At 63.9% G+C, this 115,343-nt stretch carries 106 protein-coding genes and 1 tRNA gene (1 of these 107 running past the window's edge); 40 read left to right on the top strand and 67 right to left on the bottom strand.

Annotated features, from left to right (window positions below; translation table 11 throughout):
• From E4T66_RS00535 to E4T66_RS00410, 26 genes are all read right to left on the bottom strand, one after another.
• Window positions 1-394, bottom strand: partial view of an ABC transporter ATP-binding protein gene (locus E4T66_RS00535; RefSeq protein ID WP_248679386.1) — the 5' portion only. It extends 629 nt beyond the left edge of the window; 394 of the gene's 1,023 nt are visible here — the first part of the coding sequence; its start codon is at window positions 392-394; the stop codon falls past the left edge of the window.
• Window positions 395-408: 14 nt separating this feature from the next.
• Complete coding sequence (locus E4T66_RS00530; RefSeq protein WP_136846966.1) at window positions 409-906, bottom strand: Dps family protein; 498 nt, start codon at window positions 904-906, stop codon at window positions 409-411.
• A gap of 125 nt (window positions 907-1,031) precedes the next feature.
• Window positions 1,032-1,979, bottom strand: coding sequence for an SDR family oxidoreductase (locus tag E4T66_RS00525; protein ID WP_136846965.1), 948 nt, complete (start codon window positions 1,977-1,979; stop codon window positions 1,032-1,034).
• Between the two features lie 11 nt (window positions 1,980-1,990).
• Complete coding sequence (locus E4T66_RS00520) at window positions 1,991-2,806, bottom strand: lysophospholipid acyltransferase family protein (RefSeq protein WP_441347692.1); 816 nt, start codon at window positions 2,804-2,806, stop codon at window positions 1,991-1,993.
• Between the two features lie 223 nt (window positions 2,807-3,029).
• Complete coding sequence (locus E4T66_RS00515) at window positions 3,030-4,850, bottom strand: ABCB family ABC transporter ATP-binding protein/permease (RefSeq protein WP_248679328.1); 1,821 nt, start codon at window positions 4,848-4,850, stop codon at window positions 3,030-3,032.
• A 54-nt stretch (window positions 4,851-4,904) separates the two neighbouring features.
• The gene (locus tag E4T66_RS00510; RefSeq protein WP_136846963.1) at window positions 4,905-5,315 is read right to left on the bottom strand and encodes a CBS domain-containing protein; all 411 of its coding nucleotides are present in this window, start codon (window positions 5,313-5,315) and stop codon (window positions 4,905-4,907) included.
• A 35-nt stretch (window positions 5,316-5,350) separates the two neighbouring features.
• Window positions 5,351-5,533 carry a hypothetical protein gene (locus tag E4T66_RS00505; protein WP_136846962.1) on the bottom strand — a complete coding sequence of 61 codons (183 nt, stop codon included), beginning with the start codon at window positions 5,531-5,533 and terminating at the stop codon, window positions 5,351-5,353.
• A 259-nt stretch (window positions 5,534-5,792) separates the two neighbouring features.
• Window positions 5,793-7,016 (bottom strand): NADH:ubiquinone reductase (Na(+)-transporting) subunit F, encoded by a 1,224-nt coding sequence (nqrF, locus tag E4T66_RS00500; protein WP_136846961.1) that lies wholly within the window; start codon window positions 7,014-7,016, stop codon window positions 5,793-5,795.
• Between the two features lie 12 nt (window positions 7,017-7,028).
• Entirely contained in the window at window positions 7,029-7,637 is a 609-nt protein-coding gene (gene nqrE, locus E4T66_RS00495; protein WP_136846960.1) for an NADH:ubiquinone reductase (Na(+)-transporting) subunit E, read from the bottom strand.
• A gap of 15 nt (window positions 7,638-7,652) precedes the next feature.
• The gene (locus E4T66_RS00490) at window positions 7,653-8,327 is read right to left on the bottom strand and encodes an NADH:ubiquinone reductase (Na(+)-transporting) subunit D (RefSeq protein WP_136846959.1); all 675 of its coding nucleotides are present in this window, start codon (window positions 8,325-8,327) and stop codon (window positions 7,653-7,655) included.
• 8 nt (window positions 8,328-8,335) lie between these two features.
• A complete protein-coding gene (locus E4T66_RS00485; RefSeq protein WP_441347686.1) occupies window positions 8,336-9,145 on the bottom strand; it encodes a Na(+)-translocating NADH-quinone reductase subunit C in 810 nt (269 codons plus the stop codon).
• A gap of 18 nt (window positions 9,146-9,163) precedes the next feature.
• On the bottom strand, window positions 9,164-10,381 hold the full coding sequence (locus E4T66_RS00480; protein ID WP_136846957.1) for an NADH:ubiquinone reductase (Na(+)-transporting) subunit B: 1,218 nt from the start codon (window positions 10,379-10,381) through the stop codon (window positions 9,164-9,166).
• Window positions 10,382-10,575: 194 nt separating this feature from the next.
• Window positions 10,576-11,934: a Na(+)-translocating NADH-quinone reductase subunit A gene (locus E4T66_RS00475; protein WP_248679326.1), complete on the bottom strand. Its 1,359-nt coding sequence runs from the start codon at window positions 11,932-11,934 to the stop codon at window positions 10,576-10,578.
• A 156-nt stretch (window positions 11,935-12,090) separates the two neighbouring features.
• Window positions 12,091-13,545: an NADH-quinone oxidoreductase subunit N gene (locus tag E4T66_RS00470; RefSeq protein WP_136846956.1), complete on the bottom strand. Its 1,455-nt coding sequence runs from the start codon at window positions 13,543-13,545 to the stop codon at window positions 12,091-12,093.
• On the bottom strand, window positions 13,542-15,071 hold the full coding sequence (gene nuoM, locus E4T66_RS00465; protein ID WP_136847484.1) for an NADH-quinone oxidoreductase subunit M: 1,530 nt from the start codon (window positions 15,069-15,071) through the stop codon (window positions 13,542-13,544). Before nuoM ends, E4T66_RS00470 begins: the two co-directional genes overlap by 4 nt.
• Before the next feature lie 5 nt (window positions 15,072-15,076).
• Entirely contained in the window at window positions 15,077-16,897 is a 1,821-nt protein-coding gene (nuoL, locus tag E4T66_RS00460) for an NADH-quinone oxidoreductase subunit L (RefSeq protein WP_248679322.1), read from the bottom strand.
• Window positions 16,894-17,196: an NADH-quinone oxidoreductase subunit NuoK gene (gene nuoK, locus E4T66_RS00455; RefSeq protein WP_136846955.1), complete on the bottom strand. Its 303-nt coding sequence runs from the start codon at window positions 17,194-17,196 to the stop codon at window positions 16,894-16,896. The genes nuoL and nuoK overlap by 4 nt, the downstream gene beginning before the upstream one ends.
• Window positions 17,193-17,684 carry an NADH-quinone oxidoreductase subunit J gene (gene nuoJ, locus E4T66_RS00450; RefSeq protein WP_136846954.1) on the bottom strand — a complete coding sequence of 164 codons (492 nt, stop codon included), beginning with the start codon at window positions 17,682-17,684 and terminating at the stop codon, window positions 17,193-17,195. The genes nuoK and nuoJ overlap by 4 nt, the downstream gene beginning before the upstream one ends.
• Window positions 17,681-18,226, bottom strand: coding sequence for an NADH-quinone oxidoreductase subunit NuoI (gene nuoI, locus E4T66_RS00445; protein WP_441347691.1), 546 nt, complete (start codon window positions 18,224-18,226; stop codon window positions 17,681-17,683). The genes nuoJ and nuoI overlap by 4 nt, the downstream gene beginning before the upstream one ends.
• Window positions 18,226-19,194 (bottom strand): NADH-quinone oxidoreductase subunit NuoH, encoded by a 969-nt coding sequence (gene nuoH / locus E4T66_RS00440; RefSeq protein WP_136846952.1) that lies wholly within the window; start codon window positions 19,192-19,194, stop codon window positions 18,226-18,228. Before nuoH ends, nuoI begins: the two co-directional genes overlap by 1 nt.
• A complete protein-coding gene (nuoG, locus tag E4T66_RS00435) occupies window positions 19,191-21,896 on the bottom strand; it encodes an NADH-quinone oxidoreductase subunit NuoG (RefSeq protein ID WP_136846951.1) in 2,706 nt (901 codons plus the stop codon). Before nuoG ends, nuoH begins: the two co-directional genes overlap by 4 nt.
• 2 nt (window positions 21,897-21,898) lie before the next feature.
• Window positions 21,899-23,197, bottom strand: coding sequence for an NADH-quinone oxidoreductase subunit NuoF (nuoF, locus tag E4T66_RS00430; protein ID WP_136846950.1), 1,299 nt, complete (start codon window positions 23,195-23,197; stop codon window positions 21,899-21,901).
• Window positions 23,194-23,667, bottom strand: a complete 474-nt coding sequence (gene nuoE, locus E4T66_RS00425; protein WP_136846949.1) for an NADH-quinone oxidoreductase subunit NuoE — start codon at window positions 23,665-23,667, stop codon at window positions 23,194-23,196. Before nuoE ends, nuoF begins: the two co-directional genes overlap by 4 nt.
• A gap of 2 nt (window positions 23,668-23,669) precedes the next feature.
• Window positions 23,670-25,436: an NADH-quinone oxidoreductase subunit C/D gene (gene nuoC, locus E4T66_RS00420; protein ID WP_136846948.1), complete on the bottom strand. Its 1,767-nt coding sequence runs from the start codon at window positions 25,434-25,436 to the stop codon at window positions 23,670-23,672.
• A gap of 3 nt (window positions 25,437-25,439) precedes the next feature.
• Window positions 25,440-26,075, bottom strand: a complete 636-nt coding sequence (locus tag E4T66_RS00415; protein ID WP_136846947.1) for an NADH-quinone oxidoreductase subunit B — start codon at window positions 26,073-26,075, stop codon at window positions 25,440-25,442.
• Between the two features lie 2 nt (window positions 26,076-26,077).
• Complete coding sequence (locus tag E4T66_RS00410) at window positions 26,078-26,431, bottom strand: NADH-quinone oxidoreductase subunit A (RefSeq protein ID WP_136847482.1); 354 nt, start codon at window positions 26,429-26,431, stop codon at window positions 26,078-26,080.
• A gap of 243 nt (window positions 26,432-26,674) precedes the next feature.
• Here E4T66_RS00410 and nhaB point away from each other — a divergent pair, with 243 nt between their 5' ends.
• Together nhaB and E4T66_RS00400 are read left to right on the top strand one after the other, a co-directional pair.
• Window positions 26,675-28,183, top strand: coding sequence for a sodium/proton antiporter NhaB (gene nhaB, locus E4T66_RS00405; RefSeq protein WP_136846946.1), 1,509 nt, complete (start codon window positions 26,675-26,677; stop codon window positions 28,181-28,183).
• Window positions 28,184-28,214: 31 nt separating this feature from the next.
• On the top strand, window positions 28,215-29,069 hold the full coding sequence (locus E4T66_RS00400; RefSeq protein ID WP_136846945.1) for a universal stress protein: 855 nt from the start codon (window positions 28,215-28,217) through the stop codon (window positions 29,067-29,069).
• Window positions 29,070-29,087: 18 nt separating this feature from the next.
• On the opposite strand, the gene rimK is transcribed toward E4T66_RS00400, so the two are convergent.
• On the bottom strand, window positions 29,088-29,993 hold the full coding sequence (rimK, locus tag E4T66_RS00395) for a 30S ribosomal protein S6--L-glutamate ligase (protein WP_136846944.1): 906 nt from the start codon (window positions 29,991-29,993) through the stop codon (window positions 29,088-29,090).
• Window positions 29,990-30,451, bottom strand: a complete 462-nt coding sequence (locus E4T66_RS00390) for an ATP-dependent zinc protease family protein (RefSeq protein ID WP_248679318.1) — start codon at window positions 30,449-30,451, stop codon at window positions 29,990-29,992. Before E4T66_RS00390 ends, rimK begins: the two co-directional genes overlap by 4 nt.
• Before the next feature lie 119 nt (window positions 30,452-30,570).
• On the opposite strand from E4T66_RS00390, the gene E4T66_RS00385 reads away from it, so the two are divergent.
• From E4T66_RS00385 to E4T66_RS00365, 5 genes are all read left to right on the top strand, one after another.
• Window positions 30,571-30,882, top strand: a complete 312-nt coding sequence (locus tag E4T66_RS00385) for an Mpo1-like protein (protein WP_136846943.1) — start codon at window positions 30,571-30,573, stop codon at window positions 30,880-30,882.
• Window positions 30,849-31,310 carry a hypothetical protein gene (locus E4T66_RS00380; RefSeq protein WP_136846942.1) on the top strand — a complete coding sequence of 154 codons (462 nt, stop codon included), beginning with the start codon at window positions 30,849-30,851 and terminating at the stop codon, window positions 31,308-31,310. Before E4T66_RS00385 ends, E4T66_RS00380 begins: the two co-directional genes overlap by 34 nt.
• A 63-nt stretch (window positions 31,311-31,373) precedes the next feature.
• The gene (mnmG, locus tag E4T66_RS00375; protein WP_136846941.1) at window positions 31,374-33,266 is read left to right on the top strand and encodes a tRNA uridine-5-carboxymethylaminomethyl(34) synthesis enzyme MnmG; all 1,893 of its coding nucleotides are present in this window, start codon (window positions 31,374-31,376) and stop codon (window positions 33,264-33,266) included.
• A gap of 100 nt (window positions 33,267-33,366) precedes the next feature.
• Window positions 33,367-33,864: a DUF3617 domain-containing protein gene (locus E4T66_RS00370; RefSeq protein ID WP_169577410.1), complete on the top strand. Its 498-nt coding sequence runs from the start codon at window positions 33,367-33,369 to the stop codon at window positions 33,862-33,864.
• Between the two features lie 116 nt (window positions 33,865-33,980).
• Window positions 33,981-34,514, top strand: a complete 534-nt coding sequence (locus tag E4T66_RS00365; protein ID WP_136846939.1) for a hypothetical protein — start codon at window positions 33,981-33,983, stop codon at window positions 34,512-34,514.
• Window positions 34,515-34,601: 87 nt separating this feature from the next.
• Here the strand turns inward: E4T66_RS00365 and E4T66_RS00360 are convergent, their stop codons facing one another.
• Together E4T66_RS00360 and E4T66_RS00355 are read right to left on the bottom strand one after the other, a co-directional pair.
• Window positions 34,602-35,363: a M48 family metallopeptidase gene (locus tag E4T66_RS00360; RefSeq protein ID WP_136846938.1), complete on the bottom strand. Its 762-nt coding sequence runs from the start codon at window positions 35,361-35,363 to the stop codon at window positions 34,602-34,604.
• A 173-nt stretch (window positions 35,364-35,536) separates the two neighbouring features.
• Window positions 35,537-36,352 carry a ParB/RepB/Spo0J family partition protein gene (locus E4T66_RS00355; RefSeq protein ID WP_136846937.1) on the bottom strand — a complete coding sequence of 272 codons (816 nt, stop codon included), beginning with the start codon at window positions 36,350-36,352 and terminating at the stop codon, window positions 35,537-35,539.
• Window positions 36,353-36,420: 68 nt separating this feature from the next.
• Here E4T66_RS00355 and folE point away from each other — a divergent pair, with 68 nt between their 5' ends.
• On the top strand, window positions 36,421-36,972 hold the full coding sequence (gene folE, locus E4T66_RS00350; RefSeq protein ID WP_136846936.1) for a GTP cyclohydrolase I FolE: 552 nt from the start codon (window positions 36,421-36,423) through the stop codon (window positions 36,970-36,972).
• Window positions 36,973-37,062: 90 nt separating this feature from the next.
• The gene (locus E4T66_RS00345; RefSeq protein WP_136846935.1) at window positions 37,063-38,055 is read left to right on the top strand and encodes an acyl-ACP desaturase; all 993 of its coding nucleotides are present in this window, start codon (window positions 37,063-37,065) and stop codon (window positions 38,053-38,055) included.
• 66 nt (window positions 38,056-38,121) lie between these two features.
• On the opposite strand, the gene E4T66_RS00340 is transcribed toward E4T66_RS00345, so the two are convergent.
• Entirely contained in the window at window positions 38,122-38,400 is a 279-nt protein-coding gene (locus E4T66_RS00340; protein ID WP_136846934.1) for an acylphosphatase, read from the bottom strand.
• A 30-nt stretch (window positions 38,401-38,430) separates the two neighbouring features.
• Between E4T66_RS00340 and E4T66_RS00335 the strand changes: the two genes are divergently transcribed.
• Window positions 38,431-39,108, top strand: coding sequence for a hypothetical protein (locus E4T66_RS00335; protein ID WP_136846933.1), 678 nt, complete (start codon window positions 38,431-38,433; stop codon window positions 39,106-39,108).
• 8 nt (window positions 39,109-39,116) lie between these two features.
• Entirely contained in the window at window positions 39,117-40,436 is a 1,320-nt protein-coding gene (locus tag E4T66_RS00330) for an MATE family efflux transporter (protein WP_136846932.1), read from the top strand.
• Window positions 40,437-40,440: 4 nt separating this feature from the next.
• Here the strand turns inward: E4T66_RS00330 and E4T66_RS00325 are convergent, their stop codons facing one another.
• The 3 genes from E4T66_RS00325 to E4T66_RS00315 all read right to left on the bottom strand — a co-directional run bounded on the left by E4T66_RS00325 (window position 40,441) and on the right by E4T66_RS00315 (window position 44,737).
• Complete coding sequence (locus tag E4T66_RS00325) at window positions 40,441-41,706, bottom strand: MFS transporter (protein WP_136846931.1); 1,266 nt, start codon at window positions 41,704-41,706, stop codon at window positions 40,441-40,443.
• A gap of 1 nt (window position 41,707) precedes the next feature.
• Window positions 41,708-42,877 carry an acyl-CoA desaturase gene (locus tag E4T66_RS00320; RefSeq protein WP_248679315.1) on the bottom strand — a complete coding sequence of 390 codons (1,170 nt, stop codon included), beginning with the start codon at window positions 42,875-42,877 and terminating at the stop codon, window positions 41,708-41,710.
• A gap of 267 nt (window positions 42,878-43,144) precedes the next feature.
• Window positions 43,145-44,737, bottom strand: a complete 1,593-nt coding sequence (locus E4T66_RS00315; RefSeq protein WP_136846930.1) for a peptide chain release factor 3 — start codon at window positions 44,735-44,737, stop codon at window positions 43,145-43,147.
• A gap of 102 nt (window positions 44,738-44,839) precedes the next feature.
• Here E4T66_RS00315 and E4T66_RS00310 point away from each other — a divergent pair, with 102 nt between their 5' ends.
• Window positions 44,840-45,790, top strand: coding sequence for an extracellular catalytic domain type 1 short-chain-length polyhydroxyalkanoate depolymerase (locus E4T66_RS00310; RefSeq protein ID WP_169577409.1), 951 nt, complete (start codon window positions 44,840-44,842; stop codon window positions 45,788-45,790).
• Window positions 45,791-45,793: 3 nt separating this feature from the next.
• On the opposite strand, the gene E4T66_RS00305 is transcribed toward E4T66_RS00310, so the two are convergent.
• The 3 genes from E4T66_RS00305 to E4T66_RS00295 form a co-directional block, all read right to left on the bottom strand.
• A complete protein-coding gene (locus tag E4T66_RS00305; RefSeq protein ID WP_136846928.1) occupies window positions 45,794-46,591 on the bottom strand; it encodes an HvfC family RiPP maturation protein in 798 nt (265 codons plus the stop codon).
• Window positions 46,584-47,453, bottom strand: a complete 870-nt coding sequence (locus tag E4T66_RS00300) for an HvfB family MNIO-type RiPP peptide maturase (RefSeq protein ID WP_136846927.1) — start codon at window positions 47,451-47,453, stop codon at window positions 46,584-46,586. Before E4T66_RS00300 ends, E4T66_RS00305 begins: the two co-directional genes overlap by 8 nt.
• A gap of 69 nt (window positions 47,454-47,522) precedes the next feature.
• On the bottom strand, window positions 47,523-47,822 hold the full coding sequence (locus E4T66_RS00295; protein WP_136846926.1) for an HvfA family oxazolone/thioamide-modified RiPP metallophore: 300 nt from the start codon (window positions 47,820-47,822) through the stop codon (window positions 47,523-47,525).
• 353 nt (window positions 47,823-48,175) lie between these two features.
• On the opposite strand from E4T66_RS00295, the gene E4T66_RS00290 reads away from it, so the two are divergent.
• Entirely contained in the window at window positions 48,176-49,057 is an 882-nt protein-coding gene (locus E4T66_RS00290) for an AraC family transcriptional regulator (RefSeq protein WP_136846925.1), read from the top strand.
• A gap of 8 nt (window positions 49,058-49,065) precedes the next feature.
• On the opposite strand, the gene E4T66_RS00285 is transcribed toward E4T66_RS00290, so the two are convergent.
• Both E4T66_RS00285 and E4T66_RS00280 read right to left on the bottom strand, forming a co-directional pair.
• Window positions 49,066-51,126, bottom strand: coding sequence for a putative bifunctional diguanylate cyclase/phosphodiesterase (locus tag E4T66_RS00285; RefSeq protein ID WP_136846924.1), 2,061 nt, complete (start codon window positions 51,124-51,126; stop codon window positions 49,066-49,068).
• A 142-nt stretch (window positions 51,127-51,268) separates the two neighbouring features.
• Window positions 51,269-53,668, bottom strand: coding sequence for a hypothetical protein (locus E4T66_RS00280; RefSeq protein ID WP_136846923.1), 2,400 nt, complete (start codon window positions 53,666-53,668; stop codon window positions 51,269-51,271).
• Window positions 53,669-53,879: 211 nt separating this feature from the next.
• On the opposite strand from E4T66_RS00280, the gene E4T66_RS00275 reads away from it, so the two are divergent.
• The 3 genes from E4T66_RS00275 to E4T66_RS00265 all read left to right on the top strand — a co-directional run bounded on the left by E4T66_RS00275 (window position 53,880) and on the right by E4T66_RS00265 (window position 57,261).
• Window positions 53,880-53,956, top strand: a tRNA-Ile gene (locus E4T66_RS00275).
• Window positions 53,957-54,199: 243 nt separating this feature from the next.
• Window positions 54,200-55,681 carry an aldehyde dehydrogenase family protein gene (locus E4T66_RS00270; RefSeq protein ID WP_136846922.1) on the top strand — a complete coding sequence of 494 codons (1,482 nt, stop codon included), beginning with the start codon at window positions 54,200-54,202 and terminating at the stop codon, window positions 55,679-55,681.
• A 23-nt stretch (window positions 55,682-55,704) separates the two neighbouring features.
• A complete protein-coding gene (locus E4T66_RS00265) occupies window positions 55,705-57,261 on the top strand; it encodes a long-chain-fatty-acid--CoA ligase (protein WP_136846921.1) in 1,557 nt (518 codons plus the stop codon).
• A gap of 61 nt (window positions 57,262-57,322) precedes the next feature.
• Here E4T66_RS00265 and E4T66_RS00260 read toward each other — a convergent pair whose 3' ends face one another.
• From E4T66_RS00260 to E4T66_RS00250, 3 genes are all read right to left on the bottom strand, one after another.
• Window positions 57,323-60,037, bottom strand: coding sequence for a LuxR C-terminal-related transcriptional regulator (locus E4T66_RS00260; RefSeq protein WP_136846920.1), 2,715 nt, complete (start codon window positions 60,035-60,037; stop codon window positions 57,323-57,325).
• 180 nt (window positions 60,038-60,217) lie between these two features.
• Window positions 60,218-60,376 carry a rubredoxin gene (locus tag E4T66_RS00255; protein WP_136846919.1) on the bottom strand — a complete coding sequence of 53 codons (159 nt, stop codon included), beginning with the start codon at window positions 60,374-60,376 and terminating at the stop codon, window positions 60,218-60,220.
• Between the two features lie 25 nt (window positions 60,377-60,401).
• Window positions 60,402-61,283, bottom strand: a complete 882-nt coding sequence (locus E4T66_RS00250; RefSeq protein ID WP_211242691.1) for a fatty acid desaturase — start codon at window positions 61,281-61,283, stop codon at window positions 60,402-60,404.
• A 400-nt stretch (window positions 61,284-61,683) separates the two neighbouring features.
• Between E4T66_RS00250 and E4T66_RS00245 the strand changes: the two genes are divergently transcribed.
• Genes E4T66_RS00245 through E4T66_RS00220 form a run of 6 tightly spaced genes read left to right on the top strand, consistent with a single transcriptional unit; the run spans window position 61,684 to window position 68,519 of the window.
• Complete coding sequence (locus E4T66_RS00245; RefSeq protein ID WP_248679384.1) at window positions 61,684-63,675, top strand: TOL_0244 family TonB-dependent receptor; 1,992 nt, start codon at window positions 61,684-61,686, stop codon at window positions 63,673-63,675.
• Window positions 63,672-64,208, top strand: coding sequence for a YfiR family protein (locus E4T66_RS00240; protein WP_169577408.1), 537 nt, complete (start codon window positions 63,672-63,674; stop codon window positions 64,206-64,208). Before E4T66_RS00245 ends, E4T66_RS00240 begins: the two co-directional genes overlap by 4 nt.
• Window positions 64,208-65,800 (top strand): ATP-binding protein, encoded by a 1,593-nt coding sequence (locus E4T66_RS00235; protein WP_136846916.1) that lies wholly within the window; start codon window positions 64,208-64,210, stop codon window positions 65,798-65,800. The genes E4T66_RS00240 and E4T66_RS00235 overlap by 1 nt, the downstream gene beginning before the upstream one ends.
• Window positions 65,797-66,750, top strand: coding sequence for a DUF3369 domain-containing protein (locus E4T66_RS00230; RefSeq protein ID WP_136846915.1), 954 nt, complete (start codon window positions 65,797-65,799; stop codon window positions 66,748-66,750). The genes E4T66_RS00235 and E4T66_RS00230 overlap by 4 nt, the downstream gene beginning before the upstream one ends.
• A gap of 10 nt (window positions 66,751-66,760) precedes the next feature.
• Window positions 66,761-67,933, top strand: a complete 1,173-nt coding sequence (locus E4T66_RS00225) for a sensor histidine kinase (RefSeq protein WP_136846914.1) — start codon at window positions 66,761-66,763, stop codon at window positions 67,931-67,933.
• A 55-nt stretch (window positions 67,934-67,988) separates the two neighbouring features.
• Window positions 67,989-68,519: an acyl-CoA thioesterase gene (locus E4T66_RS00220; RefSeq protein WP_136846913.1), complete on the top strand. Its 531-nt coding sequence runs from the start codon at window positions 67,989-67,991 to the stop codon at window positions 68,517-68,519.
• On the opposite strand, the gene maiA is transcribed toward E4T66_RS00220, so the two are convergent.
• From maiA to phhA, 5 genes are read right to left on the bottom strand one after another with little or no spacing between them, the layout of a single operon-like run.
• Window positions 68,516-69,166, bottom strand: a complete 651-nt coding sequence (gene maiA / locus E4T66_RS00215; protein ID WP_136846912.1) for a maleylacetoacetate isomerase — start codon at window positions 69,164-69,166, stop codon at window positions 68,516-68,518. The genes E4T66_RS00220 and maiA overlap by 4 nt on opposite strands.
• 2 nt (window positions 69,167-69,168) lie before the next feature.
• Window positions 69,169-70,200, bottom strand: a complete 1,032-nt coding sequence (locus E4T66_RS00210; protein WP_136846911.1) for a fumarylacetoacetate hydrolase family protein — start codon at window positions 70,198-70,200, stop codon at window positions 69,169-69,171.
• Window positions 70,201-70,212: 12 nt separating this feature from the next.
• Window positions 70,213-71,349: a homogentisate 1,2-dioxygenase gene (locus E4T66_RS00205; RefSeq protein WP_136846910.1), complete on the bottom strand. Its 1,137-nt coding sequence runs from the start codon at window positions 71,347-71,349 to the stop codon at window positions 70,213-70,215.
• Between the two features lie 31 nt (window positions 71,350-71,380).
• The gene (hppD, locus tag E4T66_RS00200; protein ID WP_136846909.1) at window positions 71,381-72,469 is read right to left on the bottom strand and encodes a 4-hydroxyphenylpyruvate dioxygenase; all 1,089 of its coding nucleotides are present in this window, start codon (window positions 72,467-72,469) and stop codon (window positions 71,381-71,383) included.
• Window positions 72,466-73,368 (bottom strand): phenylalanine 4-monooxygenase, encoded by a 903-nt coding sequence (gene phhA / locus E4T66_RS00195; protein WP_136846908.1) that lies wholly within the window; start codon window positions 73,366-73,368, stop codon window positions 72,466-72,468. The genes hppD and phhA overlap by 4 nt, the downstream gene beginning before the upstream one ends.
• Window positions 73,369-73,502: 134 nt before the next feature.
• Here phhA and E4T66_RS00190 point away from each other — a divergent pair, with 134 nt between their 5' ends.
• The 5 genes from E4T66_RS00190 (at window position 73,503) to E4T66_RS00170 (ending at window position 78,764) form a co-directional block, all read left to right on the top strand.
• Window positions 73,503-73,973 carry an Lrp/AsnC family transcriptional regulator gene (locus E4T66_RS00190; RefSeq protein ID WP_136846907.1) on the top strand — a complete coding sequence of 157 codons (471 nt, stop codon included), beginning with the start codon at window positions 73,503-73,505 and terminating at the stop codon, window positions 73,971-73,973.
• A gap of 58 nt (window positions 73,974-74,031) precedes the next feature.
• Window positions 74,032-74,490 carry a MarR family winged helix-turn-helix transcriptional regulator gene (locus E4T66_RS00185; RefSeq protein WP_136846906.1) on the top strand — a complete coding sequence of 153 codons (459 nt, stop codon included), beginning with the start codon at window positions 74,032-74,034 and terminating at the stop codon, window positions 74,488-74,490.
• 37 nt (window positions 74,491-74,527) lie between these two features.
• Entirely contained in the window at window positions 74,528-75,622 is a 1,095-nt protein-coding gene (locus tag E4T66_RS00180) for an HlyD family secretion protein (protein WP_136846905.1), read from the top strand.
• A gap of 38 nt (window positions 75,623-75,660) precedes the next feature.
• The gene (locus tag E4T66_RS00175; RefSeq protein ID WP_282706982.1) at window positions 75,661-77,145 is read left to right on the top strand and encodes a DHA2 family efflux MFS transporter permease subunit; all 1,485 of its coding nucleotides are present in this window, start codon (window positions 75,661-75,663) and stop codon (window positions 77,143-77,145) included.
• 71 nt (window positions 77,146-77,216) lie between these two features.
• Window positions 77,217-78,764, top strand: a complete 1,548-nt coding sequence (locus tag E4T66_RS00170; RefSeq protein ID WP_136846904.1) for an AbgT family transporter — start codon at window positions 77,217-77,219, stop codon at window positions 78,762-78,764.
• Here E4T66_RS00170 and pip read toward each other — a convergent pair.
• From pip to E4T66_RS00155, 3 genes are all read right to left on the bottom strand, one after another.
• Entirely contained in the window at window positions 78,749-79,735 is a 987-nt protein-coding gene (pip, locus tag E4T66_RS00165) for a prolyl aminopeptidase (RefSeq protein ID WP_136846903.1), read from the bottom strand. The two genes, E4T66_RS00170 and pip, sit on opposite strands and share 16 nt — an antisense overlap.
• A gap of 79 nt (window positions 79,736-79,814) precedes the next feature.
• Complete coding sequence (locus tag E4T66_RS00160; RefSeq protein WP_136846902.1) at window positions 79,815-80,138, bottom strand: 2Fe-2S iron-sulfur cluster-binding protein; 324 nt, start codon at window positions 80,136-80,138, stop codon at window positions 79,815-79,817.
• Between the two features lie 108 nt (window positions 80,139-80,246).
• Window positions 80,247-81,245, bottom strand: a complete 999-nt coding sequence (locus E4T66_RS00155) for a Rieske 2Fe-2S domain-containing protein (protein ID WP_136846901.1) — start codon at window positions 81,243-81,245, stop codon at window positions 80,247-80,249.
• 297 nt (window positions 81,246-81,542) lie between these two features.
• Between E4T66_RS00155 and E4T66_RS00150 the strand changes: the two genes are divergently transcribed.
• Window positions 81,543-83,378: a lytic transglycosylase domain-containing protein gene (locus E4T66_RS00150; RefSeq protein WP_136846900.1), complete on the top strand. Its 1,836-nt coding sequence runs from the start codon at window positions 81,543-81,545 to the stop codon at window positions 83,376-83,378.
• A gap of 36 nt (window positions 83,379-83,414) precedes the next feature.
• On the opposite strand, the gene E4T66_RS00145 is transcribed toward E4T66_RS00150, so the two are convergent.
• Complete coding sequence (locus E4T66_RS00145) at window positions 83,415-83,906, bottom strand: DUF456 domain-containing protein (protein ID WP_136846899.1); 492 nt, start codon at window positions 83,904-83,906, stop codon at window positions 83,415-83,417.
• A gap of 139 nt (window positions 83,907-84,045) precedes the next feature.
• Here E4T66_RS00145 and E4T66_RS00140 point away from each other — a divergent pair, with 139 nt between their 5' ends.
• Window positions 84,046-85,521, top strand: coding sequence for a DUF3336 domain-containing protein (locus E4T66_RS00140; RefSeq protein ID WP_248679313.1), 1,476 nt, complete (start codon window positions 84,046-84,048; stop codon window positions 85,519-85,521).
• A 16-nt stretch (window positions 85,522-85,537) separates the two neighbouring features.
• Here the strand turns inward: E4T66_RS00140 and mscL are convergent, their stop codons facing one another.
• The gene (mscL, locus tag E4T66_RS00135; RefSeq protein ID WP_136846897.1) at window positions 85,538-85,942 is read right to left on the bottom strand and encodes a large-conductance mechanosensitive channel protein MscL; all 405 of its coding nucleotides are present in this window, start codon (window positions 85,940-85,942) and stop codon (window positions 85,538-85,540) included.
• 54 nt (window positions 85,943-85,996) lie between these two features.
• Window positions 85,997-86,905, bottom strand: coding sequence for an NAD-dependent epimerase/dehydratase family protein (locus tag E4T66_RS00130; protein ID WP_136846896.1), 909 nt, complete (start codon window positions 86,903-86,905; stop codon window positions 85,997-85,999).
• On the opposite strand from E4T66_RS00130, the gene E4T66_RS00125 reads away from it, so the two are divergent.
• On the top strand, window positions 86,904-87,917 hold the full coding sequence (locus E4T66_RS00125; protein WP_136846895.1) for a 2Fe-2S iron-sulfur cluster-binding protein: 1,014 nt from the start codon (window positions 86,904-86,906) through the stop codon (window positions 87,915-87,917). The genes E4T66_RS00130 and E4T66_RS00125 overlap by 2 nt on opposite strands.
• On the opposite strand, the gene E4T66_RS00120 is transcribed toward E4T66_RS00125, so the two are convergent.
• The 6 genes from E4T66_RS00120 to E4T66_RS00095 form a co-directional block, all read right to left on the bottom strand.
• Window positions 87,884-89,128, bottom strand: a complete 1,245-nt coding sequence (locus tag E4T66_RS00120) for a heme biosynthesis HemY N-terminal domain-containing protein (protein WP_136846894.1) — start codon at window positions 89,126-89,128, stop codon at window positions 87,884-87,886. The two genes, E4T66_RS00125 and E4T66_RS00120, sit on opposite strands and share 34 nt — an antisense overlap.
• A complete protein-coding gene (locus E4T66_RS00115) occupies window positions 89,125-90,390 on the bottom strand; it encodes a uroporphyrinogen-III C-methyltransferase (RefSeq protein WP_136846893.1) in 1,266 nt (421 codons plus the stop codon). Before E4T66_RS00115 ends, E4T66_RS00120 begins: the two co-directional genes overlap by 4 nt.
• The gene (locus E4T66_RS00110) at window positions 90,387-91,160 is read right to left on the bottom strand and encodes a uroporphyrinogen-III synthase (protein ID WP_136846892.1); all 774 of its coding nucleotides are present in this window, start codon (window positions 91,158-91,160) and stop codon (window positions 90,387-90,389) included. Before E4T66_RS00110 ends, E4T66_RS00115 begins: the two co-directional genes overlap by 4 nt.
• 3 nt (window positions 91,161-91,163) lie before the next feature.
• Window positions 91,164-92,087, bottom strand: a complete 924-nt coding sequence (gene hemC / locus E4T66_RS00105; RefSeq protein WP_169577454.1) for a hydroxymethylbilane synthase — start codon at window positions 92,085-92,087, stop codon at window positions 91,164-91,166.
• Between the two features lie 82 nt (window positions 92,088-92,169).
• Window positions 92,170-92,913 (bottom strand): LytR/AlgR family response regulator transcription factor, encoded by a 744-nt coding sequence (locus tag E4T66_RS00100; protein WP_136846891.1) that lies wholly within the window; start codon window positions 92,911-92,913, stop codon window positions 92,170-92,172.
• A gap of 47 nt (window positions 92,914-92,960) precedes the next feature.
• Window positions 92,961-94,052 (bottom strand): sensor histidine kinase, encoded by a 1,092-nt coding sequence (locus E4T66_RS00095; RefSeq protein ID WP_136846890.1) that lies wholly within the window; start codon window positions 94,050-94,052, stop codon window positions 92,961-92,963.
• 129 nt (window positions 94,053-94,181) lie between these two features.
• Here E4T66_RS00095 and argH point away from each other — a divergent pair, with 129 nt between their 5' ends.
• Complete coding sequence (gene argH, locus E4T66_RS00090) at window positions 94,182-95,591, top strand: argininosuccinate lyase (RefSeq protein ID WP_136846889.1); 1,410 nt, start codon at window positions 94,182-94,184, stop codon at window positions 95,589-95,591.
• A gap of 71 nt (window positions 95,592-95,662) precedes the next feature.
• Here the strand turns inward: argH and E4T66_RS00085 are convergent, their stop codons facing one another.
• A complete protein-coding gene (locus E4T66_RS00085) occupies window positions 95,663-96,151 on the bottom strand; it encodes an Mpo1 family 2-hydroxy fatty acid dioxygenase (protein WP_136846888.1) in 489 nt (162 codons plus the stop codon).
• A 133-nt stretch (window positions 96,152-96,284) separates the two neighbouring features.
• Complete coding sequence (locus E4T66_RS00080) at window positions 96,285-96,989, bottom strand: Crp/Fnr family transcriptional regulator (protein ID WP_136846887.1); 705 nt, start codon at window positions 96,987-96,989, stop codon at window positions 96,285-96,287.
• Window positions 96,990-97,397: 408 nt separating this feature from the next.
• Between E4T66_RS00080 and E4T66_RS00075 the strand changes: the two genes are divergently transcribed.
• From E4T66_RS00075 to E4T66_RS00065, 3 genes are all read left to right on the top strand, one after another.
• On the top strand, window positions 97,398-98,783 hold the full coding sequence (locus E4T66_RS00075; protein ID WP_136846886.1) for a WS/DGAT/MGAT family O-acyltransferase: 1,386 nt from the start codon (window positions 97,398-97,400) through the stop codon (window positions 98,781-98,783).
• Window positions 98,784-99,031: 248 nt separating this feature from the next.
• On the top strand, window positions 99,032-99,778 hold the full coding sequence (locus E4T66_RS00070; RefSeq protein WP_136846885.1) for a FadR/GntR family transcriptional regulator: 747 nt from the start codon (window positions 99,032-99,034) through the stop codon (window positions 99,776-99,778).
• Window positions 99,775-100,503, top strand: a complete 729-nt coding sequence (locus tag E4T66_RS00065; RefSeq protein ID WP_136846884.1) for a sterol desaturase family protein — start codon at window positions 99,775-99,777, stop codon at window positions 100,501-100,503. Before E4T66_RS00070 ends, E4T66_RS00065 begins: the two co-directional genes overlap by 4 nt.
• Window positions 100,504-100,516: 13 nt before the next feature.
• Here the strand turns inward: E4T66_RS00065 and E4T66_RS00060 are convergent, their stop codons facing one another.
• On the bottom strand, window positions 100,517-100,705 hold the full coding sequence (locus E4T66_RS00060; RefSeq protein ID WP_136846883.1) for an oxidoreductase-like domain-containing protein: 189 nt from the start codon (window positions 100,703-100,705) through the stop codon (window positions 100,517-100,519).
• A gap of 352 nt (window positions 100,706-101,057) precedes the next feature.
• On the opposite strand from E4T66_RS00060, the gene ydfG reads away from it, so the two are divergent.
• From ydfG to E4T66_RS00045, 3 genes are all read left to right on the top strand, one after another.
• Window positions 101,058-101,810 (top strand): bifunctional NADP-dependent 3-hydroxy acid dehydrogenase/3-hydroxypropionate dehydrogenase YdfG, encoded by a 753-nt coding sequence (gene ydfG, locus E4T66_RS00055; protein ID WP_136846882.1) that lies wholly within the window; start codon window positions 101,058-101,060, stop codon window positions 101,808-101,810.
• Between the two features lie 201 nt (window positions 101,811-102,011).
• Window positions 102,012-102,713 carry a fused DSP-PTPase phosphatase/NAD kinase-like protein gene (locus E4T66_RS00050; protein ID WP_136846881.1) on the top strand — a complete coding sequence of 234 codons (702 nt, stop codon included), beginning with the start codon at window positions 102,012-102,014 and terminating at the stop codon, window positions 102,711-102,713.
• A 4-nt stretch (window positions 102,714-102,717) separates the two neighbouring features.
• Entirely contained in the window at window positions 102,718-104,484 is a 1,767-nt protein-coding gene (locus E4T66_RS00045) for an ABC transporter ATP-binding protein (RefSeq protein WP_211242689.1), read from the top strand.
• A gap of 23 nt (window positions 104,485-104,507) precedes the next feature.
• Here the strand turns inward: E4T66_RS00045 and E4T66_RS00040 are convergent, their stop codons facing one another.
• Entirely contained in the window at window positions 104,508-105,530 is a 1,023-nt protein-coding gene (locus E4T66_RS00040; protein WP_136846880.1) for an AraC family transcriptional regulator, read from the bottom strand.
• A gap of 214 nt (window positions 105,531-105,744) precedes the next feature.
• Here E4T66_RS00040 and icmF point away from each other — a divergent pair, with 214 nt between their 5' ends.
• The 3 genes from icmF (at window position 105,745) to E4T66_RS00025 (ending at window position 111,216) form a co-directional block, all read left to right on the top strand.
• Window positions 105,745-109,011: a fused isobutyryl-CoA mutase/GTPase IcmF gene (gene icmF / locus E4T66_RS00035; protein WP_136846879.1), complete on the top strand. Its 3,267-nt coding sequence runs from the start codon at window positions 105,745-105,747 to the stop codon at window positions 109,009-109,011.
• 92 nt (window positions 109,012-109,103) lie between these two features.
• Entirely contained in the window at window positions 109,104-110,288 is a 1,185-nt protein-coding gene (locus E4T66_RS00030) for an acetyl-CoA C-acyltransferase family protein (protein WP_136846878.1), read from the top strand.
• A gap of 64 nt (window positions 110,289-110,352) precedes the next feature.
• Window positions 110,353-111,216: a 3-hydroxybutyryl-CoA dehydrogenase gene (locus E4T66_RS00025; RefSeq protein WP_248679311.1), complete on the top strand. Its 864-nt coding sequence runs from the start codon at window positions 110,353-110,355 to the stop codon at window positions 111,214-111,216.
• A 153-nt stretch (window positions 111,217-111,369) separates the two neighbouring features.
• Here the strand turns inward: E4T66_RS00025 and E4T66_RS00020 are convergent, their stop codons facing one another.
• The 4 genes from E4T66_RS00020 to E4T66_RS00005 form a co-directional block, all read right to left on the bottom strand.
• Entirely contained in the window at window positions 111,370-112,599 is a 1,230-nt protein-coding gene (locus tag E4T66_RS00020; RefSeq protein ID WP_136846876.1) for a DUF445 domain-containing protein, read from the bottom strand.
• A gap of 311 nt (window positions 112,600-112,910) precedes the next feature.
• Window positions 112,911-114,380 carry a tetratricopeptide repeat protein gene (locus E4T66_RS00015; protein ID WP_136846875.1) on the bottom strand — a complete coding sequence of 490 codons (1,470 nt, stop codon included), beginning with the start codon at window positions 114,378-114,380 and terminating at the stop codon, window positions 112,911-112,913.
• A 4-nt stretch (window positions 114,381-114,384) separates the two neighbouring features.
• Window positions 114,385-115,041 carry an energy transducer TonB gene (locus E4T66_RS00010; RefSeq protein WP_211242688.1) on the bottom strand — a complete coding sequence of 219 codons (657 nt, stop codon included), beginning with the start codon at window positions 115,039-115,041 and terminating at the stop codon, window positions 114,385-114,387.
• Between the two features lie 2 nt (window positions 115,042-115,043).
• On the bottom strand, window positions 115,044-115,343 hold a 300-nt coding region (locus E4T66_RS00005), incomplete at its 5' end, for an ExbD/TolR family protein (protein ID WP_136846874.1).

Below are 115,343 nucleotides of genomic sequence, written 5' to 3'. Positions count from 1 at the left end.
CATCGCGGCCCAACTCAGGCGCCAGATAGTCCAGTGGCTCGGCAACGATCTCGACAATTCGCATGCGCGGATCGAGACTGGTCTGCGGATCCTGAAACACCATCTGGATGTCCCGACGCAGCGTGCGCCAGGCATTCGCATCCAGGCCCGCCAACTCCCGTCCTTGAAAGCGCGCCGATCCAGCGGCGATCGGGTTCAAACCCACCAGCGCACGTGCCAGCGTCGACTTGCCCGAACCCGATTCGCCCACCAGGCCCAGCGTTTCTCCGGGCATCAGGTTGAAATTGATCTCATCGACCGCGCGCAGCACCACCGCCGGCGCCCACGGGCGCATGGGTCGCAGACGATGCTGGACCTTGAGCTGCCGGACCGCCAGCAATGGCTCTGGACGCACACTCAACGCTGCATCTACTCCAGCAAACTGCGCAGCATCCACGCAGTCTTTTCATGAACCTGCATGCGCTGCGTCAACAGATCCGCAGTCGGTTCATCGCTCGCGTCGTCCACCAGGGGGAACATCCGGCGCGCGGTCTTCACGCACGCTTCATGCCCCTTGATCAGCTGCGTCACCATGGTCTTCCAATCCGGCACACCGTCGACCTCTTCGATCGACGATAGTGCAGCGAACGCCCGATATGTTCCTGGAGCCGGGAACCCGAGAGCACGGATACGCTCGGCGATCAGATCCACTGCGGTCGCTGCCTCGGTGTAATGCGTCTCGAACATCAGATGCAGCGTGTTGAACATCGGTCCGGTGACGTTCCAATGGAAATTGTGCGTTTTCAGGTACAGCGTGTACTCGTCTGCGAGCAGCGCACTCAGTCCCTCTGCGATGCCCTTGCGCACATCCTTGGTGATGCCGATATCGATTTTCGGCGCCTTGCTGATGCTTTTTGGCTTCGCCATTTCCAACTCCTTGCCGATTCGGGCGCTCACTACGCTCGTGATCGAGTATAGGGACGCCCGTCAGGGAGCGGAAATGAGAATTTCCTGTCGTGTCGATACAAATCGACAATGACCGTGGAGCGTCCTTACGCCGCGAGCAGCTTGGCCTTGCGGTAGTAGCTGAAAATGTCGTTCATGTTCCGGCGCGGTTTCCAGTCAAAGGTTTCGCGGAACAGACGCCCATCAATGATCACCGGATATTTGAAATAGTTGATCAGATATGGCGGAAAGAACGCATTCCAGTTGAGCGCGTTGCTGATCAGCTTCGGCAGCACCGGCGGCACGCTCATGACCGGCAGCTTGCGGCAGCCGCACTGTTCGACCGCCACCTGATACGCGACCCAGTCATCGGGCGCGACGTTGTAGATGCCGGGCTTGTTCTGTTCAAAAGCCAGCACGAGCGCATCGGCCATGTCGTCGACATGCAGGAACTGCATCAGCGGCGAGAATCCGAGCAGCACGGGCGCCACTGACCGTGACAGCAACAACGACATCGAGTTACGTACGCCCGGGCCCAGCACGTTGCACGGACGCAGGATGGTGATGTTCAGCTCGGGGTACTTCCACAGATAGATCTGCGCCAGTGATTCCACCTCGACCGAATCCACCAGATCCTGGGTCACTTCGCTGGCCTTGAGTGGCGCGTCCTCGTCGAGCAACGCCGGGTTGTAGGCCGACGCGCCATAGACAAAGTAGGTCGAGTGGATCACCACTTCGCTGACGCTGTACTTGCGGCACAGCTCCAGCAGGCGCTTGGTCCCCAGCACGTTGGCGTTGTACCGACGCTGGCGATCGGACTCATGCGCAAAGATGCGGCCGATATGGATCACCGCATCGATCTTGTGGTTGCGGAAGATGTCCTCGAACCCGCGCTTCTGCATGTCGACCTTGTACGAAGGCACCCCGGCATCGGTCTCGACCTTGCGGCGGAAATCCACTGCGATGACGTTGTGCTTGCCGTGCAGACGCGCGATCACGCGTTTGGCGAGCGAGCCGGCCGCGCCGGTAACAAGAACGGTTTTCTTATGGGGCATGGTCTGCGCTTCTAGAAAATGCTGGTGCGTTGCTTCAGGCCGGCGTCGATCAGATCGCGGATGCGATCCTTGACCAGTTCGACCCGCTCGGTCACCCGCTCCTCACTTTCGCTGTCACCTTCGAAGTACATCGGTTCGCCAAACGTGATGTGCACCCGCGCCGGCAACGGCAGCAAGGGCCCGACCGGCACATAGGGAATTCCTAGCATGCGCGCCAGCGGTGAAATGTTTGCCAGCGAGGGCATCGTCTCTTCGCAGCCGACCACCCCGACCGGAATAATCGGCGTTTTGTGCTGCAAGGCCAGATGCATGAAACCGTTGCCGAACCGCTGCAGCTGGTAGCGATCCTTGTACAGCTTGCCGGAGCCGCGCACGCCCTCCGGAAACACGATGATGACTTCTTCCTGCTCGAGCATCTTCGAGCAGTTCAGCGGATCACCGATCACCGCGCCGATCGCGTTGAGCACATTGCCCAGCCACGGCACCGTCGGAAAGAAGCGCTCGATCATCGCCCGCGCCGCACGCGGCCCATGCGGATTGGTCGCCAGCGCGTAACCGATCAGCACGCCATCCATCGGCAGCTGCCCGGAATGATTCGGCACAACCAGCAGCCGGCCGTGGTCCGGAATGTTTTCCAGTCCTGAAGTCGTGACCCGGAAATAGTGCTCGTAGAGCCACTTGACCAGACCCAGCGCGAATTTCGCGGTGTTCTCGTTGTAGCCCCAGGGGTCATAGCCAAAGCTGCCAACCGGTTTCGGGATGCGGGCAAACAGCTCGTCGAGTTCCGGCGTGACGATATGCCGCAGCATCTCCTCACGCGGACTCATGCTGACCAATGCTTTCAGTGTGTCGATGCCTATCATGCGTTGGCCGGATACGTGCCGGCGCCTCCCCCTGCGTTGTTCGCGCTAACGGTATGCGAAATTGGTGCCGCCGGGAAGGGCGATCACACAATGGCATGCCTCCGGTCGCCACTGAACCGTCGCAAACCAGAGTCCGTGCGGGGCCGATCCCGGCACTCCGGATCGCAGGCTGTCGGTTGCTGCGGAACTAGGCCGGCACGGCCGCGGCCGGCGGCGCAGGCTGCTCGCGCTGCTGCATCTGCCATAGACGTGCATAGGCTCCGCCGGCGGCCAGCAACCCGGCATGCGTACCGCGCTCGACGACCCGCCCCTGGTCCAGCAACACGATCTCGTCGGCGTCGACGATGGTGGACAGGCGGTGGGCAATCACCAGCGTGGTGCGGTGCTGCGCCACTTCGCGTAACGCATCGAGAATGGCACGTTCCGAGGCCGAATCCAGTGATGACGTCGCTTCATCGAAGATCATCACCGGTGGATCCTTCAGCAACGCCCGTGCGATGGCGACGCGCTGCTTTTCGCCGCCGGAGAGTTTCAGGCCACGCTCGCCGACGCGGGTCTCATAGCCGTCAGGCAACTGCGCGACGAAATGATCCAGATGCGCCAGACGCACCACCCGCTCGATCTCCGCCTGGCTCGCGCCTGGGCGTCCATAGGCCAGGTTGTAGGCCAGGGTGTCGTTGAACAGCACGGTATCTTGCGGCACTACCCCGATATGCGATCGCAGGCTGTGCTGTGTCAGCCCGCGGATGTCGCGTCCACCGACGCTGATGCTGCCCGCAGTAGGATCGTAGAAGCGGAACAGCAGGCGTCCCAGCGTCGACTTGCCGGCGCCGCTTGCTCCGACCACGGCCAGCTTGTGCCCTGCCGGAATATAGAGACTGACGCCCTGCAGAATTTCGCGCTTTGGTCCATAAGCGAAGTGCACGTCGTCAAAGCGCACGTCGACCGGAGCACCATGCATTTCCAGTTGATCGGCACCATCAACCACCTTCGGCTGGACCTGTTGCAACGCAAACATGCGCTGCATGTCGGTCAGGGCGCGGCGGATTTCGCGATACACGAAACCCAGAAAATTCAGCGGTACAAATAGCTGGATCAGATAGGCGTTGATCGCGACAAAGTCGCCCAGTGTCATCGCGCCCGCAGCAACGCCGCGTGCAGCAAGGATCATCATCCAGGTCAGACTGCCGGCGACGATCAACGCCTGCCCCGAGTTCAGCGCCGACAGGGACAGCCGGTTCTGCTGCTGCGCGTGTTCCCACGCCGTCAGCGAGCGGTCGTACTCCTTGGCTTCGTAGTCTTCATTGCCGAACAGCTTGACCGTCTCGTAGTTGAGCAGGCTGTCGACCGCACGCGTGTTGGCGCTCGAATCGAGTCGGTTGGCCTCGCGCACGAAGCGCGTGCGCCACTCGGTCGTCACTACCGAGAACAGGATGTACAACACCACCGCCACAGCAGTGATCATTGCAAACGCGACGCCGTAGTTGAACAGCAGGATGCCGGCAACCAGCGCAATTTCCAGCAGGGTCGGCAGGATGTTGAACAGCATGAAGCGCAGCAGAAAACTGATGCCGGATATGCCGCGCTCGATGTCCCTGGACAGGCCGCCGGTGCGTCGCGACAGGTGAAAATCGAGATCCAGCGCATGCAGATGCCGGAACACCGATAACGCCGCTCGCCGCATCGCGCGTTCGCTGACACGACCGAATACAACATCGCGCAGTTCGCCAAACAGTACGTTGGCCAGGCGCAAGGCGCCGTACGCCAACAGCAGGCTCAGCGGCACGACGATCAGGTTTCCCTCCGCGGTGTCGAGCGCGTCGACCACGTGCTTGAGCAGCATCGGCAGGGCGGTGCCGGCCAGCTTGGCGGCCACCAGGCAGGCCATCGCAATCGCAATCCGTGCCGGGAATTCGCGCAGATAGGGCCATAGCCCGCGCAGCGCACGCCAGTCAGGCGGCGTGGCGTCAGCGTCGGGAGATTCCGGTCGGTGATGGCCTCGAGACACGGGCGCCGCTTAGCGCCGGCGCGGTGCGCAACCGCGAGTCAGAAGGCTCATGCGCTAGGCATTGGAGCTGTCGTTGATGGCGTCGATCGCGCGCAGCACATCGGAACGCGAGATCTGCCCAATCAATCGGTTGTCCTCAGTCACCGGATAGCGCCGGAACGGTTTGTCGAGGAACATCTTGGCCAGTTCCAGAATGCTCAGCTCGGATTCCACTGTCACCGGGTTTTTGGACATGAAATCAGCGACCTTGCCCCCCAGCACGCCGTGATAGCTCGCATGCAGCCCGACTTTCAGACAGTCGTGCTCGGACAGCACCCCGATGACATTGCCGAGGTTGTCGAGCACCGGCGCACCGGAATAACCCTTCTCCACCAGCTTGTGAATCGCCTCGATCACGTCCATGTCCGGACGGAACGTCAGCAGGCTCTCACTCATATAGTCTTTGACGGTGATCGAATGCAGCATGCTGTCGCCTCCGTTTACATCCGGATCTGTAATCGTTATTGGCCGGGCGCGTCGCCCTCGCAACGCTCGGTCTTGCCACACACTTCGCAAACCCCGCCGGTGAACGCTGCCTGGCTTGCACAGGTTCCCTTCAGTTCCCTGCCCTTCAACAACCAGCCCAGACCGAGCCCAGCCAACGCCAGGCTGAACAGCACGAAGACAGCGATGAATGTGGTCATAAATTCAGTGTCGCGCTAGTTGCCGATGGGCGCAAGCAGCACCCGGGTCCCGTTCCGCCGCAGTCGTCATCGGCCACCCCTGTGTCGTCTGGACGAGCGTATCACGCATACGGCCGCGGGTATGCAGCGGCCCCATGCTTCGCGCCAATCCACCCGACTGCGGAGAGGCAATCCTCAGGATACGCCACCCTCCGCGCCGGCCCGACACAATGCCTCGGGCGTTCACCCGTGAGGAAAAGTGCCAACGGCACTTTCCCGGCTATCCGCCGAAATCGTCCAGCATGATGTCTTTGCGTTCGACGCCGAGGTCCAGCAGCATCTTGATCACCGCAGCATTCATCACCGGCGGGCCGCACATGTAGTACTCGCAGTCTTCCGGCGCCTTGTGATTCTTCAGGTAGTTCTCATACAGAACGTTGTGAATGAAACCGGTGTAGCCGGTCCAGTTGTCGTCCGGCTGCGGCTCGGACAGGGCAACATGCCATTCGAAGTTCGGATTGTCGGCGGCCAGCTTGTCGAAATCCTCGACATAGAACATCTCGCGCTTGGATCGCGCGCCGTACCAGAACGAGATCTTGCGCTGGGTCTTGATCCGGGTCAGTTGATCAAAGATATGCGAACGCATCGGCGCCATACCTGCGCCGCCACCGATGAAGACCATTTCTTTGTCGGTGTCGCGCGCGAAGAACTCGCCGAACGGCCCCGAGATCGTGACCTTGTCACCCGGCTTCAGGTTGAAGATGTAGCTCGACATCTTGCCGGCCGGGACATTCGGCAGCTTCGGCGGCGGGCTGGCGATACGGACGTTGAGCATGATGATGCCCAGTTCTTCCGGATAGTTCGCCATCGAATAAGCGCGCTCGACCGGCTCATCAACCTTGGACGTGTACTGCCACAGGTTGAACTTGTCCCAGTCCTCGCGGAATTTCGGCTCGACGTCGAAATCCTTGTAATTGACCACATGCGGCGGACATTCGATCTGGATATAGCCACCCGCACGGAAATTGACGCGCTCGCCGGCCGGCAGTTCAAGCACCAATTCCTTGATGAAGGTCGCAACGTTGTGGTTGGAGCGCACCGTGCACTCCCACTTCTTGACCCCGAAGACTTCCTCCGGGATCTCGATCTTCATGTTCTGCTTGACCGCGACCTGGCACGACAGGCGGTCGCATTCCTTGGCCTCGCGCTTGGTGATGTGGTTGAGTTCGGTCGGCAGAATGTTGCCACCACCCTCGAACACCTTGACCCGGCACTGCGCGCAGGAGCCGCCGCCGCCACAGGCCGACGGTACATACAGTCCGGCGCCGGCAAGGGTCTGCAGCAGCTTGCCACCGACGGGCGCTTCGAGCTCACGCTCGTTGTTGATCAGGATCTTGACGGTGCCGGCCGGGACCAGAATGTCCTTGGCGAACTGAATGATGACGACCAGCGCCAGGATGATGCCGGTGAAAATGGCAACGCCGAGTGCGATTTCGAGAAGCATGTCGCCCCGCCTTTAGATTTGAATGCCGGAAAAGGCCATGAAGCCGAATGCCAACAGTCCGGCCGAAATGAACGTGATGCCCAGGCCCTGCAGCGCCGGCGGCACGTCGGAATACTTCATCTTCTCGCGCACGCCGGCCAGTAGCGCAATCGCCAGCGCCCACGAGCCGCCTGACGACACACCGTAGACACAGGACTCGGCGAAGGTGTAGTCACGCTCGACCATGAACAGGGTGCCGCCGAGAATCGCGCAATTGACCGTGATCAGCGGCAGGAAGATGCCCAGCGCGTTGTAGAGCGCAGGCACGTACTTATCCAGCGTCATTTCCAGAATCTGCACCGTCGCCGCGATCACGCCGATGTACAGGATCAGCCCCAGGAAGGTCAGATCGGTGTCCGGCAGGCCGGCCCAGGACAACGCCCCCGGCTTCAATACGTACTGGAACAGCAGGTTGTTCAGCGGCATCGTCAGCGACTGCACCGCGATGACCGCGATGCCCAGACCGATGGCCGTCTCGATCTTCTTCGAGATCGCCAGAAACGTGCACATGCCCAGGAAGAAGGCCAGTGCAAGGTTCTCGATGAACAGCGAGCGAATCGCAAGGTTGATGTAATGTTCCATGGATGGTCCCCTGCCTCAGTGCGCTTCGCCGCCGGGGTGCGGCTGTCCGGACTGGATGCTGAACATCGGTTTTTCCTGCTGTTGCGGCTTCCAGGTCCGGACCACCCAGATGATGATGCCGATCAGGAAGAACGCGGACGGCGGCAACAGCAGCAGGCCGTTGGGTGTGTACCAGCCGCCCTCGGTGACCAGCGGCAGAATCTCGACGCCCATCAACTTGCCCGAGCCAAACAGCTCGCGGAACGTCGCCAGGATCACCAGAATCGCGCTATAGCCCAGCCCATTGCCGAGCCCGTCGAGGAACGACGGCCAGGGCGGGTTCGACTGCGCGTAGGCCTCGAGGCGGCCCATGACGATGCAGTTGGTCAGGATCAGACCGACGAACACCGACAGCGGCTTGGACGCTTCATACGCAACGGCTTTGAGCGTCTGATCGACCAGGATCACCAGGGTCGCCGCGATCGTCATCTGCGCAATGATGCGGATCGAACCGGGAATGAAGTTGCGCACCAGGCTGTAGAACAGATTGGAAAACGCGGTGACAACGGTCAGACCGACGCACATGATCAGCGCGGTTTCCAGCTTGCTGGTGACCGCCAGCGCCGAGCAGATGCCGAGCACCTGCAGGATGATCGGGTTGTTGTCCGCGATCGGCTCGGCCAGGATCTTCTTGGTATTGATATCAGACATGGATCACCTCACGTCGTCGGGGTGGCCGAGGCGGCCGCCGCGTGTTGCTGCCCCAGCTGTTCGAGGAAGGACTTGAAGCCCGCATCCGACAGCCAGTAATGGACCAGATTGCTGACACCGTTGGAGGTCAGCGAAGCGCCCGCCAGGGCATCAACCTGATGCGTCGCTTCAGGGCTGTCCGGATTGACGCCGCCCTTGACCAGATGCAGTGCAACCTGCCCCTTGTCGTCATAGATTTTCTTGCCCGGCCACAGCGCCTTCCATTTCTGATTGTCGACTTCGCCGCCGAGTCCTGGGGTCTCTGCATGCTGATAGAAATTGATGCCGACGACCGTATTTCCATCCGCTTCGACCGCAAGGAAGCCGTACAGCGTCGACCATAGCCCGTAGCCGCTGATCGGCAGGATGACTGTCTTCGGCGAACCGTCCTCGTTGTAGATGTAGTAGACGGTGACATAGCGCGGCATGTACTTGATCTTGGCGATGTCATCATCGCCCGGAATCACCTGTCCGCCCTGCGCCGGATCCTTCGCCGCAGCGTACTGGTCGTACTTGGCCGGATCGACCGCGTCACTGAGCTGGCCGGTGCTCAGGTCGACGATCTTTGGCGTGATCTTCTTGAATGCCTCGTCGAGATTGATCCCCGGCTCGTACATGTTGACCACGCGCAGAATGTTCTTGCGCTTGTCGTCGAGCTTGGCCGACTGCTGCACTGGGCGCAGCGCGATTGCCGCGCCGGTGACCAGCACCGAGCACACCAGACAGAGTACGAAAGCGACCCACAGCGCGTAGGCCTTGGTGTCTTTGACTGCCATCACATAGTTCCTCTGGTGCGCTCAGGCGGCCGCGAGCCGGCGCTGGCGCCGTGCGACGTTGGCCTTGATCACGCCGAAATCGATCAGCGGTGCAACGATGTTGCTGAGCAGAATGGCCAGCATCACCGATTCTGGAAACGCCGGATTGACCACGCGGACCAGCACCACCATGGCGCCGCAAAACGCGCCAAATATCCAGCGTCCTGTATCGGTATGCGCCGCCGAAACCGGATCAGTGGCCATGAACATCGTGCCGAAGGCGAAGCCGCCCACGGTCAGATGCCAGTACCACGGAAACGCGAACATCGGATTTTTGTCCGAGCCAATCACGTTGAACAGCAGCGCCGCCGCAATCATGCCGGCCAGCATGCCGATGACGATGCGATAGTTGGCGACACCGGTGTACAGCAGGAACGCTCCGCCGATGAAAATCGCCAGCGCCGACACCTCGCCGATGCTGCCCTGCTCGACACCGACGAAGGTCTGCATCCAGGTCAGCCCGGCATCCTTGACCGCCTCAAGGCCACCCAGCTTGGCGATGCCCAGCGTCGTCGCCGAGGTAAAGCCGTCGACCGCAGTCCAGATCGTGTCGCCGGTCTGCTGCGCGGGATAGGCGAAGTACAGGAACGCACGCCCGACCAGCGCCGGATTGAGGAAGTTCTTGCCGGTGCCGCCGAAGATTTCCTTGCCGATTACGGTGCCGAAGCTGATGCCCAGCGCCACCTGCCACAGCGGCACCGTCGGGGGCAGGATCAGCGAGAACAGGATCGAGGTGACGAAGAAGCCTTCGTTGATCTCATGCCGGCGCACGGTGGCGAACAGCACTTCCCAGAAGCCGCCGACAACGAAAGTCACTGCGTAAACCGGTACCCAATACCAGAAACCGTGCCAGAAGCAGTCCATGATGCTGTTGGGATCGACGCCGATACCGAACAGATGCAGCAACGCGCCGCGCCAGCCGGCAATTTGGGTCTGTCCCAGCTCCGCCATCGCCACGTTGGCCTGAAATCCGACGTTCCAGCACCCGACCGCAATCGCGGGGAACGTCGCCAGCCACACGTAGATCATCACGCGCTTGAGGTCGATGGCGTCGCGTACGTGCGGCGCTGCGCGGGTGACGTCACCCGGCGAATACGCAATGGTGTCTACCGCCTCGAACAGCGGATACAGTTTCTCGAATCGTCCTCCCTTCTTGAACAAGGGCTCGACGCGGTCGAGAAAAGAACGGATTGCGGACATACGAACGCTTCCTTGGTTGGCGTGCCCGGCGCCATTGCCGGTCACGACACTTTCAATATCCGTCGGCTGCAGTCGGATCTGACGGCCGGCCGATGTTGATGCCTATGGGCGGAAAAACGCCGAACTGCACGTCTTTTGCCGCCCCCGACCCCGATTCACCGCTTCGGGGCGCTTTCGCGCACGTGGCGCCGCGCTTATCCCTCAGTTTCGATCTGCTCGAGATTGGCGCGCAAGATCGGACCGTAATCGTGCTTGCCGACGCAGACAAACGAACACAGTGCGAGGTCTTCCTCGTCCAGCTCCAATGCGCCCAGCGACTGCGCAGTGTCGGTATCGCGAACCAGCAATGCGCGCAGCAGCGGTGTCGCCAGCATGTCCAGCGGCAGCACGCGCTCGTAGTTGCCGATCGGGACCATCGCTCGCGGCGAGCCGTTGGTCGAGGTATTCATCGGCATGCGGCGACTGCCGCGCTGGAACGCCGAGAAGAACAGGTTCATTGCCGAGAAACGGTCGCCGGCGGGATTGATCCAGCCGAGGAAACGCCGCTCGCGGCCTTCGGCCAGCACGGAAATCTGCGTGTGATAGCGCCCGAGGTAGTTACCCCAGCCGCGTGCCTCGCGCCCGCCCAGAATCGAGCCGGACAGCGGCCGCGATTCGCCTGAACGGATCTGCGGCGTAATCAGCTCGGAGATGCACGCACCAATGCGTGTACGCAACAGTCGCGGCTTCACGACCTGCGGCCCGCCCAGCGCGACAATGCGCGTGGTGTCGATCTTGCCGGCGGTGAACAGCTTGCCGATCGCAGCCACGTCCTGCGGGCTGACATACCAGTTGGTGCGGTTGGCCCCGACCGGTTTCAGGAAATGCATGTGGGTGCCCACCAGTCCGGCCGGATGCGGGCCGTCGAACTCGGCGACGCGGATCTGCTTGAGCTCCGGCACCGGAATCTGCGCACCAGGCCGGCGGCAGACAAAGACCTCACCTGCAGTCAGCCGCGTCAACACCGCCAGACCGTTCTTGAAGTCCTGCTCCTGACCGCGCAATACGACGACCGGATCGGCCGCCAGCGGACGCGTGTCGATGCACGGGACAAAGATTGCGGCGGGCGTCGAATCGACCCGCGGCACGCGCGAGTACGGCCGCGTACGCAGCGCAGTCCACATGCCTGACAGGCGCAGCTGCTCGCGCACCTCGTCCGCCGGCAACGACGCCAGCTCGGCCGCCGGCCACGACTTGAATGCGATCTGCTCGTTACCCTCGATGCGGATCACCACCGACTGCAGCACGCGCCGCGCGCCGCGATTGATCGCAATGACCTCGCCTGCTGCCGGCGCAGTGTGCAGCACGCCCGGGCGACGCTTGTCTTCAAACAGGGGCTGGCCCAGTTTGACCTTGTCCCCGACTTCGACATACATCGTCGGCTTCAGGTCAATGTAATCGCCTCCGACCACGCCGACGGTCGTCACCGCGGGCGCGTCATCGACGCTCTGCTCGGGGACGCCCTGGATCGGCAGATCGAGGCCCTTCTTCAGCTTGATGTGCGTGACATCCACGAACGGGCCACCTGTGTCTCGTAGAAAAGCGGGCGGATTTTAGTCAATCGGCTCCGCCGTCGCCAGCGGAATCGCCCGCTATCGACCAAATATTAGGGATCGAGTTCGACGCCAATGCCTCGGTCGGGGCGCCGAGACCCCTGCGCTCAGGCGGATTCAGGGCGGCAGACGCAGCACTTCGGTCACGCCTGCAAGCAACGGCTGCGGCTGCACCCCAAGCCCGATCAGGGCAACAAACAGCAGCAACAGCGCAATTCCGGCGGTTACGCTGGTTTCCGACAGCACCCCCTCACGGCGCATGCCGCCCGGTTTGGGCAAAAATTGCACAACGATCAGACGCAGGTAGTAATAGAGGCCGACCGCGCTGCCGGCGACGACCGCCAGTGCCAGCCACCAGGCATGACGTTCCACCGCCGCGGCCAGCACATACAACTTGGCCAGGAACCCGGCGGTCAGCGGCAGCCCGGCCTGCGCCAGCAGCATCGGCGCGAACACCGAGGTCACCAGCGGCCGGCGCCAGAACAGGCCGCGGTAGTCATATAAATGGTCGGCATCCCGCTCTCCGGCCGGACCGGACAGGATCGTCACCGCCCCAAAACAGCCCAGCGTCATGACCGTATAACAGGTCACGTAGACCAGCACCGCCTCGCGCGCGACCACGCCCCCGACCAGGAATGGCACCAGCAGATAGCCCGTATGCGCGATCGATGAGTACGCCAGCACGCGTTTGACGTTGTTCTGCTGCAGCGCACCGAGATTGCCGACGACAATGCTCAGCACCGCAACGCCCCCCAGTGCCAGATGCAGGACCGGCGTCTGCGTCAGCGCCACCGGCGACAGCCAGCGCAGCAGCACCACGGCAACCAGCCCCTTGGACACGGCGGCCAGGAAGCCGGACACCGGCGCCGGCGCCCCCTCGTAGACGTCCGCCGTCCACAAATGGAACGGCACCAGCGACAGCTTGAAGCCGAACCCGGCCCAGATCAGCGCCAGCCCGGCCCAGGCAATCGCGCGTTCGTCAGGTGTCAGCGTCTCCAGCGCGGCACCGATCGCGTCGAACTGCAGCGCCCCGCAGGCGGCATAGAGCAGCGCAAACCCGAACAACAGGGTCGCCGACGCCGCGGCCGACAGCACCAGATACTTGATGCCGGCTTCGAGCGAACGCTTGCGCTTGTGGGTGTAGGCGATCATGCCGAACAGCGCGACACTGAGCGTTTCCAGCCCCAGCAGCAGACTGGCAGCGTGTTGTGCACACGCCAGCACCATCGCCCCCAGCGCGGCGATCAGCAGCAGCAGATACATTTCCTCGCGCACGCCGTCGTAGGCTTCGACATAGCCGTACAACAGCAGCACCGTGATCACGCCAGCCGCTGCGACCAGCGCAATTGCAAAGCGCGCGGTGTCGTCGACGACCAGCAACGGCGTCAGCTCGACACTGCCCTGCGGAATCAGGCAGACGCCAAACGTCAGCAGAAACCCCAGGGTCGTCAGCTGTGCAATCGCGCGGTGATTGCGGGCCGAAGCGATCAGCAGCATCAGCAGCACGATTCCGGCCGCCATCAGCAGCAGCGGCGCGCCGGACTGGATTGCGGCCTGCCACTGCAGGCTCATGGCGGCGGCACTCCGTGCGCATACCACTCGCCGATCTGGGTCAACGGGCCACGCGCCAGATCCAGCACTGGCTGCGGAAACAGACCCAGGACCAGCAGGCTGACAATAATGGCGCCAATCATCAGTCGCTCGCGTGCGGTCAGGTCCTCGACCGGGCGGGCATCTGCCGGCGGCCCATGCAGCACTTTCTGCACGATGTACAACGAATACACGGCTGCCAGAATCAGACCCAGCGCGGCCACCATCGTCATCCACGGCCGCAGCGGGAACGCGCCGACCAGGACCAGAAACTCACCGACGAAGTTGCCCAGACCGGGCAACCCCAGCGACGCCAGCGCAAAGAACATCACCGCAGTCGCGTAGTGCGGCGCGCGCCGCGCCAGTCCGCCCATCTGACCCAGCTCACGCGTGTGCAGACGCTCGTACAGCTCGCCGCAGAGAATGAACAAGCCGCCGGTGGCCAGCCCATGTGCCAGCATCAGGATCAATGCCCCCTCCAGCGCAATGGTGCTGCCGGCATAAATGCCGAGCAGCACGAAGCCCATGTGTGACACGCTGGTATAGGCAACCAGACGCTTGATGTCGGTCTGGACCAGCGCCAGCTTGGCGCCGTACAGGATGCCGAACACGCCGAGGCCGATCGCGATCGGTGCGAAATCACGCGAAGCATGCGGAAACAGCGGCAATACGAACCGCAGCAATCCGTACGCGCCGGTCTTCAGCAGAATGCCGGCCAGATCAACCGAGCCGGCGGTCGGCGCCTGCGAATGCGCATCGGGTAGCCACGGGTGCAGCGGCACCACCGGCAGCTTGACCGCGAACGCGACGAAGAACGCCAGCATCAGCGCGTACTCCTGCGCGTGTGTCAGCGGTGTGTACAGCAGATCGTGATAATTGAAGCTCCACTGCCCGGTAGCCTGCTGGTGCAGCCACACCAGCGCCAGCATCGCCACCAGCATCAGCAGGCCGGCGGACTGGGTGAAGATGAAGAACTTGGTCGCCGCGTAGACGCGCGAATGCCCGCGCTTTGCGCCAGCCGTGCTGGAATGCCCCCATAACGCAATCAGGAAGTACATCGGCACCAGCATCACTTCCCACAGCACGAAGAACAGGAACAGGTCCAGCGCCATGAACACACCCATGACGCCCGCCAGATTCCACAGCAGGTTCAGATGGAAGAAGCCGACGTACTGCTGGATCTCGCGCCAGGAACAGGCGACCGACAGCACACCCAGCACGCCGGTCAGCAGCACCATCAGCAGGCCCAGACCGTCGATGCCGAAATGGAAGCTGACGCCCCAGCGCGGAATCCAGCTCAGCTTGTACTCGAGAATCCAGTGCGGCGCGCGCGCATCCGGCACGATCGCCGGCACCTCGGCATGACCCCAGATCCACAGTGCGATCGCGCAGGTCGCTGCCATCGACAGCAGTCCGATCCAGCGCGGCCAGGTCAGCGACAACCGCTCCGAATACCAGGCCAGCAATCCACCCACGAATGGAATCAACACCAGCGCCGGCAATAGCAGCGGACTCAGGCCCATTGCGACGCTCCCAGCAGCACGACCGCGCCCAGCGCGATGCCGGCGGCGTACCAGCGCAGCTGCCCGGTCTGCAGCTTCAGCACGCTGCGATGCGCTCCCAGCAGGCCAAGCACCAACGCCCCGTACATACGATCGATGATGTCGGTGCGATTGATCCTCGCCAGCGTGTACAGCGGCCGCACCAGCAGTGCGTCATACAGGGCGTCAAAGCCCCAGCCACTGCGCGCCCACCGGCGCAACGGGGTCTCGGCTGGCGCCACCGCGGCGCCCTGGCCGTACCAGAACCACGCCAGTGCGATACCGGCCAGACCCGCCGCAACCGCAATCAGTTCGGGCCCATGGCTGCCCGCCTCGACCATGAACTCCGGCAACACGCCATGCAGGGGCTGCGTGATCAGGGCGCCGCCGAGCGATAGTGCCATCAGCACGCCGAGCGGCACGCGCATGCGATGGATGTCCGCGTCATGCGCATGCGCCTTCTCGCCGCCGAAAAACACGATGAAGATCAGGCGGAACGTGTACAGCCCCGTCAGGAACGCGCAGACGGTGCCCATTAGCCACCACAACCGGTGCCCGCCGCCCCAGGCCGCGGACAGGATCGCCTCCTTGCTCCAGAAACCAGCGGTCACGATCGGCAGCGCCGCCAGCGCGGCGCCGCCGACGACGAAGCTGGCGAAGGCCAGCGGCAGTTTGCGGCGCAGCCCGCCCATCTTGAAGATGTCCTGTTCGTGGTGGCAGGCCAGGATCACACTGCCGGAGGCTAGGAACAGCAGCGCCTTGAAGAAGGCATGCGTCATCAAATGGAAGATCGCCGCACCCCAGGCGCCGCAGCCCAGTGCCAGGAACATGTAGCCGATCTGAGACATTGTCGAATACGCCAGCACGCGCTTGATGTCGTTCTGCGCCAGCGCGGCTCCACCGGCCAGCAGCAGGGTCAGCGCGCCGATCCAGCCGACCACCGCCAGTGCCTCCGGCGCGAGCAGATAGATGCCGTGCAGACGCGCGATCAGATAGACACCGGCAGTCACCATGGTCGCGGCATGGATCAGCGCCGACACCGGGGTCGGGCCGGCCATCGCGTCCGGCAGCCACGCTTGCAGCGGCAGCTGTGCCGACTTTCCGACCGCGCCGCCCAGCAACAGCAGGGCCACGATCGTCGGCATGCGGCTGTCGCCGGCCCAGACCCGCGGCGCCGCATCCAGAATGACCGCAATATCGATCGTGTTCAGCTCGCGATAGATCAGGAACAGACCGATCGCAAACGCCGTGTCGCCAACGCGCGTGGTGATGAATGCCTTACGCGCCGCCGCGTCGTTGGCCGGGTCTTCGTTGTAGAAGCCGATCAGCAGGTACGAGCACAGGCCCACACCTTCCCAGCCCAGATACAGCAGCAGCAGATTGTCAGCCAGTACCAGCACCAGCATCATCGCCACGAACAGATTCATGTAGGCAAAGAACTGGCGATAGCGCGGCTCGTCGCGCATGTAGCCGGACGCGTAGGCGTGAATCAGCGCACCGACGCCGGTGATCACGCCCAGCATCGTCAGCGACAGCCCATCAAGCGTCAGCGCAATCCGCGGCGTGAAGCTCTCCAGCTGCACCCAGTTCCACAGCACCTGCGTCACCGCCAGCGGCGCACTGGCATTCAGCCACTGCGCCCCGAGCACTGCGGTCAGCAGCGCCGCGGCCGTGACCGAGCCGACCCCGAGGAACGTCACCATCGCGCGCGGCACGCCGCGCCACAGCAGCAGGATCGCGGCGCTGAGCAAGGGCAGCAGCACCACACCATGCAGCGCGGTCTGCGGCGTCACGCCTTCATCTCCGACAGTACATCCGTGTCCAGCGATTTGAAGCGCCGGTACACCTGCAACAGCAGCGCCAGTCCCACCGAAACTTCCGCCGCCGCCAGGGTCAACACCAGCAGGAACATCACCTGACCATCCGGCGCGGACCAGCGGCTGCCGGCCACGACGAACGCCAGACCAGCCGCGTTCAGCATGATCTCCAGACACATCAGACTGAACAGCAGACCGCGCCGCGTCAGCAGGCCCGCCACACCCAGGGCAAACAAGGTTGCGCACACCCCCAGTGCATGTCCGAGCGGAATCATCTGCCCGGCCTCCCGAGGTGATAGGCAGCGACCAGACCGGCCAGCAACAGCATCGACGCCAGCTCCACCGCCAGCAGATAGGGTCCATACAGCGCGATGCCGACCGCCTTGGGCCCGACCTCCGCGATCGACATCGACGGCGAATCCGGTCGCAACACGACGCCGAGCAGTTGCACCAGCAGCAAACCGGAGAGCACCCCCGGCCCCAACCAGAACCGCGGCCGCAACCACAGACGTTCCTGCGACGAGGTTCCGGGCCCCAGGTTCAGCAGCATCACGACGAACACGAACAGCACCATGATCGCACCGGCGTAGACCATCACCTCCAGCATCGCCGCCAGCGGCGCTCCGAGGGCCAGCATCGTCGCCGCCACACCCAGCAGCGACACGATCAGATACAGCAGCGCGTGCACCGCATGCGCGCGCGTGATCGCCAGCAGGGTGGCGGCGATCGCCACGGCCGAGGCACCGTAGAACAGCGTGCTCATGGCATCAGACTCCGCGGATCGACCGGCGGATCCTCGTGCTGCGCCTGACCCTTGTCCTTGCCGGCGATCGACAGCCCGGCAACGCGGTAGAAGCTGTAGCCGGGCACCTTGCCGGGCCCGCTGATCAGCAGGTGCTCCTTTTCGTAGACCATGTTGCGACGGTCGTACTCGGCCATCTCGTAGTCCGGCGTCAGCTGGATCGCATAGGTCGGACACGCCTCCTCGCACATGCCGCAGTAGATGCAGCGCGAGAAGTTGATGCGGAACCATTCCGGATACCAGCGTCCGTCTTCCTTCTCGCCCTTCTGCAGCGCGATGCACGCGACCGGGCACGCCACCGCGCACAGATTGCAGGCGACGCAGCGCTCCTCGCCGTCGGGATCGCGCGTCAGCACGATGCGGCCGCGATAGCGCGGCGGCAGGTAGGGCTTCTGTTCCGGATACTGGATCGTCGACTTGCGCGCGAACAGATGGCGGAATACGCGCCACAGCGAAAGACATTGGGTGTAGAAACCGTCCAGCAGATCGCGGATCGACTGCATCATGGCGCACCCCGCAGCAGCACAACGGCACCGGTCACTGCGGTATTGAGCAGCGCCAGCGGCAGCAGGGCGAGCCAGCCGAAGCGCATCAGCTGGTCATAGCGCGGACGCGGAATTGCCGCGCGCAGTAGGATGAAGAACAGGATGAACACGCCGGTCTTCAGACACCACCACACCACCGGCATGAACGTCAGACCGAAGGTCGGTCCGAGCCAGCCACCGCAATACAAGGTCGTCAGCAGCCCCGACATCAGGATCACCGCGACATACTCGCCGACGAAGAACATGCCGAACTTCATGCCCGAGTACTCGGTGTGAAAGCCCGCGGTCAGTTCGTGCTCGGCCTCCGGCAGGTCCAGCGGCAGCCGGTGCGTTTCGGCCAGCCCCGCGATCAGGAACAGCACGAAGCCCAGGGCTTGCGGAAAGATGTACCAACCATGCTGCTGCGCCAGCACGATGTCGTTCAGGCTGAAACTGCCGGCCTGGATCACCACGCCCAGCAGCGCCAGCCCCATGAACACCTCGTAGCTGATGGTCTGCGCGGTTGCGCGCAGCGCGCCCAGCACGGCGTACTTGCTGTTCGAGGCCCAGCCTCCAAGCATCACCGAATACACCGCCAGCGCGGTCATGCTCAGCACGAACAGGATGCCGACGTTCCACTCGGCGGCGACGCTGATGCCCGGCGCGATCGGCACCACCGCGAAGGCCAGCAGGATGGTGGCCATCACGATCGCCGGCGCCAGCACGAACACCGTGCGATCGGCGAACGGCGGCACCCAGTCGTCCTTGGTGAAGATCTTGATCATGTCGGCGACGACCTGACCGATGCCAAGGAACCAGACGCGGTTCGGTCCCCAGCGGTCCTGCCACAGGCCCAGCATGCGCCGCTCGACCCAGATCAGCAGCGCCGCGGTCAGCACCACCGACACCAGAATGCCGCTGATCATCAGCAGATTGGCGGCATTCATGATGCGCTCCGCTGGATCGACACCGCAGCATCAGTCAGTACGACCGGCACACCGGGCAGCCCGCGCGGGATACCCAAGATGCCGTCAGGCAGCGAGGTCTCGATGCGCAGCGCCGCCGGCCACTGCACGTCGCCAACGGTGACCTGCACGGCGTCGCCCTCGCGGGCTGCCATCGTCGCGGCGGTCTGCGCGCTCACGGCGACGTAAGCCGCCGGCGTGCGCTCGGCGATCGCCGGCCCACGAGCGGACAGCTCCTCGCTGCCGAAAAGCTCGTGCAACCACACCGCCTGCAGCCCCTGCGGCGGACGCCAGGGCGGACGTTCGAAATAGCTGCCGCCCGCGCCCGGCACTATCAGACGCTCCCCGGGATCGCCACCACGCAGCGGCCCGCCGATCTCCTGCTGGAACTTGTTGACCGCATGCCCCGAGTTCCAGCGCGGATACCAGAAGATCGGAATCTCGGCGCTGGGCAGATCCACTCGCGCCCCTTCCATCGAGAACGCCAGCGGCGTATCAGCATCCTGCGGCGGGCGTGGCTCATGAATGTCGTGCGCCGCGTTCATCGCGGTGCGCCCGCTGTAGCGCTGCGACTGCCGTGGAATGCGCTGACCCGTGATGCGAAAACCGGCATTCGGCGCGGCGTCGACGATGGCGGCCAGCGCCGGATCGCCGTGCGCGCAGGCGCGGGTGAGGTCGTCCAGGGTCGTCCCGATATCCCCCTGCGCCTGCAGCGCGGCCTGCTGCAGCCAGCGCCAGGATTCGCGCACGTCACCGCCGCTGCCGACATAGGCGCCCGGCTGGAAGACCTGGAAGTAGCGCTGCGCGCGGCCTTCGTAGTTGACCAGGGTGCCGTCGGTCTCGGCAAAGCTGCCGGCCGGTAACAGCAGATCGGCACGCTGCGTCGTCGGCGTCGCCAGCGCATCGATCACCACCAGATGCTGCAGTCGGGCCAGTGCGGCATCCAGGCGTGCCGCCGGCACGCGCCGGTACAGATCGTTCTCGACCACGATCAGGGTGTCGATCTCGCCGGATTCAATTTGCGTCAGCGCCGCATCCAGATCGGCGCCACCGAGCATTGCGGTTCCGAGGCTGTTGCACTCGGCCGGCAGCAACACGATCGATGGCGCGGCACCGGCATGTGCCAGCGCGGTGACGATATTGCCGGCCTCCTGCAGCACCGCGGCGGATGCACAGCCGGCGCCGCTGACGATCAACGGCCGCCGCGCCGACTTCAGCGCCTCGGCGATCGTGTGCGCCAGATGGATCGTATCGTCGTCCAGTCCCGGTGCGCGCGGCTGCGTGTAGTCGAGCAGATGCACGATCTCCTGCCCCAGCCGCGCAATGTCCTGCGGCGCGCCGCGATAAGTCTTGCTGGCAATGCCATCGAGCCGGGTCGCCGCCGGGGTCGCGACGAACAACGGACTGCGCGCGTCCTGCCCCAGCAACTGCACCGAATGCGTCTGCCAGCGCGGCACCTTCGAGGCATCGGCCAGACCCAGCGCGTGCTGCCGCACCGACTGGCGCAGCGCCAGTTCGACGCGGGCGCCGGTGGCCGAAACGTCCTCGCCGAGAATCAGCACCGCGTCGGCCTGCTCGATGTCGGTGATCGACGCGATCTGCGCCGGGCCCTGGCGCAGGATCTGCAGCATCAGATCGTCCAGCGCCGCGTCCTGCACCGCCACCCCGCGATGACACCGCTCGGCACCGATCAGCGCGCGCAGCGCCTGATTGGCCTCCAGCGAGGCACGCGGCGAGCCGATGCCCAGCGTGCGCGTCTGCAGCCAGGTGACCATGGATTCCAGCGCCGCATCGGTCGCAACGCGCTGGGGCTCGGCGCCGGGGCGCTCACGCAGCATCGCCGTGCGCGGACGCGCTTCGGCGTTGGCGTGCTGATAGCCGTAGCGGCCACGGTCGCACAGGAAATAGCCGTTGAGGGCGCCGTGGTAGCGGTTCTCGACGCGCTTGATCCGGCCGTAGCGCTCGCCGGGGAAGATGTTGCAGCCCACCGCGCAGTGGTGGCACACGCTGGGCGCCTGCTGCAGATCCCACTTGCGCGTGTACGACTCACCATAGGGTTTATCGGTGAACACGCCAGTCGGACAGACCTCGACCAGATTGCCGGAGAACGGACTTTCCAGCGTACCGTCGCTCGCCCGGCCGAAGTAGACATGATTGTGCGCACCGAACACGTTCAGATCGGTGCCGTCAGCGTACTCGCGGTAGAAGCGCACACAGCGATAGCAGGCGATGCAGCGGTTCATCTCGTGACTGACGAAGGGTCCGAGATCCTGATTGCGATGGGTGCGCTTGTTGTAGCGGTAGCGGCGGTAGTTGTGACCGGTCATCACCGTCATGTCCTGCAGATGACAGGACCCGCCCTCCTCGCACACCGGACAGTCGTGCGGATGATTGGTCATCAGCAGCTCGACCACCGCCTCGCGCATTTCGACCGCGTCGTCATGCTGGAGCGAGAAGCGGCTACCGTCGGTACATGGCGTCATGCACGCCATCACCACCTTGCCGCGGGTGTCCTGCTCGTCGCGGAACTGCGTCACCGCGCACTGGCGACAGGCGCCGACGCTGCCCAGCGCCGGGTGCCAGCAGAAATACGGCAGGTCCTGGCCAAGTTCGAGCACCACTTCCAGCAGATTGCGGCTGGGGTCGACTTCGAACGCGTGGCCATCGATGTAAATGCGCGCCATGCTCAGTCGCCCTCCGTGCCGCGCAGCGCCGCTTCGAAGTCCTGCGGAAAATGCTTCAGCGCCGACTGCAGCGGTTCCATCGCCCCCGGGGCGTGCGCACAGAAGGTGCGCCCGGGCCCGAGCAGGCGCGTCTGCTGCCGCAGCAGCTCGATGTCGCCGGCACGCGCACGGCCCGCCTCGAAGTCGGCCAGAATCCGTTCGGTCCACGGCAGGCCGTCACGGCACGGCGTACACCAGCCGCAGGACTCGATGGCGAAGAATTTCTCCAGGTTGCGCAGCATGCCGAGCAGCGGCGTCTTGTCGTCGAGCACGATCAGCAGGCCGGTGCCCATGCGCGAGCCGGCCTTGGCGATGCTGTCGTAGTCCATCGGCACATCGAGCTGCGCCGCGGTCAGGAAGTCAGTGCTGGCGCCGCCCGGCAGAAAACCGCGCAGCTGCAGGCCTTCGCGCATGCCGCCGGCGTGCTGTTCGACGATCGCACGCGCCGGCGTGCCCATCGGCAGCTCCCAGCACCCTGGATGCTTGACCTTGCCGGAGACGCCGTACAGCTTGGTGCCGCCGTCGGCGTTGCCGGTGGTCTTTGCCGACAGGTCGCGATACCAGTCAGCGCCGTAGTGGACGATGTGCGGCACGTTGCACAGCGTCTCGATGTTGTTGACCACCGTCGGCTTGCCGAACAGGCCGGCCGTGGCCGGAAACGGCGGCTTCGAACGCGGCACCGCGCGCTTGCCTTCCAGCGAGTTCAGCAGCGCGGTTTCCTCACCGCAGATGTAGCGACCGGCACTGGTGTGCAGATACAGCGTGAAATCGAAACCGGTGCCAAGGATGTTGCGCCCGAGCAGCTGGCGCGCCTCGCACTCGGCCATTGCGGCCAGCAGGCGCTGCGCCGCCAGCGTGTATTCGGCGCGCAGGAACACATAGCCGATCGACGCGCCGATCGCGTAGCCGGCGATGATCATGCCTTCGATGAACTGCAGCGGATCGCCTTCGAGCAGCAGCCGGTCCTTGAAGGTGCCGGGTTCCATCTCATCACCGTTGGCGACGACGTACTTCTGCTTCGGCGCCTCTGGCCCCATCGGCACCAGGCCCCATTTCACGCCGGTCGGAAAACCGGCGCCGCCGCGGCCGCGCAGGCCGGCCGTCTTGACCATGCCGGTCACGTCCTGCGGCCCCATCTTCAGTGCCGCACGCAGGCCCTGGAATCCGCCATGCCGCTCGTACTCGGCCAGCGACAGCGGCGTGTTGTCCGGCCGCAGACGCTCGGTCAGCGGACGCAGCGGCGGCGACTGACGCGCGGTCATGGATAGCGCTCCAGCAGCGCATCGAGCCGCGCGGCATCGACCGATTCCAGATCGCGATGCGTATCGCTGCCGATCAGCATCGCCGGCGCACGGTCGCAAGTGCCCAGACAGCAGATCGGCAGCAAGGTGAAGCGGCCGTCCGGTGTGGTCTGTCCATAGTCGATCCCGAGCCTCGCCTTCAGCAGTTCGGACAGACGCGTCTGCCCCATGATCCAGCACGACACCGAGTCGCAGACATGGATCACGTGGCGTCCGACCGGCTTGCGGTAGATCAGGTTGTAGAAACTGGCCACCGCATCAACCGTCGCCGGTGTCGAGTTCAGGGCGGTCGCGATATCGGCCACTGCCTCGTCGGACACCCAGCCGCGATGCTTCTGCACGATCTTCAGCGCCTCGATCGTCGCCGCCTGCGGCTGCGCGTAATGCGACAACTCGTGTTCGATCTCGCGGAGTTCGTCGGGCGTCAGCATCGTCAGCGGTCCACGTCGGCCATGACGAAATCAATCGACGCGATGATCGCGATCAGATCCGGCACCATCACCCCGCGTGCCATCGCCGGAATCATCTGCAGATGCGCGAAGCTCGGTGTGCGGATGCGTGTGCGATAGCTCATCGTGCCGCCATCGCTGGTCAGGTAGTAGCTGTTCAGGCCCTTGGTCGCCTCCACCGTCATCATGCATTCGCCGGCCGGGACCACCGGCCCCCAGGACACGCTCAGGAAGTGATGGATCAGGGTTTCGATGTCCTGCATCGTGCGATCCTTGATCGGCGGCGTCGCCAGCGAATGGCGCGCCTTGTAGTCACCCGCCGGCATGTTGTTCAGACACTGCTCGATGATGCGCAGGCTCTGGCGGATTTCCTCGACCCGCACCAGGCAGCGGTCGTAGACGTCGCCGCGCTTGCCCGTCGGCACGTCGAACTCGAACTGCTCGTAGCCGGAGTACGGCCGCGCCTTGCGGTAGTCGAAGTCGCAGCCGGTCGCGCGCAGGCCCGGGCCGGTCACACCCCACTCGATCGCGGCGTCGGTGTCGTACTCGCCGACGCCGATCGAGCGACGCTTCAGAATGCTGTTGCGCAGCGCCATCTTGTCGTAGTCGACCAGACGCTTCGGCATCCAGTCGAGAAACTCGCGCACGAGTTTGTCCCAACCGATCGGGAGATCAGCGGCGACGCCGCCGATACGGAACCAGGCCGGATGCATGCGGAAACCGGTGATCGCCTCGATCACGTCGTAGGCTTTCTGGCGATCGACGAACATGTAGAACACCGGCGACATGCTGCCAACGTCCTGGGCATAGGTGCCGTAGTACAGCAGATGCGAGGTGATGCGGAAGAACTCGCAGAGCATTACGCGGATGGTCTGCGCGCGCGGTGGCACCGGGATGCCGGCCATGCGCTCGATCGCCATCAGATACGGCAGGTTGTTCATCACCCCGCCGAGATAGTCGATGCGATCGGTGTACGGGATATAGCTGTGCCAGGACTGGCGCTCGCCCATTTTCTCGGCGCCACGATGGTGATAGCCGATGTCCGGTGCCGCCTGCACGATTTCCTCGCCGTCCAGCTGCAGCATCACACGGAACACACCGTGCACGCTGGGATGATTCGGGCCGAGATTGAGGATCATCGTGTCGTGATCGTCGTCGACCGCTTTCATGCCCCATTCCTCGGGCTTGATGCGCAGCGCTTCCTGTTCACGATCGACCCGCGCGGCATCCATCTGCAGACGCTCGGCTTCGGTTGCGCGCGCGTAGTGATCCTTGCGCAGCGGATGTCCTTCCCAGGTCCGCGGCATCATGATCCGCACCAGATGCGGATGGCCGTCGAAGACGATACCGAACAGATCCCAGACCTCGCGCTCGTACCAGTCGGCGTTGGCCCACAGCGCGGTGATCGACGGTAGATGCGGTGTGTCACCACTCAGCGCCACCTTGATGCGGATATCGGCGTTGCGCTGCAGAGAGGTCAGCAGATAGACCACGGTGAAATCGGCCGCCGGCTGACCGTCGCGATGACGACGCTGCCGCTCGTCGATCGCGGTCAGGTCGTACAGCATGCGGTAGGGCTGCGTCACGTCGCGCTTGAGCGTCTTCAACACCGCCAGCAGCTGCGATGCCGGCACCCACAGCGTCGGCACCGCATCGGCGGTCGCCTGCTCCAGCAATCCCGCCCCCGGATAGCGCGACAATAGATCCCCGACGATGCCGGTGGGTCGCGCCTCCTGCAGGACGGCGTTCATGGCTTAGATGGTGTCCGGAGTCCGTAGCGTGGTCGCCGCGCGGCGCGCCTCGGTCCGCGCGTCACGCATCGACAGCTTCGGCATTTCGGTCACCCCCTGCGGACCCACCATCCACGACACTGAGCCGCGTTCTTTCTGGATCGAGTTCTGTAACAGCATCAACGCCTGCAGGAACGCCTCGGGCCGTGGTGGACACCCGGAGATGTAAACGTCGACCGGCAGAATCGTGTCGACCCCCTGCACGACCGAGTAGATGTCGTACATGCCGCCGGAATTGGAGCAGGAGCCCATCGAAATGACCCACTTGGGCTCCAGCATCTGCTCATACAGCAGCTTGATCACCGGCGCCATTTTCAGGAACGGCGTGCCGGAGATGACGATGACGTCTGCCTGGCGCGGCGTCGCACGGATCACCTCGGCGCCGAAGCGCGCCAGATCGTGCGAGCTGGTGAACGCGGTCGCCATTTCGACGTAACAGCACGAAAGCCCGAAGTTGAACGGCCACAGCGAGTTCTTGCGCCCCCAGTTCACTGCGGCCTGGGCCATGTCCTCGAGTCGGCCGAGGAACACACTCTTGCGCACTTGCTCGTCGATGCTCGGCGGCTGGGTCTGATCCAGTCGCTGCAGGGTGTATTCCATGGTCAGCGCCGCCTGGGGTCGGATCGTTGCGGGGACAGCTGGCCCGGACGCCTCGACTTCGGCCCCCAGTCCAGCGCGCCGGTACGCCACAGATAGATCAGCGCCACCAGCAGGATCACAAGGAACACCATGACTTCGATGTAGCCGGCCCAACCGGCTTCGCGCGCAACCGCGCCCCAGGTCATGACAAAGATCGCTTCCAGATCAAAGATCACGAAGAACATCGCGACCAGATAGAACTTAGCGGAGAAGCGTAGCTGCGTACTGCCGCTGGCGACGATGCCGGATTCGTAGGGCGTATTGGTCGCCGCGGTGCGCCGGGTGCGTGGGCCGAGCAAGGCCGACAACCCCAGCATGACGGCGCAGAGGCCGAGTACCAGGACTGCATAGAACGCGACATCAGCTAACGTCGAGCTCGGCTCCACGATGCGCTCCCCGTCATAGCGGTGACGCTACTTCTGCCACAGCCGCACTGCGACATGCAACTCCGGTGCAGCAGCCACCGCACGACGTGCAGCAAAGTCGGTAGACTCAGTGCGCTGCGGATCAACCGCTTCAAGGCCGCCGTCAACCCGCCCGAAACCACCAGGAGAATTCGAATGGTGCAGGCGCTGCCGATCGCTTTTGCGCGCAATTTTCTGGGCCACGCCCCGCCTTGGTACAAGGCCACGATTCTCGCGTTTCTGCTGGCCAACCCGCTGCTGCTGCTGATCGCCGGTCCATTCGTCACCGGCTGGGTGCTGGTGCTCGAATTCATCTTCACGCTGGCGATGGCACTGAAGTGCTATCCGCTGCAGCCGGGCGGCCTGCTCGCGATTGAAGCGGTGGTACTGGGCATGACCAGCGCACACAGCGTCTATCACGAAGCGGAGCTGAATTTCGCGGTGATCATGCTGCTGATGTTCATGGTGGCCGGCATCTATTTTCTGCGCGAGATGCTGCTGTACATCTTCACCAAGCTGCTGGTGAAGGTCCGCTCCAAGCTGATGTTGTCGCTGATGTTCAGCGCCGCGGCCGCGGTGCTGTCGGCATTCCTCGACGCCTTGACGGTCACCGCGGTCGTCATCGCCGTCGCCACCGGCTTCTACACTGTCTATCACAAGGTTGCTTCGGGCCGCGGCTTCGATGACGACCACGACCACAACGACGACGAGCTCGTGCACGATCCGCGCAAGGGCGATCTCGATCGCTTCCGTGCGTTCCTGCGCAATCTGATGATGCACGCTGCGGTCGGCACCGCGCTGGGCGGCGTAACGACGCTGGTCGGAGAGCCGCAGAATCTTCTGATCGGCGAGATCGCGCACTGGGATTTCATCGAATTCTTCCGTCGCGTCGCGCCGGTATCGATGCCGGTGCTCGGCGTTGGCCTTCTGACCTGCGCGGCGCTGGAAAAGCTCGGCTGGTTCAGCTACGGCGCACAGCTGCCGGAGTCGGTCCGTGAAGTGATGGAGCGCTGGGAAACCGAGCAGTCCCGGCAGCGTGACGCGCACATGACCATGCGCCTGCTGATGCAGGCCGCGACCGCGATTTTCCTGATCGTCGGTCTGGCGCTGCATCTGGCTGAAGTCGGCCTGATCGGCCTGACGGTGATCGTGCTGGCGACTGCGTTCAATGGCGTCATCGAGGAGAAACGCCTGGGCCATGCGTTTGAAGAGGCACTGCCGTTCACCGCGCTGCTGGTGACCTTCTTCGCCGTGGTCGCCGTCATTCATGACCAGCACCTGTTCAAGCCGGTTATCGACTACGTGCTGGCACAGCAAGGCACCCGCCAGCTGACCTTGATGTTCGTCGCCAACGGCGTACTGTCGATGATCAGCGACAACGTCTTCGTCGCCACGGTCTACATCACCGAGGTCAAGCAGGCGCTGGACAGCGGGCTGATTTCAACCGACCAGTTCAATCTACTGGCGGTCGCAATCAACGCCGGAACCAACATCCCCAGTGTCGCCACGCCCAACGGCCAGGCCGCGTTCCTGTTCCTGTTGACCTCGGCGCTGGCGCCGCTGATCCGGCTCGGTTACCTGCAGATGATGTGGATGGCGCTGCCGTATACGCTGACGATGTCCGTCAGTGGCCTTCTGGCAACGGTCTTCCTGCTCGCCCCCTGAGCTTACCCGCGAAGCTCGCTCGGAGACGCCCATGCGCCATATTCTGGTTATCGCCGACGCCGGCAGCGGCAACAGCCCGGCACTGAAGCGCGCTGCCGAACTGCAGCAGTCCGAACCAACGCGGCTGAGCGTGATCGGATTCATCCATGAAGCACTACCGCACGATCCACAGCTCGATATCAGTGCGCTGCGCGAAGCATTGCTGGTGCAGCGCCGCCGGCAGCTGACGCGCGCGCTGCAACGCTATGGCATCGACGTGGCTCCGCAGATCCTGTGGGAAAAGCGCATCGCCGAATGGGTCAGTGCACAGGTCGGGAAATTGCGCGTGGACCTGGTCATCAAGACCGGCAACCGCAGCGAAACCTGGCATCACACTCCGACCGACTGGCAGCTGCTGCGCGCCTGTCCGGCGCCGGTGCTGATCGTGCCTCAACGCGCCTGGCGTAGCCGCGGCGCGGTTCTCGCCGCAGTCGATCTGGGGACGCGCCTGCCGGCCAAGCGCGTGCTGAATCTGGCGATCGTCGAGGCTGCTGCAAAGCTTGCGCGAAACACCGGCACCGAATTGCATCTGGCCTACGCGGTTCCGCAATCACCGGTGCTGCGCGATCTCGGCGTCAGCGACCGCCGCCGGCTGGTTGAAGTTGCGCAGCAACGCGCCGACAAATTCATCACAGATCTCCAGGCACGCGGCATCGACGACATCAGCGCACACGTCAAGGCGGGCACACCGTACAAGGTGCTGGTGAGTCTGGCGGCGCAGATCAATGCCCGCACGCTGGTGATCGGCTGCGTCGGGCGCAAAGCACTGTCCGGACGCATCATCGGCAACACTGCCGAGCGCACATTGGGACTGGCCAAGACCGAGCTGCTGGTGCTCAAGCCCTGAGTAACGGCGGGTACCTGCTCAGCCGCGTCCCTTGGTGCGGGTATGTCCGGGGCGCGCGCTGCGCTCGATGAAGTCGACGATGCGTCCGGCCACATCGATGTCACAGGCGGTTTCGACACCTTCCAGGCCGGGTGACGCGTTGACCTCCAAAACCATTGGCCCTTGCGATGTGCGCAGCAGATCAACGCCGGCAACATTGAGACCGATGATCCTGGCCGCGCGCAATGCCATCTCGCGTTCCTGCGGCGTAATCTTGATGGCTTCGGCGCGCCCGCCGCGGTGCAGATTGGCGCGAAACTCGCCAGGTCGCGCGGTGCGCTGGATCGACGCCACCACCTTGTCGCCAACAACGAAGCAGCGCAGATCGCGACCGCCAGCTTCGGCGACGAAGTTCTGCACCAGAAAATAGGCATCCAGTCCGCGAAACGCGTCGATCACCGATTCGGCGGCCTGGTTGGTCTCCGCCAGCACCACACCCTGCCCCTGCGTGCCCTCGACCAGCTTGATCACCATTGGCGCGCCGCCGACCAGGCCGATCAGGCTTTGCGTATCGTCCGGTGAATGGGCAAAACCGGTGCGCGGCATGCCGATACCCTTGCGCGACAACAACTGCAACGCGCGCAACTTGTCACGTGCGCGCGTGATCGCGACCGACTCATTGAGCGAATACACGCCCATCATCTCGAACTGGCGCAGGACCGCCGTGCCATAGAAAGTCACCGACGCGCCGATGCGCGGGATCACCGCGTCGAAATGCCCGAGTTTGCGCCCGCGATACCAGATCTCCGGCTGGCCCGGCCGGATGTTGATGTAACAGCGCAGCACATCAATCACACGCACGCTGTGCCCACGCAGCCTCGCTGCTTCGATCAGGCGCCGCGTCGAATACAGGTGACGATTGCGCGACAGAATCGCGATCTTCATCGATCGCTCCGCAACAGCGGTGCATTGCGCGACGGTCCGGCCAGAAAGCTCGCCGAAGGATCGATGCGGTGCTGTGGACCGAGCGCGCTGCGCCCGAGCAGCATGCGGTAGCGCATGGCGTCACGCGCAGTCAGGGACAATTCAATCGGCCACGCCTCTCCGTGCAGCTGCACCAGTGTGCGGATGAACGGCCGCAGCTCGCGATGTCCGCCAGCGTCGGTGACCCAGCGCTCGTCAATCTGCTCCGCCTCGCACCAGCATGGCCGCGGCAGATGCCGTTGCGGCACGACGGAAAAACGCAGGCGCTGGCCCGGAAGCCGCGCCAGGCCAGCAACGTGCAGCGCCGAACTGCGCGCACCGGTATCGACCTTGGCCTTGATCCGCGCGATCCCCAACGCCGGCAACGCCAGCCATTCGCGCCAACCCAAGGTTATGGCCGCCTGCAGAGTTTCGCTCACCGGTTCTCCTGGGTCGGTGTACGGGCCGACAGCATAGGACGCCTTGTGTTGAGCGGAAATGACCTTTTGAGGATTTCGCACGCCCCCTATACTCTGGCTCGCCCGTCGGGAGGAGCCCCATGACAACACAGACCCGGTATCAGACTTTCGAAGAGTTCTACCCGTACTATCTCCAGGAGCACTCGAATCGCACCTGCCGGCGCCTGCACTTCATCGGCAGCAGCCTGGGTCTGTTGATTGCCGCCTATGCGGTCGTGACCCAATCCTGGTGGCTGATCGCAGTCGCCTTCATTCAGGGCTATGCCTTTGCCTGGGTCGGACATTTCTTCTTCGAGCACAACAAGCCGGCGACATTCCAGTATCCGTGGATGTCATACATGGGCGACTGGAAGATGTGGTGGCAGACACTGACCGGCAAGATCGCGTTCTGAGCAACGCCGCGGCGATCGCTACGGAGCCTGATGGCGCCGCGCTGCTGGCGGCACTGGCCGACTTCAGCCTGCCGCCGGAGCAATTCGGACATCGCAACCACGTGCACGCGGCCTGGCAATGCCTGCGCGCGGCACCGCTGCCGCAGGCAACCGAGCGCTTCTGCAGCTTGCTGATCCGCTATGTCGACCACCTTGGCGCTCGCGACAAATACCACCACAGCCTGACGGTGGCGTTGCTGCACTTGATCGCCGCGCGCATGCGGGACGATCAGGATTGGGAGACGTTCATTGCGGCCCACCCTGAGCTGCTGCACGATGCGCGCGCACTGCTGAGCCAGCACTATTCGCCCGAATGCCTTGGCAGCGACGCGGCACGCCTCGGCTTTGTTGCGCCCGATCGGGCGCCCCTGCCCCGCGCTGATCATTAATTGATCACAAACGCCGGCGCGCGGCGTAGAATGCGCGCCCCAACAGCGTTTTCGCATCCGCGCATGCACCACGACAGCCACACATTCGACGTCATCGTCATCGGCGGCGGCCATGCCGGCACCGAAGCGGCACTGGCGGCCGCGCGCATGGGCTGCGGCACGCTGCTGGTGACACAGAGCATCGAAACGCTGGGGCAGATGTCGTGCAATCCCGCGATCGGCGGCATCGGCAAGGGCCATCTGGTCAAGGAAATCGATGCGCTGGGCGGCCTGATGGCACATGCGGCCGATCGCGCCGGCATCCAGTTCCGCATGCTCAACGCATCCAAGGGACCCGCCGTGCGCGCGACGCGCGCCCAGGCGGACCGCATGCTGTACAAGTGGGTTGTGCGCGAAGCGATGGAGAACCAGCCGAACCTGAGTCTGTTCCAGCAGGAAGTCGACGACCTGATCGTTGAAGGCGGCACCGTACGCGGCGTTGTCACGCGTCTGGGGCTGAAATTCCATGCACCGTCCGTGGTGCTGACCACCGGCACCTTTCTGGGCGGACGCATTCATGTCGGCCTCAGTCAGACCCCGGGTGGTCGCGCGGGCGATGCGCCGTCACTACCGCTGGCCGCGCGCCTGCGCGAGCTGCATCCGCGTGTCGGTCGCCTGAAGACCGGGACACCACCGCGCCTGGACGGCCGCACGATCGACTGGTCGCAGCTGGCCGAACAACCGGGCGATACACCGACCCCGGTGTTCTCGTTTCTGGGCAATGCTGCAGAGCATCCACGACAGGTGCCGTGTCACATCACGCACACCAATGCCGAAACCCACGACATCATTCGCAGCGGCTTCGATCGCTCGCCGATGTTCAGCGGCATCATCGAAGGGACCGGCCCGCGCTATTGCCCCAGCGTCGAGGACAAGGTCAACCGCTTTGGCGATCGTGACCGGCATCAGATCTTTCTCGAACCGGAAGGCCTGAATACCCGCGAGATCTACCCCAACGGCATCTCGACCTCGCTGCCCTACGACATCCAGGAACGCTTCGTGCGCAGCATCCGCGGACTGGAGCGGACGCAAATCACGCGGCCCGGCTACGCCATCGAGTACGACTATTTCGATCCGCGCGATCTGCAATGCTCGCTGGAAACGAAAGTCATCGCCGGGCTGTTCTTTGCCGGCCAGATCAACGGCACCACCGGCTACGAAGAAGCGGCGGCACAGGGCCTGCTGGCCGGCATCAACGCCGCGCTGCGCGTGCGTGGGCAGGCGCCGTGGACGCCGCAGCGACACGAGGCCTACATCGGCGTGCTGGTCGATGACCTGATCACCCTCGGCACAACCGAGCCCTACCGCATGTTCACCTCGCGCGCCGAGCACCGGCTGCTGCTGCGCGAGGACAACGCCGACCAGCGTCTGACCCCGACCGGACGCCAGCTGGGCTTGGTCGACGAGCGGCGCTGGCGTGCCTACAGCGAGAAAGCCGACGCCATTGCCGCCGAACACCAGCGCCTGGACTCGCTGTGGTTGAAACCGGCGCTGCTGGCGCGCGAGGACATCGCGGCCGCCTTCGGTGCCGCGCCCAACGACAGCGGCCTGTCCGGGCTCGATCTGTTGCGCCGTCCGGAAGGCAGTTACGCCATCTTGCAGCGCCTCGGTCTGGCGCCGGAACAGATCGACGTCTGCGTCGCCGAACAGGTCGAGATCCAGACCAAATACGCCGGGTACATCCAGCGGCAGACGCTCGAGATCGAGCGCGTGCGGCGCAATGAAGACACGTCGCTGCCCGACGACTTCGACTATGCGCAGGTAATCGGACTGTCCAACGAAGTGCGGCAGAAACTCGTGGCCCATCGCCCGCAGACCGTCGGTCAGGCTGGCCGCATCTCCGGCGTGACGCCGGCCGCCGTGTCATTGCTGCTGGTTCATCTGAAGAAACGCGGAGCACTGCGTCGCAGCGCCTGACTTCGACAGGACGCGCAAGATTCACAGGCACATGCCGCACTGATCTATGCTGATGTCTGCCGGCGATGCCGCCGGCAGTATCGAACAGCCGGAGCCGCATATGAACAGAATTCTGGGCCTTGCCCTGCTTGCCGTCGCCACCACCACCGCCGCCGCTGACGGCCCCCGTGTGGGGCAGTGGGAATACACGCAGGAAATGACGATCCCGGGCAGCGCTCTGCCCGAAGGCATGCAGATGCCAAAACTGCCCGAGGGCGTGCAACTGCCGCCCGGCATGAGCATGCCGCAGATGGGTCAGCACGGCATGACACAGACGATGAGCTTCCAGCACTGCGTGACTTCCGAAGATATCGTGCCGATGAATAGCGACGACGCTTCGAAGTGCAAGATGACGAAGATGAAGCGCAGCGGCAACAACTTCGAATGGGCCGCCGAGTGCCAGACTCCGGACGGTGTGGCCACCAGTGAAGGCAGTGGCACCTACACCGACGACCGAATGGACGCGACGATCACGTCGAAGATGAACATGCACGGCAAGCCGATGGAGATGAAGCAGACATTGCACGGGCGTTATCTCGGCCCGTGTCCGAAACAATAGACCGCCGCCGGACGTTCAGACTCGGTTCAGCGCGCGCCCCTAAGCTGCAATCCGTCACGTAGCACCACGGGTCCTACGGACTCGAACACAAATCAACGATTGGGAGACTTAAAACCATGATTCGCAAGCTGCTGAGCATCACTGCCGTATCCGCCCTTGCCATTGTTGCGACCCAGGCCATGGCTGCTGACGCCAAGGTCAAGGCCGACGTCTCGGCCGAAGTCGAAGCGCCTGCCGCGATGCACTCGATGAAGTCCGAAGCTCAGGCCCAGGGTCAGGCCGCAATGGAGACCATGGGTGGCGCTGCCACCGCCGGCTCCGAGCAGGGCGTCAGCGCCAAGCAGGCTGGCATGGATGCCGCCGCATCAGCCAAGGCCAACGCGGAAGTGAAAGCCGACGCGATGAAAGCCAAGAGCCATGAGGAAGCCGCCAAGGCCAAGGCAGAAACCAAGGCCGCGATCGGAGCCACCAAGGACGGCGCGAAGAAGGTCGGCGGCGCTGTTGCCGACGGCAGCAAGAAAGCGGTTGGCAAGACTGTTGATGTCACCGGCAAGGTTGCCGGCGGCCTGCTCGGCGCTGTGACGGCCCCGGCCGCCGACGTCTCGGTTGACGCCGATGTCGACGTCAAAGCCGGTGCCAAGGCCGAGTAATCGTCCCCCGAAGTCCTCCGCATCCCCCGCGGAGGCACCCCGGCCCTCCCGCTTCACAGCGGGGGGGCTTTTTATTGCGCTCAGCGACTAAGCGCCGCGCGCACGCCGCTTCGGCAGATAGTGGTGCAGGTGATGGCCATGGTCACGCAGCCAGCGGCGATGCTGATCGAAATCCGGCAACTGCTGCTCGACCAGGGCCCAGAAGCGTTCCGAATGATCCATATGCACGCGGTGACACAACTCGTGCACCACGACATAGCGGAACACCGCAGGCGGCGCCATGACCAGCCGCCATGACAGGCTGATGGTGCCATCCGGACCGCAGCTGCCCCACTGCGTGTGCGGGTCGGCAATGCCAAGGTCACGCCAGTACACCCCGAGCCGCTGCGCTTCTTCGTTGAGCAGGCGGCGCGCGTCCAGCTGTGCGCGATGCATCAATTCCCGCTTCAGCGCCAGTGCGAGGCGCTGCGGTTGATCCTGGCACTGCGACGGCACGAACAGGGTGATACGTTCGGCTTCGATACGCACCGCCAGATGCCTCAGGCGTGCCGGTTCGACCATCACCGGCACCAGCGTACCGCGCAGCAGGATTTCGTCGGTGCCGTCCCAGCGCGGCAGTGGCGGCAGCGGGTCGGCCACGGCGCGCTCGGCGAAGGCATCCAGCTTCGCACGCACCCACTCGGTGCGCGACTGCAGGAACGCCAGCGCATCAGCGCGCGGCACCCAGCGCGGGTATACCAGCACGACCTCGCGCTCCGGGTGCACCTCGATACGGATGTTGCGCGCCTTGGTACTGACCCTTTCGCGCAAACGGTATTCGGCGTTGAACAGTTCGAGCTGTTGTGTCATCGGCGCCTCACATGCAGCCGTGCATCCGGGGAACTGTCATATGACAGTGTCAGCGGTAATTTTTTGTTCATGTCCGGAGCCAGCCCCCAAAACTACGGCGTTTGCTGCGCCGCACATGGCATTTATCCACAAGCTTATCCCCGCCGCCTGTCGATAAATCCCACACGCCGGTCTCACCGCGCAACGTAGCCGATGCGAGCCAGAACGCCATCCAGTTCGTCCAGCGAATGAAACTTGACGCGTAGTTCACCTTTTCCACTGGCATCGGCCTGCACGGTCACCGGGCACGCCAGATGATCCGACAACTCACGCTCGAGCCGCTGCCAGTCTCCGGGCTTGCCCGGCGTGAATACGATCTTGCGATCGCGCGATGCCGACACCCGGCGCTCCAGCTGGCGCACGGTCAGCTTCATGCGGATCACTTCATCGGCCCAGCGGATCTGCTCGTCGATCGGCACGCCCGCCAGCACCTTGGCATGACCGAGCATCACGTGCCCTTCATTGACCAGGGCCTGCACCGTTGGCGCCAGATTCAGCAGACGCAGATAGTTGCTGACATATTCGCGCGACTTGCCGATGCGTTCGCCGATCTGCTCATGCGTCATCTCGAACACTTCACCGAGACGCTTGAGCCCCGATGCCGCTTCCATCGGCGTCAACGACTCGCGCTGCAGGTTCTCGATCAGGCCCACCACAAAGGCTTCGGTGTCCGACAGATCGTCACGCACGATCGCCGGAATCTCATGCAGCTCGGCCAGCTGCGCCGCGCGCCAGCGGCGTTCTCCGGCCAGCAGCTCATAGCCCCACACGCGTGTACGCAGCACCACCGGCTGGATCACACCGGATTCACGGATGCTGCGCGCCAGCTCAGCCAGGGCCTCGGGCTTGAAATGCTGGCGCGCCTGCTGACTGCCCGGACGAATCAGATCGATCGGGATCTGGCGAATGGCGGCGGGCGACGCCGGGCCTGCGGGTTTGGAGCGACTCATCCGTTTATTGTAAGTGTCCGTATTGGTGACCATGTGATAATCCCGCAATATTTCCGAGCAGGCAGGCCATGGAAGAGAACTATCGCGCCATCATCGAGGCGATCGGAGAGAACCCGGACCGCGAAGGGTTGCTGCGCACGCCCTACCGTGCGGCGCGCGCAATGGAATTCCTGACCCAGGGCTACGAACAGGACATCAACGAGATCATCAACGGCGCGGTGTTCGAGTCGAGCAACGACGAGATGGTCATCGTCAAGGACATCGAGATGTACTCGATGTGCGAGCACCATCTGCTGCCCTTCATCGGCAAGGCACACGTGGCCTACCTGCCCAGCGGCAAGGTGATCGGACTGTCAAAGATCCCGCGCATCGTCGACATGTTTGCGCGACGTCTGCAGATCCAGGAAAACCTGACGCAGCAGATCGGTGAATGCATTGCCGAAGTCACGCACGCAGTCGGCGTCGCGGTCGTCATCGAAGCGAAGCATTTGTGCGCAATGATGCGCGGCGTCGAAAAACAGAATTCATCGATGATCACGTCGGTGATGCTCGGGCGTTTCCGCGAGGATCCGACCACACGCAAGGAATTCCTCGATCTGATCCGGCAACGCGGCTGCTGAGCGGACTCGGCCACCCGTCGCGGCAAGCCGGGTAGAATCCGAGCCAGGCCCGCGATTCGCCTTCCTCATCCACGATCTGGAAACCGCCCCATGTCGCAGAAACCCGCCAATACCGATCTGCCGAGTCAGCGCGAAGTTCTCAACGCGCTGTCGCCCTTTGTGACCGAACTGACCCAGCGTCATCTCGACAGCCGCAAGCTGTGGATGCCGAGCGATCTGCTGCCTGCACACGAGCAAACTGATGCCGAGCACGATGCGGACATGCAGAAGCTGCGCGAACGCGCGCGGGGTCTGCCCGACAGCGTGCGCGTTGCGGTGGCGCTGAATCTGCTGACCGAGGAAGGTCTGCCGCATTTCCATCGTCTGATCGCGATTTACATGGGCTACGAAGGCGCGTGGGCGACCTGGAACAACATGTGGACTGCCGAAGAGGATCGCCACGGCTGCATCCTGCGCGACTATGTCCGCGATGCCCGCATCTTCGACATGCGCGCGCTGGAACAGCTGCAGTACGAGTACATCGAAGCCGGCTTCAACCCGCAGTGGCAGGATGATCCGTATCGGCTGCTGGCGTATACCAGCCTGCAGGAGAAAGCGACGCAGACCGCGCACGCCAACGCCGGTCGCATTGCGGGGCAATACGACCCGCTGCTGCAGCGCATCCTCGCGCATATCTCGGCCGACGAATCCCGTCACTACGCGTTCTATCGCGACGCGTTCGCGGAAGTGCTGAAACAGGACAGCAACCGCGCGCTGGCGGCACTGGCAGCCGTTGCGCCGGCGCTGGCAATGCCCGGCCACACCATCGCCGGCTACGCGCAGATGTCCGAGGTCGAACGCCGCGCCGGCATCTATGGTCCGCGCGAATACCTGAAGCTGGTCGAAGACCTGGTCAGACACTGGACGATCGACAAGCTGACTGGCCTGTCGTCGGTTGGACGCGCGGCGCAGGACAAGCTGATGCAGCTGCCGACCCGACTGGCCCGCATAGCCGAGTACGTCGAATCCAAGGCGCACACGCGCAGCTTCTCATTCGACTTCATCTACCAGCGTGCCTTCGAGATGGCGGTCGGCACTCGCTGAAGTTGGGTGCGCCAGCGATATTCGCTGGCTGGCGCCGCTTGATTCCCGATTGCTGCCGGAACGCGATCAGGCCGATGCCCGCAGATGGAAGCCGCGTGGTGGCGCTTCCTCACATGCGAGCCATTCCAGCGATTCAACCCGTGCCTGCGGCGGCCCATGCCGCAGCCACTCTCGCAGCGTCTGCAAGCCCGCCTCGGCGCCGGAGGCCACGCCTTCGACCCGCCCGTCGGTCCGGTTCATGACCCAGCCATCGAGGCCCAGCTCGCGCGCGGCAGCAATCGTCGACTGCCTGAAAAAGACGCCCTGCACGCGCCCGCTGACGATGAAGCGATATGATGCTGCCATGGAGAAGTTGACCCAGACCGTCCAGCGGCCATGTTAAAGCGCATTCGCCAACGCTTCAGCGGCGCCAGAGCGCCGAAAGCGCAGCCGGCTGGCGGCGTGCGTGAACGTCTGGCGTTTTCGGCTGAATTGCCGCTGGGCCAGGACGCGCCGCTATGGCGCGTGCAGTTGCACATGGTCACCGAGCCCCAGGCCGACGGGGAGCGCACACGTCTGCGCGCGCACATCCAGACCAATTTCGCGAGTGCTTTGCGGCCGGCACTGGCGCCACGCGCCGACACGGACCGCCCGGCGCTGTCGCACACTTCGAGCGGCACCGGCCTGAGTCTGGTCCAGCGCGCCGGCGGCGTCGCCCAGCGCGTGGCGCAGCATGCACTGGAGATCCCCGGCGTGCGCGCGCTGGCCGAACCGCTGCTGCAGCTGGATCTGAATACCTGGATCGAAATCCAGTCATCGACCGCTTCGCTGTCCGAAGGCAGCCATCAGTTGCTGCCGCAGGCCGACAAGCTGGCGCGTCTGGGCATTGTGCCCAAGCGCGCCCTGGACCAGCCGATGGCCGAGACCTGGTCCGGCGACGGTCCGGACGGATTTGCCCAGGTTTCGGTGCTGCAGATCGAGAAGCGCCATTTGCCGGATCGCCTGCGGGAAATGCTGGGTGAGCAGCCGTTCTCGCTGGCCGCCGCGATCGTCAACACCGCGCAGCAAAAGTAATCTCGGACATGGACCCGCGCCGACGCGAGGTGCTGGGCTTGGCCTTGCCGATCCTCGGCGGCATGGCATCACAGAATCTGCTGAATCTGGTCGATGCGTGGATGGTCGGCTCGCTCGGCCCCGCCGCCTTGGCGGCCACCGGACTCGGCGGCTTTCTGAACTTCATGGCGGTGGCCTTCATCACCGGCTTTTCACCCGCGGTGCAGGCAATTGCCGCACGGCGCATCGGCGAAGGCAGCCCCGAACTGGCCGGCGCCCCGCTCAACGGCGGCCTGCTGCTGTCGGTGGTCATCGGCGTGCCATTGTCTGCACTGCTGATCCTGCTCGCACCGACGATTTTCTCCGCGCTGAATCATGACGCTGACGTCGTGCGCGAGGGCGTTCCGTACCTGCAATGGCGACTGTTGTCGGTTGCCGCCGTTGGCATCAATTTTTCGTTCCGCGGCTACTGGAGCGCGGTCAAGCAGACACGCTTCTACATGCAGACGCTGGTGTCGATGCATCTGCTGAATGTGATCTTCAGCTACGGCCTGATTCACGGTGTCGCCGGACTGCCACAGATGGGCACCGCCGGAGCCGGACTCGGCACGACGCTGGCGGTGTTCTGCGGCAGCGCCATGTACATCACGCTGGGTCTGCGCAACGCTCGCGATTCCGGCTTTCTGGTGCAGCGGCCCGACCGGGTGCAGCTGGGCAACCTGCTGCGCATCGGCCTGCCGTCATCGATCCAGCAGTTGCTGTTTTCGAGTGGCTTCGCCGCGATGTTCTGGATCATCGGCCAGATCGGCACCGCAGAGCTGGCCGTCGCCAACGTGCTGACCACGATCACGCTGACCGCGATCCTGCCCGGCATCGCCCTGGGCATCTCCGCGGCCACACTGGCCGGACAGGCACTGGGCCGCGGGGATGCAGTCGATGCACACCGCTGGGTCTGGGACAGCTATCGCGTCGGCATCTGGATCTTTGGTGCGCTGGCGTTGCCGATGCTGCTGCTGACGCGCCCGGTGCTGGCGGTCTTCGTGCACGACCCCGCCGTGGTCGAACTCGGCGTCGTACCACTGCGACTGGTCGGCGCGACGATCCTGCTCGACGGCCTCGGCCTGATCATGATGCAGGCACTGCTCGGGGTCGGCGCCAGCAAACTGGTGATGACGGTGGCCTCGGGTCTGCAATGGCTGGCGTTTCTCCCGGTGGCTTGGCTGCTCGGCCCGGTACTCGGCTTCGGCCTGACGACGGTCTGGATCGCCATGGGAAGCTACCGCCTGATCCAGGCAGCGATCTTTACCGTCGCGTGGGAGCGTCGCAGCTGGGCCCGGATCAGCGTCTGATCGCTCAGCCGCGCACTTCGTGCGTCAGGCGTTCGTCGAACAGGGCGCGCGAGCGGCGCCAAATTGCAGCGACAACACCCAGGGTCATCGCGCCCCCGAACAAGACCGACGGGACGGTGCCGATCAGGCGCGCGGCCGCACCCGACTCGAACGCGCCCAGCTCGTTCGACGAACTGATGAAGATGCTGTTCACCGACTGCACCCGTCCGCGCAGATGATCCGGCGGCACGATCTGCAGAATGGTCTGCCGAATCACCACGCTGATGCTGTCGCAAGCGCCGGTCAGGAACAGCGCCAGCAACGACAGCCACATCTGCCGCGACAGCGCGAACACCAGGGTCGCAACACCGAAGCCAAGCACGGCCAGCAGCAGATTGCGCCACGGCCGTCCGGTCGGCGGCAGCCAGGCACAGGTCAGGATCGTCAGCACCGCGCCCAGCGCCGGCGCCGCACGCAGCCAGCCGAGCCCTTCCGGACCAACCTTCAGGATGTCCTCTGCAAAGATCGGCAGGATTGCGACAACACCGCCAAACAACACCGAAAACATGTCCAAAGCCAGTGCGTACAGAATGATCGGCGTGCGGCGCACATAGCCCAGACCTTCACGCAGCGATTGCCACAGTGCCGTCTGTTCCTTTGGGTCCGGCGGCACCGGGCGTGGTGCGATACCGGCCACCAGCCATTGGCAGCACAGCAGCAGCGCCATCACCCCCAGCAGCGATCCGGACAGTCCGACCGCCGCATAGGCAAACCCTGCGGCAACCGGCCCCAGGATCGCACCGGCCTGCCAGCAACTGCTCGACCAGGTCGCGGCATTTCCGTACACCTCGCGCGGCACCAGGAAGGCACGCAGTGACGACGCGGTGGGCGACAGCACGCCTCGCGCCAGGCCCAGTACCGATACCGACAGATACACCGCCCACAGCCATCCGGTACGAGACAAGGTTTCGCGCACCCATGGCTGCGACAGCAGCCACAACAGCAGCGAAGCCAGCAGAATCACGCCGAGGCTGATGCGGATCAGGCCGCGCTTTTCACGGCGGTCCGCCAGATAGCCACCGAACAGCGCCAGCCCGATGAACGGCACCGCTTCGGCGAGACCGATCAGACCCAGCGACAAGGGGTCTCCGGTAATGCGGTACAGCTCGTAGGCCAGCGCAATTTCCTGGATCAGCAGCGCGCAGGTCAGCAGGAAGCTGGCACCGATCAGGCGCCGGAACTCGGGGAAACGCAGTGCCGCAAAGGCGTCGTGACGAGCGACCGTGCTCAACTCAGGCTGCAGCCGGAACCCGTTCCAGGCGCAGCATCACCGACTGCGCCAGCATCTCGCGCGCACGTGTGACGATCTCTTCCATCGCCGGCGTCCGCGCAAACTTGCGGCGGGCGCGACGGTACAGCTGGTCCAGACTCGGCAGCTCGGCGTGCACCACCTGCGTCAGCTGCTCGCGGCCATGCGCCATCTGCTCGTGCCAGCGACGGCGCCAGTCATCGAAGCTCGCGCCCGGATGCAGCTCGGCCCAGCGCGCCTGCATGCGGCGCACGATGCGGTCGGCCGAAAACGAATTGGCCAGCGCCTCGGCGATCCGATCCTTCAACTCCGGAGAGACCGGACGCTGGCCTTCCAGCACGTGCGGCGGCGGATCGCGCAGATCCGACACCAGCCCCAGCAGCGCGAGTCCACGCAGCACGTAATAGGTGATGTCGACTTCCCACCAGCGGAAACCCTGGCGCGCCGATGCCATGTAGTAGTGATGATTGTTGTGCCAGCCCTCGCCCAGCGACAGCAACGCGAACAGCCAGTTGTTGCGCGAATCGTCACCGGTCAGATAACGCTGCTTGCCAAAGACGTGCACCAGCGAATTGATGCAGAAGGTGCCGTGCCACAGCAGCACGGTCGACCAGATGAACCCGACCACCAGCGCTGACCAGCCGCCCAGCACCCACACGCTCAGGCCCAGGATCGTGCCCGGCACCCAGTGATATTTGTCCAGCCACACCAGTTCCGGATATTTCGAGAACTCGGCGATGCGCGCATAGTCGGCCTCCTGCGCCTGGGCGTTGAAAATCCAGCCCATGTGCGCAAACCAGAAGCCGTGCTGACGCGGCGAATGCGAATCCAGTGGCGTGTCCGAATACTTGTGATGATCACGGTGCTTGGCGGCCCACCACAGCGCCCCGGACTGCAGCGAAGACTGCGCCAGCGCTGCCAGCAGGAACTGCATCACCCGCCCGGTCTTGTACGCCTTGTGCGCGAAATAGCGGTGATAGCCGGCGGTGACGCCGAACATGCGGATCGCGTACAGACCCAGACACAACCCGATGTCCTGCCACTGCACGCCGGTCCAGATCGCGCCGAAACAGGCGAGATGGATCGCCACGAACAACACCATCATCGGCCAGCTTGCAGGGTCGATCCGGCGGGACTTCAGGGGTGCTTTCATCAAAATCTCAAAGTGAAAAATCCGACGCAATACACCCTAGGGTGCCGGTCGACCGCTGCAGTGTGCAGCCATTTCGGACAGCCGGACGCATCCGAGTGACGTAACGCGACAATCGTTGTCGCTCATCGCCGAACCCGCGGTAGAGCCCCATCGAGGCGTACGGAAACCCGGAGTCAGGGGTCGGTTCGGGCCACTGAACGGTACACGACGACACTCCCACGGTCCAACAACCGTCATGCACGACGGACACGGCAAGCCGCAGCACGACTAGCCGTGTTCCTTGGTGTCCAAGAATTGCACGTCGGGATGACGTTCGCGTGTCATCGACAGGTTGACCGCCGACGAGGCCAGATAAACCAGGTCGCCGTAGTGGTCCTTGGCCAGGCGCGATTCATTCTTCTCGACAAACTCGGCAAAGCGCTTGGCGTCGTTGCAGACAACCCAGCGTGCGGTGTTGACCTGTACCGGTTCGAACACTGACTCGACGCCATATTCGTCGCGCAGGCGGTACTGCACCACATCGAACTGCAGCACGCCGACCGCGCCCAGAATGATGTCGTTGTTGCTGATCGGCCGATACACCTGGGTCGCGCCTTCTTCGGACAGCTGATCCAGGCCCTTGTTGAGCTGCTTGGCCTTCAGCGGATCCTTCAGGATCACGCGACGGAACAGCTCCGGCGCGAAGTTGGGCACACCGGTGAAGCGCAGGGCCTCGCCTTCGGAAAACGAATCCCCGATCGCAATCGTGCCGTGATTGTGCAACCCGATGATGTCACCCGGGAAAGCGGTGTCCACGGTCTCGCGCTCGCTGGCCATGAAGGTCAGCGCGTTGGCGATGCGCACCGGACCGCCGAGACGCACGCTGTGCAGCAGCATGCCCTTGCGATACGTCCCGGAGCAGACCCGCAGAAACGCGACGCGATCGCGGTGCTTGGGGTCCATGTTCGCCTGAATCTTGAACACGAAACCACTGAACGCGGCCTCGTCGGTCGCGACGACGCGCTCGCCATCGGACACCAGCGCGGTACGCGGTTGCGGTGGCGGTGCCCACTGGGTGAAGCCGTTGAGCAGCTCGCGGATGCCGAAATTGTTGATCGCGGCTCCAAAGAAGACCGGCGTCAGCTTCGCCGCACGGTAGTCGTCAAGATTGAACTCGTTGCCGGCCATCTGCACCAGCTCGATCTCGTCGAGCAGGGTCTTGTACACGCTGCCGAAACGCTCGGCCAGACCCGGAGCATTCAAACCCTCGATGGTCTCGATCGTCGACATCTTGTGCTTGTCGCCGGAGTACAAATAGAAGCGGTCCTCCAGCAGGTGATAGACGCCCTTGAAGTCGCGGCCCATGCCCAGCGGCCAGGTGATCGGCGTGCACTGCAATCCCAGTACCTTCTCGACCTCGTCGAGCAGATCCAGCGGCGGCCGACCCTCGCGATCAAGCTTGTTGATGAAGGTGACGATCGGCGTATCGCGCAGACGGCAGACCTCCATCAGCTTGATCGTGCGCGCTTCGACGCCCTTGGCGACGTCGATCACCATCAATGCCGAATCCACCGCAGTCAGCGTGCGGTAGGTGTCCTCTGAGAAGTCTTCATGCCCCGGCGTATCCAGCAGGTTGACGATGCAGCCGTTGTACGGGAACTGCATCACCGAGGTCGTCACCGAGATACCGCGCTGCTGCTCCAGCGCCATCCAGTCGGATGTCGCGTGGCGGCTGGCCTTGCGGCCCTTGACGGTACCGGCGAGCTGGATCGCGCCACCGAACAGCAGCAGCTTTTCGGTCAGCGTGGTCTTGCCCGCGTCCGGATGCGAAATGATGGCGAACGTCCGGCGACGCGCCGCCTGCTCGGCGACTGCATTCATGGGGTCGGCAATTGTGAAAAGGACGCGAATTGTAGCGGTAGACGCCCCGCATCACAGCCGGGCATAGTGTTTCCGCTCCCGCCCCCCCCTGGATGCCCGTCGATGCACTTACGTCTGACTTTTGCTGCCTGCTGCGTGCTGGCGGCCTCGTTGAGCGGCTGTTTCGGCACCGACGACAGCCCCGAGGTCACTCGCAGCGTCAGCGTGGACGGCATCACGCACAGCTATCACCTGTTCATTCCTGCCCGCGCGCGCTCGTCCGCGGCGCCGATGGTGATTGCGCTGCACGCCGGCGGCAGCAATGCGCAGACGATCGAAGACATGACGCATCTGCACGATACCGCCCGGCGCGAGGGCTTTCTGTACATGCGCCCGGAGGGCTACAACGCCGCCGACCTGGTCTTCCGCACCTGGAACGCCGGCAGTTGCTGCGGCGGCGCTGAAGAAGCCGGCATCGACCATGTTGCGGTGATTTCACGCATGATCGACGACGCCGAATCGATTGCCCACGTCGACCCCAAACGGATCTTCGTGACCGGCCACTCCAACGGCGGCATGATGGCCTACCGCCTGGCCTGCGAGCTGTCCGATCGCATCGCAGCGATTGCGCCGAACGCCTCGTATCTGATGAACCGCGACTACGACCGGCTGCTCAAACCGCTGGTATTCGCCTGCCAGCCTTCGCGGCCAGTGCCGGTCCTGCACATGCATGGCTTGTCCGACACCTGCGCACCGTATGACGGCGGGCAGAGCACCGGCCCGGAAGGCGGTCAGCGTCCGCCGGTACAGGACAGCATCGATGCCTTCGTCGCCAACAATCGCTGCAACGCCGAACCGGTGCAGACCTACAGCAACGGTGATTCGCATTGCCTGACTTTTTCCGGCTGCGAAGACGGCGCAGACGTGGTGCTGTGCACCACCGATAGCGCCGGCCACGTCTGGGCCGGCAGCCCGGACCTGGGCGCCGAAGGCGTATGCGGCGGCCAGACCACCGAGGCGCTGGACGCCAACAGCATGCTCTGGGACTTCTTTTCGAAGCACCCGATGCCGTAACGCTTAGCTGGAAGCGGCCTCCTCGGGAGCGCCACGTCGGGTACCGAGCACAACGTCGCGTTCGCGCAATTGCAGCAGCAGACGATGCCCTTCGGCGATGACTTCAGACTCGCCTGGACGCCCAAGCTCCGCGGCAATGCGTTCCAGCAGCATGGCGCCGGTCTCGGCCGGCCCGGCCTCGATCATCTGCAGCAGGCGTGCAGCCACCGGATTGAGCTCGAGAAAGCGCACCCGATCCTGCCGGTCACGGTTGACCACCAGATAGGTCGGCGCAAGACCGGGCGCCTCCGGAATATGCCCCGGCCCGATACGGTGCACCGGCCAGTCGTAAGCCAGCACCCAGGCCAGAGGCGAAAGCTGCGGCACGCCGCGCAACAGATCGCCGTTGGGGTCGGCCAACTCGGGCGTCAGCTCCTGCGGATCGATCGACAACGACAGCTCGACCCATTCGTAGTGCGCCAGATCCCGCAGAAACGGCGGATCATCTGCATGCTCGCCGCGTTCCTGTTCGAGATACCGCAGGAACTCTTCAGGCACGCGGTGAAACTGCGGGGCGCTGCAGCAATGCCGCGCATAGAAGTCACGGACGCGCGCATGCCAGACGGCATCGTCCGAAATCCTGCGCAGCACCGGGAACGCCCCGGCCAGACAGTCCTCGACGTTGTTGTAGAACAGATCCCGATAGATCTTCAGACGGCGCTGCTCGGCGCCGCCAAAAGCGTGCCGCTCCGGCGCCCTCAGGTGCGCGGCAAAAGCCAGCTGCAGCTGACGAAAGTCCTGCTCCGGAACCGGGTCAGCCATCGACGGCTCGTGCGATTGCAGCATGCCGCGCCTGAATCGTGCGGATCTGCTCGACCTCCCGCATCAGATCCGGCAATGGCGGAATGTTGAAGTCTCGCTCCAGCAGTGTCGGCAGCACACCGAAGCGGGCATAGGCGCGGTCCAGCAATGCCCAGACCGGATCGATCACATCAGAGCCATGCGTATCGACGCGCAGATCCTCGGCTTCGACGTAGTGTCCGGCGATGTGGACATAACGGATCCGCTCACCCGGCAATCCGTCCAGAAATGCCGCGGCGTCATAGCCGTGATTGATGCTGTTGACGTAGATGTTGTTGACGTCGAGCAGCAGGTCGCAGTCGGCGCGCTCGACCACCGCCCTGATGAACTCCAGTTCGGTCATGTCGGTTGCCAGCGTCAGGTAGTAACTGGCGTTTTCCAGCGCAATCCGGCGCTGCAGCAGATCCTGCACCCGACGCACCCGGGCGGCGACGTATTCGACCGCCTCGGCGGTAAACGGGATTGGCATCAGATCGTACAAATGCCCGTGGTCGGAGCAATAGGTCAGATGCTCGGTGTAGTCGGCGATGCCATGCCGATCCAGAAACTGCTTGATCTCCAGAACAAAGGCTTCATCCAGCGGCGCCGGACTGCCGATCGACAATGACAGCCCGTGCGTTGCAAACGCGTAGCGCTCGGTCAGCGCACGAAATGCGCGGCCAAGTCGTCCGCCAATGCGCATCCAGTTTTCCGGTGCGACTTCGAGAAAGCCCAGTGCACTCTGCGTGCGCTCGGTCAACGGTGCCAGCAGACTGCGACGCAGCCCCAGCCCTGCACCGCTGACCGCAGCACGCGACTGCGGCCCCGGCGTCAGCTGGCGCATCAGAGGACGGCACGGGCCAAGCCCGTGCCGCCTGCTGCATGCACGATGCCCATCATCGGGCACATGCAATTACTCGCCCGTCTTCTCGCCGCACTTGGCTTCGCCGCATTTGGCTTCAGCCTTCTTCTCGCCGCATGCCGCTTCAGTGCTCTTGTCCGTGCTGGTGGCTTCGGTCTTCTTCTCGCCGCACTTGGCTTCGCCGCATTTGGCTTCACCGCACTTGGCTTCTGCGGACTTGTCTTCGCCGGCCGCCACCATGTAGCCCGCACCGAGATCGGCGGTCTGGAACACCGAGGCCTGTGCGGCAAAGCCGGTCAGGGCAAATGCGGCACCCAGGGCGACGGCGAGGGGTTTGCGCGTATGGTTCATGTGTCAGTCTCCTACTGCTGAGTGATTGAGCCTTTGGCGCTGCAGTATTGCGCTTCAGGTGGGAAAAGTCGTCTGTGCCCGGGTCGCAGGCTTCCTGCCGCTCCGCTCACAGCATCAGATACGGAGAATCCGGCGATCCGGATGACGTCACCGAATCAAATGCGCCATCGATGCGTACCCGTACCCGGATCCGGGCAGCACGGGATCGAACTTCCGCAACAAATCAGCGGTCAAGCAGGCTCGACCCCACCGTCCAGCCGGAATCACCGATCATGTCCGTACTGTCCAGCGACGCCAGTGCCGATGGTAGTCTTGTCCTTATTGAGACTGCTGCGCCAATGGGTCCGGAATTTATGACTGAAACACCCGATGATTCCGCGCTTGACGCTGTGCTCAACGCCTACCAGCTGCGCGCCCGGATCACCGACAACCCGCAGCTTTGCGGACGCTGGCGCGAGCCGGAAGACGCCGGCCCCAGAGCCTACTTTCATCTGGTTGATCAAGGTATGTGCTGGGTCGAGTCCGCCTGCCTCGACACACCGGTGCGCCTGGACGCGGGCGACCTGATGCTGCTGCCGCGGGGCACAGCCCACGTACTGACCAGCGAGCCGGAGCCGGGACCGGACGATGCCTGCTTCTCCACGCTGCTGTGCGGCGAGTTCGGCTTTGATGGCGGTGGCCGTGCCAATCCGCTGCTGGACGCACTGCCGGACTGCCTCGTGGTACGCGCCGTCGACGCCGGTGACGCTTACCGCAGCATCGGAACACTGCTGCGCTCCGAATCGCACCGGCATGACTTCGGACGCCAGGCCGTCATGGACAAGCTCGCCGATGCGCTGTTCACGATGGCGGTACGCCACCACCTGCGCACGGACCCGCGGCGCCGCGGCTTGCTCGCCGGGCTGGCCGACCCGCGATTACGCCAGGCGCTGGATGCAATGCACCAGGATCCCGGCCGCAGCTGGAGCGTTGCCCAGCTGGCCCAGATCGCCTGCCTGTCCCGCACCGCGTTCGCGCAGCGCTTTTCCGAAACGATCGGACAGAGCCCGTTTCAGTATCTGACGGTTTGGCGCATGACGCTGGCGCTGGATCTTCTGCGCAACCCGCGCTTGTCCGTCGCCAGCGTGGCAGAACGGCTGGGGTATCAGACCGAAGCGGCCTTTCGCCGCAGCTTCAAGCGGATTCACGGCAGTGGGCCGGGGCGCTACCGGCTCGGCGGCGCACTCGCCGCCTGACGCTGGGTCTATGCCGCGTCGGCGCGCGATTCGTAGCGACGCGCCCAGTCGATGAACTGATCTTCCGGCATCGCCCGGCTGTAGCGAAAGCCTTGCTGAATCGCGCAGCCGAGCTGCTCCAGGCGCTGCGCGTCTTCGTCGTTCTCAATGCCCTCGACCACGATCGACATGCCAAGGCGATGTGCCAGATCGGCCATGCCGCGGATGATTTCCGCGGCACGCGGGTTCTGCGCCGCCGCCCGCGACACCACCGGGTCGATCTTGATGCGGTCGATCGCAAAGCGGTACAGGTGCGTCAGCGACGAGTAGCCGGTCCCGAAATCGTCCAGACACAGGCGGATTCCCATGTCACGCAGGGACTGCAGGATTTCATCCACATCCGATTCGTGGCTGACCAGCGCGGTTTCGGTAATCTCCGCCACCAGCTGATCGGGCGGCAACCCGCTTTCGTACAACGCATCGCGCACGATCGTGAGAATGTGCGGCGTCAGCAGTTTGGCCGACAGATTGAACGACACACTGAGCGTATAGCCACGCTCCGACCACGCCCGCACCGAGCGGCAGGCCTGCGCCAACACGGCGCGCGTCATGTCACGAATGACTTCTGAATTTTCCGCCACCGGGATGAATTCGCCCGGCAGCACCACGCGCCCGTCCGGCTGACGCCAGCGCACCAGCACTTCGGCTGAAACCACCTTGCCACGGCGGATATCGACGATCGGCTGGAAGAACGGCACGAACTGGCCCTCGCGCAGTCCCATGCGGATCTGTTCGGCCAGCGCCAGATGCTTGCGCAGCCGGTGTGTATGCCCGCGCTCGCCAAAGCGCAGCTGTCCGAAGCCCTGCTCGCGTGCCGCCTTGGCCGCTTCGATGCAGACGTTGATGTACTCCTCGGCGTCGCGGGCGTCGTCGGGGTAGATTGCCGCGCCAGCGGACAGCCCCAGCAGAAAACGCTGTTCCTCGACCTCCACCGGCGTCCCGAGTCGCGAGAAGGCCTCGGCGGTCACGCGCTTGAGATCGGCACGGGTCACCGCCTCGGCGATTCCGCGGTCAACCAGCAGTGCCAGCGTTTCCGCATCAAGCCGGAACACCGTCACCGGCAGGGCGTCGAGTACGCGCAGCCGCTCCGATGCGGCCTGCATCACCGCCTCCGCCAGACGAAAGCCGAAACCGCTACGCAGATTGGCGTACGTGTTGACGGTGATCAGAACCAGGCCGTGGCTGCCGTCGATCGGGCGCAGACGCCGCACCTCGCGCAGTTCGGCATCCAGGGCATTGCGATTCGGCAGGCCAGTGCCCGGGTCCAGATAAGCAATGCGCCGGATATGCTCGGCCTGGGCCTGCAGCTTGCGGATCGCCCGCACGATGTCGCCGAATTCATCCTGGGTTTCCTGCAGGCTCTGACTCGGCTTGTGCCCGGTCAGCACCGCATTCAGTCCCCCGGTCACTGCGCTCAGCGGCTTTACCAGACGCCGATACGCCAGGACGCTGACGATCAGCGACAGCATCAACGCTCCCACCACGCTGGCCAGCGCAAAACCCAGCTGCCCACGCAGATGGGTGAATTCCTTCAGCGCTCGCGTCAGTGCTCCGGCGTTGTCCTCTTCCAGCACCGCCGCGAGTTCATACCCGGCCTGGACCTTCAACATCAGCGTAACCGCGGACAACTGCTCGTAACGTGTAGCGTCAGTCTCGTTTTTCAGCAGCTGCCGAATGGTCGCCCCATGCCGGCCGATCAGCTGCCGGATCTGCGCCACGCGCGGCGTGTCCGCGTCCGGCAGGAAGCGCGCCTGTCCGTTCAGCGCCTCGAGCTCACTCAGCAACCGTGTCAGCGCAGGCGCCGGATCATCGCCTTCGAGCATCGCGCGCCGCGCCATCTCGGCCTGCACATGCATGTCGGTCAGCGTGCGATCCATCACCACCGACATCGAGATACGGTTCGCGTGCCCGCGCAAATTCGGTTCAAGGCCGCTGTCCGGGCGCAGCGATGGCATGATCATCCCGCCCGCCACAAGGATGGCAAGATTGACCAGCACAATCACCGCAATGAACTTTGTGCGTACGGACATCGCAGACTCGGTGGCGGCCCGCTCCGATCAGCTACCGGAACGGCCGTTGGTCCATTCTAGACAGGCCCGGAGCTACGCGCACTCCGGCCGCTGCGGAGGCTGGCGCCAGCGCCTGCCTCCGCAACCACGCCACGATCAGGCACTACGGCGTCGGATCGAACTCCCGCGTCGCGCAGGGCTCTGCACCACAGACATTGACGACGCGCCCGCCCGGCTTGAGGAATTCGCTCTTCTGGACTCGCGCATTGACGTCCTTGCGCGGATCACTGTGCGGGTCGCCGCCATAGCCCAGATCCGGCCGGGGCGGTGTGTTGCTGATCGGGGGGGGCGCCACGCCATCCTCGCGTGGTGAGCCGTCAAGATTGGCCGTCGGTCCGCGATCCCACACCACAATGGCCGAGCCGTCGTGCGTCTCGCCCATGCAGTCAATGCCGTAGTAAGGCTCGTCGTCGGGATGACGCCGGTGAATGTTCACGGCCTCAGGCTCGGCTTCGACCTGCGGATGTGCACCGGCCAGCACTTTTTCGCCGCGCTGCGGACTCGACCCGCCGACGACCGCCGGACAGTGAATCTTGGCGCCGATCGTGCGGGCCGCGACCTCGGCCGTCCACATGCTAACCTGATGGTCGCCGAATGCCGGATGCAACAGCACCCGCTTGCTCGGCGTATTCGGTAGCGGATCGTCGGCACGCAAGTGCTGCACATAGCCGTTGGCCTCTGCGCGGTCCCATAGCATCTGGATCATCGACAGCACAAAACTCTGATCCAGCGACGCCGGATATGCCGAGTACATGAAGGCCGCGTAGGTATCGAAATCGACGCTGCGCCGGAGCAGGGTCGAATAGTTCATGCCCGGCACACCGAGCACGCCGGCACGGACGTCCGGGGACAACGCAACCAGTGCGCCGCCCATGATGCCGCCCTGCGAATTGCCGTCGTAATACAGCTGCTGTCGATCGATCACACAGCTGTCCCCGACCCTGAAGGCCGCGTTGGAGCAGAAGCCGTCAGCATGGATCATGGCCCGGCCCAGGAACATGAAGTTCAGAAAGCCCTGCTGTGCCCGATCAGCCAGACTCGGAAAATTCGACATGTCCAGCAGGATCGTCAGTACATTGACCGTGTCACCGCTGGACATGCCGATCCAGTCCACCGAACAGAACACAAAGTTGTGCTCCTGCCCCATGTCCCCGACGTTACCGGCACCGACCTCGTCGCGGCTACCCAGCAGCCCGTGGCCATATAGCGCCGGTCGCGCCGGCACTGCCGCCGTTGCCGTGGCCACGTCAGTGCTGTCGTAGGCCGCACGCGGAATCCGGCAGGTATAGTCCGCCTGCATCGTGCCGCTGATCGGATTGACCTGCGGCAGCGCGTCCGGGTTGCCGCCCAGCACCTCCAGGCCGTAATACAGACGCGAGCCCGCGGCGCCATTCGGCTGATTCAGAAACAGTGGAACCGCGACGCTGCCGGAAACCTCACGCGCGATGTTGGCGTTCTCATCCGGCGTGAAATCCGTCACCGCATCGACGCTGTACGTCGGCGCCGCTGCACCCAGCTGATCAAACGCCACATCCCGCATCTGCAGCGCCCGTGCGCTGTTGTTACGGGTGCTGGCAACCGTGAAATCCCAGGCCAGATTCAGATCGGCACGTTCGATCCCCGCCTTGGACAGCGTCGCAAACAGCGCCTCCATGTGCGCACGCCGGTCGTCGATCGCGGCAATGTCACTGACGTGGTTGTCGCGGAAGATACGGAATGCCGGCGACGCCTCGATCAAGTTGCCGTCCGCATCCTTGAGCCTGCGCAGCGCGACGATATAGCGATGTCCTTCCTGAAAATTCCGCGCCGGACGGATCATCAGTGCCGGACCCGGATCGGGCAGCGGATTGTCCGGCAATCCCAGCGCATTGCAGGTATCGGCCACTGTTGTCAGCAAGGTGCCCAGCGGCGCCGCTCCCACCAGATCGGCCGCCACGGCAACCGGGTCGGGCAGATCGCACAGTGTGGTATGCGTGATGTTGGCATCCAGCTCCGACCAGATCAGCTGGCGCTGCAGGGTATCGGCATCAATCACCACGATCGGCTGGTCCGCGCGATAGCTGTCCGCGATGTCCGTGATCGGCACCGCACCGGTCGTCGCCAAGTCCACACCGGGAATGCGCGCCAGAATCAGCTGCCCTGGAGAGAACCCGTCATTGCGGTTCCACTCGTCCGGAATCAACGGCTTCAACAACACATTGCGCGGCATTGACGCCAGTTGCAGGTTCAGGCGCCGGCCCGTATCCGAAGCGTCGTCTGCCACGGTGAAATGATCGTTCGGCCACGGGAACATGCAGTATTCGGGATTGATCGGATCGCAGCGATCCGCCGTATTCGCGGCGGCGCCGACTTCATCGTCAATCGAGACCTGCGGCTCAGGCACGCCGCCAGAACCCGGACTGCCGCCGCTGCCATCGACCGCCTCACTCCGGCAACCCGCAACACCTACGACCCAGACCAATAGCATTGCCAGGCGCAACGCGCCCCGTGCTTGAACACTCATCTCATCTCTCCTCCAGCGCATCGCATGCTGTCGTGCGCATTCTTTTCATCAGCTGTACCGGCGTGGCCGCCCGGCGCTGAATGGATCGTAGCGCTGCCACATCGCGCACGTCGACCCTGCATTCCAGATCAGGTCGGTCCCGCCTTGGATCAGCGTTGGGCTACAATCCGCGCCTGCTGTCGACATGCGAATGCACGCACCGCAAGACACGGGGCCTATAGCTCAATTGGTTAGAGCAGAAGACTCATAATCTTTTGGTTGCAGGTTCAAGTCCTGCTGGGCCCACCAATAAGCCACAAGCCATTGTTTTCCTGCGTGAATCAGCCGGAAAGCGCTCCGCTGTGAGCGAGCGTTCGACTGAAACTCGGCGCTGCCGCTGACTCTCCTGCGTCGCTGAAGTTATGTGCTCGTCCAGATAGGGGGCCGTCGGCGAACCTCACCGATAAAAGCACGACTTTGGTATGGGGCCTATTTCTGGCAGCCGCAGATACTCGATCTTAGAAGCGCACCCAGCGCCATACAGGAGGAGTCATGAACGCACCCGAACAAGTCAGTCCGTCCTTGCGTCTGCCGGCAGGACTCAATTTCATTGGCGGAGCGTGGGTGGATGATGCTTCCGCCGAACGGATCGAAGTTCGCGATCCGTCCAGCGAGCGCGTTCTCGGCAGTATCCCCCGCAGCACCGCCGCGAGCGTCGATCACGCGGTCCAGGCCGCAACCGCCGCCTTCAACGATCCGGCCTGGGCGGGGTTGCCGCCGCTGGGTCGGGAGGCCTTGCTGCACCGTCTTGCCAACCTGGTGGAACAACACGCGTCCGAGCTGGCCGCAATTGAATCGCTCGACAACGGCAAGCCGATTGCATTTTCCAGCACGCTCGACGTGCCCGTCTGCGTCCAGTGGTTGCGCTACTTCGCAGGCTGGCCATCCAAGCTGTCCGGCCGACAGTTGGCGCCGGCCATGCTGCCGGCCGGAACCACACACGCATACACCTTGCGCGATCCCGTCGGCGTGGTCGGCGCAATCGTGCCGTGGAACTTCCCGCTGGTTCTGGCGATCTGGAAGCTGGCCCCGGCGCTGGCCGCAGGCTGCACAGTCGTGATCAAGCCCGCCGAGCAGACGCCATACTCGCTGCTCAAACTGGCGGAGCTGATCGATGCCGCCGGATTCCCGAAGGGCGTGGTCAACGTCGTGCTCGGCGATGGCAGCACCGGCCAGCACATCGTCGATCATCCTGGCATTGCCAAGATCAGTTTCACCGGGTCGACGCCGGTCGGCAAGCACATCGCCGCCTGCGCCTCGCGCGATCTGAAACGGGTAACGCTCGAACTCGGCGGCAAGTCGCCCACGATCATCCTGCCGGACGCGAACCTGGAATCGGCGATTCCCGGTGCGGCGCAAGCCGTCTTCGTCAACAGCGGACAGATCTGCTTTGCCGGCACGCGCCTTTTCGCGCCGCGCAAGCTGTTCGACCAGGTGCTCGACGGCATCGCCGCCGTCGGCGCCTCGTTCAAGATTGGCGCCGGACTCGAGCCTGACTCGATGCTGGGCCCCGTCGTCAGCCAGCGCCAGCTCGACTCTGTGCTTGGCAAGGTGCAGGCGGGCGTGAATGCCGGCGCCGCAGTGCATTCCGGTGGCGGCCGTGTCGACCGCGAAGGCTATTTCGTGCAACCCACGATTCTCGTCACGTCCGATCGCGAAAATCCGGCATACCGGGAGGAAGTATTCGGCCCGGTCCTGACTGCCACGCCGTATGACGACATTGACGAACTCGCCGCATTTGCCAATGACAGCGACTACGGCCTGGGAGCGCACATCTACACGCGCGATCTGAGCAAGGCACACCAGCTGGCCCGTCGCATCCAGGCCGGCACGGTCTGGATCAACACCCAGCTCGCGCCCGATCCGAATCTGCCCTTTGGCGGCTTCAAGCAGTCCGGCTGGGGTCGCGAGAACAGTGAGGATGTGTTTGCCCACTATCTCGAGACGAAAACCGTCATCGTCAACATCGCGTAGTCCGCACTGGCGCCGGAGCTGAGATGCAATTCACCCAGGGATTACACCGCGCACTTCAACAACGGCCGGATGCCGTTGCGACGGTCTGCAACAACCGGATCCGCACGTTCAGGCAGTTGCACGATCGTGTGGCCCGACTGGCGGGTGGATACACCTCGCTTGGCATCGGGTGCGGGGACCGTGTCTGCATCTTGTCGCTCAACTCCGATCGCTATCTGGAGTCGTACCTGGCACTGGCGTGGATCGGCGCGGTAGTCAATCCGGCGAACTTCCGCTGGAGCGCGCAGGAGATCATCTACTCACTGAACGACTCGCAGTGTGTGGCATTGATCGTCGACGACACGTTCACCCCGATGCTGGACGAAATCCGGCGTGGCGCAGCATCCGTTCGCACCGTGATCCACATCGGGGATCACGGTGCGCCGGCAGACACGGAAAGCCACGAGGCGCTGATCGAAAAAAGCACCCCCATTCCCGATCTCGGCATTGGCGGCGATGCATTGTTTGGAATTTTCTACACCGGGGGCACGACCGGCACGCCCAAGGGCGTCATGCTGACGCACCTGAATATTTGCACCTCGGCACTGGCGCTACTGGCGGAGGGTGCACTGCCGGCAGATGCCGTCGGCCTACATGCAGCGCCGATGTTCCATCTCGCAGACATGATGATGATGACCTGTCTGCTGCTGCGCGGCGGCGTACATGTGATCGTTCCGACATTCCGACCCGAAATCGTGCTGGACCTCGTCGAGCGGCATCAAATCAGCGATCTGCTGCTGGTGCCCGCGATGCTGCAGATGCTGGTCGATTTTCCGGCGACTTCCGAGCGCGATACGCGCAGCATTCGGCGAATCATGTATGGGGCTTCGCCGGCCTCTGAAACACTGCTGCTCCGAACGATGGCGACGATCCCCACCGCCAGCCTGATGCAAGTCTATGGAATGACCGAGACTGCAGCCGTCATGACCGTCCTGCCATTCTCGATGCATCGCGCGGATGGCCAGCACAAGGACAAGCTGCGCGCAGCCGGACGTGCGAGCTTTCATGTGCAGATCCGCGTCGTTGACGCAGAGGATCGCGAATGCCCACGCGGCGAGATCGGTGAAATCGTCGCGCGCGGACCAAACGTCATGCAAGGCTACCTGAACAAACCCGAAGCGACGCAGGCGGCTTTGAAAGGTGGCTGGATGCATACCGGCGACATGGGCTTCATGGACAGCGAGGGCTATGTATTCATCGTCGACCGCCTGAAGGACATGATCATCTCCGGCGGCGAGAACGTGTACAGCGTGGAAGTCGAAAACGCCATCGCAAAACATCCTTCCGTGTCGGCCTGCGCGGTCATCGGCATCCCGGATCCCGACATGGGCGAGCGGGTGCATGCCGCAATCGTGCTCAAGTCGGGTGCCCACGTCACGCAGGACGATCTGTACGCGCACTGCCGCACGCTGATTGCCGGGTACAAGTGTCCCCGCAGCATCGAGATCCTTGAGTCGCTCCCGGTCTCCGGCGCCGGCAAGATCCTCAAAACCGAACTGCGCAAACCCTTCTGGTCGAATCAAATGCGCGCGGTGGCCTGACACCACGCTGGAGAATTCGGAGCGCCGTCGGATGCGCCGGCGGCCTCCCTTCCCAATTGAATCAGCGCGAAAGCAGATTCAGCGCGCGTCCCTTGGCCAGCGCCGCGGCGCGACTCGACACACCGAGCTTGGCGTACAGGTTGTACAAGTGCCATTTCACCGTCGCCACCGACACAGACAAACGATCAGCCAACTGCTGATTCGACAATCCCGCTTCAATCAGCGACAACAGCTCCAGTTCGCGCGGCGTCGGCGTCTCCAGCAACTGTGCCTCCACATCCAGACGCTCCAACTGCTCGAGCAGATGACTGTTGGCGATCGGCAGCATCCGGCAGACTTCCCGAAAGAACGCGCGCTCTTCGTCCAGTGCAAAGCCCCAGCTCTGCGGTTTGGTCTGGTTGACCAACCCCGCAATCAATTCGGTTCGATCACGAAACGGACGGATATATCGGCGCTTGGCCGCACAGGTAATCGCACGGGTCAGATGCCGTGCCGCAGCTGCGTGGTTCTGGCTGCACAGACTGACGGCCATCTCCGCGAGCGCGAGATCGACCAGATGACCCCAACGTCCATCAGTACGCGCAAGCTTGGTCTCCTCCGCGATGCGGGCCTCGGCCTGACGCAGGTGCCCCGTGGCGATATCCAGCTCGATGCGTGTTTGCACGAGGGCAAAGCGCGCCATGGGCACACGTGAGAGCGGCGGCTCGTCATCGGGCCCAGGGCCTGCAATCTTGCTGAACTCAAGCAACGCATCATCGACGCGCCCCAGGCGCACCAGTCTCTGGGTCAGCAGGCACGAAAACACGAACCCCGCCCTGGGTGGGTAGCTGTCAACGATCTCGCGCATCTGCGTGATTGAAACGGCATACCCGAGCGTCGAGGCCCACAGCTTGAGCGCTGCGTCGAGCCCGTGCACAACGGTGTCGACCACGCCGTAGTTCTGCGCCCACCGCATCCCGAGTTCGAGCCACTCACGCGCCTTGGCATCTTCGCCAACTTCGACCGCACATCGCGCGGCGACAAAAGCGACGGTTCCCGTCATGCCGGCACTGTCGCCCAGATCCTGACGTACACGCTCCAGCGTGCGCTCGAGGCGCTCGTAGGCCAGCGCAAAGTCACCTTCCAGAATGGAATTCGCCGCCGACAAGGTGCCCACCCAGCTCTCGCCATAGTCACTCTGGGCTTGTGCAATGCTCTGCTGCGCAATCGCAAAAAACTCGCGCGCTCCCGCGATGTCGAACGCAGCGGTCCGGCTCGTGCCACAGGCGGAGGCAACCGTCGCCACATCGAAAGGATCGTCATTTCCGCGCGAGGCGAGCCAGTGTCGGCCGAGGATTTCAGCTTCCTCCAGGCGATCGACATAGATATCGACGGTGACTCGAATGATCTCCAGGCGCCGCAGCATTTCGGCGCTGCGTGCATCGGCGTGGTTCGCAGCTTCGGTGGCGATCCGCGCCGCCAGCGGCTCAAGCTGCTGACGCGCGAACGCGTATCGGCGATGGAACACCAGCGCCCACACGTACCAGAACTCGGTCTCGCGATGGACGGTGGCTCCTGCAGCGCGCAGCCGCTCCACCCAGGCGATAAAGCGATGCAAATCGCCGCGATCTCTGACGAATCTCGGCGCGACGCGTTCAAGGATGTCTGCTGCGACATCCGGCGCGGGGGCCGCCAGCGCATAGTCGATGGCATCGGACCAATACCCTGCCTGTTCACACCATTCCGCCGCGCGGACCTGCACTTCGTGCAGGCGCTGCGGGGTCAGTGTGCGCTGGGCCTCGGCGACCAGAAATTCCCGGAACAGGCCATGCAGTCGGTACCACGAACGATTGCGGTCCAGTGGAATGACAAACACGTTGTGCCGCAGCAGATAGGTGACGTGATCTACCGCGCTTTCGTCTCCGGTAACCTGCCGGCACAGCGCGACGCAGAAGGTGCGCAGATGCGCCGTTTCCAGCAGGAACCGTCGAATCGTCTCAGGAAAATCGGCCAGGACCTGACGATTGAGCATCTCGGCGAGATCGACATCCGATCCGGAGAATGTCTTCAGCGCTTCGATCGGATCGGTGGATGCACTCAGGACAATCTGCATCAGACGCACCGCCGCCGGCCAGCCCTCGCTCTGCCGCAGCACGGCGTTCACACCGTCATCCCCGAGGCGCTCACACAAGTCGTCGCCGAGCAGGCTGCGGGTCTCGGCCAGATGCAGCGACAGATCGGAGAACGTGATCGTCCGCAGCTGGCCTTGCAGTTTCAGTCGCGCCACGTTCATCGGCGGCTCACGCCCGCCGGCAAAGACCAGGTACAGGGTGTCCGCCGTGCGCAACGCCAGAGCGTCGAGCAGGGTCCGCAAGGTGTCGTCTTCGCAGTAGCTGAGGTTATCGATGAAAAGAACCGTTGGCCCCTTCAACTCGGCGATCGTGTCGAGCAATGCCTCAATCCGCGCCTCCACCGCTTCGTCGCTCTGATGCACAGCGGCAGCGGGATTCAGGGCATCCTGCTCTTCCAGCAGGGCCTGCTCAAGAATGCTGAGCACACGTTCGGTGCTCTGGTCTCTTTCGTCCAGTCCCACCCAGATCGCGCGCCCGCTCCCCGAACGCACATGACGAAACAGCGCGGTCTGCAGAACGGTCTTGCCGTAACCCGTCGGTGCGGTGACGACGATGACTTTCGCCGGCAGCAGCTCGGCCGCCGTCAATGCCGTGAGCGCAGGCGTCTGCACCAATGGAAACGAAAAATTGGGCGGCTCGAACCGCCCACGTTGGACTGCGCACATTGGTCTGGCCGTGACACTCGCTCGCCGAGAGTCTACGTCAGTTCCCGTCTCAACCGCTTCGAGCGCATCAGTGCAGCCATGGTCCGATTTCCGGACCCCGGAGCAGGCCGATTCGACCCAGCGCGAGCGCCGTGATCGCGCCACTGTCACACGTTCGATCAGTCAGAAATCCATGCGCGCTCAGATCTCGAAATAGTCTTCCTTGGTCGCCCCACATTCAGGGCAGATCCAGTCATCAGGCAACTGCGCAAGCGGCGTGCCCGGCTTGATCCCCTGCTCGGGCATGCCCTCAGCCTCGTCGTAGATGTGTGAGCAAAACCGGCATTGCCATTTTTTCATCGAGTCGCCTCCGGCTGGCGTCGGTCTATCGGCTCACGGGGCGCCCGATCGAAAACGTTCGCACGAAGTACGGATTCCGGCTCAGATGTTCATCCAGGCGGGCGTTCCAGATCTTCAGCATCCGATAGAACGGCGCGGTGGGATACAGGTGATGCACCAGGTGATAGTTCTGGTAGGTCATCAGCGGGGTCAGCAGCCATTCCCAGCCGGCGCGGATATTGGACGCCTGGTACTCATCTTCCTGCGAAGTCTTGGAAAAGGGCGCATGCGGCATGCAGATGAACACCGCCACAAACAATGCCGAACTGATCCGGGTCGGCAGCAACCACAGCATCAGCATTTCAAGGCCGTATCCGAAGTACGTGCACACGGCGATCGCGGTCACCACAAGGCAGATCTGCAGCACCAGTCGGCCCATGAACTTCTTCCGCATGGGACCTGCCTGGCGCAGGAAGAACATCGTGTAGAAGTAGTCAAAGCTGATCCATCGCAGCGGCGTCAGGAAGTCGAGCTTGTGCCCGAACCCATCCGGATCCTTGACCGGATCATTGGTGAAGCGGTGATGCTGCATGTGAATCCAGCGCGCCAGATTGAAGGGCGCCAGCGGACCAAAGAAGATCATTCCGATATGCCCGAAGGCATCATTGAGAGCTTTGTTCCGTGAAATCGCTCCATGCGACGCGTCGTGGACGACACTGAACAGGAAATAGGTCGACAGTCCATTCAGGATCGTGCAGGCCCACAGGGGGAGCGCTCCGGTCAGACCCAGATAGCTCACAGTGCCGATCGCCAACATGCACACGACAAACAGGATCGCGGTCGGCCACGCAAGGCGCGGCGTGCGGACAAGCTCCCGAAAATCGGTTTCCGCCTGATTCCTGACAGGCTCTGACAGATAAGTATTCACGTCTTGTTCTCCTCTCGCGTTCAGCGCCCCCGCTACAGCGCATTGCAGCAAGGCTAGGCGCGCGACCCAGCCCCCACCCCAACCGTTGGTATGGCCGGTGCGGCAAAGCGGCGGCGCTGATGCCGCTCATTCCAGCGTGGAGGCATGCGTTGGCGCCGACGTCCCGGCTGCAGCCGGCTCGGCTCAACACCCTCCGCAGGCTCCGTTGTCGGCACCCCATCAGAGCGGTGCCAAGCGAGCGCCTGCAGGCACCGGCACGGACCCCCAATCCCGTCACAGGGCCAGTCGGTGGCATCTGATCGACAAGCGGAGCCCGCCGCGATGATTTATCTAATGTGCTGTGCAGACAGGCTGTTAGAGTGGACATAACGCTTTCCCACCGGAGTGGTCCGTGTTCGACATGCCTCTTGGCCATTGGCCGTCGGCCTTTTCGCGAGGGACGTTCGCGGCCCTCGCGGCGGCCATGATCGCGGCGCCCGGCGTCGCCTCTGCGGACGCGCTTCCGCTGCAGACCGCAGCATCGGGCGACCTGACCCAGCTGTCGCTGGAAGATCTGCTCAACATCGAAGTCACGTCGGTCTCCAAACGCGCCGAACCCCTGTCCGACGCGGCGGCCGCGATCACGGTGCTCACCGGTGAAGAAATCCGTCGTTCCGGTGTCCGCAGCATCGCCGAGGCGCTGCGCATGGTGCCCGGCCTGGATGTCGCCCGGACCAGCGCACAGGGCTATGCGGTCAGCGCACGCGGCTTCAACAGCAGCTCGGCGGACAAGCTGGAAATCCTGCTCGACGGCCGCAGCGTGTATACGCCGCTGTTCTCGGGCGTGTTCTGGGACAGCCTCGACACGTTTCTGCCGGACATTGATCGCATTGAAGTGATTCGCGGACCCGGTGCGGCGCTGTGGGGCGCCAATGCGGTCAACGGCGTGATCAACATCGTCACCCGGTCCTCCGAACAGACGCAGGACACCCGGATCATCGCTTCGGGCGGTCTGGAACAGCGTGGTGCGGTTGGCGTACGCAGCGGCACCCGGCTCGGCGATCAGGCCTGGCTGCGCCTGTACGGCATCGCCAAGGAGATCGATCGCAGCCGTCGCGCCGACAACACCGAAGTCGAGGACGGCGGACGTCACCAGCAGTTCGGCTTTCGCAGCGACTGGAATGTCAGCACGCAGGATCAGTTGACGATTTCCGGCGACTACTATGGCGGCGAGTTTCGCGCCAACGGCGCCGCCAGCGCGGCTGCAGTCGGCCTCGACGTCAACGGCGGCAACCTGGGCGCACACTGGACGCACAGCGGCAGTCACGGCGTGCAGACCTCCGCGCAGATGTATTACGACCACAGCGAACGGCGCCAGCCGACGACCTACGCTGAAACCCGCGACACGCTTAGCCTGGAAATGCAGCAGGGTCGTGCGCTGACGTCGAGCCAGTACCTGCTGTACGGCGCCGGCTTCCGGACCTCGTCCGACCAGACCGGCGCCGCGCCCGACTATGCCGTGGTCTGGGACCCATCAGATCGCACGCTGCGGACCTACAGCGCGTTCATACAGGATCAGATCACGCTGTCACCCACGACGGTGCTGACCCTCGGCAGCAAGTTCGAGCACAACGATTTCACCGGGTTCGAGTATCAACCGAACCTGCGTCTGGGCTGGCACGCCGCTGCGGACGTGTTTGTCTGGAGTTCGCTGGCGCGTGCCGTGCGCACGCCGAATCGTCTCGACTCTGACGTCGCCCTGTATTGCCCACCGCCCGACGGCATTCCGGGTATCTGCGGGCCGGGGCTGATCCGGGTCGGCAATCCCAATCTGGATGCTGAACAGCTGCTAGCGCTGGACGGCGGCCTGCGCTGGACCGTGAGTCAAGCGGTGTCGATGGATCTGGCGCTGTTCGCCAACCGCTACAGCCGACTCAAGAGCACCGAACGCGATACGCCGGTCGGGCGCTACGCCAACCTGCTTGAGGGCAAGAGCTTCGGCGGAGAGCTGAGCCTGAACTGGCAGGTCGCGGAGGACGTCCGCATACAGGCTTCGTATTCCAATCTGAACCTGAATGTTGATCCCTATCACGGCGGCACCGACGCCCAGACTGCGGCGCAATGGGAAGGCACCAGCCCGCAACATCAGGCAGGACTGCGCCTGAGCTGGGACCCGCATCCGGACTGGACCGTGAACAGCTTCCTGCGCTATGTCGGGCAACTCGATGCCTACGACGTTCCTGCGTATACCGAGCTGTCGCTGCGCACCGCATGGCGTCTGCGCCCGAATCTGGAACTGGGGCTGGTCGGCGACAATCTGCTGTCGGACCAGCACGCGGAATTCGGCAACGCACCGAATCGCTCGGAGCTTGAACGCGATCTGATGCTGACGCTCGACTGGACGCTGCCGTGATCGCATACCGCGCTCTCATCGCGACACTGGTTGTCACGATCGCCTGCGCGCTGGCACCGGTGCGTGTGCAGTCGGCGGAGGCGCCGGAGCTCCAGGTCCGTGCGGCGTTCCTGTTCAATCTCGCACGCTTCGTCAACTGGCCGCAGGACAAAGTCCCGGACCCAAGCAGCCCGATCACGATCTGCGTCGCCGGCGAACCCGACTTTGCGTCCACCGTGCGGGACACGATCCAGGGCAAGAGCGTCGGTGCGCATGCACTGACGATGCATATCCCCGCCAGCGCCAGCGAACTCGCGCGCTGCCAGATCGCCTATATCGGCGAGGACACTTCGTTGAAGGAGATGCTGACCGCGGCCAGCGGACACCATGTTCTGACGGTGCATAGTGCGGCAACCGCGCAGCCCGGCGGGGTGGTCCGGCTGTATCTGGACGAACGCCGGATCCGCTTCGAGGTCAACACCGGCGCTGCCAGCCGCGAGCAGCTTCAGCTCAGCTCCAAGCTGCTCAGTCTGGCCCAGTTGGTGAATCTGTAGTGTTCACGCGTAACCGCTTTCTGCGGCAGTTTTCCAATCAGCCGATTCGCAGAAAACTGACCCTGCTGATGGCACTGTCCAGCAGCGTTGGTCTGATTCTGTCCGGCGTTGCCCTGATCAGTTATGCGTGGAACTCGGCACGTAGCACCGCGATCCGCGACGTGCAATCGGTTGCCCAGATCAGCGCGGACAGCACGGCCGCAGCGCTGGTGTTCGGCGACGTCGTGGCGGCGCGGGAGCTGCTGTCCGCACTGCGCTCCAAGCCGGAGGTCGACAGCGCATGCCTTTACACCGAGGACGGCGATGCATCGGCACTGTTCGCGCAGTATCTACAGAACGGCGTCAGCCCCTGCCCGGCAACCGCAGCCAAGGTCGGCATCCATGAGCACCTGCGCGGCCTGAGTCTGGTGCGCGAAGTCGAACAGAACGGCGATCGCATTGGCTGGTTGCAGGTGCAGGTCAATCTGCAGCCGCTGACGCATACGCTGATGGTGCAAGTCGGCATCACCGTCGCGATTCTGGCCGCAAGCTTTGCGGTCAGTCTGGGCATCGCCTGGCTGATGCAGCCGGCGCTGGCAGGCCCCATCCTCGATCTGGCCGGCGTGGCGCGCCGCATTTCGGAATCCGGTGATTACACTCTGCGGGCACGTCGACTGGGCTCGGATGAAGTCGGCCGCCTGGTTGACGACTTCAATTCGATGCTGGATCAGATCGCGATCCGTGACCGCGATATCGAAACCGCGCGTGACGCCCTGAGCCAGCAGGTCAGCGAAAAGACCGCCGCCAACCAGGATCTGCTTGAAGCGCTGGATCGCCTGCAGCAGACACAGGCACAACTGGTGCAGAGCGAACGCCTGGCTTCGCTGGGTGGACTGGTCGCTGGTGTTGCGCACGAAATCAACACACCGGTGGGCGTAGGCGTGACCGCGGCATCGACGCTGCAGGACCGTGCGCGCGATCTTGAGCAGGCGTACAAGACCGATACTCTGCGGCGTTCGGACCTGGAGCGCTTCGTCGAAGTCGCACGCGAATCGTCCAACATCATCCTGCGTAATCTGCAGCGCGCTGCAGATCTGATCCAGAGCTTCAAGCAGGTTGCAGTCGACCAGTCCAGCGGCGAACGTCGCCGCTTTGACCTGCGCAACTACATCGACGAAGTGCTGCTGAGTCTGGCCCCGCGCACCAAGAAAACCGGTCACCGCATCGTGGTCGAGTGCCCGCCGGATCTGGAAGTCGACAGCTATCCAGGCGCACTGGCGCAGGTGCTGACGAACTTCGTCAGCAACTCCTTGCTGCACGCATTTCCCGACGGACACAGTGGCGAACTGCGCATCAGCGCCCAGCGCAGCGGTGACTGGATCGAGTTGCACTACAGCGACAACGGCAGTGGCATCCCGCCACAGGACCTCAAGCGCATCTACGACCCATTCTTCACCACCAAGCGCGGCTCCGGTGGCAGCGGGCTCGGCCTGCATATCGTTTACAACCTGGTTCAGCAGATTCTTGGCGGCACCATCGAGGCCGCAAGTGAGATCGGTGCCGGCACCCGATTCACCGTCCGTTTCCCGGCACATCTGAAGAGCAAGCCATGAGCGAAGCGCCCCTGAAGTTCGCCGAAGAAGTTCCCGCACCGCCACCGGCGGACGACGATGCCTGGACGGTGCTGGTGGTTGACGACGAGGCAGAAATTCACGTTGTCACCGGCCTGGCGCTGGAAGGCATGCGCTTCGCGAATCGCCGGCTTCACTTTCTTCACGCATTCTCGGGTGCCGAAGCCAAGACCATGTTGCGCGAGCATCCGGAGATCGTGCTGGTGCTCCTGGATGTGGTGATGGAATCTGATCAGGCCGGACTCGAGGTGGTCGAGTTCGTGCGCAACGAGCTGAAGAATCCGTTTATACGCATCATCCTGCGCACTGGACAGCCAGGGCAGGCGCCGGAGCTGGAGGTCATCACCCGCTACGACATCAACGACTACCGTCACAAGACCGAGCTGACACGCGAACGGCTATACACGACGGTGTTTACCGCGATGTCGACCTATCGCGATCTGACTGCGCTGGATGCCAACCGCCGGGGTCTGCGCAAAGTCATCGAAAGCACCGCAACGCTGTTCGACGTCGATTCGATGGAGCGCTTTGCCGAAGGCGTGCTGGAGCAGCTGATTGCGCTGCTGTTCCTGCGCCGCGATGCCCTGATGCTGCATGCAACCGGCGTGGCGGCCGAGGACAGCGGCAGCACGCTGGCGGTGATCGCGGGCACCGGCCGCTACGCCGGCTTGTCGGGACAGGATGCGACCAAGGTCCTGCCGGCGCCCGTGTGGCAGCGCATCAAGGCCTCGCGGACCGGGCCGGAAATGGTGTTCGGTCCTGACTATTTCCTGCGTCGGCAAGTGGATTCTGTCTCCGGCGAATGGGTGTTCTATGTGGCGGCGGAGATGCCGCTCGGCGAGCCGGACCGCGAGTTGATCGAATTGTATTGCCGCAACGTGTCTCTGGCCCGACGCCACCTGCTGCTGCGGCAGCAATGCCGCGCGGCGTAAGATCGCCCGCATGCATGATCCCCTGCTGCTGATTGAAGATGGACCGGAAGGACCGGACAGCTCTGGCCCCGGCTGGCACGTGCTGGTGGTGGACGACGATCCCGAGGTGCATGCGGTCACGCGGCTGGCGGTCGAACCCTGCCGCTATGACGGTCGCCGCATCGATATCATCAGTGCCCACTCCGCGGCCGAAGCCCGCACAATCCTGCAGGGACGCGACGACATTGCGCTGATCCTGCTGGATGTTGTGATGGAGACGGATCAGGCCGGCCTCGATCTGGTGCCCTATATCCGCGAAACACTCATGAACCGCGCGGTGCGCATCGTGCTGCGCACCGGCCAGCCCGGTCAGGCGCCGGCGCGGGAGGTGGTCGAGCGTTATGACATCGACGATTACCGCACCAAGACCGAGCTGACGTTTGAACGTTTCTACATCCTGGTGATGACTGCGCTGCGCACGTTCAAGCTGGTGAAGGAACTGGAGTCGCAGCAACGCCAGTTGCAGCAGGCCAATCACGAACTCGAACGCTTCGCCTACGTCGCCTCGCACGATCTGCAGACACCATTGCGCGGCATCGTCGGCTTCACCCAGCTGCTGCAGCAGCGCATCGGCGCGAGTCTGGAACCGGACTCGGCGGAACTGCTGCAGGGCGTACTTGATAGCGGACGCCAGTTGCATCACCTGATCGCCAGCCTGCTGCAGTTCGCACGTCTTGGACGCGCCGCAGCGAAGAACGAACCCGTGGCCCTCGACGCCGTGCTGCAACAGGCGCTGACTCATGCACGCAGCATGCTGGACGCGCGCAACGCCCGAGTCGAATCGACACCGTTGCCCACCGTCAACGGCGATGCCGAGCAGCTGGAGCTGCTGTTTCGCAATCTGATCGAGAATGGCATCAAGTTTCAGACCGGCGACGCGCCGACGCTGCGGATCGAAGCCGTCGCCGAGGACGCGTGCTGGTTGATCCGTTTCATCGACCAGGGCATTGGCATCGACGCGCATCAGATCGAACGCATTTTCGAACCCTTTCATCGCCTGCACACCAGCGACGCGTTCCCCGGATCGGGGCTGGGCCTGGCCGTCGCGCGACGCATTGCGCTGATGCACGGCGGCAGCCTGCACGCCGAGTCGATGCTCGGCCAGGGCACCACGATGAGCCTGCGTCTGCCGCGCACCGCGTGAATCGCTGACAGCGGACGCGCTAGTATCGTGCCTCTCTGGCACGACGCGACCCCCGATGAAAGCTTCCACGACACCCGCCCGCACTGTCGCCTATTCGGCAGTACGCGAACAGGTCTACATGGTGTTTCCGAACGACCTGAACTCGAACAACACCGTGTTCGGCGGCTTGATCATGGCGCAGATGGATCGCTTTGCGGCGGTCACCGCGGATCGGCACGCCGGCGGCGTCTGCGTCACGGCCAGCGTCGATGCGGTGCACTTCATCGCGCCGGCCAAGGGCGGTGACGTGCTGATCTTCAACGTCTCGGTCAACCGCGCATGGAACACGTCGATGGAAGTCGGCTGTCTGGTTGAAGCCGAGAAAATCGGGGGTGGCGATCGACGCCAGATTCTGGCCGCCTACCTGACCTTCGTCGCCGTCGATGCCGAAGGTCAGCCGCGTGCGGTGCCCGAGCTGGTGCCGGAAACGCAGATCGAGAAGCATCGCTACGAAGAAGCGCAGCTGCGGCGGGAACTGCGTCTGCGGCACGCCAACGAAATGAAGGCCCTGCGCGCACGCAGACCGACGCCTGCGCAAGGGGATTAAGCGGGAACTGCGTCCAGCTGGGTCTCCGGATGCGCGCGCTGAAACGCCGGCAGCGTCTCGCAGTGCGCCGCAATGTGCGCAAGCCGCGGATAGCGGGATGCATCGCAGCCAAAACGTTGTGCCGAGTACACCTGCGGCACCAGCACGCAATCGGCCCAGCTCGGCACCCCTCCGAACACGAACGGTGATGCCGGCAACATTTGGACTTCCTGTTCCAGCGCGGCGAGCCCGCGCGTGATCCAGTGCTGCAGCCAGCGCGTGCGCGCGTCGGCATCGAGCTGCAGCGTGTGCTCCAGATAGTTCAGTACGCCGGAATTCTGCAACGGCTGTACGTCGGCGGTGATGGTCTGGCAGAACGCGCGGATGCGTGCCTGCTGACGCGCGTCACCACTGAGCAAGGCCGGTTGCGGATACCGAACCTCCAGGTATTCGATAATGGCCTGCGACTGGTTCAGCACGAAGTCGCCGTCGACCAGCAACGGCACCCGCGCCTGCGGATTCAGCGCGCGATACGCCGCGCCATGCTGCTCGCCGCCATCCTTGGCCAGATGAATCGGAATCAGCTCGTAACCCAGACCCTTGAGGTTCAGTGCAATGCGCACGCGATAGCTGCACGACGAGCGCCAGTAGCTGTAAAGCTTGAGCATGCTCAGGACTCCTCCGGTCTGCTGCGCGCGACGACCTGCTCGATCGCGCCGAAGATCGAGCTGCCGTCGAGATCAAGCATCTCGATCCGCACCTGATCGCCGAAGCGCAGAAACGAGGTCTTCGGCTTGCCGAGCTTGAGGGTCTCGATCATGCGCAGTTCCGCCAGGCAGGAGTACCCGGCGCCGCCCGCCTCGATGGAGGTTCCGGGCCCGCCATCGTCGCCGCGGTTGGACACCGTGCCGGAGCCAATGATGCTGCCGGCGCACAGCGGCCGCGTTTTCGCCGCATGTGCAATCAGGGTCGGAAAGTCGAAGGTCATGTCGGTGCCGGCATGCGGCTGCCCGAGCAGACGATCGTTGATGCTGGAGCGCAGCGGCAGCTGGACCTTGCCGTCGCTCCAGACCGGGCCGAGTTCGTCCGGCGTGATCGCCACTGGCGAGAACGCCGACGACGGCTTGGACTGGAAAAACCCGAAGCCCTTGGCCAGCTCTGCAGGAATCAGATTGCGCAGCGAAACATCGTTGACCAGCATCAGCAGCTGAATATGCCCGGCTGCGGCGGCAACCGTGACGCCGGCCGGCACGTCGTCGGTGATCACCGCGATCTCGGCTTCCAGATCGATGCCCCAGTCTTCGCTGAGCGCCTCGATCGGCCCCATCGGATCGAGAAAGCTGTCGCTGCCGCCCTGGTACATCAGCGGATCGGTCCAGAAACTTTCCGGCAGCTCGGCACCGCGCGCCTTGCGCACCAGCTCGACGTGATTCACGTACGCGGAACCGTCAGCCCATTGATAGGCACGCGGCAACGGCGAGTGACAGGCAATCGGATGAAAGGCATCGGCATCGTCGGCATAGCCGCCGTCATTGAGCCGTTGCGAAATCATCCGTAGCTGTGGCGCGGTCTCGGCCCAGCGATCCAGCGCCGACTGCAGGGTGCGCGCGATCTGCGGCACCGCGACGCAACGCGTCAGGTCCCGCGAAACCACGACGAGGCGGCCGTCGCGGCTGCCGTCCTTCAGGCTGGCCAGCTTCATGTCGACAACACTCTATTCAGCAGTCCAGGACCGATGGTAATCGCTCCATTCGACCGCCGTCGCCTCCGCTGCGGCGTCGAGCGCATCGCGCGTGTCGATCATCACCGCGTATTCATCAGTCCCGGATTTGTTCGGCTGCAGCATGTTGTGCAGCGCCTTGGGATGCGGGCCATGGGTGAATCCGCAGGGATGCCAGGTCAGCATGCCGGGATGGATGTTGTCGCGCGAGAAGAAGTCGCCGGCGTGATAGAAGATGACTTCGTCGTAGTCGTCGTTGTTGTGAAAGAACGGCACCTTGATCGCGCCGGCGTCGGTCTCGAACGGGCGCGGCACAAAGGTGCAGACAACGAAGCGGTCCGCAACGAAGGTCGTGTGCGCCGATGGCGGCAGATGATAGCGATGCGACATCAACGGACGCAGGTCGCGCACGTTGATCCGCACCGGCATCAGGCTGCCGTGCCAGCCCAGCGCATCCAGCGGGTTGTACGGATACGTCACCGTCGACAGCACGTCGCGACGCTTGATATCGACGGCCCAGCTTCGCTCCGCGATGACGCCGTGCTGCTGTGCCTTGAACGCATCGTTGATGCGTGGATAGTCCAGCAGCGCCGGATCGAAGATCGCCTGTTCACCCAGCAGACCCTTGTCCGGCAATCGATAGCTGGATCCGGTGGCCTCGATCAACAGCACCTGCAACGGCGCCGCGCATTCCAGGCGCCACAGCGTGCCGCGCGGCACCACCAGATAGTCGCCCGCCTCAAGGCTCAGATGCCCGTAGTCGCAGTACAGCTCGGCGCTGCCGCTGTGCACGAACAGCAGCTCGTCGCCGTCGGCATTGCGCACCAGTCGGTCCATCGATTGTGCACAGCGCCACCAGCGCAGCTGCAGATGCGCGTTGCGCAGCAGCGGAGTGGCCGACCACGGCGTCGTCGCGTTCGCTTCGATCCGGGTCAGATCGTAGGCCCGTGGCCGCAATGGACCTTCCCAGCCGGTCCAGCCGGTCGGTGGCCGCGGGTGAATCATCTGGGTCGACGGACCGAAGAAGCCTTCCTTGCCAAGCTCACGCTCGACCGTGCCCGGCGGCAGGTCCGCGTGGGCCTGTCGCGACGTGATGCCTTCAACAATCGGACGATAGATCCACTTATGCATGCGCCGCTCCGACTCAAGACGATAAGGAGATTCAGGCCGCTTCAGGCTTCAGTACACCACGCCTGATCTGATCGTCCTCGATCGACTCGAACAGGGCCTTGAAATTGCCTTCACCGAAACCCTGGTTGCCCTTGCGCTGAATGATCTCGAAAAAGATCGGACCGATCACGGTGCTGGTGAAAATCTGCAGCAGAATGCCTTCAACTGGGGCGCCGTCGATCAGGATGCGTAGCTCGCGCAACAGCGCCAGCGGTTCGCCATGGCCGGGCACGCGCGCATCGACCTTGTCGTAGTAGGTGTCCGGCGTGTCCATGAACTGCACGCCGCGCTGGCGCAGCGCGTCGACGGTGGCGTAGATGTCGTCGGTCGACAAGGCGATGTGCTGGATGCCTTCGCCGCGATACTGGCGCAGAAATTCCTCGATCTGACTGTTGTCATCGGAACTCTCGTTGATCGGGATGCGAATGCGCCCGCAAGGTGAGGTCATCGCGCGTGACACCAGGCCGGTGAGTTTGCCTTCGATGTCGAAATAGCGGATCTCGCGGAAGTTGCCGATGCGCTCGTAGAAGCTGGACCAGGTATCCATGTTCCCGCGTTCGACGTTGTGAGTCAGATGATCGACCTCGCGCAGACCCACGCCCTGCGGCGCGCGGTCGACGCCGTCGAAGTAATTGAAGTCGATGTCGTAGATCGATCCCCGGTCCGCATATCGGTCAACGAAGTACAGCACGCTGCTGCCGATGCCATAGACCGCCGGCAGATTCAGCTCCATCAGACCGGGCCGCGTATCGAACGGAACCGCACCCTGCGCCACTGCGTGCCGGTGCGCGGCCACCGCGTCGGCCACGCGCCAACCCATCGCACAGGCGCTGGGCCCGTGGGCCCGTGCGAACTGTTCGAAGTGCGTGTACGGCGTGCCATTGACCAGAAAGTTGATCTGCCCCTGCCGGTACAGGGTGACGTCCTTGCTGCGGTGCCGGGCGATCGCGACGAAGCCCATCATCTCGAACAGGCGATGCAGTTGCGCAATACCGTCCGCGGTGGGTGCGGTGTATTCGACGAACTCGAAGCCATCGGTTCCGAGGGGATTGACGATGGACACTGTGGTCTTCTGATTCATGGCGTGGCCACTCCTGCCGGGGGCGGTACTGGCTTGGACATCGGGATCGGCATTGCCGAACGACGCGGCGCAACGATGCGATCACCGGGCGCCAGATGCTCCGGATCCAGCTCCGGCGCGCTCCGGAGCTGCGTCAGCAGCAGATCCAGATCCTGGTCGATCGCGGCCATCAGCTGGTCCAGGGACTGGATCACGAAGTAGGTCTTCTGAAACGCGTCGATGCGATACCGCGTGCGCATGCAGCGTTGCAGGTCAAAGCGGATGCGCAGCGCCTGCGCACTGTCGAGTGCATACGCGGTTTCTCCCGCCGACGACAGGATGCCGGCACCGTAGGCGCGTAGACCCTTCGGCGTTTCGATCAGGCCGAACTCAACGGTATACCAGTACAGACGTGCGACCAGCGGCAGCGCATCCAGCGTGATCGCGTGCAGGCCCTGTTCGCCATAGCGCTGCACGAAGTCGGCGAAGTGCGGATCGAACAGCATCGGCACATGACCGAAGAAGTCATGAAAGATATCGGGCTCGACCAGATAGTCGATCTCCTCCGGCTTGCGCAGCCAGACCGTCACCGGAAACTGGCGCGCCGCCAGATGTGCGAAGAACTGCGCATCCGGGATGAAGCCGGGCACGGCCACCAGACGCCAGCCGGTCGCCGCGGTCAGCGCGTCGCTGACCGCCTTCAGATCCGGGATACGCGTTGCGCTGCCTGCGCGCGCCAGCCCGTCGATGTAGGCCTCGCAGGCGCTGTCGGCAAGCTGCCGGCATTGCCGTTCATACAGCCGCCTCCACAGCACCTGATCCGCTGCGCTGTAGCGATGCCAGCCTTGTTCGACAGTGAAATCGGCGCGGGCGCGACGGTAGTCGCCGCGCAGCGCCGAAGAGGTGTGAGCGCCGTACATGGTCTCCTCCAATGGCTTGCCATGTTTGAGACCCACTTTATCGCGCCTGCGGTAACGATTTGATGCAACAATCGCCACAGATTGTGACAAAATTGAATTAATTCACTAGTAACATCCAATTTTAGGGTGAAATCATGCACGCCGATCTGGACCGCACCGATCTGCGCATTTTGAACACACTGCAGCGCGAAGGACGCCTGCCGGTGGTTGAGCTGGCCGAACGCGTGTCGCTGTCACCCACTGCCTGCCAGCGTCGCGTCCGCAAGCTGGAGGACAGCGGCGTGATCCGTCGCTACGCCGCCGTGCTGTCGCCAGCCGCCCTGGGCCTGCAGGTGCAGGCCTTCGTCCGCGTCAGCATCGAACGGCAGTCCAGCGCAGCCACCCAGGCCTTCGAGGCCGCGATTCGAGCGCGGCCTGAGGTGCGCGCCTGCTATGTCATGACCGGCGACCTGGACTTCCTGCTGCACGTCTGGACCGCCGACCTGCAGGCCTTCGCCGAGTTCTCGATGAAAGTCCTGATCGGCCTGCCGGGGGTCAAGGACGTGCGGTCGAGCCTGGTGCTCGAAGCGGTCAAGGACGATTCCGGCTTCGATCTGAGCGCTTGACGCCTTAGCCACACCCGCCACAGGCGGGGCCTTGCCATCGCGATTGATTAGGTCGCTAATGATTAGTACACTAATCATTATGTCGAATGCCACCCTCGCCAACCCGACGATCAGCAGCCTGATCCTCGAAACCGGACGCCTGATCCGCCAGGACTTCCGTCGCCGCGCCCAGGCCCATGGACTGACCCAGGCGCAATGGTCTGCGCTGGCGCAGCTGCACCGCGAGCCGGGCATGACGCAAACCACCCTGGCCGAGCGGCTGGAAGTGCATCCGGTGACGGTGACGCAGTTGCTGGAACGCCTGGTCAAGGCCGGCTGGGTGCGGCGTGAAGCACATGAACAGGACCGCCGCGCGATGCGGGTGTATCTCGACACCAAGGCCGAGCCGCTGATTGCCGAACTGACCCGCCTGGGCACCGAAACCCGCGAACGCGCGCTCGCCGGCATCACCCCGCAGCAGCGCCAGCAGCTCGAAGCCCTGCTGTCGCAAATCAAATCCAATCTCTGCGACGCCTGATGTGCGTCCGCCGTCCCGAATTCCGCTGAGTCGAACCATGAGCAACACCCCCACACTGCACAACCGCCGATCGAACCGCAGCCTGCGCATCTGGCTGCTGGGGATCGTTCCGGTCGTGGCGGTCGTTGTCGCCGCCGCACTCTACTGGTTCGGGGGACGCTACGTTTCCACCGACGACGCCTACCTGAAAGCCAATCTGGTCAACGTCAGCGCCGAGGTCACCGGCACCGTCACTCGCGTCAACGTGCGCGAGAACCAGGCGGTCCACCGGGGCGAGGTGCTGCTGCAGATCGACCCGGCGCCGTATGAGGTCGCGGTACAGCAGGCCGAGGCGGCACTGACGCAAACGCGGCTGCAGATCGATTCCCTGAAAGCCAGCTACGCCCAGAAGGAAGCGTCGCTGCGTTCCGCCGAGTCCGATTTGGCGTATCAGCAGAGCCACGATCGCCGCGTGCGCGAGATGCATGCCAAGGGCGTGGTCTCCGGCTCGACGCTGGATGAAGCCGAACACGGTCTGCAGGTGGCACAGAGCCACATCGTCGAGGTTCAGCACGAGATCGCAGAAGTGCGCGCGCAACTCGGCGGCAACCCGGACATTGCCGCCGAGGAGCATCCGAGCTACCAGGCCGCAATGGCGAGCCTCAACAAGGCCAGACTCGACTTTGAACGGACGCAGGTGCGCGCGCCGCTGGACGGCATCGCCAGCAAGGTTGCCGAACTCGGCGAGTACGCGATGCCGGGGCTGCCGCTGATGAGCGTGGTCGCATCGCAGGATCTCTGGGTTGAAGCCAATCTGAAGGAATCCCAGCTCGAACACGTGCGCCCGGGCCAGGCGGTGACGATCGAAGTCGATGCCTATCGCTCGACGCAGTGGGACGGCATCGTCGACAGCATCGGTCAGGCCACCGGTGCCGAGTTCTCGCTGCTGCCGGCACAGAACGCGACCGGCAACTGGGTCAAGGTCGTGCAACGCGTACCGGTGCGCATCCGCATCATGCAGCGTGGCGATGCTCCGCCGCTGCGTGCGGGCATGAGCTCGGAGATCCGCATCGACACCGAATCGCATCCTCCGGTGCTGGCGCGTGTCAACAACTCAGCCGTGATCACACCGACGAGCGCTGCGGCACCTTGAGCACCACGGCGGCAGAACGCGGACTCGTCACTGTCGCTGTGATGGCCGCGACCTTGATGCAGGTGCTGGACACCACCATCGCCAACGTCGCGCTGCCGCACATGCGCGGCGCATTGTCGGCGGCGACGGATCAGATTACCTGGGTGCTGACTTCGTACATGGTCGCCTGCGCGATCGCGACCGCGCCGACGGGCTATCTCGCCAACCGTTTCGGGCGCAAACGGGTTTTCATCATCGCCGTAATCGGCTTCACGATCGCCTCGATCCTGTGCGGCATGGCGACATCACTGCCGGAAATGGTCACGTTCCGCATTCTGCAGGGCCTGTTCGGCGCCTGCCTGGTGCCGCTGTCGCAGGCGGTGATGCTGGACAGCTATCCGCCACAGCAGCACGGACAGGCGATGGCACTCTGGGGCATGGGCGTGATGATCGGTCCGATCCTCGGGCCGGTGCTCGGCGGCTGGCTGACCGAGTACTACAACTGGCGCTGGGTGTTCTACATCAACGTGCCGATCGGCATCCTGTCGGTACTGGGTCTGATGGCGGCACTGCCCCCGGACCGTGAGAGCACGGCGAAGCCGCTGGATGTCGGCGGCTTCGTTGCACTCAGCGTCGCCATCGCCGCGCTGCAGCTGATGCTCGATCGCGGCGAAACCCTGGACTGGTTCAGCTCGCCGGAAATCATCGCCGAGGCCTTTGTCGCGATCCTGGCGCTGTATCTGTTCGTCGCCCATTCGATGACGACGGCGCGGCCGTTCGTCTCTCCGGTACTGTTCGCCGATCGCAACTTCACTGCCGGACTGGTGATGATTTCCGTGGTCGGCGTGGTGCTGTTCGCCACCTCGGCACTGTTGCCGCCGTTCCTGCAGAACCTGCGCAACGTGCCGGCCACCACCACCGGCCTCGCACTGGCGCCGCGCGGCGTCGGCACGATGATCGCAATGCATGTGGTTGGAAAAATCATCGGTCGGATCGACGCGCGGCCACTGATGTTGGCCGGCCTGATCCTGACCGCCTACTCGCTGTACTGGATGGCCGAGTTCAGCCTGGACGTACCAATCACGACATTGATGCTCGCCGGCGTGGTTCAGGGCGCCGGACTGGGTCTGGTGTTCGTGCCGCTGAGCACGATCACCTTCGCGACGCTGCACGCGGAGCACCGCGGCGAAGCCACTGCGCTGTTCAGCCTGTTGCGCAACGTCGGAAGCAGCGTCGGCATCGCCCTGGCATTCGCGTATCAGTCGCGCATGCTGCAGCACAACCACGCGCAGCTGGTCGAACACGTGAATCCGTTCAATCCGGCGCTGGCGGAATACGCCAATGCCGCTGGCGGTCTGGGCTCGGCCGCAGGTCTGGCGCAGCTGATGACCGACGTGCAGCAACAATCGGCGATGCTGGCGCTGATCGCCGACTTCAAGGCGATGATGATCGGCGTGCTGCTAGCGATCCCGCTGCTGCTGCTGTTCCGCAAAGCAGCCACCACGGACAACGGACAGGCCACCACGCAGATCGCCCACGACTGAGGCGTTTCCCGGGCATGGCCACACGGCCGGCCTGTGTATGATCCCCGTTCAAATTGGGGATCGGGGGATTCGTGGCACACACAAAGCCTGAAGGGGCCGGGATACTGGAGCGTCTGCTCGGCGTGGTGGAACGGGTCGGCAATCGTCTGCCGGACCCGGCGATGCTGTTCGTGGCGCTGCTGTTCCTGGTGTGGCTGTTGTCGTGGACGCTGTCCGGCATCGAATTCGGCGTGACGGATCCCCGCAGCGGCGAAGCCTTGCGGGTCAACAACATGTTGGCCCCGGCCGCGCTCACCGCCTTCCTGTCAGCAATGGTCAACAACTTCGCGCACTTCCATCCGGTCGGCGTCGTGCTGGTGGCGATGCTGGGCATCGGCGTTGCCGAACACACTGGATTCATCAATGCCGGCTTGCGCGCCCTGCTCGGCGTCACCGCGCGCTGGTTGCTGACGCCCATGGTCATTCTGGTGGGCATCGTCAGCCATTCGGCGGTCGACGCCGGCTACGTGCTGGTGATTCCGTTGGGTGGCGTGATCTTCTACGCTGCTGGGCGTCACCCGCTGGCGGGCATCGCCGCGGCCTTCGCCGGCGTCTCCGGCGGCTTTTCGGCCAACTTCGTGCCTTCGGCGCTGGACCCGATGCTGCAAGGCCTGTCACAGGCCGGGGCGCGCATTCTCGATCCCGAGATCGTGCTCAACCCGCTGAACAACTACTTCTTCACCACCGCCTCGGCGCTGCTGATCACCGGCCTCGGCTGGCTGATCACCGACAAGCTGGTGGAGCCCCGCCTGCGCCACACCGAGCTCGACGGCGAGCTGCAGGATCTGCCGCAGATGACGCCGCTGGCGCCCGGGGAACGCCGCGCGCTGGCCGGGGCGCTGATCGCAATGGGTCTGGGCCTGCTGGCGCTGCTGCTGACCTCACTGCCGCAGGATTCAGCATGGCGCGGACCGGACGGCTCGCTCGCTTCCGGCGCGGCGCCACTGATGCGTTCGATCGTCCCGCTGATCTTCCTGCTGTTCCTGCTGCCGGGGCTCGTCTACGGCGTAATGGCGGGCTCCGTGCGCAACTCACGCGACGTGATCGCCGGCATGAGCAAGTCCATGGCAGGCATGGGCTATTACCTGGTGATCATGTTCTTCATCGCGCAGTTCATCTACGCCTTCGGGCAGTCCAACCTCGGGGTGCTGCTGGCGCTCGAAGGTGCCGCACTGCTGCAGGCTATGGCCCTGCCTGCGACGCTGACGATTGCCGGCATCGTGCTGCTCACCGGCTTCATCAATCTTTTCGTCGGCTCTGCCTCGGCAAAATGGGCACTGCTGTCCCCGATCTTCGTGCCGATGCTGATGCAGCTGGGCATCTCGCCGGATCTGTCGCAGGCGGCCTACCGCGTCGGCGACTCCAGCACCAACATCATCACACCGCTGATGCCGTACTTTCCGCTGGTGGTGGTGTTCTGCCAGCGCTATGTAAAATCCACCGGCATCGGCACGCTGACGGCGATGATGCTGCCGTACTCGATGGGCTTCCTGCTGATCTGGACGGTGTTCCTGCTGCTGTACTGGACGCTGGGCCTGCCCCTGGGCATTCAGAGCAGTTACGGCTACCCAGGTGGCTGATGCACCGCCGCCTGTTGCTCAGGGCAGGCGGCGGTGAAACGCTCCGTGGCATCCAGCAGGCGCCCGAGGATGCCCGGCTCGCTGGCCGCGTGCCCGGCGTCAGCAACCACCGAAAATTCGGCTTCCGGCCAGGCGCGGTGCAGATCCCAGGCCGAGCGCATCGGGCAGACCACGTCGTAACGGCCCTGCACGATCACACCGGGGATGTCGCGGATCTTGTAGACGTTGTCGAGTAGAAAACAGTCTGACTCGAAGAAGCCCTTGTTGATGAAATAGTGGCACTCGATCCGCGCGAAGGCCTCGGCAAAGCGGTCTTCGCCAAAGCGTGCCGCCATCTCCGGACTCGGAAACAGCTTGCTGGTCGAACCTTCCCAGATACTCCAGGCCTTCGCCGCTGCGCTGCGCACCGTCGGGTCCGGACTGGTCAGGCGCTTGTAATAGGCCTTGACGTAGTCACCACGTTCGTCGGCCGGAATGGCCGCTTCGTAGTGCGCCCAGGCATCCGGATAGATCCAGCTCGCGCCTTCCTGATAGAACCAGCGAATCTCGGCTTCGCGCAGCAGGAAGATGCCGCGCAGAATCAGCGCGGCGCAGCGGCGCGGATGCGTGACTGCATAGGTCAGTGCCAGCGTCGATCCCCACGAGCCGCCAAAGACGACCCAGCGCTGGATGCCCAGCTGCTCGCGGATCTTCTCCATGTCCGCGACCAGATCCCAGGTCGTGTTCTCACGCAGTTCGGCGTGCGGGGTAGAGCGGCCGCAACCGCGCTGGTCGAACAATACGATGCGGTATTTCTGCGGATTGAAGAATTGACGGTGCCAGGGTTCGACGCCACCACCGGGCCCGCCATGAACGAACACGACCGGGGTGCCCGCAGGGTTTCCGCATTCCTCGACGTACAACTCATGCAGCTCGGACACCCGCAGGCGCTGCACGCGAAACGGCTCGATACTCGGGAACGGCTGGACCATGGTTGCCTCGGCGACGTGGCAGTCGGGCCGTATAGAGTATCAATCCCGCCGCCGACATATCGGCCGGCGCTGAACCGAACTACGCTGCCGGACCGATCTCGACGCTCAGCCCGGCGAGTTCATCGCTGATCTCGATCTGGCATGACAGACGTGAATTCGGCCGCAGCTCGACCACCTCACCCAGTGCCTCGAGCATCATGTCCTCGTCTTCACTCTTGGGTGGCAAGCGATCGACCCACGCCGCGTCAACGTAGACGTGACAGGTGCCGCAGGAGCACATGCCGCCACAGGTTCCTTCAACGCCGGTGCCGGAATCGCGCAGGATGTCCATCAGCGGACGCCCGTCTGGCGCATCCAGCGTCAGCTCCGTTCCATCGCGCCCCTTCACCCGTACCTCTGCCATCACCACTCTCCGCTTATCGACATTGCTGCGGCCCACAAACACCGACGCACTCGTGCCGGCAGCACGAGTGCGTCAGCAAGTCATCCAGACGATTCAACCCTGCGCCGGTTATTCGGCCATTCCGGGGTAGAACTGCTTGAACCATTTGCGGAACTGCAGAATCGGACCATCGCCGTCGCACAGCAGCGGCTTCGGACGATACTTCTTGTTGTTCCAGACAATGAAATCGACGCTTTCGAAGCCGGCACTTTCCTCGCCTTCAGCCGCACCGATCATGTGATCGACAAGGTGCTTGGCGATCATTGCTTCCTTCGTGCCTTCCGCATAGTCCTTGTGGCGGAAGCTCATGTTCATGCGGCTCTTTTCGAGCGTCACCGGCTGCGTGTAAGAGATCATCGTCGCCGTCACGCCGTCCTTGGTGAAGCGCATGACATTGAGCCCGGGACCGTAAACGTCACCGACGATGTAACCCTGACCGATGTCGAGCTTCATGCGCGGGCCGTCATAGGTCGCCGAAACCGGCGGGATGATCGGGGCGCCGTGCAGAAACTTGAGGTGCGCCACATCGACGCCGTTCTCTGCGATTTCCTGGATGCAGGTATCTGCCGTCCACGAGCCACGACGCGAACCGGTGTAGCCGGTCTCGTCCTCAAGCTCCGGAATGTACGGCAGCTCCCAGCTCGGGACTTCACATTCGGGGTGGAACCAGGCCCACATCATTCCGTATTTGTCGACCATCGGCAGCGCACGCAGAATCGCCTGCTTCTTGGTAATCGGCGGCGTGACCTTGGCGTAGGGGATGTTCTTGCACCAGCCTTCGCGGTTGTATTCCCAGTGATGGAACGGGCAACGCAGATTCTCGCCAACGACGGACCCACCGTGCCCCATGTGCGCGCCCAGATGCGGGCAGTAGGGATCGGTCATGCCGGGCTGGCCTGACTCGGTGCGGAACAGCACCCATTCCTGATCGAACAAAACGACGTTGCGCAGCTCACCGGGCTTCAGCGAGTCCGAGAAGTCGACGAAAAACCAACCGCTCGGGATCGGGAACGGGCAGCGCTCCAGCTGTTTGGACTCGAGCAGCAGCTCGCGATTGAAATCGTTCATGACGCGGGTCTCCTTCGGCTGGCCGCCGATGAACCGGGGGAAATTGGATGCGGCCGTACACGGACGTCCGCACGGATCACGGACTGACATCCTGCGCGCGACAGCGCCAGCCGACATCCTGTGGATGCATCTTGATTTCGCGTTGAATTTGGGGCAGCAAAGCTGACAGGGCGGGCAAACGGGGGCAGCGGGGTCCACCGCCAGGGCAGACGTCACATTGCTGTTGCCGGGCGGGCTCTTTAAGATTGATGCATGAATTCGTTGCATCGACGGCGTCGCCGTCATGGAAGCTTGGTCGTGCCTCTGAAGTGGTCGCAATCCTGTGGTCTCTTCGCCGTACTGGTCATGCTCTGCACCAGTTTGCAGGCGGCTGACACTCCGCCCGAACTGCTGCAGGTTCCGCCAGCGAATCCGCCTGCCAGTGTGGCGTTCCCGGCGGTGCCCGAACCCGGCAAGGCCAAAACCGCAACCCTGTTCCCACGCTATGAACCGCTGATGCCCGCGGTCAGCTTCTGGACCCGCATCTTCAGCGAATTCTCGGAGCAGGAAAGCGTCATTCACTCCACCGCGTACCCGCACAAGATCCTGCGCGTGCTGGATTTCCGGCCCCAGGCCGCGCGAATGGATGAGAATCAGCTGTCGAAATATCGGCGCCAGGCCGAGTCCGACGCCAAGGATCAGATGGAAGATCTGATCGCACAGATCAACAAGAAGCGTCAGAACCCGGAGACGATGAACGCCGAGGAACGGCGCATCTTTGTGTTGTTCAAGGATGTCAAAGACGATCACCTGTTTGCCGACTTGCGCGGAACGATTCGCTCGCAACGCGGCCTGCGCGAGCGGACCGAAAAAGCATTGCGCGTTTCTGACCGCTATCTGCCCTACATGGAAAAAGTGTTTCTCGGCTATCAGATGCCCGCCGAGCTGACACGCTTGCCGCTGGTCGAATCGAGTTTCAATCTCGATGCCTATTCCAAGGCCGGCGCCGCAGGCATCTGGCAATTCATTCCGTCGTCAGCGCGGATCTACATGCGCCTGAACGAAGTGGTCGACGACCGGCGTGACCCGTGGACCTCGACTGACGCTGCAGCCCGTCACTTGCGTGATGACTACGCCATGCTGGGCGACTGGCCGCTCGCCATCACCGCGTACAACCATGGCCGCGGCGGCATCTCTCGCGGCTTGAAGCAGGTCAATGGCAAGACGCTACTGGATCTGATCGATCGCTACGATTCCAAGCGCTTCGGTTTCGCCGGCAAGAACTACTATGCCGAGTTCCTGGCAGCCGTCGACGTCGAGCGGGCCGCGCGCCAGAAGCAGAACGAAGCGGCGCTTGAGCCGTTGCAGTTCGAAGTTGTCGAAACCCAGCATTACGTGCCTTACGAAACACTGCGCCGGCTGTGTGGTGCCGACGATGAATTGTTCCGGCGACTCAATCCGGCCTACCGCCCTGAGGTCATCAGCGGCAAGCTGTATGTACCTCCGGGGCACCTGATCCGCATTCCCGCCGGATCGGCACGCAATTTTGAGGTGGGCTACGCGCGCCTCGGCAGTCATGAACGTTTCGAACAACAGCGGGTGTTCTATCTGCTGCACAAGGTCAGCCGCGGGGAAACCCTGGGCAAGCTCGCGCGTGACTACCGCACATCGACCAAGCAGATCCAGCAAGCCAATGGCCTGCGTTCGACCAGCATCCGCATCGGTCAGGTGTTGAAGATCCCGCCGCACGAGGAATCGCGTCCGGGCCCGATCACCGTTGCCGTCGGCGAATCCAAGCCGTCGCTGACGCGTGAGGAACGCAAGCAGGCCTTGCGCGAATCCGATGGTCCGGCGACCTATATCGTCAGCAGCGGCGACACCTTGGGTGCCATTGCACGCCGCTACAACGTCAGCGTCGCGGCACTGCGCAACAGCAACAACCTGAGCTCTTCAACGATCAAGATCGGCCAACGTCTGACAATCCCGGGGCGCGGCGCTGCCGCATTCCGCACTCACACCGTGCGCAATGGCCAGACTCTGAGTTCAATCGCGCGCAGCTACGATGTCAGCGTGGCCGACCTGCGCGGCGCCAACGATCTCGGCAAGTCGTCAATGATCCGCGTCGGACAGAAGCTGCAGGTGCCGACGCGCTGAGAACGTTTCTGACGACTCAGCGGGATTGCGCGAGCCTCAGAACAGATAGGCAAATGCAAACACGCCCAGCATCGTTAGTGACAGCGCGAGCTTGGCCAGCGTACCGAACAGCAATCCCATCCAGGTGGCGATGCCGACATTGGCCGCCTGCTGCATGCTCGATCGCGCCGCCAGTTCGCCGAGCACGGCCCCGATGAACGGCCCCAGCACGATGCCGATCAGGCCGAAAAACATGCCGACGATACTGCCGAGGATCGAGCCCCAGATCGCCTTCGGGCTGGCACCGACGCGCTTGGCACCCAGCGCGGATGCGATGAAGTCCACCGCGATCGCGATCGCGACCAACACGCCCAGAACAATCAGCGTGACCATGCCGACGCGCTCGTAGTGATCGATCCACGCGGCCAGCCACAAGCCGATGAAGACCATCGGCACACCCGGCAACGCCGGCAAGACCGCACCGGCCAGGCCGACCGCGACCAACGCGACCACCGCCAGCCATAGCAGCACCAAAATCACGGGGTCCATTAAGAATTCCTATCCGTTTCAATGTGTTGATCATTTCCGCCAGACCAGCGGCGGTACCCGGTGGGGTAATCGGCGTGGCACATTCTTCCGCAGTGCACAAAATGTCTTACACTCGGTTGCAATGAGAGCTCCCCCTCGAATGACCCGCAAAATGGTCGCGCAGCGTCGCCGCGATCTGGACAACGCACCGGATTATCGGGCGTGGAGCGAAATCGCGCAGGAGTTGGATCAGCTCGAAGGGACAGACGCCTGGAAGCACGACGAGACCAGCGACGACTTCGACTATCTGCTGATCCGCGAACGTTTGGCCGAGCTACGACGCCTGCGTGCGCGTGGCGACGCGCGTCAGCTGGCGTTCGACCTGTACGAAGGCCTGCACGGCAATCTCGGCAACATTTCACACCCGGGTCTGTATACCGTTGCGCGTTTCGGCACCAAGCGCCTGATCGAGGACTACGTCAAGGAAGTCTCGCGCTGCCTCGACTTCATCTGCGCTGGCGATTTCCCCGACTTCAACTTCGAGCAGAAGATTCAGTTCTTCAAACGTACCGCGACGGCGTTCGGGCGTTCGGCTCTGATGCTGTCCGGTGGCGGCACTCTGGGCATGTTCCATCTGGGCGTGATCAAGGCCCTCCACGGCGAACGCCTGCTGCCGCGCGTGCTGTCCGGCTCATCTGCCGGGTCGATCATCGCCAGTACGGTCGGCACCCATCTGGATCACGAGATCGACCAGCTGTTCGAACCCGGCGGTCTGAACCTGGACGCGTTCCAGTCGCTGGGCCTGCGCGAAGCACTGCGCGGCGGCGCGATGATGAGCGGCGATCAGCTCGAACGCTGCCTGGCCACCAATATCGGCGAGTACACCTTTTCGGAAGCCTTCGATCGTACCGGTCGCATCATCTGCATCACTGTCTCGCCCGCCGATCCGCACCAGCAGGGCCGCATCCTCAACTATCTGACGGCTCCGCACGTGATGATGCGACGCGCGGTGCTGGCCTCCTGCGCAGTCCCCGGTGTATTTCCGCCGGTGATGCTGGAAGCCCGCAGCTTCGCTGGCGATGTCATTCCGTACATGCCCGGCAAGCGCTGGATCGACGGCTCGCTGTCATCAGATCTGCCGATGCTGCGGCTCGCGCGCCTGCACAACATCAACCATTACATCGTCAGTCAGACCAATCCGCACATCGTGCCGTTCATGGCACAGATCGATCGTGAGCAGTCACAGCGTCGCGGCTTGGCACCCCTGGCCGCGGAGCTGGTCAAGACCAGCGGCACCGGCGCGCTGCGACTGGCGCGCAAGCATCTGGATCCTTACGGTGGCGGCCGCATGCTGCACAAGATCGACAACATCGTGCGCCAGCGTTATTCGGGTGATATCAATCTGTACCCGCGCAGCACGCCACAGCGATTCCTGCGCGTGTTCTCCAATCCGGACCCGGAGGACATCCAGCGCTATATCCGCTCAGGCGAGCGTGCGACCTGGCCCAAACTGGAGCGCATCCGCAATCAGACGCGGATCTCGCGCACCTTCGAGGACTGCCTGAAGCTGCTCAAGCAACGCGAGCACGAAGCGCTGAAACCGCGACCGCGTACCCGGCTCAAGGCCGTCAGCTAAGCCGCACGCGCAAACTTCAGCGCGCCTTCAATAGATCGCGGATCTCCGTCAGCAGCTTTTCTTCGGCACTCGGCGCCGGCGGAGCTGGCGGCGGTGCAGCCTCTTCTTTGCGCTTGAGCCGGTTCATCAACTTCACCACCGCAAACACCGCACCCGCGACTAGCACGAAGTCGACGATCTGCTGGACCAACTTGCCATAACTCAGCAATACCGCCGCCTGGTCGCCCTCAGCCGCGCGCAAGGTGATCGCCAGGTCGGAAAAATCGATACCGCCGACCAGCAGCCCGATCACCGGCATGATCACATCGCCCACCAGAGACGAAACGATCTTGCCAAAGGCCGCGCCTATCACAACGCCGATCGCCAGATCAACCACGTTGCCGCGCAATGCAAACTGCTTGAACTCGCTGACCAGACTCATGGCGCCACACTCCCTGTTGTCGGGCAGCTGGCGCCCGTTGCCGCGGATTCTAGCTCAGCGATCCGAGGCCGAAACATCGGCCAGACCGCTGGCCAGGTCCGGATACTGCGGCACGAAACCCAGTTCGGTACGTGCGCGATCGATCAGCAGCCGTTTGGACTCCTCCATGAATGACCACATCGCCGGTGTGAAAATCCGCTGCGCGGTATCACGGTCAACCTGTTCCGGCTGCGGCAGACCGAATGCCCGGGCACAGCGCGTGAAGTAATCGCACATCGTCGTCGGCGTGCCGTCGGCAACGTTGTAGGCTCGCCCGGCCTGCCCGCGTTGCGCCGCCAGTACTGCCGCCTGCGCGAGATCGTCCGCGTGAATGCGGTTGCTCCACGGCGAATCCTCCGGGCGCAATACCGGCATACCCTGGCGTAACCGCTCCAGCGGCCAACGCCCCGGCCCATAGATGCCGGGAACGCGCAAAGTGATCACTTCGGCGCCGGAGCACTGCGCCCACTGCGCCCACGCAGCCTCGGCGTCAACGCGGCGCCGGGCTCGATCGCTTTGCGGCCGCAGTGCGGCGTTCTCGTCGATCCAGCGCCCTTCGCAATCGCCGTAGACGCCGGAAGTCGAGATGTAGATCACCCGCCGTATGCGTCCGCGCTGCGCGGCCAGCCAAGCGCGCAAGCGTGTGTCTTCGACACCTTGCACCGGGGGCGGTGCAAACCAGAACAACAGCGGCCAGTCACCGGCGTCGCTGGGGCGATCGAGATTCTCGATGCGTACCTGGCATCCACCACGCTCCAGTGCTGAGGCCTTTTGCGGGTCGCGCACGATTGCCGTAACCTCGCCGCCGCATTGCCGCAGGCGCTGTGACACGCGCAGGCCGATGTCGCCGCAACCGGCGATCAGGCTCGGCGGCGGACTTTCCGCCCAGGCGGAATCAGATAACGCGGGATGGGTTCGATTCATGAGCTATCGAGTGTACCTGTCGGACCGGCCGCAGAGCTTCACGGTCGAGCCCGACGAAACCATCCTGCAGGCCGGCCTGCGCCAGCATCTGGCGCTGCCGTTCGGCTGTCAGTCTGGGGGCTGCGCTTCGTGCCGCGTGCGCCTGCTTGATGGCAACGTCGCCCATCGATTGCCACCGCCTGCCCTGTCCACCGCGGAAATCGATGCCGGCTATATCCTGATGTGTCTGGCACAGCCGCAGAGCGATCTGCGCATCGACCTGCATCAGCCGGCCGATCTGGATGCGCTGCGTCCGCAAATCTGGCCCTGCCGGGTCCAGATGCGCTCGTGGCTGGCGCACGACGTACTCCGGCTGCAGCTGAAACTGCCCAAGGGCAAGACCCTGCACTATCTGCCGGGCCAGTACATTGATCTGCTGCTCGATGACGGCCGCCGCCGCAGCTTTTCGATCGCCAATGCGCCCAACGGCGAATTCATCGAATTGCATGTGCGGGTGACTCCGGGCGGTCGCTTCGCGCAGTGGGCTGCGCACGAAATGCCCGATCGCGCGATGCTGCGTTTCGAAGGACCGCTTGGCGCGTTCTACCTGCGCGAGGACACGCGACCGATCGTGATGATCGCCGGCGGTACCGGGATCGCGCCACTGCGCGCGATGCTGCAGTCGCTACTGCCACAGTCGCAGCGTCCGGTGCACCTGTACTGGGGCGTACGCGCTCAGCGGGATCTGTATCTGGACGCCGAGTTGACGCAGTTGGCGCAGGCGCACCCGCAGTTTGCATATCGGCCGGTTCTGTCCGAGCCGGACACCGGCTGGAATGGGGCCACCGGCTTCGTCCATGCCGCGGCGCTGCGCGATCACGCCGACTTGCACACCCATGCGGCGTATCTGTCCGGCCCCCCGGCGATGGTACGCGCCGGCAAAGACGCGTTCATTGCTGCCGGCGGCGATCCGGATCAGCTGTTCTACGACGCCTTCGACTACGCTTTTGAAACCTGGCCGGGCGTCGGCTGAGCCAAGGGATTGCCGGACTGTGGCGCGATCAGCGCCTGTGCCTGCAGGCCCTGGCGGTAATACGCCACCGCCTCCTCGGGTTTCTGTGTTGCCTCGCAGATCTGCGCCAGTGCCAGATAGGCAGCCGCTGACGGCGTCTCGCGGATAACTGCCTCCAGATAACTGCGCGCCTTGCCCCACAAGCGATTGCGCAAGCACGCATGCCCCGCTGCAATCAGCAGCTCGGGACGTTCGCCGTAGCGTGACAGCCATTGTTCGACGGAGGCGAGCTGTCCCAGCGCGTCACCTGAAACGGCTTCGCCATAGACCTTCGCCAGCGACGCATCCCACTCGCGGTTCAGCGTCTCGGTGGCGACCGCCAGTGCGTCCGCCTGCGCGTTCAGGCGCAGCAGACTCTGCGCGTAGTGCGCGCGCACCGCCGGCCACTGCCGCGCCTCGCGCGGACTGGCATCCCACAGCGCCTTCAGCTGATCGAGTCGCGCCTCCTGCTCGGCAGCGCTCATGCGCTCGATCAGGCAGCGTTCGAGCATTTCGCGGCGACGCGCGGAAGTCAGCGCTTGTGTCGCAGCATCACTGCTGAGCAGCACGCGCAGGTCTTCCCATTCCCCCATCCGGAACAGACTCTCGGCCTGCAGGGCCATCGCATACGGATGCTTGGCATCCACCGCACGCAGGCGTTCCAGCGTGTGCCGTGCCGACACGGCTTCGCCGCGCTCGAGCTGCAGTTCCGCCTGCGTCAGCAGCGTCGCGCGTTGCATCTCCGGCGCCAGCGACAGCGCCAGATCGAGGTAGCGGTCACGCCGTGCCGCAGCGCCGAGGCGCTGCGCCGCGCGCGCCGCCGCCAGGTAGTTCAGGTGCGCGGCATGGTGGTCCGCAGCACGGCGCACCAGCTCGATCTCGGCGCGCTTCCAGTTGCCCTCGAGCAGATGCAACAAGCCGGACTCGAACGAAGTCTGGGCTCGATCGCGCCGACGTCGATCCAGCGCGCTGCGCACGGTCCACGGCAGACTCACACTGCCGCTGACGAAGCGCAGCAGCAACCAGACACCGAGCATGCCGACAACCAAGCTGATCACCAGCCCCAGTACCGAGGTCTCGACGATCCAGCCATGGAAGCTGACCAGCACATAGCCGGTTTCGGGACGCAGGAAATACGCGGTCGCGGCGCCCAGTGCCAGCACCAGCACGCCGATCAGCAGCCACCTGATCATTGCGGTTCGGACTCCAGGTGCTGACGCAGCAATTCAAGACTGCGCCCGACTTCGGGCAGCGGCGGACTCAGCTGCACCTGCTGCAAGCGCAGCAACTCGGCACGCGCGGCCTGCACGCCGGAATCTTCACCGCGGAAGTAGTCGTCAAGCCAGGCGACGGCGGATTCGCAGTATTCGCGGAAGCCGGCACTGTCCCCACGCAACAACGACAGCCGCGCCCCCTCGAGCTTCAAGGTCAGCACCTGCACGATCAAGCCTTCCTGCTCGACCGACAGCAGGGTCGGCGAAGGGCCGGCATCACGACGGATCGTGAACATGCTGGACAGCACTGTGCGGATCGACAGCCACAGTTGCTGCCAACGCGTCGCCGTTTCACTGACGGGCGCCGCCGCGGTCGGCACAGCGCTGAAGTGATCCGGCAAACGGGCCACGAATGGCAATTGCGCCGCCCGCGCCGACAGACTCGCCAAGGTCAGCGCGATGCCGGTTTCGTCGGGCAAGGCCACTGCACGCAGCGCGGCGCGCTCATCGGCAATCGCCTGTCGTACCGCAAATACCCGGGGATCCTTCATCGCGGCCAGATGATCATCCGCGGCCTGCAGCGCGGTCAGTGCCGCAGGAACATCCCGCGCAACCTGCAAGCGATCCGCCGCCAGCACCAGCAGCTGTTCGACGATCGCAAGCTGTACACGCAGGCGTCCGCCACTGAGCTCTTCACGCATGGCGCCCACCGCTGCATCTTGCGCATCCATGCGTTCGCCCAGACGCGCCACACTCGCAGCATTGCGCTGCAGCTGCGGCGTCTGATCCGCAACGCGCTGTTGCGTTTGCGCGGCCTGCGCCTGCAGGGCCTCGACGGTCTGCGTCAGCGCACTGATTTTCTCGTCCCGCGCGGCAAATTCGCCCCACAGGTAGTGGCTGCCATACCACGCCGCCGCGCCAACCCCGGCGACCACGACCAGAAACAGCAGCAAAACCCAGGGCCATGCCGAACGCTGCCGTGGTGCTGCAGGAGGGACCACGGCGGTGCTCGGCCGCGCCTTGGACGCCGCGGCCGCCTGGGTTTCAGCCTTGGAATCAACTTTGGGATCCACTTTCGCCGAGACCGCCTTGTCCGCATCTGTCTTGGCGGTTGATGGCTCCGGGGAATCGGCAGCAGGCTTCGGCTTTGCAGCCGGATCGGCTGCCGGGCTGGCCGAGGACGGCGCTGATACCTGCGGCGTGTGCGGTGCAGGCTCGGCAGCGGTCTTGTCGTCGGTCATGAACTCCTCTCATCGGTGGGGGTGCTGTACCACTGTTCCAGGCACCGCACGAATGCCGAATCGGCCATCTGATCGGGGACCAGTGGCGGCCGGGCAAAGCCCAGGGCAGTCGCTTGTTCTACCACACGCAGGCTTGGCACAACCAGCTGCAGCCGCAACAACTGCGCGCGCTGTGGCTCCGGCGTCAGCGTCACCAGACGCTGCAGCGCTTCGCCATTTCCGACCAAGGCGACATCGATATCCTGCAGCGCGGCAGCGACGGCGTCGGGCGCATGTGGCAGATGTACGCGGCGATACACCTCGGCGCGTTCAACTTCGGCCCCGTGCGCGCGCAGACTGCGTTGCAGCAGATCGCGCCCCCCCTCACCCGTCACGATCAGGATGCGTGCCGCACGCACCTGTTGCAGTACCGGCAGCGCCAGGACGCCCTCGCTGTCATGCGAGTCGGGAACGATCGGATCAATACCCAGCTGCTGCAATGCCGCCGCCGTTGCCGGACCCACTGCGATCGCTGCCGTCGGCCAGACACCGGCATCGAGCTGGCGCGCAAAACGTACGGCGTTGACACTGGTGAAAATCCAGACCTGCGCGTCACGCCACTGCTGCAACACGCGCGCAACCTGCGCCGCGTGCCGAGTCGGCTCGACCGCCTGCAGCGGCAGCCGTGCCACCCGCGCGCCGCGTTCTTCGAGTGCCCGGCACAGGGCATCCGCCTGGTGCGCCGGTCGTGTCACCAGCACACTCAGCCCGGACAGAACGCCATCGGCCATGGCTCAGACCGCAATGCCCAGCGCGCGCAGAATCTCGTCAGCACCGGCGTCAAGCAGGCGCTGCGCCAGCTGCTCGCCAAGCGCCGTCGCCTGCTCGGCCGGGCCTTCGATGCGGTCACGGATCAGACGGCTACCATCGGGCGCTCCGACCAGACCCTCCAGTCGCACCTGTTTCGAGGTGACTACGGCATGCCCGGCCACCGGCACCTGGCAGGCTCCGCCGAGGCGGGCGTTCATTGCGCGTTCGGCCTGCAGGCGCAGCGCCGACGCTGGATCATGCAGCGGCGCCAGCAGCTGGCGGGTCGTTTCATCATCGTCGCGACATTCGATGCCGACGATGCCCTGGCCAATCGCCGGCAGCATCCGCGCCGGCTCGAATCGTTCGCGAATGCGCGCTGCCAGACCAAGCCGGATCAGACCGGCAGACGCGAGCAGAATGGCGTCGTACTGCCCCTCATCCAGCTTGCGCAGGCGGGTGCCAACATTGCCGCGAAGATCGATCACCTTCAGATCCGGGCGCAAGGCGCGCAGCTGTGCCTGCCGCCGCAGGCTTGAAGTGCCGACCACGGCACCCTGCGGCAGATCATCCAGACAGGCGTAGGTGTTGGATACGAACGCGTCGCGCGGATCCTCGCCGTCGAGAAAGGCGGTCAGGCACAGACCGGGCGGCTGCGCCACCGGCACATCCTTCATCGAATGCACGGCGAGATCGGCGCCGCCATCGAGCATGCACTGTTCCAGCTCTTTGACGAACAACCCCTTGCCGCCGACGTTGGACAGCGGGGCGGACAGCATCTGGTCGCCCTGCGTGGTCATCGGCACCAGCACCACCTCGAGACCGGGATGCGTCGCCAGCAACCGCGTCTTGACGTGTTCAGCCTGCCACAGGGCGAGCGGAGATTCGCGGGTTGCGATACGAACGAGCATGGTGGTGCGCAAGATCATTCAAAAGGGGCGTTATCCTCGCACGTCCGCCCGCGAACGTCTGCGCCCGAGCCGGCGATGACGCTCAGGAATCGGTCAGGAACCGGCGCACTTCCGCCAGCCGACGACGCGAGACCGGCAGCGGTTCGGAGGCATGCTTGATCTTCAGCCAATGATGCTGTTCACCCTGGCGGTCGCGCTCCAGACCGGCGATGTAGCGCGTATTGACCAGCGCCTTGCGATGCACGCGCAGGAAGGCCGGCTCGAAGTCCTGCTCCAGCGTCTTCAGCGACTCCTCGATCAGCACTTCGCCGTGCAGATGACACACGGTGGTGTATTTCTGGTCCGCCAGAAAATAAAGAATGTCGTCGACCGGCACCCGCACCAGTCCATCGCGCGTGGTCGCCAGCACGAACTCGCGCTTGGGCGGCGCGCCATCGCTGCTGGTCGCGGTCTGAGGCTTCTGCGCACGGGTCGGCTTGCGCACGCGCTGCAGCGCATCGCGCAGCTTGTCGAGCCGGATCGGCTTGAGCAGATAACCCTGGGCGCTGGCATCGAATGCCGACAGCGCGTGCTCGGAATAGGCCGTGGTGAAAATCACTGCCGGCGGCACATCCATCTCTGCCAGCTGGCGCGCAACCTGCAGTCCGTCGATGCCACCCATGCGGATATCGAGCAGCACCAGATCCGGTTCTTCGTCGTCGATGACGTCCAGTGCGGTTTCACCATCGCCGGCTTCGCCGACAATTTCATAGCCGGGGAACTCCTGCAGCAATCGCTTCAGCCGCTCACGCGCCAACGGCTCGTCATCCACAATCACGACACGCATCTTTGTAGCTCCCCTGGTTTCACAGCACCGGCACCCACCGCCGGACTCTAGCTTATATCTGACAATCCCTCGCTACGCGGCTGCCGCGGCAACACCAATCGCGAGCGATATACCCCACCCTCCAGGCGCAAGTCCCGGCCCATCTCCAATCTCGCCCCCTCACCGTAAATCAGGTTCAGGCGCTGGGCAATATTGTCGATGGCAATACTGTTGCCGCGACTGGGCTCGGAATCCTCCGGCGCCATCGGATTGGTCACTTCGATCACCAGGCGATCGAAGATTTCGCGCGCGGCAATCCGCACGACGCCGCCCTGTTTCAGGCGCGACACCCCGTGGTGGACCGCATTTTCGATCAGTGGCTGCACCACCAGCTTCGGTACCAGCCAGTCGAGCAGCTCTTCCGGCACATCCCATTCGACTTTCAGCTTGTCGCCCAGACGCAGACGCTCAATGCGCAGATAGGCATGACACAAGCCGATCTCCTCGACCAGCTGAGCCACCTGACCACGCTTTTCCAGACTGGCGCGAAACAGATCGGAGAGATCCTCGACCATCATTTCTGCATCGTCGGGCCGCACCTGGATCAGTGCGGCGAGGCTGTTCAGCGAATTGAACAGGAAGTGCGGACGGATGCGCGCATTCAGTGCCTGATAGCGCGCTTCACCTTCGGCCTTGACCTGCATCGACCACTGATTACGCACCCAGAAGTAGCGCAGCAGCAGCAACACCACAATTGCGGCAATGGCGGTATGCCGCAGCACGAAGGCGAGTCTCCCCTCGGCCGGAAGAATGAAGTCCCAGCTGAGGAAATGACTGAGCCGGTAAGCGATATCGGCAATGACCATGACGATCAGGACCAGCATGCCCCAGCAGAAGAAGAACAATACGCTGGGTCGCGCGCGCTGGACCCAGCGCCGTGCCCAGCACATCGCCGCAGCACAGCACAGACTGATCCACTGCAGATAGAGCGACGTCAGCAGCAGGCGTTCCAGCGCCGCCATGCCGGTCGTGCCCTCGCCCAGGGTCAGGACGATCGCCACCAGTTCCATCGTGAACGCCAGCGACACGACCCCCCAGCCCTCACAGAAGTTGGGGATCAAATCGAACTGGTTCGCCGCCTGAGGTCGGATTCTTTGCACGGGGCTGGGCGCCGGAAGATCGCGCAAGCTTCGCAGCGCGGACGCCGCCAATCAAGCATAACGATCAAACGACGGCCACCGCCCGGCGCCTATAATCCGCGCATAAACCCCGGCTTTCGCAGAATACGCATGTCCTCTTCAGGCAAATCGTCAGACTCCTCGTCCGCCAACCAGAAGCTCTGGGGCGGTCGCTTTTCCGAATCCACTTCGGCACTGGTGGAGAAGTTTTCCGAGTCGGTCAGCTTCGATTCGCGCCTGTATCGGCAGGACATCCGCGGCTCGCAGGCGCATGCGCGGATGCTGGCCAAGGTCGGCGTGCTGACTTCGGCGGACGCCGAGGCCATCGTCGCCGGACTCGACGCCATCCTGGCCGAAATCGAGGCCGGCAGCTTCGTCTGGAGCGAGGCGCTCGAAGACGTCCACATGAACATCGAAGCGCGCCTGACCGACCGGATCGGCGACGCCGGCAAGCGCCTGCACACCGGCCGTTCGCGCAATGATCAGGTTGCCACCGACATGCGGCTGTACGTGCGCGACGTCATCGACGCGCTGGTGCCGCTGATCGACCGCGTCGCCGGCGGCCTGCTGGATCTGGCCGAGCGCGAGGCCGACACCGTGATGCCCGGCTTCACCCATCTGCAGATCGCGCAGCCGGTCACCTTCGGTCACCACATGCTCGCCTGGCGTGAACAGATGCTGCGCGACCGTTCGCGACTGCTCGACTGCCGCAAGCGCATGAACCTGCTGCCGCTGGGTGCCGCGGCGCTGGCGGGCACGGTCTATCCGATCGATCGCCACTACGTCGCCGAACAGCTCGGCTTTGACGGTGTGACCGAGAATTCGCTGGATACCGTTTCGGACCGCGACTACGCGATCGAATTCTGTGCCGCAGCCAGCCTGATCCTGATTCATCTGTCGCGCTGGAGCGAGGAACTGATCCTGTGGGCAAGCCCGATGTTCGGCTTCGTCGACCTTCCGGACCGTTTCTGCACTGGCTCCTCGATCATGCCGCAGAAGAAGAATCCGGACGTGCCGGAGCTGGTGCGCGGCAAGACCGGCCGTGTGATCGGTAATCTGAATGCGCTTCTGGTGCTGATGAAGGGCCAGCCGCTGGCCTATAACCGCGACAACCAGGAAGACAAGCCGCCGCTGTTCGACACCGTCGACACCGTCAGCCTGTGCCTGCAGGTCTATGCCGAGATGATTCCGGCCATCAAGGTCCGTCACGACAACTGCCGTGCCGCGGCCGCCAAGGGATTTTCGACCGCAACCGACCTAGCCGACTATCTGGTCATGAAGGGACTGCCATTCCGCGATGCGCATCACGTGGTCGGCAGCGCCGTGGCGCATGCAACGCGGCAGGGCTGCGATCTGGCCGAGCTGCCACTGGGCGAGCTGCAGGCGTTCAGCGCGCTGATCGGCGAGGACGTCTACGCCCACATCACGCTGGACGCCAGCGTCGCCGCACGCCGCAGCTACGGCGGCACCGCGCCGGAGCAGGTGCGCGCCGCGATCGCGAGAGCGCGCGCCAAGAACTAGAGGGCCAGACAAGACGATGCGGGCGGCCGATCACCGGCCGCCCGATCGCTTCCCCACCCCCCGGTGTCGAATCAGGCGTGCAACGGACGACGCTGTAACAGCGCGACGAACTTGGCCTGCACAAACAACGGCCCGATCAGCAGGAACACCACATCGTCGAAGAATGACGGCTTGGCGCCTTCAATTTTGTGACCATAGATCTGCACAACCCAGGCGACCAGCCAGACCGGCACGGCGATCCACGGCAAGGCAACGCCGGCCACCTGCAGCGCGAAACAGGCCAGACCTGCGATCAGCATCCACAGCACGCCACTGAACAGACTGCCGGCACCCAGCCGGGCGTAGAACACCGCCACCGGCAGCGCGAGCAAAGTTGCCAGATTGATCCACGGCGCCACCGCGGGTGAAACACCCGGCACCAGCCAGGCCAGCGACGCGCTCCACAACAGCGCCACCGACGTGAAGTAGATCAGCGGCACGCAGATCATGTGGATCACCCGGTTGACCGGGTTGCGGTGGCTGCTTTCGTATTCGTTCATCAACTGCGTGTAGCTGCGCATTGCGCTTCCTCCAGGGTTCGAACCGTCCTGCGATCCGACACCGATTCTGGAGCGACGGCACCCGCGTGTCTGTCAATACGCCGACACACGCCCCAATCAGCGCATCACTCCGCGAACGCGTTGCCGGCGGACCTCAGAGCAGGTCGCCACCCCCGGCGTCGCGCACCCGCTGACGCAGCGCATCCGGCGCGGTGAGGGTGATGCGCCCTCGCCGCACCTGCAGCCCGCCCTGCGCCTGCAGCACGCGCAGCTCCTTGTTCACGCTCTGTCGCGTCAGTCCGAGCATGCGCGCCAGATCCTCCTGCGGCAGGCTCAGGTCAATCTCGATCCCCGCCTCGACCGGCCGGCCATACGCTTCAGCCAGATCCAGCAACCGGATCGCGATGCGCACCTGCGGCGGCAGGAATGAGCTTTCGATGTGCACCAGCGCCACGCGCAGCTTGTGGCACAACACCCGCGCGAATTCGCGATACCAGACCGGGTGGCGATCCAGCACTTCGCGCAGCGGCGCCGCCGGCACGATCAGCACCTCGGTATCACCCACCGCATAGGCATCGGCCGGACGCGGCAACGCGTCGAAGAATGACATTTCGCCGAACCAGGTCCCGGGGCGGTACAGGCCAAGCAAACCCTCGTAGCCGTCCGCGGTCGAGCCGATCATGCGGATCAAACCCGATCGCACACCGATCAGGTCCTGGCTGCGATCGCCCCGCGCATACAACAGCTCGCCGTCGACCAACCGCCGGGAGTGCCCCAGTGCGGACAGGGCGGCGACCAGCTCCGGCGGCGCGACGTCCCGCCACGGTTCGCTCCACAAGGCTTTGGGCGGCTGATTCATGTTCCGGCGTTCGCGGGTATTTGCATGACCCCGCCGTCATACCGCCTTTGCCCAGCCGCTGTCCACGCCCGCCCCATCAAAACGTCATTAGCCCTGAAGCCCTATCGTTTTTCCGCAATTGCCCGGCCCCGGTTCGATGAACCCACCAAAGGTTAGGGGGAGGACCGTTGGCGGATTGCGATGATGCAATCCAATAAGTCTGAACATTCATGTAGGGATTGCCCAGCGTGAAGGGGCTTGGGGGATTCGATATGCGCTGCTCCGAATCACACCGTTGCAGCCGCCATGCTTCCCTTTCGTCCCGGCGACGAGGTCACCCTGATGGCGTGAATCACGGGAATCCCGTCAACCGCTCGGCGACTTGCTGCGGACCGCGTCAGAACAGATGCAACTGGAGAAGGCCAGTCTATGGGTAGCTCAAGAGTCATCCCGCGCCGTCTGTCGATTCTGGACGGTACGTTCCTGAACATTGAAACGCGCGAGACACCCATGCACGTGGGTGGGTTGCAGGTTTTCCGCCTGCCCCCCAATGCGCCGAAGGACTTCGTCAAGAATGTCGTGCGCACATTGAGATCGCCGTCGGCCCTGGCGCGCCCATGGAATCTCAAGCTGGCCGATGTCTTTCTGTCACGTCTGGCACCCGCGATGATCGAGGACCCCAACATCGACCTCGACTATCACGTGCGTCACTCGGCCCTGCCTGAACCTGGCGGAGAGCGCGAGCTTGGCGAGCTGGTCTCTCATCTGCACAGCCAGACGCTGGACCGCTCACGCCCGCTGTGGACATGCCACGTGATCGAGGGCCTGGAAGGAAACCGTTTTGCGCTTTACATGAAGATTCACCACGCCCTGGTGGATGGGCAGCGGGGCATGAAGTTGCTGACCCGCTGCCTGGGCAGCAAGCCCGCCAACGGAAACTGGTGTGCGCCCTGGGATGCCGCTGCCGAACAGCGAAAATCGTCTGTGCAAAAGACCTCCGGGGCGAAACCGCCTGCCGGCCCCGCGGTAGCCTGGACGCGTGCCGCGCGCAACGCGCTGGCGCCGTTGCTGCGGCGCGAACCGGGAAAGGAGCCGATCCGGCTGCCGTTCGAGGCGCCTGCCAGCATCCTCAACGGACCGGTAACCGGCGCACGTCGTGTCGCAACACAACGCCTCGAACTGGCTCGCGTCAAAGCGGTGGCTGCGCACTACCAAGCTTCGGTCAACGACGTTTTTCTGACCTTGTGCGGCGCCGCCCTGCGGCGTCACCTGAGCGAGGGAGGAAGCCTGCCCGAACAGTCGCTGATCGCCGGCGTGCCCGTCAGCTTGCGCGGAGAACACAGCTCGGGTGACGACGGCAACGCAGTCGGCTTTCTTTGGGCGGTGCTCGGCACCCATCTTGACGATCCGGTCGAGCGCCTTCAGGCCATTCGACGCTCCATGGAGGTCAGCAAGCTCCACCTGCAATCGCTACCACCGAAAGTACGCTCTGCGTTGACGATGGCGACAATGGCACCCGTCATCGCCGTGCTCATGAGCGGTCAGGGGCCGCGCGTACGACCGTCCATGAATGTCGTGATCTCCAACGTGCCGGGACCCGCCCAGCCGCTGTACCTGGGCCGCGCCGAACTGGAAGGCATGTATCCAGTATCGATCCCCCTGCAGGGCCTCGGACTGAATATCACCTGCGTGAGCTATGCCGGTCAGTTGACCCTCGGCATCACGGGTAGCCGGGACGGCGTGCCCCACCTGCAGCGTATCGCTGTGTATATCGGCGCCGCTCTGGACGAACTGGAAACATCGATGGTCCCTTGAGGGCGCCCCCCCGAGCCGCACCATCTGACCGCCGAAAGAGCGAGAAAGGTCGTCCGGCCCGCGCAGCGCTGGTCCTGAGGAACGGGACAGAGGGTCCCTCAATGCCCGGATGCCATCCTGCCGCTCCGGTCAGAGGCCATGGCGAAGGAAATCACGCTCGGGAGATCTCCTGCCGATTCCTGAGGTTTTATGCACGCGGCACTCGTGCAGGCTTGCTGGCGCGACAACTGGTCTGATAAGTTGACCACATGACCAGAACCGCATTTTCCGCCGTGCGCCGCGAAGCCCTGTCCGATTCGGTCTATCGGCAACTCGCCGGCAAGATCCTGCATGGCGAACTCCCGCCCGGCGACGCCCTGCCGGCGGAGCGCGAGCTGTCCGAGGTGCTCGGCGTCAATCGCGGCGCCGTGCGCGAGGCGATCAAGCGTCTGCAACAGGCCGGACTGGTTGCGGTGCGCCAGGGCGGCAACAGCGTGGTGCTGGATTTTCAGGCCGAGGGGGGACTCGAATTGCTGCCAAATCTGCTGGTACACAAGGACGGGCGACTCAACGCCACCGTCGTGCGTTCGATCATGGCGATGCGTTCCGCGCTGGCGCCGGATATCGCCGGCGCAGCGGCGGCCAAGCAGCGCGCAGGGCTGGCCGACAAGCTCGATGCCGTTCTGAAGCGCATGCACACGGATCAGGCCCATTCACGCCAGCTGCAGAATCACGCGCTGGAGTTCTGGAAGATCCTGGTCGCGGGCGGTGGCAACATCGCGTTCCGCCTGGCGTTCAATTCGATGACCAAGACCTACACCCAGGTCTGGGATGTGCTGACGCCGGTCCTCGAAGCCGAGTTCCGCGACTTTGAAAACCTCGACGCGATTGCCGCAGCGGTCAGGCGCGGCGATGCCGAGACCGCACGCGAAGCCGGCCGCCGTCACGTCGAGATCGGGCGCCAGGCACTGGAACGCGCGCTGGATGCCGTCGAAGCCAGAGGCGGTTCCCTGTGAGCGCGCCACGTGCCGACGACCGCCGCATGCCTGGCGCCGAAGAAACGGCCCGGCGCAACCCGATGCGCCCGCCGGACACGCTGCCGCGCGATCGCAGCAGCGCGGTCAGAGCCTTCTGCGCGCACACCAGCCCGCAACTGATCGCCGGCTTAGTGCTGGCGTTCGGCCTTTGGCGCCTCGCACTCGGCGGCTGGTCCTGGATCGATGCGGCGATCGCGCTGGCGATCCTGGCCTACTTTCCGGTCAATGAGTGGCTGATCCACGTGTTCATGCTGCACTGGAAGCCGCGCAAGCTGTTCGGGCGCACGATCGATTTCTATCTGCCGAAAACGCACCGCCGTCACCACGCCGATCCGTGGAATCTGCACTGGGTATTCGTCCCTCGGCATGTGCATCTGTGGGTGGCCCCGACGATCGCCGTGCTGCTGGCGCTGCTGTGGCCGTGGAAAGCCTGGGTGCTGACTGCTGTGACGACCTACCTGCTGCTCGGCCTGCACTACGAATGGGTGCATTTCCTCGCGCACATTCCCTGGTGTCCACAGAACCGCGTACTCGGGCCGTACTACCAGCGCCGCGTGCGTGAGCACCGCTACCACCACTTCCGCAACGAGAATTACTGGTGGGGTGTCTCGATGGGCCTGGGTGACCGGCTGTTCGGCACAGCGCCCAAGGTCGACGAGACTGCACGCTCGGGCTCGACGGTCGATCTCGGCATCCGGCCCTGACCCGGATGCCGGCTCAGTCCTTCGGCTGCATCTGACGCGCGCGAATGGACGCCACCTGTTCCTCCCAGCGCTCGAGGTTCAGATCGTAAAGATCGTAGACGCAGCGCAGGCAGCCGCTCATGCAGCAGTCCGATGGGTCGGGCGGCTCGGGACGCGGCGGCAACAACGGCGGATCGTCCTTAGGCTCAGGCGGAGCGGACATCGACAACTTCAGTGGCATGCGTGGATGAATTGTGCGCAGATTGCTCTTGAGCCTGCTAACACTATGGCAATCCCTGCGCCGGTGGCCGTTTTGACGCAGGGCAAGGCGCCAGCCGAGCCGCTTGGTGACTCCAAGCAAGCGGCTGGCAACGCCGCACTGCGTCAAAACGGCCCCGTCCCGTTCGGGTTGCGCCGGAAATCGCGCGCAGCGGCGTTGCAAACCTTGACCTTGGAACCACCAAGGCCTGCGGTCCGCGCCTCGCCACGCACGATTTCCGACAGCAACGCAGTGATTGTCCATCGCGTTAACAGGCTCTAGTCTTGCGATCCGTTTCATCGCAGCAGAGTCCATCATGATTGTCTTCGTCACCGGCGCCACTGCCGGCTTCGGTACCGCCATCGCCCGCCGTTTCGCCGCTGACGGCGCACGCGTCATCATCGCCGGGCGTCGTAGTGATCGCCTCGATCCGCTGGCGGCCGAAATCGGCCCCAATGCGCTGGCGCTGACACTGGACGTGCGCGACCGTGCCGCGATTGAAGCCGCAGTCGCCGGGCTTCCGGCAGACTTCGCCGAGATCGATCTGCTGGTCAACAACGCCGGCTTGGCCCTGGGACTGGAGCCTGCGCATCAGGCCTCGCTGGACGACTGGGAGCAGATGGTCGACACCAACGTCAAAGGCCTGATGACGATGACCCGCGCGGTGCTGCCCGGCATGGTCGCGCGCAACCGCGGCCACGTGATCAACATCGGCTCGATTGCCGGCGAATGGCCCTACCCCGGCGGCAACGTCTACGGCGCCACCAAGGCCTTCGTCCGCCAGTTCTCGCTGAACCTGCGCGCCGATCTGCTCGGCACTGCAGTGCGCGTCAGCAACGTGGAACCGGGCCTGTGCGGCGGCACCGAGTTCTCGAACGTGCGCTTCCATGGCGACGATCAACGCGCGGCCGGCATTTACGAAAACACCACACCGCTGACCGCCGACGACATCGCCGACACGGTGCACTGGATTGCAACCCGCCCGGCCCACGTCAACATCAACACGATTTCATTGATGCCGGTGGTGCAGGCGTTCTCGCCGCTTGCGGTCCGTCGAGCGCAGAGCTGATCACGGCTCAGGGCGTGAACCGGGGCCGCATCGAAACCGCTCCGACACGCCGCAGTCATCAAGGCGCCATCTGAGGCTGGCATAAACCTGCTGCCGGTCGCCTGCCGGCACGCGTCTCCCAGACGACGAATCCGCGCTCCGCCTCTCCCGGCGGGGTCCAGGTGGCTTTGTGCCAGCGAACTTCACCGCAGAGGACCGACTGTGACCACACTGTTGAACGCACTGACGCCCGAGCTCGGCCTCTGGCGCACGGCGTGGCTGAATCGACTGGCGCGACTCTCTGCCTACCTGAGCATGCTGCTGACCGACCATGGCGTCGTCCGCCTGCTGTATGACAATCGCGGCGTGCTTGCACCTGGCGTCGAGCGCAGCAACCAGCCGGCACCGTGGCAGATTCGCCAGGCTGCCGCCCGCGGCATCAGGACGGTGATCAATCTTCGCGGCGAAAACCGCTTCGGCTCGTACACGCTGGAGCGCGCCGCCTGTGCCAGACACAACATCAGGCTCGTGAACTTCACGATTCGCTCGCGCCGCATGCCGACGCGCGAGGAAATTCACGGCGCCGCCCGCCTGTTCGCCACCATTGACCAGCCGTTTCTGATGCACTGCAAAGCCGGCGCCGACCGTGCCGGCCTGATGTCCGCACTGTACGTGTTGCTGGCGCAGCAGGGCCCGGTCGAACAGGCGATGCAGCAGCTCAGCCTGCGTTATGGACACATCCGCCAGGCCAAGACCGGCATCCTCGACTACTTCTTCGAAGCCTATCGGCGCGACAACGCGCGGACGCCGATGCCGTTCCTGACCTGGGTCGATCATCACTACGACGGCACCGCACTGACACGGCAGTTCCGCGCAAAGTGGTGGGCGAGCTGGATCACGGATCGATTGCTGCGCCGCGAATAATCCCTTGCTGCCGTCGCAAGTCGCGCCGATCGCGCGCATCCTGCCCCATCGTTCCCTGCTGGCCCGCCTGTGGCGGGACTATGTTCTCGGCCATGCCGGCGGCCTGATGCTTGCCGCCGTCCTGATGAGTGTGGAAGGCGGAACCCTGGGACTGATCAGCTATTCGATCAAGCCGATGTTCGACCGCATCTTCGTGCACGGCGAAAAGTCCGCGATGCTGCCGGTGGCGGTGGGGCTGTTCGGTCTGTTTGCGCTGCGTGGACTCAGCGCCTTCGGGCAGCGCGTGACGACCGCGCGCATCGGCCTGAGCGTAGTCGCCGACCTCCAGCGCGATCTGGTGCGCCACCTGCTGACGCTCGACAGCCGCTTCTTTCACGCGCACGCCCCCGGAACCCTACTCGAGCGCGTGCGCGGCGACGCGCAGACCCTGCAGAACGTCGCCAGCCAGTCGTTGATCGTGCTCGGCCGCGACAGCATCAGCCTGATCTCGCTGATCGCGGTGGCGATCCATGTCGACTGGCAATGGACGCTGATTGCGTTCGTCGGGGCCCCGCTGCTGGTGCTGCCGGTCGCGGCTACCCAGGGCATCGTGCGTCGCACGACGCGACTCGCGCGCCAGGCCGCCGCTGACGCCACCGCGCGTCTCGACGAGATTCTGCATGGCTTTCGCGCAGTCAAGCTCAACAACATGGAAGACCATGAGCAGGCGCGATTCGGCGTTACGGTCGATCGGCACCGTCACCTGCAGCTGCAGTCGGAACAAGCCAAGGCGGCGCTGCCGGCAATGATCGATCTGCTCGCCGGCGTCGGCTTTGTCGGCGTGCTGGTCTACGGCGGCCGGCAGATCATCGACGGCGAAAAAACGCTCGGCGAATTCATGAGCTTCTTCACCGCGCTGGCGCTGCTGTTCGACCCGGTGCGGCGTCTGAGCGGGCTGGGTGGCGCACTGCAGGCTGCGCTGGCCAGTCTCGAACGGCTCTACGGCCTGTTCGACCTGCAGGCCGAAATCCGCAACGTCGCCAGCGCCCAGCCGCTGGCGCGCACGGATGGCGACATCCACCTGAGCGACGTGTCCTTCGCCTACGAGTCCGAGCAACCGGTGCTGTCCGGCCTGACCCTGACCGCACGCGCGGGACAGCTTACGGCACTGGTCGGCGCATCGGGCGCGGGCAAGAGCACCGTGTTCAATCTGCTGACGCGATTGGCAGACCCGCAAAGCGGACGCATCACCATCGGCGACCAGGACCTCCGCGAAATCGATATCGCCGACCTGCGGCGGCACATTGCCGTCGTGGCCCAGGACACCGCGCTGTTCGATGAAAGCCTGCGCGACAACATTGCCTACGGCGATCGCAACGCCAGCGACCAGGCCATTGCCCAAGCAGCCGATCAGGCCCTGGTCAGCGCGTTCGCGGCATCGCTGCCGCAAGGGCTGTCCAGCCCGGCGGGTCCACGCGGTGCCAATCTCTCCGGCGGCCAGCGCCAGCGCGTTGCGATTGCGCGCGCGCTTCTGCGCGACGCGCCGATCCTGTTGCTGGACGAGGCCACCTCGGCTCTCGACAGCGCCACCGAACAGCGGATCCAGGCGGCGCTGGAGCAGGCCAGCCGTGGGCGCACGACGGTGGTCATCGCGCACCGTCTGTCGACCGTGCGGCGGGCGGATGTGATTCACGTGATCGACGCCGGCAAGGTGGCCGAAAGCGGGCGTCACGATGAACTGCTGCACGCCGGCGGCATCTATTCCCGGCTGCATAAACAGCTGGCCAGCTGACCCTACCCAACTGCAGGTGCCGCTCAGCCCAGCGCGTTCTGCCGCCGGTATTCCCCGGGACGCACGCCGGTCCACTGCTTGAAGGCACGATGGAACGCGCTCGGCTCGGCAAATCCGAGCGCGTGCGCGATGGCCGGAATGGGCTGGTCCGTGTGGGTCAGGTGCTCGATCGCCATGTCGCGGCGCATGGCATCCTTCATCGCGCGGAAACTCGAGCCCTCGCGATCCAGGCCCCGTCGCAGCATCGACGCGCTGACGCCGATCTGCAGCGCGAGTTCCTCGAACGTGGGCCAGTCCTGCGGCGCGGCGTCCTCGAGTTGGGCCCGCACCTTTGCCGACCAGCTGTCGGCGTCCTTGTACTTGAGCACGATGGTATACGGCGCCTCGCGCAGGAACTCGCGTGCCGATGCCTCGTCCTGCACCACCGGCGCATCCAGATGCGCGGCCTCAAATTCGATCGCTGTTTCGGCCTGATCGAACTGCAGCGCCTGCGAGTACATCAGGGTGTATTCGCGCCAGTGCTCCGGCATCGGATAGGAGAATCGCGCCTGGGTGATCCGGATGCGGCGCCCGGCCGCCCAGCACATCAGTCCGTGCACCATGATCAGCAGGGTCTCGTAGGCAAACGCGGGCACCGTGCGTCCCTGCGCGCGCGACCGTGGCGACGGCAGCAGCACGATGGCGGCACGCCCGCCGTCCTCGCGCAGCTCAACCTCCAGGTCATCCAGCACGATGCGCAACAGCCGGATCGCGCGCTGGGTTGCGCTGCGCAGACTGCGTGTGCCGATCATGAAGTAACACAGGCTGGAAAAGCTGCCGACCTTCATGCGCCGTGCATCCAGGCCGAAAAATTCGTCATCCAGCGCGGCGGCGACCTCCAGCCACAACGTGGCGAAGCTTTCCGCCGACACGCGCGCCTGCGAACTCTCCAGCAGACGCTCGGGTATCCGCGCGCGCTGCAACAACGGCGCCACGTCAATCCCCTGCCGCAAGGCCCCGTGCAGGGCCTCGCGAACGAAGTTGATCGATACGCTGTCTTTCTCCATGACGCCGGGTCCGCCGTCTCGCTTGGATCGGCCATTGCGCCGACACTGGCAAATTCTCGCACTGACGGCGCCACTTTTGGGCATCGCCACCACGCTGGAGGTTTTCTAGACTTGCACCCAAATCGCTGATTCGCCGGACCCATTTGCCGCACGCCCGGACGTGCCCCGAGCCGTTCCAGCCGGATTCAGCGCCACCCTTCGTTCGAGAACGCCGATGACCGACCTGTCCGTTGCCCAGCAGCTGAAACCCTACAAGGCCAAGCACAAGATCCGCTTTGTCACCGCCACCTCGCTGTTCGACGGCCACGACGCCTCGATCAACATCATGCGCCGCATCATGCAGTCCAGCGGCGCCGAAGTGATCCACCTGGGACATAACCGTTCCGCCGGCGAGATCGTCAAGGCGGCGCTGGAAGAGGACGTCCAGGGCATCGCCATCACCTCGTATCAGGGCGGGCACATCGAATTCTTCAAATACATCGTCGACCTGCTGCGCGCGGGCGGCGGTGAAAACATCAAAGTCTTCGGCGGCGGCGGCGGTGTCATCGTGCCGTCCGAGATCAAGGCACTGATGGACTACGGCGTCACCCGCATCTATTCGCCCGAGGACGGCGCCAAGCTCGGCCTGCAGGGCATGATCGACGATGTGGTGCAGTCCAGCGATATCGACCTGACGCCGATGGCACCCAAGACCTCCAAGGTTCTGGACACGCTGCAGTCCGGCGACCGCCGCCAATTGGCGCGTGCGATCACCGCACTGGAAAACGGCAGCTACGACGACGCTGTGCGCAGCACGCTGCGTGATGCCGCCAAATCGGTTCAGACCCCGGTCCTCGGCATCACCGGCACCGGCGGCGCCGGCAAGTCCTCGCTGACCGACGAGCTGGTGCTGCGCCTGCGGCTGGACCAGGAAGATCGCCTGAAAATCGCGATCGTCTCGATCGATCCGTCGCGCAAGCGCACCGGCGGCGCACTGCTGGGCGACCGCATCCGCATGAATGCGATCGAGAGCGAGAACGTCTACATGCGCTCGCTGGCGACGCGCGACACCGGCTCGGAAATCTCCGCAGCGCTGCCCGACGTGCTGGCCGCGTGCAAGCTGTCGGGTTTCGACCTGATCATTGTCGAGACCTCGGGCATCGGCCAGGGCGACGCCGCGATCGTGCCCTTCGTCGATGTCTCGCTGTACGTGATGACGCCGGAATTCGGCGCCGCCTCGCAGCTCGAAAAGATCGACATGCTCGACTTCGCCGACTTTGTCGCGATCAACAAGTTCGACCGCAAGGGCGCCGAGGACGCGTTACGTGACGTCTCCAAGCAGTACCAGCGCAACCGCGAGCGCTTCAGCGAATCGCCCGATTCGATGCCGGTCTACGGCACCCAGGCCGCACGCTTCAACGATGACGGCGTCACCGCGCTGTACCAGGCGCTGTTCCCGGCGCTGCAGGCCAAGGGCCTGAAGGCGGCAGCCGGCAAACTGCCGGTCGTCGCGGTCAAGTATTCGTCGCAGAGCCGCGCGATCGTGCCGGCCGAGCGTGTGCGCTACCTGGCCGAGATCGCCGGCAGCGTGCGTGACTATCACAAGACCATCGCACAGCAGGCGCGCGTCGCGCGCGAGCGACAGTCGCTGCAGACCGCCCGGGCGCTGATGGAAGCGGCCGGAAAACCGGTTGAAGCCCTCGACGAACTGGTCTCGTCCAAGGACGGCGATCTGCTGCCGGTCGCGCGCAAGCTGCTGGAGCAATGGCCGAAGACGCGCGAACTCTATGCCGGCGACGAGTACGTCGTGAAGATTCGCGACAAGGAGATTCGCACCAAGCTGATCAGCCAATCGCTGTCCGGCACCAAGATCCGCAAGGTCGCGCTACCGGCGTTCGAGGACGACGGCGAAACCTTGAAGTTCCTGATGAAGGAAAACGTGCCGGGCTCGTTCCCGTTTACCGGCGGCGTGTTCGCGTTCAAGCGCGAAGGCGAGGACCCGACCCGCATGTTCGCCGGTGAAGGCGACGCCTTCCGCACCAACCGCCGCTTCAAGCGTGTCTCGGAAGGCATGCCGGCACATCGCCTGTCGACCGCGTTCGATTCGGTCACGCTGTATGGCTGGGATCCGGATCTGCGCCCGGACATCTACGGCAAGGTCGGCAACTCCGGCGTGTCGATCTGCACCCTCGAAGACATGAAGGTGCTGTATTCCGGCTTCGACCTGTGCGCGCCGAGCACCTCGGTGTCGATGACGATCAACGGTCCTGCGCCGATGATCCTGGCCATGTTCATGAACACCGCGGTCGACCAGCAGGTCGACAAGTTCAAGGCCGAAAACGGCCGCGACCCGACCGACGACGAGTACGGCAAGATCAAGTCGTGGACGCTGTCGGTGGTGCGCGGCACGGTGCAGGCGGACATCCTCAAGGAAGATCAGGGCCAGAACACCTGCATCTTCAGCACCGAGTTCGCGCTGAAGATGATGGGCGACATCCAGGAATATTTCGTGCACCACAAGGTGCAGAACTTCTACTCGGTGTCGATCTCCGGCTATCACATCGCCGAGGCCGGGGCGAATCCGATCTCACAGCTGGCGTTCACGCTGGCCAACGGCTTCACCTACGTCGAGTCGTACCTCGCGCGTGGCATGCACATCGACGACTTTGCGCCGAACCTGTCGTTCTTCTTCAGCAACGGCATGGACCCGGAATACTCGGTGATCGGCCGCGTTGCCCGCCGCATCTGGGCGGTGGCGATGAAGAACAAGTACGGGGCCAACGAGCGCTCGCAGAAACTGAAGTACCACGTGCAGACCTCCGGGCGTTCGCTGCACGCGCAGGAAATGGCGTTCAACGACATCCGCACCACGCTGCAGGCACTGTGCGCGCTGTACGACAACTGCAACTCTCTGCACACCAATGCCTATGACGAGGCGATCACGACACCGACCGAGGAATCCGTACGCCGCGCGATGGCAATCCAGCTGATCATCAACCGCGAGTGGGGTCTTTCGAAGAACGAGAACCCGCTGCAAGGCAGCTACGTCATCGATGAGCTGACCGACCTGGTCGAGGAAGCGGTCCTGAAGGAGTTCGAAGCCATCGCCAACCGCGGCGGTGTGCTCGGCGCGATGGAGACCGGCTACCAGCGCGGCAAGATCCAGGAAGAGTCGATGTTCTACGAGCACCAGAAGCACGACGGCTCGTTACCGATCATCGGCGTCAACACCTTCCGCAGTCCACATGGCGACGACGTGCAGCGCGAGATCGAGCTGGCACGTTCGACCGAGGACGAAAAGCAGTCGCAGCTCAAGCGCCTGTCCGAGTTCCACAGCTGCAACGCCGGCACCGCGGCCCAGATGATCGAGCGCCTCAAGCGTGCCGTGATCGACAATGCCAACACCTTCGACGTGCTGATGGACGCCGTGCGGGTGTGCTCGCTGGGCCAGATCACCCAGGCGCTGTTCGAGGTGGGCGGCCGCTACCGGCGTAACATGTAGGTCTGACGGCCCGCCCATGGCGCGGGCCGCTGGTTTTGCGCCGCCCCTCAGGGGCGGCATTGCTTGGTTTTTTCATCATCGAGAGGTTTCCCATGTCCAAAGAAATTTTCGTCGTCGGCGCAGCGCGCACGGCGATCGGCTCCTACGGCGGCACCCTGAAAGACACGCCGCTGCCGGATCTCGCGACCATTCCGGTCAAGGCTGCGCTGGAGCGCGCTGGCGTGTCCCCCGAGCTGGTCGGTCACATGGTCATGGGCACCGTCATTCCGACCGAACCCCGCGACGCCTATCTGGGCCGCGTGGCTGCGATGAACGCCGGGATCCCGAAGGAAACGCCGGCATTCAACGTCAACCGCCTGTGCGGCTCGGGCTTGCAGGCCATCGTTTCGGCCGCGCAGACGATCCTGCTCGGTGACGCCGACATCGCCGTCGGCGCCGGCGCCGAATCGATGAGCCGCGGTCCGTACATGATGCAGGCCGCACGCTGGGGCGCACGCCTGGGCGACACCAAGCTGATCGACTACATGAACAGCATCCTGCATGACCCCTTTGAAGGCATGCACATGGGCATCACCGCCGAGAACGTCGCCGAGCGCTATGGCATCACGCGCCAGATGCAGGACGAGGTCGCCGCGACCAGCCAGCAGCGCGCTGCCAAGGCGATCGCCGAAGGCTATTTCAAGTCGCAGATCGTTGCGGTTGAAATCAAGACGCGCAAGGGCGTGATCAACTTCGAAACCGACGAAGGTGTGCGCGGCGACACCACCGTTGAATCGCTGGCCAAGCTGAAGCCGGTGTTCAAGAAGGACGGCGGTCTGGTCACGGCTGGCAACGCATCGAGCCTCAACGACGGCGCCGGTGCCGTGGTGCTGGCTTCCGGTGACAAGGTCAAGGAACTGAACCTGAAACCGCTGGCTCGCCTGGTGGCCTACGCGCACGCCGGCGTCGAGCCCGCGTACATGGGCATCGGTCCGGTGCCGGCAACCCGGGCGGTACTCGCCCGCGCCGGCCTCAAGGCCAGTGATCTCGATGTGATCGAAGCCAACGAGGCCTTTGCCGCCCAGGCCTGCGCCGTGACGCGCGAACTGGATCTGGATCCGGCCAAGGTCAACCCGAACGGCTCCGGCATCTCGCTCGGCCATCCGGTCGGCGGCACTGGCGCAATCATCACCACCAAGGCCATCTACGAGCTGCAGCGCACCGGCGGCCGGTATGGGCTGGCGACGATGTGCATCGGCGGAGGCCAGGGCATCGCCGCGATCTTCGAGCGCGTCTGATCCACAGCCTGCATCAACCGACGCCCCCGCCAGCCGGGGGCGTTTTCATGAAGGGAAGACATCCATGAGCAACACCCGCATCCAGACCCTCGGCATCGTCGGTGCCGGCATGATGGGCAACGGCATCGCGCAGGTCAGCGCCGCCGCCGGCCTCAACGTCATCATGGTCGACATCAACGAGGCCGCGGTTGCCAAGGGCCTGCAGACCGTCGCCACCAGCCTCGACCGTCTGATCAAGAAAGAGAAGATCACCGCCGCCGACAAGGACGCGATCCTCGGCCGCATCAAAGGCACCACGAGCTACGACGATCTCAAACCGGCACAGCTGGTGATCGAAGCGGCGACCGAGAACACCGAGATCAAGCTGAAGATCCTGCGCCAGCTCGACAACCTGCTTGACCCGTCAGCCGTCATCGCGACCAACACCTCATCGATCTCGATCACGCAACTTGCCGCCGTGACCTCGCGTCCGCAGCGCTTTGTCGGCATGCACTTCTTCAATCCGGTGCCGCTGATGCAGCTGCTGGAAATCATCCGCGGCCTGCAGACCTCGGACGAGACGCACGCGCTGGCGATGGACTTTGCCCAGACCATCGGCAAGACCCCGATCACGGTGAAGAACAGCCCCGGATTCGCGGTCAACCGCATCCTGTGCCCGATGATCAACGAAGCAATCTTCACGCTGCAGGAAGGTGTTGCCACCGCAGAAGACATCGACACCGGCATGAAGCTGGGCTGCAATCATCCGATCGGGCCGCTGGCGCTGGCCGACATGGTCGGCCTCGATACGCTGCTGGCGATCATGAAGGTGTTCTACGAAGGCTTCGGCGATCCCAAATACCGCCCGGCGCCGTTGCTGGTCGAAATGGTCGACGCCGGTCTGTACGGGCGCAAGACCGGCAAGGGGTTCTACGATTACTCTAAGTAACGTACAGATCAGATACCGCCCAACCAGAGCCCCGCATTGCGGGGCTTTTTATTGAAGGGCGCATGCAGACCGACATGACGGGATCAACAATTTGTCGACAAGGTGACACGCCGAGACGACCGCTAGAGTCATCCAGTGGAATTCTGAGACAGCTCAAAGCATAAGCTGTACTTGCAGTTCTCCAACGATGAATCCGAGAATTGCGCCGCAGAGCACCAGCGTTTTCTCATCCTCCTTGAACGCAGGCCGCAGCATCCCCTCAAACTCGACCGGGGTGAGCAGTTTCATTTTTCGGACGATGGTGTCATTGATGTCCAGTGCGTCCATCGCATAGGCCTCGACATGCTTGGAGGCTTCCGGAATCAGCTCAATGATTCTCTGAACGATCAGCTGCCTCATCTCCTGATAGCGCGCAGAACCGATTGCGTACAGCACCAGAGGCCGCGCAACACCCAACTGCTCGTCTGTAGCCTGGCTTACGTGGCGATGCAAAAGGTCAACCAGCTGCTCGGCGAACGGACCGGACATCAGGTGCTCAACCATATTGGCCGGGGTCAAGAGCTGCTTCGCGATGAGCGTTGCGTAGTCGACTGCGACTTCGTTCTGACGTGCAATGAATTTCCCCTGAAACGTCAAACCCATGAACTTCACGGGGGACAAGGGACGAAACAGCATCTGCAATGCGAGCCAATCGCTGATCAGTCCGACCAAGCCTCCAAACGCTGGAATGAGCCACGCTTTATGCCACAGCAACCAGCAAGCCAACTGCACAAAGCCGAGAATCAAGCCAAACCAGAATCCCGCATTGCGAAAGAAGATGAACTCTTTATGCCCGATACTTCGGAAGATTTCGTTTAGCAAAACCTTGTCTTTCACCATGTTCGACACCAGCAGATGCTTGGCGTCGAAGTAGCGTGAAGGATCCTGCAGAACATCTTTCCACAGGTCGGCAGACAGTTGAGGAATTTCTTTCTGGAGTCGTTTTACTACGCTCTTTCGCGCGAAATCCGGGAGTCGCATCCATACCGTCGGCATGAAGCGCTCACCAACTTCGCAGATGAGATCCTCGCTTGCCCGCTGCAGCGGTTGCTCCAGTTCTTGAATCATGCGCACTGGATCAAGCTTGCTGACAATCTCTTCAATTGTGATGAGTCGCCCAATCAGGAGATCGGCAGCTGCACCCGCCATTTTCTCGGCTTTCCTGGGAACGACACCTTGCCAGCCCAGATACGGTGGAATGCCCCGAAATTCGACAGGGCGATACATCATTTCAAGCGCCAGCAGCTTGGTGACGTAGCCAATCAGCGCTGCGAGCAATGGAATGCCGAGATAAGTTGTCAGGTGAGCCTGAAAGTCGGCAATGAGTGCGTTGAACCAGTTCATGCGCAAATTATCGCAGTGTTAGAGCGACACCGCGGCGGCAAGTGACATTTCGTTGCGAAAAGCAAAAGCATCATGCATCCACCTCACCTTACAAAGTACCCAAGCAGGTCGTGTTCGGCACGCTGCCGAAAACCTCGACCGGCAAGATCCAGAAATTCCAGCTGCGTGCGCAGCTCAAGGAAGCCCTGCTGGCAGCGGGATGATGTGATCAAAAAAAGACAGGGTGTTCCAGAGGAACACCCTGCGAGAACGACACCCGGTCACTGCAAGTGCGTGCAATCAACGCGGGCGCGGGGGAGAACCGGTCACTCTCAGCTGAATGCTGAACGGCGTAGGCGGACGTCCACGGACGCCGCGCCAACTTCACTATTACTCTCTGCCGGCACAGCAGGCGCCCCGGCGTCATCAGCTTCAGGCTCTGCGGTCTGAGCCGGCGCGTCTGCGCTGTCATCCACATCCTCTGCCTTCTTCTGCTTGGGCATTCCAGTGCCATTGAGCGCCTGTTTGCGCTGGATCTCTGCGGTGACGAAGGAGACCCAGGTATTGGCCTGCTCGGCGACGTCCGGATCGCTGGCTGCACTGATGAAGGTGCTCCTGGCCTGTGCCAGCTTGCCGGCGTTGTACTGCGCCGTACCCAGCTGCATGCGGATCGAGCCCTTGTCGTCGATGTCGTCGGCCTTGAGCGCGTGCTCGAAGGCTTCGGTGGCCTGGGCGTAATCGCCGGTCTCGTTGTACGCCTGACCCAGATACACATAGTGCTTGGACTGCCCGCTGGTCTCGGCCAGCTTCTTCAGCACCGGGATCTGCTGGTCGTACTCCTTGGCCATGCTCAAGGCCTGCGCATACAGCTGCAGGTTCTCGACGTCCGGTTCGATCACTTTGGTTTTGAAGGCCTTGGTCAGCAGCTCGACCGCCGGATACGGCGCTTCCTGCGCCAGATACAGCCGGGCCAGATTCAGCTGGTCCTGCGGCTTGCTGACCATGCCGCCCTGATACGCGGCGTGCAGCGTCGCCAGCTGCTGCTTCTGATCCCCCATCAGCCCGTACATGCCCGACAGCTGCAGCCAGTAGGTCTCCTTGGGGTAGTAGGCCACCAGCAGTTCCAGCACCTTGGCTGCCCGTTCGTAGTTGCCCAGCTCGTAGTAGGCGGCTCGCAGCAGCGCCAGCCAGTTCTCCTTGGGCTGGACCTGACGTTCCTTGGCCTTCTTCAGACCGGCCAGCACGGCCTTTTCAGTCTTTGCGTAGTCGTTGGTCTGGTAGTACGCCTGCGCCAGCAGCATGTACGCGTCCGGCTGCGGGTCCTGCGCCTGCTTGAACCACTCACCCAGGATCTGGATCGCGGTCTTGTAGTCTTCAGTCACGAAGTGCAGCTGCGCCAGCGCGAACAGCGTCGTGCTGCGCATCGCCTCGGGCAGGTTCTCCTGCTTCAGGACGTTCTTATAGGACTCGATCGCCTTGGGCGTGTTGTCCATGGCGTAGTACACCGCCGCCATGAAGTTCCAGTACGTCGCCTTCTCGTAGTCGTTGAACTTGGCGTAGCCCGACTGCATGCCCTGCATCAGGTCCAGCGCCTGCTGATACTGCTTGGCGTCGAACGCCTGCTGCGCGGCTTCCAGCTGCTTGTAGACCTTCTGGCTCAGCGTCTGCGTCAGTTTGGTCGGCGGCTTGACCGGCTTTTCCTTGTCTTCGGCGTGAGCCCCGAAGGACAGGCCCAGCAGCGCCGCCGCGATCAGGCCATGCGCGAGGGTTTTGTATCCAGATCGGAGCGGTGATCGATGCATCACATCACTTCTCCAGCTTGAACGTGATCAGGTGCTGCACATGCGGCACCTGTACCGGTTTGCCGTTGTCGACCCGCGGCTTGTACTTGAACTTCAGCACCGCCTTCTGCGCGGCGCTGTCGAAGATGCCCTGCGGTTCGGCTTCCAGCACGACCGGGTCCTTGACCGCGCCGGTCTCGGTCACGGTGAACTCCAGCAGCACCCAGCCTTCGATGCCGCGGCTGGCGGCTCTGGAGGGATAGATCGGTGCGACCTTGACGATCGGCAGGTATTCGCCGTCACTGGCCGACAGTCCAAAACCGGACTTCACCGCCACGTCACTGGCGACGTTCATCGGGCCGATGTTGATCGCCCCGGCATCCGGGTTGGCGGCGTCCTGCTGCTCCGGTGCCACTTCCGGCGGCGGCGCTTCCGGCTTGTCCGGCTTCTCCGGCTTGGGCTTGTCGATATCCAGGTTCTGGTCCTTCTTCACCCGCACGAAGTCGACGATGCGCCCCTTGGGACCGTCGGTCAGCGCCGCGCGTCCCGAAGCCACCAGCTCGGCCATCAGCCAGAACAGCAGGAACGCGACGATCCCCGCCACGATCGCGCCCAGCACCATCCGCACCAGACCCTGACCCGGCGGTTTATGTCCCAGACTGGCGATTGCACTCGCTGACATGGTTACGGCTCGCTCGCGGCGATCGAGACGTTGAACACCCCGGCCTGGCGCGCCGCGTCCATCACGGCGACCAGCTTCTCGTTGGTCGACTGCTTGTCGGCCTGGATCACGACCGAGCCCTGCGGGTTCTCGGCGTGCAGGCGCTCGATGTTCGCGCGGATGTTTCTGACATCCACTCGGCGTCGGTCGATCCAGATCTGCCCGTCCGCGGCGATCGCGATCAGGATGTTGGCCTGGTCCTGCTTGGTCGCCGTCGTGGCTTCCGGCCGGTTCACTTCGATGCCGGCTTCCTTGATGAAGCT

Origin of the sequence: Sinimarinibacterium arenosum (assembly GCF_005047655.1) — a bacterium.
Classification (GTDB): Bacteria; Pseudomonadota; Gammaproteobacteria; order Nevskiales; family Nevskiaceae; genus Solimonas.
This window is presented reverse-complemented; position numbering and strand designations above follow the sequence as displayed.

Bases quoted from the DNA above. Each gene is read 5' to 3' on its own strand.
- E4T66_RS00110 (WP_136846892.1), bottom strand. From the start codon at position 91,160: ATGGCCGATGGCGTTCTGTCCGGGCTGAGTGTGCTGGTGACACGACCG.
- E4T66_RS00280 (WP_136846923.1), bottom strand. From the start codon at position 53,668: ATGAGTGTTCAAGCACGGGGCGCGTTGCGCCTGGCAATGCTATTGGTC.
- E4T66_RS00020 (WP_136846876.1), bottom strand. From the start codon at position 112,599: ATGAACTGGTTCAACGCACTCATTGCCGACTTTCAGGCTCACCTGACA.
- argH (WP_136846889.1), top strand. From the start codon at position 94,182: ATGTCCTCTTCAGGCAAATCGTCAGACTCCTCGTCCGCCAACCAGAAG.
- E4T66_RS00400 (WP_136846945.1), top strand. From the start codon at position 28,215: ATGCGCCATATTCTGGTTATCGCCGACGCCGGCAGCGGCAACAGCCCG.
- E4T66_RS00225 (WP_136846914.1), top strand. From the start codon at position 66,761: ATGCATGATCCCCTGCTGCTGATTGAAGATGGACCGGAAGGACCGGAC.
- E4T66_RS00125 (WP_136846895.1), top strand. From the start codon at position 86,904: ATGAGCTATCGAGTGTACCTGTCGGACCGGCCGCAGAGCTTCACGGTC.
- E4T66_RS00490 (WP_136846959.1), bottom strand. From the start codon at position 8,327: ATGTCTGATATCAATACCAAGAAGATCCTGGCCGAGCCGATCGCGGAC.
- E4T66_RS00080 (WP_136846887.1), bottom strand. From the start codon at position 96,989: ATGAATCAGCCGCCCAAAGCCTTGTGGAGCGAACCGTGGCGGGACGTC.
- E4T66_RS00340 (WP_136846934.1), bottom strand. From the start codon at position 38,400: ATGGCAGCATCATATCGCTTCATCGTCAGCGGGCGCGTGCAGGGCGTC.
- pip (WP_136846903.1), bottom strand. From the start codon at position 79,735: ATGGTCCAGCCGTTCCCGAGTATCGAGCCGTTTCGCGTGCAGCGCCTG.
- E4T66_RS00025 (WP_248679311.1), top strand. From the start codon at position 110,353: ATGAGCAACACCCGCATCCAGACCCTCGGCATCGTCGGTGCCGGCATG.
- E4T66_RS00295 (WP_136846926.1), bottom strand. From the start codon at position 47,822: ATGAACCATACGCGCAAACCCCTCGCCGTCGCCCTGGGTGCCGCATTT.
- E4T66_RS00030 (WP_136846878.1), top strand. From the start codon at position 109,104: ATGTCCAAAGAAATTTTCGTCGTCGGCGCAGCGCGCACGGCGATCGGC.
- nuoJ (WP_136846954.1), bottom strand. From the start codon at position 17,684: ATGAGCACGCTGTTCTACGGTGCCTCGGCCGTGGCGATCGCCGCCACC.
- maiA (WP_136846912.1), bottom strand. From the start codon at position 69,166: ATGCTCAAGCTTTACAGCTACTGGCGCTCGTCGTGCAGCTATCGCGTG.
- E4T66_RS00070 (WP_136846885.1), top strand. From the start codon at position 99,032: ATGACCAGAACCGCATTTTCCGCCGTGCGCCGCGAAGCCCTGTCCGAT.
- E4T66_RS00230 (WP_136846915.1), top strand. From the start codon at position 65,797: ATGAGCGAAGCGCCCCTGAAGTTCGCCGAAGAAGTTCCCGCACCGCCA.
- E4T66_RS00300 (WP_136846927.1), bottom strand. From the start codon at position 47,453: ATGCGCCAGCTGACGCCGGGGCCGCAGTCGCGTGCTGCGGTCAGCGGT.
- E4T66_RS00365 (WP_136846939.1), top strand. From the start codon at position 33,981: ATGATTCGCAAGCTGCTGAGCATCACTGCCGTATCCGCCCTTGCCATT.
- hemC (WP_169577454.1), bottom strand. From the start codon at position 92,087: ATGCTCGTTCGTATCGCAACCCGCGAATCTCCGCTCGCCCTGTGGCAG.
- mnmG (WP_136846941.1), top strand. From the start codon at position 31,374: ATGCACCACGACAGCCACACATTCGACGTCATCGTCATCGGCGGCGGC.
- E4T66_RS00010 (WP_211242688.1), bottom strand. From the start codon at position 115,041: ATGTCAGCGAGTGCAATCGCCAGTCTGGGACATAAACCGCCGGGTCAG.
- E4T66_RS00355 (WP_136846937.1), bottom strand. From the start codon at position 36,352: ATGAGTCGCTCCAAACCCGCAGGCCCGGCGTCGCCCGCCGCCATTCGC.
- E4T66_RS00205 (WP_136846910.1), bottom strand. From the start codon at position 71,349: ATGCATAAGTGGATCTATCGTCCGATTGTTGAAGGCATCACGTCGCGA.
- E4T66_RS00260 (WP_136846920.1), bottom strand. From the start codon at position 60,037: ATGTGCGCAGTCCAACGTGGGCGGTTCGAGCCGCCCAATTTTTCGTTT.
- E4T66_RS00245 (WP_248679384.1), top strand. From the start codon at position 61,684: ATGCCTCTTGGCCATTGGCCGTCGGCCTTTTCGCGAGGGACGTTCGCG.
- E4T66_RS00185 (WP_136846906.1), top strand. From the start codon at position 74,032: ATGATTAGTACACTAATCATTATGTCGAATGCCACCCTCGCCAACCCG.
- E4T66_RS00145 (WP_136846899.1), bottom strand. From the start codon at position 83,906: ATGGACCCCGTGATTTTGGTGCTGCTATGGCTGGCGGTGGTCGCGTTG.
- nuoG (WP_136846951.1), bottom strand. From the start codon at position 21,896: ATGGCGCGCATTTACATCGATGGCCACGCGTTCGAAGTCGACCCCAGC.
- E4T66_RS00480 (WP_136846957.1), bottom strand. From the start codon at position 10,381: ATGTCCGCAATCCGTTCTTTTCTCGACCGCGTCGAGCCCTTGTTCAAG.
- E4T66_RS00505 (WP_136846962.1), bottom strand. From the start codon at position 5,533: ATGACCACATTCATCGCTGTCTTCGTGCTGTTCAGCCTGGCGTTGGCT.
- E4T66_RS00330 (WP_136846932.1), top strand. From the start codon at position 39,117: ATGGACCCGCGCCGACGCGAGGTGCTGGGCTTGGCCTTGCCGATCCTC.
- E4T66_RS00140 (WP_248679313.1), top strand. From the start codon at position 84,046: ATGACCCGCAAAATGGTCGCGCAGCGTCGCCGCGATCTGGACAACGCA.
- E4T66_RS00510 (WP_136846963.1), bottom strand. From the start codon at position 5,315: ATGCTGCATTCGATCACCGTCAAAGACTATATGAGTGAGAGCCTGCTG.
- nuoC (WP_136846948.1), bottom strand. From the start codon at position 25,436: ATGAACGCCGTCCTGCAGGAGGCGCGACCCACCGGCATCGTCGGGGAT.
- folE (WP_136846936.1), top strand. From the start codon at position 36,421: ATGGAAGAGAACTATCGCGCCATCATCGAGGCGATCGGAGAGAACCCG.
- E4T66_RS00385 (WP_136846943.1), top strand. From the start codon at position 30,571: ATGACAACACAGACCCGGTATCAGACTTTCGAAGAGTTCTACCCGTAC.
- E4T66_RS00210 (WP_136846911.1), bottom strand. From the start codon at position 70,200: ATGAAGCTGGCCAGCCTGAAGGACGGCAGCCGCGACGGCCGCCTCGTC.
- E4T66_RS00310 (WP_169577409.1), top strand. From the start codon at position 44,840: ATGCACTTACGTCTGACTTTTGCTGCCTGCTGCGTGCTGGCGGCCTCG.
- mscL (WP_136846897.1), bottom strand. From the start codon at position 85,942: ATGAGTCTGGTCAGCGAGTTCAAGCAGTTTGCATTGCGCGGCAACGTG.
- E4T66_RS00470 (WP_136846956.1), bottom strand. From the start codon at position 13,545: ATGAGCCTGCAGTGGCAGGCCGCAATCCAGTCCGGCGCGCCGCTGCTG.
- hppD (WP_136846909.1), bottom strand. From the start codon at position 72,469: ATGAATCAGAAGACCACAGTGTCCATCGTCAATCCCCTCGGAACCGAT.
- E4T66_RS00190 (WP_136846907.1), top strand. From the start codon at position 73,503: ATGCACGCCGATCTGGACCGCACCGATCTGCGCATTTTGAACACACTG.
- E4T66_RS00360 (WP_136846938.1), bottom strand. From the start codon at position 35,363: ATGACACAACAGCTCGAACTGTTCAACGCCGAATACCGTTTGCGCGAA.
- E4T66_RS00100 (WP_136846891.1), bottom strand. From the start codon at position 92,913: ATGCGTGTCGTGATTGTGGATGACGAGCCGTTGGCGCGTGAGCGGCTG.
- E4T66_RS00155 (WP_136846901.1), bottom strand. From the start codon at position 81,245: ATGAACGATTTCAATCGCGAGCTGCTGCTCGAGTCCAAACAGCTGGAG.
- E4T66_RS00410 (WP_136847482.1), bottom strand. From the start codon at position 26,431: ATGCTGGGGTTGTCGGCCTTGCTCGGCCCACGCACCCGGCGCACCGCG.
- E4T66_RS00290 (WP_136846925.1), top strand. From the start codon at position 48,176: ATGACTGAAACACCCGATGATTCCGCGCTTGACGCTGTGCTCAACGCC.
- E4T66_RS00285 (WP_136846924.1), bottom strand. From the start codon at position 51,126: ATGTCCGTACGCACAAAGTTCATTGCGGTGATTGTGCTGGTCAATCTT.
- E4T66_RS00040 (WP_136846880.1), bottom strand. From the start codon at position 105,530: ATGGAGAAAGACAGCGTATCGATCAACTTCGTTCGCGAGGCCCTGCAC.
- E4T66_RS00265 (WP_136846921.1), top strand. From the start codon at position 55,705: ATGCAATTCACCCAGGGATTACACCGCGCACTTCAACAACGGCCGGAT.
- E4T66_RS00180 (WP_136846905.1), top strand. From the start codon at position 74,528: ATGAGCAACACCCCCACACTGCACAACCGCCGATCGAACCGCAGCCTG.
- nqrF (WP_136846961.1), bottom strand. From the start codon at position 7,016: ATGCTTCTCGAAATCGCACTCGGCGTTGCCATTTTCACCGGCATCATC.
- E4T66_RS00320 (WP_248679315.1), bottom strand. From the start codon at position 42,877: ATGAAAGCACCCCTGAAGTCCCGCCGGATCGACCCTGCAAGCTGGCCG.
- E4T66_RS00075 (WP_136846886.1), top strand. From the start codon at position 97,398: ATGGGTAGCTCAAGAGTCATCCCGCGCCGTCTGTCGATTCTGGACGGT.
- icmF (WP_136846879.1), top strand. From the start codon at position 105,745: ATGACCGACCTGTCCGTTGCCCAGCAGCTGAAACCCTACAAGGCCAAG.
- E4T66_RS00015 (WP_136846875.1), bottom strand. From the start codon at position 114,380: ATGCATCGATCACCGCTCCGATCTGGATACAAAACCCTCGCGCATGGC.
- E4T66_RS00530 (WP_136846966.1), bottom strand. From the start codon at position 906: ATGGCGAAGCCAAAAAGCATCAGCAAGGCGCCGAAAATCGATATCGGC.
- E4T66_RS00525 (WP_136846965.1), bottom strand. From the start codon at position 1,979: ATGCCCCATAAGAAAACCGTTCTTGTTACCGGCGCGGCCGGCTCGCTC.
- E4T66_RS00305 (WP_136846928.1), bottom strand. From the start codon at position 46,591: ATGGCTGACCCGGTTCCGGAGCAGGACTTTCGTCAGCTGCAGCTGGCT.
- E4T66_RS00270 (WP_136846922.1), top strand. From the start codon at position 54,200: ATGAACGCACCCGAACAAGTCAGTCCGTCCTTGCGTCTGCCGGCAGGA.
- E4T66_RS00335 (WP_136846933.1), top strand. From the start codon at position 38,431: ATGTTAAAGCGCATTCGCCAACGCTTCAGCGGCGCCAGAGCGCCGAAA.
- rimK (WP_136846944.1), bottom strand. From the start codon at position 29,993: ATGAAGATCGCGATTCTGTCGCGCAATCGTCACCTGTATTCGACGCGG.
- nhaB (WP_136846946.1), top strand. From the start codon at position 26,675: ATGGTGCAGGCGCTGCCGATCGCTTTTGCGCGCAATTTTCTGGGCCAC.
- E4T66_RS00415 (WP_136846947.1), bottom strand. From the start codon at position 26,075: ATGGAATACACCCTGCAGCGACTGGATCAGACCCAGCCGCCGAGCATC.
- E4T66_RS00370 (WP_169577410.1), top strand. From the start codon at position 33,367: ATGAACAGAATTCTGGGCCTTGCCCTGCTTGCCGTCGCCACCACCACC.
- E4T66_RS00220 (WP_136846913.1), top strand. From the start codon at position 67,989: ATGAAAGCTTCCACGACACCCGCCCGCACTGTCGCCTATTCGGCAGTA.
- E4T66_RS00345 (WP_136846935.1), top strand. From the start codon at position 37,063: ATGTCGCAGAAACCCGCCAATACCGATCTGCCGAGTCAGCGCGAAGTT.
- E4T66_RS00115 (WP_136846893.1), bottom strand. From the start codon at position 90,390: ATGACCGACGACAAGACCGCTGCCGAGCCTGCACCGCACACGCCGCAG.
- phhA (WP_136846908.1), bottom strand. From the start codon at position 73,368: ATGTACGGCGCTCACACCTCTTCGGCGCTGCGCGGCGACTACCGTCGC.
- E4T66_RS00060 (WP_136846883.1), bottom strand. From the start codon at position 100,705: ATGTCCGCTCCGCCTGAGCCTAAGGACGATCCGCCGTTGTTGCCGCCG.
- nuoF (WP_136846950.1), bottom strand. From the start codon at position 23,197: ATGACCGCGCGTCAGTCGCCGCCGCTGCGTCCGCTGACCGAGCGTCTG.
- E4T66_RS00130 (WP_136846896.1), bottom strand. From the start codon at position 86,905: ATGAATCGAACCCATCCCGCGTTATCTGATTCCGCCTGGGCGGAAAGT.
- E4T66_RS00160 (WP_136846902.1), bottom strand. From the start codon at position 80,138: ATGGCAGAGGTACGGGTGAAGGGGCGCGATGGAACGGAGCTGACGCTG.
- E4T66_RS00520 (WP_441347692.1), bottom strand. From the start codon at position 2,806: ATGAGTCCGCGTGAGGAGATGCTGCGGCATATCGTCACGCCGGAACTC.
- nuoI (WP_441347691.1), bottom strand. From the start codon at position 18,226: ATGCAGTCGATCCGCGATCTGCTGGACGGTTTCTACACCCAATGTCTT.
- nuoE (WP_136846949.1), bottom strand. From the start codon at position 23,667: ATGCTGACGCCCGACGAACTCCGCGAGATCGAACACGAGTTGTCGCAT.
- E4T66_RS00315 (WP_136846930.1), bottom strand. From the start codon at position 44,737: ATGAATGCAGTCGCCGAGCAGGCGGCGCGTCGCCGGACGTTCGCCATC.
- ydfG (WP_136846882.1), top strand. From the start codon at position 101,058: ATGATTGTCTTCGTCACCGGCGCCACTGCCGGCTTCGGTACCGCCATC.
- E4T66_RS00255 (WP_136846919.1), bottom strand. From the start codon at position 60,376: ATGAAAAAATGGCAATGCCGGTTTTGCTCACACATCTACGACGAGGCT.
- E4T66_RS00120 (WP_136846894.1), bottom strand. From the start codon at position 89,128: ATGATCAGGTGGCTGCTGATCGGCGTGCTGGTGCTGGCACTGGGCGCC.
- E4T66_RS00085 (WP_136846888.1), bottom strand. From the start codon at position 96,151: ATGCGCAGCTACACGCAGTTGATGAACGAATACGAAAGCAGCCACCGC.
- nuoH (WP_136846952.1), bottom strand. From the start codon at position 19,194: ATGAATGCCGCCAATCTGCTGATGATCAGCGGCATTCTGGTGTCGGTG.
- nqrE (WP_136846960.1), bottom strand. From the start codon at position 7,637: ATGGAACATTACATCAACCTTGCGATTCGCTCGCTGTTCATCGAGAAC.
- nuoK (WP_136846955.1), bottom strand. From the start codon at position 17,196: ATGATTCCGCTCGGACATGCACTGGGGGTGTGCGCAACCTTGTTTGCC.